This is a genomic window from Acerihabitans arboris (assembly GCF_010131535.1).
GTDB lineage: Bacteria > Pseudomonadota > Gammaproteobacteria > Enterobacterales > Enterobacteriaceae > Acerihabitans > Acerihabitans arboris.
Genome location: NZ_WUBS01000021.1, coordinates 1 through 87,115, shown reverse-complemented (window position 1 = coordinate 87,115; position 87,115 = coordinate 1). Strand labels below are relative to the sequence as shown.

Genomic DNA, 87,115 nt, shown 5'->3' with positions numbered 1-87,115 from the left:
GATGGTCCTCTCTGCTTAACATGGCGCTTCCTTTTTCGGTGTAGGAACCTTAAAGAAAGACCATGTTGGGTGGAGTGGACAACTTTTCCGATGAATTACGACCTTATATCAGCGATGCCGACATCGGCATGCTTGGCTCCCATTTTACTGCGGGGCAGATGTTGAATCTGGCTTTCTGCCGCTACTGGAGCATACCCCGATTGTGTTGTTGTAGGGGAAACTTAAAGAGAGCACATTTGGCTTTTATCATTATTTTTCATGGTATTAAGTTATTCACGCTCTACTGCGATAGTATTCGATTCGGGCATGGAATGGCATAGTTTGGCGTGCAAATTGTCCCAAATTTTCCCCAGAAAATAGTTCTGAAAACTACAGCACACCCTAGCGTATGCAGGCATATTTTGCTGGGGCTGTTTTCAGCGAGACCAGTGTCTTACACCACCAAATCTGTGTACCTATGCATGTCCCCACCGCCTTTGGTCATTTCTAGTCTGTATGTCCTCCGTATGCGTAATACGTGCACGTCATAATTTCATGATAATAATCAAAAATTTGACAGGCTGCATTCTGGGCATGTTGTAAGCGAGGAAATTTTGATCTAATTTGACCTTAAGCAGCATCCCTTCTCCTTAAGAAATGGATTCTACTGTTTTCGTCGCGGAAAACTCAGTTGACTGGACACAACAATGAATAAAAATGAGCTACTTAGTTCGAAATATCCCTTGGGTTCCGAATGGCGACGCTGGGATCTTCATGTTCACACGCCGGAGAGTAAACTCGGCGACTCATTCTCTGGTATCACTTGGGACGCCTATGTGACGGCGCTAGAGACAACGGCGCAAGGTATGGGAATTTCCGTTATCGGAATTACCGATTACATGACCATTGACGGCTATGAAAGACTTTACCGAGAACGGAATGATCCTGAAAAACCAAGGCTACAAAGTGTTGATTTCATCCTGCCCAACATCGAATTCCGTGCCCAACCGGCTACAAAAGATGGAAAAGCACTCAATATACATTTGCTAATTGACCCAAGCGATCCAGATCATATTCAAAAGATAAAACGGGCACTTGCCAATCTTAAGATCGAATATACCTCGCCAGTTGGAGACGGTCAGCAGAGTTACGGCTGTATCCGAAATGACTTGATCGCCTTCGCTCGCGCTCAGGGATTTGCGGGAGACGATGAAGCTGCCTACAAATATGGTGTCTTGCAGTTTAAACCTTCCTACGAAATTATCATTAAGTGGTTCAGGAACGACGGCTGGCTGATGAAAAACTGTCTCGTAGGGGTTGCCAACGGCAAAGATGGCATCAGTGGGCTTCCGGCTGACGGATTTGCTTCTACTCGGGATCAGTTATTACTGCATAGTGATTTTATCTTTTCGGGTTCGTCAACGGACCGGGAATATTATCTGGGCAAAAAGGCGGGCACGACTCCTGAAAAGATCCGGGTCATGTATCGTTCCCTAAAACCCTGCCTGCACGGTTCAGATGCACACACGCTGGAAAAGCTTTTCATGCCGGATCTCGAGCGCAACTGCTGGATAAAAGCTGATCCGACGTTCGAAGGACTCAGGCAGGTGATATGGGAACCGGATTGCAGGGTATATATTGGTAAATCACGGCCGGGGTTGACCGACCAGAGCCGCCTGATCTCGGAAATTCATATTCAGCCTGATAGTGGATGGTTTTCACAGTCATCAGTTAGACTGAATCCGGGATTGGTCGCCATTATTGGTGAAAAGGGTGCAGGGAAAACGGCCATTGCTGATTTGATCGCCTTTGCTGCCGGCGTGCCACCAGATCCCAAGTCACAGTCATCATTTATTATTAAAGGAAAACGCCTACTTACCGGCATGAAGGTTGGTCTAACATGGGGCAGTGGGACCAAAACGGACGCTACCCTCACAGACAGCCCTCATCAGGTGTCCAGACCACTGGTTCGCTACTTGTCACAGGACTTCGTGGAGCGACTGTGCTCCATAGATCATGATGGCAATGAACTTCAAGTTGCCATCGAAGAAGTCGTGTTCTCCCACCTCGACCATGTACACCGTGAAGGTTATTCCAGTTTTGAAGAACTGCGTTCTGCGCGTGAATCAGCTTCCCAACAGAGGCAAGATGAGTATCGCGGAGACATTGCTGCCCTCAACCGGGAAATTGATCGGCTGCACGCTGCCTTAGCGCAGAAACCGGAAAAGATTGCTAACCGGGAACAACTTCTGAAACAGATCGAGGAAATGCGCGTCCAGCTTCCATCCATCATTGCCACGGTTGATGAAAAGTTTCTGAAGCAATTGGACGAAGAGCAACGCATCCTTCGTGGGATTGAAGGCGAAATCACCGGACTGGGGCGGAAAAAAAGGAGGCTGGATGACTTTTTACAATCTTACCAAGATCTCATTGAGAGGACCCGTCGCACTGTCACAGAACTGATCTCTGCCTCTCAGCTCGCAGAGGAATGCACGCAGGAGGAACTGGAACGACTTCACCCCCGCTGGGACCCAACTATCGCCGCCACGTTGGCCGAAAAAGCCATGAGCACACAGAGCGAAATTGAGGCAAAAACGGGTAGTGAAGCAACTTGGCAGCGTGACGGAAAGACCGCTTGGGACATTGGCAAACGACTCGAGGAGATGAAGGCATCCCTGCAGCAGGATGAAAGCAACAAAAAACGACTGTTTGAGCTTCAGCAAAAAATCGCCTCCTCGGAAGCAGACGCCTCCCGAATCCAGAAAGAAATTGAGACACTAGACAGCAGGACCCGCCAGTTACTGAACAGCAAGGAAACTGAACGGGACAGCTCTTACATGAAGTATTACCAGGCACTGGCACAGGACGAAGCCGGCCTGCATGAACTGTACGCTCCCATGCAGCGCCAGTTGGAAAGGCTGAGTCCTGAAATGAAGTTTGAGCTTTCAGCAGGTTACAGCGTGGACACACGGGCATGGCTCGAAAAAGCCTCCCGTTTTTTTGACCTGAGAAAGGCAGGGGCTCAAGTGCTGAAAGATGAGATTGAGGCGTTCGCGATTGAACACCTCTCGCCAGCATGGTCCTCAGGTGATCTCATAAAGATCAAAAACGAGATGGAAGCATTGTCCAAACTTATTGACCCGGCCGTATTTATGTCGCATTTTGCTGCTCCGTCCCTTAAATTGATCGACCTTCTAGACTGGATGTACTCCACCGACCACGTTCGAACGACTTATAAAATCCGTTACGGCGGCACGGATCTTGAACATCTCTCCCCGGGTACACGGGGGATCGCCCTGTTGGTGTTGTATCTGCTTATGGACGGCGACGATAGCCGGCCGTTGCTGATAGACCAGCCGGAGGGAAATCTCGATAATTCTTCGGTCTATCTCCAGCTCGTTCCCTACATCCGCAAGGCTAAGGAGCAACGACAAATTATTATTGTTACGCATAACCCCAACCTGGTTGTTTCGACGGATGCTGAACAGATAATCATCGCGCTTCCGCAGCGAACTTCCAGTCAGCCTTACCCACAGATAACCTATGAATCGGGCTCGCTGGAGCACAATCTGACAGACGGCGACATGTTCGGCATTCGTCAGGCAGTCTGTACATTATTGGAAGGCGGACACTTGGCCTTTAAAGAACGCGAGGGGAGATATTCGATTTCATAGCTAGACCGTACGTAAGGCAGTATGACATTTAGCTGTAGCCGGCGCTGCTCCCCTAGCCTCTGGTCAGCACTGATAATTCATTAACGCGTTTGATAACAGAATCGCACCGCCGGGATTGTTACATGCGAAAATCGCTGTGCTGACGATAGGGGGGATTTTGCCCCGGCAACGGACCGGTTTTCTAGCAGAAGACCTAAGAAAAGCTGATGCACACGTACTTGTGATCCTCTTCGTAATTGGGGTGTATCCGTTCACGCCATAGCTCCCAATAGTCTTCATGTCAGAAGCTTGAACCCAGTTCGCCCATACATTCTTTAGGCAATTTACATGTTCCTCAATAACTCCGTTACTCCATTTTTGACCCACCGCCTCGTTAACGGCATCGGCTGCCATGCCAGCAGCAATCCGCTTCAGGCCAAGCAGGACACTTTTCTTTGCTCGATCCCATCAGTTATCATGCCTCGGGTTGTTAAATTCAGCGTAGAGAGAACAATAATAATGCGTCATTTTCTCACCGAGTATCGGGACTCTGTTCTCGCTTTTGTTGGCATTCTTATCGCCAGTATTTCACTCGGATTTGCTATCTGGCAAGGGAAGGAACAGATCAAACATAATCATGTTTCGGTTGAACCAAGGATAAATGCGTATTTCTCCATTGATGGTCGAAAAGACAAATGGGGAATTTACGCAATCAATAACGGTATGGGAGCAGCGTTTGTTACCACTATTACCGTAACAGTTGATGGCAAACCAGTTAATGCCGTTGAGAATAATATTTTCGTTGGAGCAATACAGGCTTTGGGGCTACGCGTTGGTTGTTTTATCATCGGTGGTCCGCGTCCCAACGATTCTTTCAAGGTTGGGGAAGAAATTTTTTTGATTGAAGCCCGGGGGGGAGATAGAAGCTGCGCGGGAGATCTGCTTCGTTTGAAATGGGCTTCATTGTCTCCATATCGACTGGACTTTGTGCTGGAGACGGAATCTATCTACGGAGATAAGTTTCGTTATATATACTCGCAGAATCGTCAAACACGGGTGGATTAATTCCTTTTTCTCGGTGTGTAGTGCATCAGTATAATGCCGGACATTTCCAAATCCTGTTTGGAATGGCCCTAGGAGCGTGGAAACTGTTGGCCTATAGATGACCCTTTGGCATTTTCAGTCGTCAAATTCAGGAGGAACAGGCGTGTCCAGAGATTGTGTTCTATATGTATTATAAGTCTGTTTGACGTCTGGATTGTCCAGACTCTCGTACACGATATCTTCTTTGTCTAAGCCATCTAAGCCCCTGATACCACTTATGATCTCAGGCCACGCGTCACGACTGGATATGTCCACCACGAACGGTTTTAGGTAATTATCGAGATGTCCCTTGAAAGGCTCCCGGATTTCGTCGCTGAGTGCCCGTAAGTAGCCGTCCTTGGTTGTCTTTGACCAATCGATAGCGAATTTGGCACGATAGGAGAGTTCCATAAAGACAAGTAAAATAGTGCGGCCATTGCCGTCCAAGAAGGGGTGTGCAAAAGCCAATTGGCCCATCACCTCGCCAGGCCGATCTCTGAAGCGCTTCTTGTCAGTTGCTAACTGAAGTGCATAGTCGATAGACCTTTTGATCAAATCCGGGTGCTCGAAAGCGATGCTATGAGGATCGTCATGCGGGCCTTTGAAAACGGCTAGATGCGGCACAAGCTCGTTACGAGCTTTTCCTGCCCAATGATAAAAATCGGAGAAAAGGATCTCGTGAACTTTGAGTACGCTCTGGTAGTCGATGGGCCTCTTTTTAGCCAAGTAGGCAAGAGCATCTTCGATACTCAATTCGAACGAAAGATGCTCTGACTCTTTTACTTCAACGGGATCTTTGAGCAGTAGCGAATTTTGGAGATATCCAGCAGTTTCGAAATCGCCAAAGGGATCGAAACTCATACGCTAATTTTTTTCTTGGAACGCCTTTTCTCCTGAAGGTACCCCCCCTGGAGCGTCAGGGTCTCAGACTTGCTCAGCACGCCTTTTCTTTTGAGATTGACGAGTAACTGCTCAACGTTATCCAACTCGACGACGTCACCAGCCAGACGGGTAATAGCCACGGCCATACGGCTCATGCCGTCACGTTCAGCTGTGACTTTATGGGATCTAGCAAGCCTGCGAACTCGACTTGCAACACTTACAGCGGCCATTTTAGTCATCGAAAAATCTCCTATTTACGTTCAAAGTATAGCAAGATACTGGCTTGTTGTCTCCACCGAGCTTAAAGGTCAAGGTCTACAGAAAGTACATGGCATACATGCTTTCTATGATGAATTTTGTTCGTGAGAGTAGCCATGACGATGCGAATGAAGCAACGCAATGAGGAGGGTAGTCAAAGGATAATGGTCGAAAACGGAAAAATCACAGATGAACAAGACAGACGTTATGCAGTGCTTGCCAACGCGGTAACCCTTATCGCAAATGAGTCGTTAGTGCTTGCACAATACGAAGCGACAGCCCAGCAAGGCCAGTTTGCTAAACTCTGTCTGGAAAGCGATAAGGGGGTATTCGATAAACGCGTCAATCAAGTTATTGAACACTTGGGCGGGCCGCCAGAATTCTATATAGTGACCGAAGATCAGGAACAAAAAATCCCGCCCGGCGATAATTACCCAGAAGCCGTCATGCGTGAAGTGTTTTCAGTCTTCTCACGAGCTCGCAAATCGGTCATACGTGCTCACCTGTTTCAGGCGGGCTCCTCACTTATTACGGCACACCCGAACCTGCTAAATTTTCCCGACAACCCGACTAAACAAGTTTGGTTTATCGAGCAAGCGCAAGCTGCTTTTTGGGAGCACGCGGAGGCAGCGTATATTTGGCTGTATTCATTCTGGGACCGGCTCGGGCAGGTGTTGGATTTCTCTTTCTTCAATATTCGTAAGTTCGACCAAAACGGCTTTACCTCGGTTATGGATCGCATTCACTTAAACGCGGTCCCGATGGATGATCTATTGAAAAATAGCACGAGCTGGAAGCGGCTAAGATCGTTCCAGACTTCGGAAAAAGAGGATGGTTTGAAGTGGCTTCTTCAGCGCCGAAACCTTATTGTCCATAGTCTCCACCTCCATCCAGTTCAGACCAACGAAGAAAGCGTCTTCAAGTCGCAGTACAATCACCTCGAAATCGCCTATCGAGATAAACTGCGTCCAAAATCTCCAGAGGAAGAAGCAGGTTTACTGCTTGGACAACTTAACAAAGCTGGCGATCTGTTCAATGACTTCCTTACTGTCGTTGAATTCTCTCCTTCAAGAAAACAGGATCGTTTCTTGTTTTAACGACCAACCGGCTAACGATGTCCTATTGCACGTTGTTGGAGTCAATACTGAAGTTTATTGCATAGTCATCCGCTCAGCAGAGTCTGCCTCTCTTTGAAGGCGTTTTCCCTGGCAGCATCTGCAATCGGCTTACGCTATTTTTCTCTTTTTGGGTCATATTGGCGGCCAAAAATAGTCAAGCTCAGTGGCTGTCATCGCTATCAACGACGGATTGATAGGCAAAATAGATACCTTCAAGCCGCGTATTAAGGCATTGAAACATTATCTGTCCCCTCTCTTAAACCCCCTATCCCCCGCCATAAATCCTGCCAGCATATGTGGGATTAGCGTCACCGCATCAACGGTTTCGCCGTAAGTTTGCGCATATTGGGCAGCGTAGCGATCGAGTTCGGTCTTGAGGCTGGCCGGACAGGTAAAGGTCAGCTTCACATTCTCGGTATTCGGCAACCGTCCCAGCCTCATTTTACGTGTGAAACTCATCGCGAAATCCCCCTATTGAAAAAAAGCGGCTGATACGGCCTCAGCACCAGATCCCGATTAACGATAATCCGCACCGGCAAGCCCGGCCGTTCCGTCAGCGTCGGCTGAATATTAAGATTGCGCCGCGTGACTTCCTGTCCCACCTCATTCACCGTATCCTGCAAACTGTCGCGCCCGGCGATGATGATGCGGTCGCCATCCTGGCGGTTCTCCGGCGCGGCCAGTTCAGCACCAACTCCCAACAGCGTGGTCATTGCCGCACCGGCGATAATGCGATCCCAGTGCCAGTCGGTGCCATCCTCCAGTCCGGTATAACCGGCAGGATCAGCTCCCGCCAGATTATCCAACACTAACGACGAGGTATCCGGCAGAATGATGCGGTTCCATACCACCTGAAAAACCTTGGATCACTCCCACTCGATCGTCGCCGGCGGTTTCCCCGAAATATCGTAAACCACCCTTGAAATCCCATCGACCTCATTGATAATCCGATTAGACACCCGGCCCAAAAACTCGTACGGCAAATGCGCCCAGTGGGCGGTCATAAAGTCGATGGTTTCCACCGCCCGCAGCGAGACGACCCAATCATATTTACGGCCGTCGCCCATCACCCCCACCGAACGTACCGGCAGGAACACGGTAAATGCCTGGCTGACCTTGTGGTAAAGCTCGGCCTTGTGCAGTTCGTCGATAAAAATCGCGTCGGCGCGGCGCAGCAGGTCGCAGTATTCTTTTTTCACTTCGCCCAGCACCCGCACGCCGAGGCCCGGTCCCGGGAACGGATGGCGGTACAGCATATCGTAGGGCAGCCCGAGCTCCAGGCCGATTTTACGTACCTCGTCCTTGAACAGCTCCTTCAGCGGCTCCACCAGGCCCAGCTTCATCTCTTTCGGCAACCCGCCGACGTTGTGATGGGACTTGATAACATGCGCCTTGCCGGTGGCGGAGGCGGCGGATTCAATCACGTCGGGGTAGATGGTGCCCTGCGCCAGCCATTTTACCAGCGACTGCTTGCTGGCTTCCCGATCGAACACCTCGACAAACACCCGGCCGATGATTTTACGTTTGGCTTCCGGCTCGTCCACGCCGGCCAGCGCGCTGAGAAAACGCTCTTCGGCGGCGACATGGACGATATTCAGGCCGTATTTCTGGCCGAACATTTCCAGCACCTGGTCGGCTTCGTTCAGGCGCAGCAGGCCGTTATCGACAAATACGCAGGTTAAACGCTTGCCGATGGCGCGGTGCAGCAGCATGGCGGTAACGGATGAGTCCACCCCGCCCGACAGGCCGAGGATCACGTGGTCGTCGCCAATCTGCTCGCGCAGCCGGCCGACCGCGTCCTCGATGATCTTGTCCGGCGTCCACAGGGCTTCACACCGGCAGATATCGTGGACGAAGCGCTGTAAAATACGCTGTCCCTGGCGGGTATGGGTAACTTCCGGGTGGAACTGCACGCCGTAGAAACGCCGCTCTTCGTCGGCCATGATGGCGAATTGACAGGTTTCGGTGCTGGCGACGGTGACAAAACCGGCCGGGATGCCGGTCACCTTGTCGCCGTGGCTCATCCACACGTCCAGCAGCGGCTTGGTATTGACGCTTAATGAATCCTGGATATCGCGCACCAGCAGGCTGTCGGACACCACCTCGACCTGCGCGTAGCCGAACTCGCGCTGGTTGGATCCTTCCACCCGGCCGCCCAGCTGCATGGCCATGGTCTGCATGCCGTAGCATACGCCCAAGACCGGCACGCCGGCCCGGTAAACATATTCCGGGGCGATGGGGCTGTCCTGTTCGGTGGTGCTTTCGGGGCCGCCGGAAAGGATGATGCCGCTGGGGGCGAAGGCACGGATCTGCGCTTCCGTCACGTCCCAGGCCCAGAGTTCGCAATAGACGCCAAGCTCACGGACGCGGCGGGCGATCAGTTGGGTATACTGCGAGCCGAAGTCCAGGATCAGGATGCGGTGTTGATGAATATTCTCTGTCATAGAAGGCGTATTCCAGGAGCGGATAGCAAATAAAACACGACCCGGCCGCGGCCGGGAAGAATAAATTCAGGGACGGCCGATCCTCGGCCATCCGGACTATAGCCATCGCGGGCGGCGATCTGCGCGGATAAGGTCATATTACGCCCGTCGCGCGCCGTCCCGGCGTTTTAACCCATACGGTAATTCGGCGATTCCTTGGTGATGGCGACGTCGTGGACGTGGCTCTCCTGAATGCCGGCGCCGCTGATACGCACAAATTCAGCCTTGGTGCGCAACTCGTCGATAGTAGCACAGCCGGTCAGGCCCATACAGGAGCGCAGCCCGCCCATTTGCTGGTGGACAATCTCCTTCAGGCGGCCTTTATAGGCGACCCGGCCTTCGATACCTTCCGGCACCAGTTTGTCGGCGGCGTTGTCGGTCTGGAAATAACGGTCGGAGGAGCCTTTGGACATGGCGCCGAGCGATCCCATGCCGCGGTAGGATTTAAACGAACGGCCCTGGTAGAGTTCGATTTCGCCGGGGGATTCCTCGGTGCCGGCCAGCAGCGAGCCGACCATCACGCAGGAGGCGCCGGCGGCGATGGCCTTGGCGATATCGCCGGAGAAGCGGATACCGCCGTCGGCGATAACCGGGATGCCGGTGCCTTCCAGCGCTTCAACCGCGTCGGAAATGGCGGTGATTTGCGGCACGCCCACGCCGGTGACGATACGGGTGGTGCAGATGGAACCGGGGCCGATACCCACTTTGACTGCGCTCACGCCGGCCTCGACCAGCGCAATGGCGCCGGAAGCGGTGGCGACGTTGCCGCCGATAATCTGCAGGTCGGGATATTTGGCGCGGGTATCGCGGATACGCTGCAATACGCCTTCGGAGTGGCCGTGGGAGGAGTCGATCAGCAGCACGTCGACGCCGGCGGCGACCAGCGCGTCGATACGCTCTTCGTTACCGGCGCCGGCGCCCACCGCCGCGCCCACCCGCAGGCGGCCGTGTTCGTCTTTGCAAGCGTTGGGCTTGCGTTCCGCCTTCTGGAAATCCTTGACGGTAATCATGCCGAGCAGATGGAACTGCGCGTCCACCACCAGGGCTTTTTCCACGCGTTTCTCATGCATTTTCTGCAGCACCACTTCGCGGGCCTCGCCTTCTTTTACCGTAACCAGGCGCTCTTTCGGCGTCATGACCGCGGTAACCGGCTGGTTCAAATCGGTGACAAAACGCACGTCGCGGCCGGTGATGATGCCCACCAGCTCATTATCGTCGGTGACCACCGGGTAACCGGCAAAGCCGTTACGGGCGGTCAGCTCCTTCACCTGGGATAAGGTGGTGGCGGGCGTTACCGTCTTGGGATCGGTGACCACGCCGCTTTCATGTTTTTTCACCCGGCTGACTTCGTCGGCCTGGCGCTCGATAGGCATATTTTTATGGATGAAACCGATACCGCCTTCCTGGGCCAGGGCGATGGCCAGCGGCGCTTCGGTCACGGTGTCCATGGCGGCGGAGAGCAGCGGAATATTCAGGCGTATTTTTTTGGTCAGTTGCGTGCCCAGGTCGGCCGTGTTGGGCAACACCGTGGAATGTGCAGGTAACAGGAGGAGATCGTCGAACGTCAGGGCTTCTTTTGCGATACGTAGCATAGCAATATCTCACCAGGATGGATGTATAAAATATTGCCGTGGCATTATACAGAACGTAACCGGTTGCCTCCAGCACTTTTTAAAAAAAATGCTTGATATGCGCTGGGCGATAAGTAATATCAACCGATTAACCCTTATTTATGGAAGTTGATCCGGCTCACATGTCTTCCCCTCCCACCGCATTGATTTTTACCGTCTCCCGTCTTAACCAGACGGTGCGCGAACTGCTGGAAGGCGAAATGGGCCAGGTCTGGCTTACCGGCGAAATTTCCAACTTCTCGCAGCCCTCCTCCGGTCATTGGTATTTCACGCTGAAAGACGATCGCGCCCAGGTACGCTGCGCTATGTTCCGCAACAGCAACCGGCGGGTGACCTTCGCGCCGCGCAACGGCCAGCAGGTCTTGGTACGGGCGGCGCTGACGCTGTACGAACCGCGCGGCGAATATCAGCTGGTTACCGAAAGCATGCAGCCGGCCGGCGACGGCCTGTTGCAGCAGCAGTTCGAACAGCTCAAGCAGCGCCTGTCCGCCGAAGGCTTATTTGATCACATCCATAAACAGCCGTTGCCCAGCCCGGCCCGCCGGGTCGGCGTAATCACCTCCGCCAGCGGCGCGGCGCTGCATGACATCCTCAATATCCTCAGGCGCCGGGATCCGTCGCTGCCGGTGGTGATTTATCCGACCCAGGTACAGGGCCAGGACGCGCCGGCGCAGATCGTGCGCGCCATCGAAACCGCCAACCGGCGCGGCGAGTGCGACGTGCTGATCGTCGGCCGGGGCGGCGGCTCGCTGGAAGATTTATGGAGTTTTAACGACGAGCGGGTGGCGCGGGCGATTTTTGCCAGCCGCCTGCCGGTGGTAAGCGCGGTCGGCCACGAAACCGATGTGACCATTGCCGATTTTATCGCCGACCTGCGCGCGCCCACCCCTTCGGCCGCGGCGGAGCTGGTCAGCCGTAATCAGCTGGAGCTGGTGCGTCAGCTGCGGTCCCAGCAGCAGCGCCTGGAAATGGCGATGGATTATTTTATGGCGCAGCGGCTGCAAATCCTGACCCGGATGCAGCATCGCCTACAGCAGCAACATCCCCACCTGCGCCTGGCGCGCCAGCAGACGGCGCTGATGAAACTGCGCCGCCGGCTGGATGACAGCCTGCAGGGGCAGCTGCGCCAGGCGCGCTTACGCCAGGAACGCCTGCTCCGGCGCCTGAACCAGCAGGCGCCGCTGCCGCGTATCAGCCATGCGCAGCAGCGTATGCAGGCCTTGGGCTACAGGCTGCGGCGGGCGATCGGCGGCCGGTTGAACCAACAGGGTCAGGTACAGGCGCTGCGCTACCGGCTGACCCAGGGCATGACCCGGCGGTTAAGCGGTCAACAGCGTACGTTCGGCATGCTGTGCTCGCAGCTGGAGGCGGTCAGCCCGCTGAAGACGCTGGCGCGCGGATTCAGCGTTACCACCGATAGCCAGGGCGCGCTGATCAAGCAAACCCGGCAGGTGAAGGCCGGCGATATCCTCTCCACGCGTCTGGAAGACGGGCAGGTGGAAAGCCGGGTGCTGAGCGTCAAGCCCGCCGCGCCCGCGCCAAAACCGCGCGCTAAAAAAGCGCGCTAAATCCCGGACGCCCTCTCCCGCCCCCTATTTCTCGTCTCCCCGATCCCGGCGCGCGCAAGCCAGACGGGCAAAGGCGTTATACCCCGCGCCGATAACCAGCAGCGCGCAGGTGCCGAAAAACACCGGCCGCATGCCAAAGTGGCCGCCGATAAATCCCCCGAGCAGCGGCCCCGCCACCTGGCCGACATATTGCGCCGACGTGGAATAACCTAGCATCCTGCCGGCAATCTTGTCCGGTACATTATGCCGGATGACGCTGGCGATACAGGGTAATAGCCCGCCCAGCGCCACGCCCATAAAAAAGCGCAGGGCCACCAGTTGCCAGCCCCGGGTGACCAGGGCCTGTGGGATCAGCAATAACCCCGCCACCAGCAGGCAGCCGATAATCACCGTCCACGGCCCGTTGCGATCGGCCAGTTTGCCGAGCCAGGAGGCGGAGACAATACTGCCCAACGCGGCGCTGGCCATCACCAGGCCGGCGACGAAGGTCACCCGGTGGGATTCCACCAGCTGCGCCACGTAAAGGGTAATAATGGGCTCGATGGACATAGTGGCCACCATCAGCAACGTGCCGGTAACCAGCATCGCCAGCACCGCCCGGCTGAACCCGGCGGCGGCGGGCACGATCTCCTGCTTGCGACGGGTGACGGCGCCCGGCTCCTCCCGCAATAAAAACGTCGTGGCCAGAAAAGAGACAAATATCGCCGCGCCGGCCACGATAAAGGTGGCGCGGATGCCAATCAGCGGCGGCAGGGTGCCGCCTATCAGCGGACCGGTAAAATTCCCGGCCATGATGCCGGATGAAAGCACGCCCAGCGCCCAGCCGGTGCGCGCTTTGGGCGTTTGGGTCGCCACCAGTATCATGGAACCCGACGCATAGCCCCCCAGCAGGCCCGCCAGCAGCCGCAACGCCACCAGTTGCCAGACGCTGTGCGCCATGCCCAGCAACGTCATGGCGACCGCCATGCCGAGGCTGGCGCGGATCAGCATCAGCTTGCGGCCATAACGATCGCCCAGCCGCCCCCACAGCGGCGCGGTCAGCGCCGCGCTGAAAAAGGTCGCGCCATAGGCCAGCCCGGACCACAGGCTAATGGCGGCATGATCCGTCACCCCCAACTGTTCGACAAACAGCGGCAGGAACGGCAGCAGCAGGGTCATGGCGATAATGGTGGTGAAGGATCCGAATACGCAGACAAACAGGTTCCGCTGCCAGTAGCGGCTGCCGTCGGCCGATTCCGTTGGAGTGGTTATCATAAAATTCCTAAGACCTGTAATGGCCGGCGACCGGCCGGAACGCAAAAGTGGAACATCGTTGTCGTAACGCCTGGCGCGCACGCTCGCGCAATGGGCGCCAGGAGGTTTATTGCGGGCTTAGGCTTAGGTTGAAAAACAGCGAGTCCACCGCCATCACGGGGAAGGCGGCCGGCAGGCCGGCGCGGGCCACTTCTGAAAAACCATGATTGCGGTAAAAGCGCTGGGCGGCGAGGAACTTATCGGTGGTGCCGAGGAAGATGCCGGTCACGCCCTGGCGTTCGGCATGGGCGATCAGTCGTTCAAGCAGGCGGGCGGCCACCCGGTGTTCGCGGCCGCGAAACTCGGCGCGGACAAACATTTTGCGCAGCGCCGCCTGGGAAGCGCCGATATCCTTGAGGCCGAGCGTGCCGACGATCTTGCCGTCGTGTACCGCCACCCAGAATCCGCCGTTGCCGGATTGGTAAAATCCCGGGATATCGAATAAATCAGGCTGGTCCCGCGCCGTGATGTCGATACCAAACTCGTGTTGCTGGATAGGCACGATAACGTCAATCACACCCTGCCGGTCGGTGGGCACATATCTTCTAATCTCAACCATGTATCGATCCTGGGGGAAAATGCGCCGCCGGCCAAACGCGTGCGACAACCAATATTATGGACAAAACGGGGATAATAATGAACTCAATGCGCCGTATTGCCGCCAAGAAGCAAAAATAATATCAATCAAGCCGCCATGAAAACAACTTCTGCGCCATGAAAAAAATATAGCGTAACGACGAGCTGCTAATTATTCCTATAATAGAGAGGATCCGGCTGTGTAACGGGTCAACCATCGCAGATAACACTTAAAATCCTTTTTTTTGCCCTGCTAAAAAGAGAGTAACCATTTGTTAATGAAAGGTAAAATTTAAGCATGATTCAGTGATAACATGCTTTATATCAGATAATTACAAAATATAAGCTTTATGTATCTTAACCAAGCCATAACATCACATTTTAGTTTACTTAGCGGTTGCAGGCTTTTAGAATCGAAAACGCTAAGCAGACAGTATTGGGCCCAAAGCAACCTCAATAATATTGCCCTGCGGTATACTTAATTTCTTAAATAGAGACATTGCGCATGAAAGAGCATTTCATCGCATCCCTTTGCATGAATATGTTGGCATCGTCCCAACGGCAAACGGCTGCGAATAACGCCCCGGTGGACCTTGTCCTGATCGGTGGTGGAGTCATGAGCGCTACGCTTGGAACCTACCTTAAGGAACTTGAGCCAGACTGGACCATCAATATGTACGAGCGTCTGGATAAAACCGCGGAGGAGAGTTCCAACGGCTGGAATAACGCCGGCACCGGCCATGCCGCCTACTGTGAGCTGAATTACACCCCGGAAATGGCCGACGGCTCGATCGATATCGCCAAGGCGGTGTCAGTCAATGAATCATACGAGGTTTCCCGGCAGTTCTGGGCCTATCTGGTGAAGAATAATATTCTCGGCGAGCCCGGCACCTTTATCAATAACGTTCCCCATATGAGTTTTGTCTGGGGGGATGAAAACGTCAATTACCTGCGCAAGCGTTATGCCGCCCTGCAACGCAGCACGTTATTCCAGGGCATGGAATATACTGAGGACAGCCACAAAATCAGGCAATGGGCGCCGATGATCATGGAAGGCCGCGAACCTTTCCAGAAAGTGGCCGCCACCCGCATGACCATGGGCACCGACGTCAATTTCGGCGAGCTGACGCGGCAAATGCTCGACGCGCTTGAGCGGCGGTCGAATGTTAACCTGCATCTGCGCCATGACGTGCTGGATATCAGCCGTAATGACGACAATACCTGGACGATAAAAGTCGCCGACCTGAACAATAACGGCAAACAGACCTCGGTGCGCGCGCGGCATATCTTTATCGGCGCCGGCGGCGCGTCGCTTCGGCTTCTGCAAAAATCAGGTATTCCCGAGGCCCGTGGCTACGCCGGTTTTCCCGTGGGCGGCAAGTTCCTGGTGACCACCCGGCCGGAGGTGGTCAACGGCCACCTGGCGAAAGTCTACGGCAAGGCGTCGGTCGGCGCGCCGCCCATGTCGGTGCCGCATATCGATACCCGCATGCTGGACGGCAAGCGCACCCTGCTGTTCGGGCCGTACGCCACGTTTAGCAGTAAATTCCTTAAAAGCGGTTCCTGGCTGGATTTATTCGGTTCCCTGACGCTGCAAAACCTGATGCCGATGATTCGCGTCGGCCTGGATAATTTCGGCCTGCTGGGGTACCTGGTGAGCCAATCGCTGATGTCGGATAAAAAGCGGCTGTCGGCGCTGAAGGAATATTACCCCGAAGCGCGCCTGGAGGACTGGGAACTTACCGACGCCGGCCAGCGGGTCCAGATCATCAAAAAAGACGCGGAGAAAGGCGGCATCCTGCAGTTCGGCACAGAAGTGGTCAGTTCGGCGGATGGCACCCTGTCGGCGCTGCTGGGCGCCTCGCCGGGCGCGTCGACCGCCGCGCCCATTATGCTGCAATTGCTCGAAAGCATGTTCAAGCAGCAGGCGTCCTCCGCCGCCTGGCGCGCTAAATTGCAGGAAATGATCCCGACCTACGGCCGCGCGCTCGACGGCAACGTCGAGATGACCAATAAGATACGCGCCTATACCAGCGATATCCTGCGCTTGACCTGCGTCGAGGCGACCCATGGCCATGACGCGTCGATATCCACGGGCGTTTGGGATTCGTTGCCAAAAGCCATCTAGGCCCGCAGCCACGACGACCGGCGAACCCGACGGCCGTCGTCTTCCAATCGGCGGGCGCCGCGCCCTGCCGCCCGGTCGCCGTTTTAACCGGGCTACCGCGCCTACTGGCGCAGGCGCGCCGCAATCCGCGCCAGCTGCTCGGCCAACTGCCGGTAATCTGTCCCGCCGTCGTCCGGACGGGCGGTCGAATTACGCGCCACCAGATGGGTAGGCAACATCATTGACGCGGGCGATTCACGCCCGCCGTTGCCGAGATGGGCGACGAGCCGGGTCACCGCCTCCCGCCCCAGGCGATTAAAATCCTGCGACACCGTGGTCAGCGGCGGTAAAAAAAACGCGCTATCACGGGTATCGTCGTAGCCGATCACCGATATTTGCGCCGGCACGCCGATCTGCTGCCGGCTTAAGGCGCTGAACACGCCGAGCGCCATCTGATCGTTACCCACCAGCAGGGCGCTGAAGGCATCGGCGTTGCGGGTCATCTCCAGGGCCCGGCAATAACCGCTTTCGGCGCTCCAGTCTCCCTCGCGGTATTCCACCGGATCCAGTCCATACTCCTTAAGCGAGCGTTGCCAGCTGTGCAAACGCAACCGCGCTGACACCGAGCTGAGCGGACCGGACAGCAAACCGAACCGGCGGTGTCCCAACCGGTAGAGGTGGTCGACGCTGGCCCGCGTCCCGTCGTCGGGGTTGAACATCACGTGGAACACCCCGGCATCCGGGGGCACGTCGAGAAACAGACATGACAGATCCGGGTTGCGGTTAACCACCTCCTCCGCCTGTGCCGCCTCCAGCGGCAGGTTGAGGATAACCCCGTCCACCCGTTGGGCTTTTAGCTCGTTGAGCGCCGCCTGCACGCCTTCGCCCCGTTGCGCGTCCACCATGGCTATCAACAGGGTAAATCCCAGCTGATTGGCATGGAGCTCAATAGCAGAGGCAATTTGCGAAGGCGCATGGAAACCCAGCGACGTGGTCACCAACCCCAGGGTCGGGCTGCGCCTGCCGGCCAGCTGCTGCGCCATGCGGTTGGGCACGTAGTTCAGGGCCCCGATGGCCTGCTCCACCCTAAGCCGGGTCGGTTCGGCAACGTGCGCGGAACGGTTAAGCACCCGGGATACGGTTTGATATGACACCCCGGCATGGCGGGCCACATCATCCAGCGTGGCGTTTTTTGGTTTCACCGTTAATTCTCCCGTTAGCCTGCGCATGCGCAATCCCTGCGCCGAACGTTGAATTCCTTTGGATTATCGTCAAATCCGCGACCTCGTCAGCCCGGATGATAAAGTAATACGCTCACATATCATGATAATGCCCGTTAATGCCTTATAAATACCAATAAAAGCGCTATTTTCTGTGAAAAAGATCACTAATTCCGCTTTATCATATTGTCAAAGCCAGGATTTTGGTATTTAACTGCAATGAAATGTGAGCGCATAACACAGGGTCATTGCCGCCGTCCCCGAGGTACTGGCAAGCCGGACCGCCAACGCCCCTTGGCCACCGGTAACGTAACGATCAATCCAGCACACAGCAGGTATGCCATGACGATATCCCATCCGCAGGAAAGGAAGCCGGCCGCTTTATCCTCCCTGGCCACCGTTTTATCCCGTGGGGACTGGCAAAACCCAGGCGTCACCCATTACCGCCGGCTGCCGGCCCATCCGCCGTTTAACAGTTGGCGGGACGAGGACGGCGCCCGGCGGGATGCGGCCAGCGATCGGCGCTATTGCCTGGACGGTGAATGGCGCTTTAGCTATTTCCCCCGCCCGCGGGCGGTACCGGAAAGCTGGCTGGAAGAGGATCTCCCCGACGCGCGGGCCATGATCGTGCCGTCAAACTGGCAAACCGCCGGTTATGACCGGCCTGTTTATACCAATGTCAAATACCCTATTCCGGTCAACCCGCCCTTCGTGCCGGAGGACAACCCTACCGGCTGCTATTCGCGGGACATCACCCTCCCCGACGGATGGCTCGGGCGGGGGCGCACCCGCATTATTTTCAACGGCGTCAATTCGGCGTTTTATCTGTGGTGCAACGGCCGTTGGGTCGGTTATTCGCAGGATAGCCGCCTGCCGGCGGAGTTCGACCTAAGCGACCATCTGCTGCCGGGCCGCAACCGGCTTTGCGTTTTGGTGCTGCGCTGGAGCGACGGCAGTTACCTGGAAGACCAGGATATGTGGCGCATGAGCGGCATTTTTCGCCCGGTTTCCCTATTGCATAAACCCGAGGTCGGTTTCGAGGATATCCGTATCGATACCCGGCTGGACGCGTTGTTTAATCATGCCGTGCTGGAGGTCACCGCCGCCATTACCCCACGGGCCGCCGATATTGCGCGCTACGGCATTGAGGTATCCCTCTGGCTTGGCGAAGAACGCGTGGCCGCGCAGGGTTCCCCGCTCGGCTCCGCTATTATCGACGAGCGCGGCCATTATCCGGAACGCCTTACCTTGCTTGTGCCGGTGCCGTCGCCCCGGCTATGGAGCGCCGAAACGCCGGCTTTATACCGGGCGGTGGTGGCGCTGCGCGACGGCCTGGGCGCGGTGGTGGAAGCCGAAGCCTATGACGTGGGCTTTCGTCAGGTGGACGTGCGGGACGGCCTGCTGCGGATCAACGGCAAGCCCTTGCTGGTGCGCGGCGTTAACCGCCATGAACATCATCCGGCCCATGGTCAGGTGATGGACGCCGAGAGCATGCGCCAGGATATCCTGTTGCTGAAACAGAATAACTTTAACGCGGTGCGCTGTTCGCATTACCCTAACCATCCGCTGTGGTACCGCTTGTGCGATCAATACGGCCTGTATGTGGTGGACGAGGCCAATATCGAAACGCACGGCATGGAACCCATGGGCCGCCTGGCCGACGATCCCGTCTGGTTCCCGGCGTTCAGCGAACGGGTCACGCGCATGGTGCAGTGCAACCGCAACCACGCCAGCATTATCATCTGGTCGCTGGGTAACGAGTCAGGCCACGGCGCCACCCACGACGCCTTGTATCAATGGGTGAAAACCCATGATCCCAGCCGGCCGGTACAGTACGAAGGCGGCGGCGCCGATACCCGCGCCACCGATATTATCTGCCCGATGTATGCGCGGGTGGACGAGGATCAGCCGTTCCCGGCGGTGCCGAAGTGGTCGATAAAAAAATGGATTGGCTTGCCCGGCGAACAACGCCCGTTGATTTTATGCGAATATGCCCATGCCATGGGTAACAGCCTGGGGGGATTCGCCGGGTATTGGCGGGCCTTTCGCCAGCATCCCCGGCTGCAGGGCGGTTTTATCTGGGACTGGGCGGATCAGGCGCTCAATCTTGACGGCCGGGACGGCCGGACATTCTGGGCCTATGGCGGCGACTTCGGCGATAAACCCAACGATCGCCAGTTTTGCCTCAACGGACTGGTCTTCCCCGACCGCGTCCCGCACCCGGCCCTGGAGGAAGTGAAGCACCAGCAGCAGTTTTTCCAGTTCCGTTTGCTGAACACCGAGCCGCTTACCATCGACATCACCAGCGAGTACCTGTTTCGCGCCAGCGACAACGAGCTGCTGCGCTGGCGGCTTGAGTGCGACGGTTATCCGTTGTTAAGCGGCGAGACGGCGCTGCGGCTGGAACCGGGGCAAAAAACCGCATTGACCCTGTGCAATGCCCTGCCGGAGGCGAAAAACGCGGGCGCGCTGTATCTGCATGTCAGCGTCGAGCAGCCCGCCGCCACGCCCTGGTCGGCCGCCGGGCATCGGGTTGCCTGGGAGCAATGGCCGCTGGCCGCCGGCGTTATTGCGCCGGTTGAACTACCGCATCGGGCGGGAGACGCCCCCCGGCTGAACGAAAATATCCATGAATTTATCGTCTGTCATCAGGACCAGCGCTGGCTGGTGGATAAACAAAGCGGCCGGCTGACCCAGTGGTATCGCGGCGACATACCGGGACTGCTCAGCCCGCTGGCCGACCAGTTTATCCGCGCGCCGCTGGATAACGATATCGGCGTCAGCGAGGCGGATCGCATCGATCCCAACGCCTGGGTGGAGCGCTGGCGCGAGGCCGGTCTGTTTGCGCTGGAGCATCGCTGCCTGTCGTTGCGGGCCGACCGGCTGGCGGATCGGGTGATGTTCCGCGCGGCGCACGGGTATTACCACCGGGATCGGCTGCTGCTGCAAAGCCTCTGGCAAACCACCATCGACGACGCGGGCGCGATGGAAAACACGATCCGCGTGCTGGTTTCACCGGCGCTGCCGCCCCTGCCGCGCGTCGGTGCAGCCTGCCAGATCGCGACGGATGCGCGGGAGGCCGGCTGGCTGGGCCTGGGACCGCATGAAAACTACCCCGATCGCCTGGCCTCGGCACGGTTTTCCCGCTGGCGCCTGCCGCTGGAGCAGATGTATACGCCCTATATTTTCCCGGTGGAAAACGGCCTGCGCTGCTTTACCCGCGAACTGACGTTTGGCGACTGGCGCGTCGACGGCAATTTCCACTTTTCGCTTAGCCCCTATGGCACCGGCCAGCTGACCCGCGCCACCCATTGGCATTTAATGCGGCCGGAAGCAGGCCTGTGGCTACATCTGGACGCCCGGCATATGGGCGTCGGCGGCGATGATTCCTGGAGCCCGAGCGTGCATGAAAAGTATCTGCTTTCCGAGCGGGAGTATTGCTACACCTTACGTTGGCAGCGCGGCTAAATATCCGCGGGCAAGGGTAATACCCCCTTCATCTGGGATCGCCATTCGCCTCCTGCGGCGTAGAGGTGGTTATCCTCAAGGCCCTGCATATGTTCGAGCCGCCGTTCCTGCTGGTGGGCACCTTTAAATACCTCTCCCCGGTATTCGACCCGCGCCTGCCGGCCATCCTGTTCCTGATTGGCTTTAACCTAATGCCCTTGCGTAGGTTATTGATTGACAGCGCGACGGTTTTATCGCTAACGTCGGTATCGACCTCGACCATTCCGGACCGGGGAGGTGCCCATGACCGATGAAGCCAAGATAGTTGTCCGTCCCATTACGCTTGCAGATAAAGATGAGTGGAAATTCCTCTGGCGCCGCTATTTGAGTTTTTACTCCACAATCCGCGACGACGCGCTATATGAACATACCTTCGCGCGCCTGCTCGATCCTGCCTACCCCGGCATGTTTGCCTATGTGGCGCAAACGCAGGGGCACCTGATCGGCCTGGTCAATTGCATCGTGCACGACCACGGCTGGTATCAGGAGAAAGTCGTTTACCTGCAGGATTTGTATGTCGACGAATCGGCGCGCGGTAAAGGCACGGGCCGGCTGTTGATTGAACAGGTGTATGCCCAGGCGGATCGCCTCGGCATGGCCAGCGTGTACTGGACCACGCAAACCAACAATCATACCGCCATGAAATTGTATGACAAGGTTGCCCGCAAGACCGATTTTATCAAATACCAACGTTAGCCCCATCATGGGTCCGCAGCCAAACCCGGCGGACCGTCATTTCCCCCATGTCGCCAGATGGCATTATACTTAGATGCAATGCTAATAATTTACATTTATAACATTCAACTGGTTTACCGGCAGCTGGCCGCTAACTTCACCCGCGGCGCCGTCCGGTAATTAAAGGTTCGGAATATTATCCAGGCCGGAGAAAAGGGGAATAAAGTGGAAAACCTAAACCAGCGTTACCAGAGCGTCATCCCGCCCTATATACTGCGGCGCATTATCGAAAAAGGCAGCGAACACCAGCGCCAGTATGCCCGTCACACCCTGACCCATGTCCACAGCCTGATGGCGCGTAACCCGGTGGCGCCGGCTTACCCGTCGCAGGTCCAGGCCGGGACGGTGAAACGCGCCATCTATGATGCCCAGAACACCATGACCCTGCCCGGCAAGCCGGTGCGCCAGGAAGGCCAGGCGGCGGGTACCGACGTCGCGGTTAATGAAGCCTACGATTACCTGGGCGTAACCTATGACTTTTACTGGCAGGTATTCAAACGCAACTCCCTGGATGCCAAAGGCCTGCCGCTGAACGGCACCGTCCATTACGGCGCCGATTATCAGAATGCCTTCTGGAACGGTGAACAAATGGTCTTTGGCGACGGCGACGGGGAAATATTTAATCGTTTTACCATTGCCATCGACGTGGTGGCCCATGAATTGACCCACGGCGTCACGGAAACCGAAGCCAATTTGATCTATTTTGAACAGGCGGGCGCGCTCAATGAATCGCTGTCGGATGTCTTCGGGTCGCTGGTCAAACAGTTTCACCTGGGCCAGACCGCCGGACAGGCCGACTGGATTATCGGCCAAGGGCTGCTGGCCGCCGCCATCAAAGGCAAGGGGCTGCGCTCGATGTCCATGCCCGGCAGCGCCTATGACGATCCGGTGCTCGGCAAGGATCCCCAGCCCGCCGCCATGGACGGGTTTGTGAAGACCCGCGAAGATAACGGCGGCGTGCATATCAATTCCGGCATTCCCAATCGCGCTTTTTACCTGGCGGCCGTTGCGCTGGGCGGACATGCGTGGGAAAAAGCCGGCGCTATCTGGTATGCCACGCTGTGCGATAGCCAGTTAAAGCAAAACGCCGATTTCGCCGCCTTTGCCCGCCTGACTATTAAACATGCCGGTGAGCGTTTTGCCGATGCCGAGGCGCAGGCGGTGGAAAACGCCTGGCGCGAGGTGGGAGTATTAGCCTAAGGCAACCGTCGATCGCCGGTGAAAGGCAGCGGCCGGCGGCGTGGGGCGGCTTAGGGTATGGTTGCGTATAGTTCGGTGAGAAAAGGCGTTGGCATAATGCCGGGAGAAGCCTGATGGACCTGTTATCTTTGTTAAACGAGCATGCGGTGATTGAATTGTCGCGGGAGGGGGGTTTGGCGTATATCCCAAAGCTTGCCGCCCAGCAGCGTTTTGCCCTGTGCGACCTCTCGGCGGCGCAGCGCGAGCATCTGTGTCATCTGGTCAGCCGTATGGCGCTGCTGGCGCAGCACGCCGGGCAAACCCGAACACCCGGCAGCGGCGATCAGCGGTTTTACCGCATCCTGATAGTCGGCCACCCGGAAGGCGGGCCGCAGGCCACGCAGGCCGAGATCGTGGTGCCGGAAAGCAGCGCGCCGCCGGAATTGGAAATTTTATGGAAAAAAGGCACCTTTCAAAGCGCTGAGTAGCGCCAGTCGATGCGTTTTCTGGACACCAGGCCGTCGCCATGGAAGCAGAAGTAGTCCACCGCGCCGCAGGCCTTCAGCACGGCCAGGGGCTGCCCGCAGTCCGGACAAAGCGCCTGCGGTTGATAGCGGCGTCGGCAATGTTCACAACGCAAGGCTTCCCCGTCGGCCGCCATCGGCCTTGCGCATACCGGACACGGCGATTCCATCATTTCCTCCCGGTAGCCCGAGGTAAACCTGCCTGGCATCGCGCCCGGCCGAGCGTCGCCGGCCGGGGCGGCAGGTTTATTTACCTTTTTTAATATGACTGATCAAACGCTTGCGTTTCCGCATCTGGTTCGGCGTCAGTTTGTTGTGCTTGCCGGCGAACGGGTTTTCCCCTTCATTGAACTGGATGCGGATCGGCGTGCCCATGATTTGCAGCGAGCGGCGGAAATAGTTCATCAGGTAGCGTTTGTAGGAATCGGGCAGGTTTTTCACCTGGGTGCCGTGGATCACCACGATAGGCGGGTTATAGCCGCCGGCATGGGCATATTTAGGTTTCACGCGGCGTCCGCGCACCAGCGGCGGCTGATGCTCTTCCACCGCCATTTGCATGATCTTGGTCAGCATCGCGGTGCTGATGCGCTTGGTGGAGCAACGATAGGCTTCGTTAACCGATTCGAACAGGTTACCCACGCCGCTGCCATGCAGGGCGGAGATAAAGTGCACGCGGGCAAAATCGATAAAGCCCAGGCGCATATCCAGGGTCTCCTTGACTTCGTCCTTGATTTCCTCCGTCAGCCCGTCCCATTTATTGACCGCGATCACCAGCGATCGCCCGCTGTTAAGGATAAAACCCAGCAGCGACAGATCCTGATCCGAAATCCCCTCGCGGGCATCGATAATCAGCAGCACGACGTTGGCGTCCTCGATGGCCTGCAGGGTCTTGATCACCGAAAACTTCTCGACCGTCTCGGTAATCTTGCCGCGCTTGCGCACGCCGGCGGTATCGATCAGGATATATTCACGCTCGTCGCGCACCATGGGGATATAAATACTGTCGCGGGTGGTGCCCGGCATATCGTAGACCACTACGCGGTCTTCACCCAGGATACGGTTGGTCAGGGTGGATTTACCGACGTTGGGACGTCCGACGATGGCCAGTTTGATCGGCAGGGACTGCGGGTCGAACTCTTCTTCCTCCTCTTGGGGGATTTGGTAGTCGTCCTCGTCTTCTTCCGTCCAGGGTTCCATACCGGGATATTCGATGGGTTCCGCCACTACCTCGTCTTCAACCAGCGGCGTCATGACCTGCTCCATCAGGGCATTGACGCCACGCCCATGGGAGGCGGCAATGGCGAAGACCTCGCCCAGGCCGAGGGAATAAAAATCGCCCACGGCGCTTTCGGCGTCGATGCCGTCGGTTTTATTGGCCACCACTACCGTGGTTTTCCGGCGGCTGCGCAGATGCTTGGCAATGCCCTGGTCGGCCGCCATCAAACCCGCGCGGCCGTCAACCAGGAACAGCACGATATCCGCTTCCTCAATCGCCACCAGCGACTGCCCGGCCATACGGGTTTCCACTCCGTCCTCGGTGCCGTCGATACCGCCGGTATCAACGACAATATATTCATGGCCTTCCCATTCTGCACGACCATACTTGCGGTCACGCGTCAGCCCCGGAAAATCCGCCACCAACGCATCGCGAGTATGCGTTAACCGATTAAACAGGGTGGATTTTCCTACATTCGGGCGCCCGACCAGCGCGACGACAGGTATCATTGTTACAACCTCATGAGGTAATTATACTAATTCAGCACTTAACAAGACTGATTATATAAGACAAAACGGCTCCTGAACATGTCAGGAGCCGTTAATGACCCGCGCGCCGACATCATCAGCGCCGGATATAGGCACAAGCATTAGCGGGTAAAGGCGTACACCTCGCCGTTATTGGCCTGCACCAGTAATTTGCCGCCGGCGACTACCGGGTTGCTTTGCAGACCTGAGCTATCCACCTTTTGCTGGGCGACAAAGCGTCCGTCGTCAGTATTGATCCAGTGCAGATACCCCTCGGAATCGCCCACCACCATATAGCCGGCGAACAGGACCGGCGACGTCAGGTTGCGGTGCAGCAGTTCGCTCTGACGCCACAGGGTAACGCCCCCCTGGGTATCAAGCGCAATCAGGCGATCGTCCTGATCGACCAGGTAAATGCGGCCGCCCTCGACGATAAGATCGTTGACCGAACCGATTTCGCGCTTCCAGATAATTTGCCCGGAACGCAGATCCAACGCCGCCAGGTTGCCGTTATAGGCCAGGGCATAGACCACGTTATTGGCCACCACCGGCGTCATGTTGACATCGCCGAGGCGCGCAATTTCCGTCGCGCCGCTGGGCTGCGAGATGCGCTGTTGCCAAATCAGCTGGCCCTGGGCCATCATGACCGCGCTCACCCGCCCGTTGTCGCCGCCGACGATGGCCGCGCCAAACGCCGGGGTGGGCGCCGATTCGCCGCGCAGGGTCAGCGGCGGCATATCCAGGTTGACGGTCCACTTCACCGCGCCGTCGGTTTCATTAAGCCCTTGCAGCATGCCGTTGCTGGTATGCACCAGCACCAGGCCGTCGCTGACCACCGGCGTCGACAGTGCTTCGCCCGCGACCTTGGACTGCCAGGCTACGGTGCCGTCCTCGGCGTTCAGCGCATAGATCTGGGCCTTTTCGCTGCCGACGAAAACATGGCCGTTGGCAACGGCCAGGCCACCGGATAACAGCGCCGGAAGGTTACGCGACAGGAAGCCGGTCTTTTCAGACAGGTCCACCGACCAGATTTCCTTGCCGGTATCAATATCCAAGGCTTTTACGATACCGTGGCGATCCGCGGCGAATGCGCGGTTATCCTGCCAGGCGGGACGCAGGTTGGAGTAAAACTCGCCGGTGCCGTTACCGACCGAGCGGTTCCATACCTGTGTAGGCTGAAACTGATTTTCCACTTTGGGCAGCGGGGACATGGTCACCACGTCTTCTTCACCGCTAAACCATGAACAGCCGCCGAGCAAGGCAACGGAAATCAGACCTACGAAAAATGTTTTACGCAATTGCATGGGGTCCCTCTTAGCTGGACAGGTTATTCAGTTTCATGCGCAACAAGGCTTGTAATGCCTGAGGCGGGTTCGCTTTAAGCGCTTTATCGTACGCTTCACGCGCCGCTTGATTATTGCCTTTGATGACCTGCGCGTCGCCACGGGCATCTTCCACTAATGCCGACCAGCCGGCATGCGTATCTTTTTCCAGCGTCTTGAGCGCGCCGTCGACGTTTTTCGCCTCTATCTGGACGCGCGCCAGGCGAATGTTGATCAGCGCCTGGAGGTTTTCTTCCCTGGTCTGGGTCAGCGCTTTCTCCAGTTGCTTCTGGGCCGCGGCAAAATTACCGTTATCCACATAAAAACGCGCCAGATCCATGGAGGTCAGGGCGCCATAATTATTATCGTTCACGTCGGCAAACTTCTGCGCGGCGTCAACGGCCGGCTGCGGGGCGTCGCGGGTCAGCGCCGTATTTACCTGTTGCCATGACGCCGACGAGGCCATCATGGCGTCGTTTTGATGGTTATGCCAATAACGCCAGCCCACCAACGCGGCGATACCGATAACCACGCCGATGATCAGCGCTTTACCGTTATCCGCAAAGAACCGACCGAGCGCTTCGCGCTGTTCGTTTTCCGAGCTGTAGACTTCCACGTGGTCCTTCTCCTTAACCTAATATCGATGCCAGGCGCGCCGCGACATCGCTTTGCGCCAGCGTTTCCTGGTCGCCCGTGGCCAGATGCTTCATCACCACCCGATGCGTGGCAATTTCGTCCTCGCCGAGAACCAGGGCCAGGCGCGCGCCCCATTTGTCGGCCCGGCCGAACTGCTTCTTGAAATTACCGCCGCCGTAGTTGGTCATTAACCGCAGGTCGGGCATCGCGTCGCGGATCTGCTCCGCCAGGGCCATTGCCGCGCCCTGGGTCCCTTTGCCCGAGGAGATGAGGTAAACATCCACCACCGCCCTGGCCCTGAACTGCGCATTCACCTCCTGCACCAGCAGCACCAGGCGCTCCAGCCCCATGGCGAATCCGACCGCCGGCGTGGCGCGACCGCCCAGCTGCTCCACCAATCCGTCGTAACGGCCGCCGGCACATACGGTGCCCTGCGAGCCGAGGCTGGTGGTGACCCATTCAAAGACGGTACGGTTGTAATAATCCAGGCCGCGCACTAAACGCGGATTAACCGTATATGGGATACCGGCTTGCGCTAAAAGTTCACACAGGCCGTCAAAGTGTTCACGTGATTCATCATCAAGGTAATCGGTCAACACCGGCGCATCGTTCAGCAACAGCTGGATACCGGCATTTTTGGTGTCCAGGACGCGCAGCGGATTGGTATGCATGCGGCGGCGGCAATCGTCGTCCAGCGCATCCTGATGCTGCCCGAGGAAGGCCACCAGCGCGTCACGATAACGCGCGCGCGCCTCGAGCGATCCGATGGAATTGAGTTCCAGCGCCACATGCCCGTCGATGCCCAGCGCCCGCCACCAGCGCGCGGTCAGTAGAATCAGCTCCGCGTCGATATCCGGTCCCGCCAGGCCGAACACCTCGGCGCCCAGTTGGTGGAACTGGCGATAGCGGCCTTTTTGCGGGCGCTCGTAGCGGAACATGGGGCCAATATACCACAACCGCTGTTCCTGGTTGTAAAGCAGGCCGTGCTCGATGCCGGCGCGCACGCAGCCCGCCGTGCCTTCAGGGCGCAGCGTCAGGCTTTCGCCGTTGCGATCGTCGAAGGTGTACATTTCTTTTTCCACGACATCGGTGACTTCGCCGATGGCGCGCTTGAATAGAGGCGTCTGCTCAACGATGGGCAGGCGAATTTCACTATACCCGTATCCGGCCAGTACGCTCTTGAGCGTGCCTTCAATGCGCTGCCAGACAGCCGTATCTTCCGGCAAATAGTCGTTCATGCCGCGAATGGCCTGGATGTTCTTTGCCATGTCTATTCTCTTCGGTTTTTTTAATTACTTATCAATCAAATTAACGGTAATGCGATTGCTTTCATCAAGCATTGCCGCTTTAGCGCGAATTTTGGCCTCGAGCTGATCGATCATCTGCTCGTTATCAAAACGATCGCGCTGACGCACGCCGTCTTCATAAAAACCGCTCTTGTTATGGCCGCCGGTAACCCCGATGGTGGACACCAATGCTTCCCCGGGTCCATTGACCACACAGCCGATGATCGAGATATCCATCGGCGTGACAATGTCCTCCAGGCGTTGCTCGAGGGCGTTGACGGTGCCGATCACGTCAAACTCCTGCCGCGAACAGGTCGGGCAGGCGATGAAGTTAATGCCGCGCGCGCGGATCCGCAGCGACTTAAGGATATCAAACCCAACCTTCACTTCCTCGACCGGGTCCGCCGCCAGCGAAATACGCAGGGTATCGCCGATGCCTTCGCTGAGCAGCATGCCGAGGCCGATGGCGGATTTCACCGATCCGCTGCGCATGCCGCCCGCTTCGGTAATGCCCAGATGCAGGGGCTGATCGATGCGCGCGGCCAGCAGGCGGTAGGACTGCACCGCCAGGAAAACGTCGGACGCCTTGACGCTTACCTTGAACTGGTCGAAATTGAGTTTTTCCAGGATATCCACGTGGCGCATGGCCGATTCCAGCAGGGCCTCGGGCGTGGGTTCGCCGTATTTTTCCTGGATATCGCGCTCAAGGGACCCGGCGTTGACGCCGATGCGTATCGGGATATTATTATCGCGGGCGCAGTCAACCACCGAGCGAATGCGCGCCTCGCTGCCTATATTGCCGGGATTGATTCGCAGGCAATCGACACCGTACTCGGCCACTTTCAGCGCGATGCGATAATCAAAATGGATATCGGCCACCAGGGGGACATTGACCCGCTGCTTGATAAGCCGGAAAGCCTCGGCCGCATCCATGGTGGGCACGGAAACGCGGACGATGTCGACACCCACGCGCTCAAGCGCCTGGATTTGTTTTACCGTGGCATCCACGTCGGTGGTGCGGGTGTTGGTCATCGACTGCACGGCAATAGGCGCACCGTCGCCGATGGGCACGTTACCAACGTTAATCCGTGTTGATTTACGGCGGTTAATGGGTGCTTTATTATGCATTATGTTTTCTCCATAATTGCCGAACAGAAGCTTAGTTAGCCGCTATTGTAAATCGGGCAACCTGGTTTGACCTGACATAACGGCTAAGATCAACCGGCTTGCCCTGGAACTCAATTTGTACCGCCGCCGGGGCGCCGATTTTCAATTTATAGGGTGCCTGGCCCACCAGGTTCAGCTTGCCGCCGCTGCGCTGCGTGCCGCTGAACAGCTTCTTGCCGCTGGCATCGGAGACTTCCAGCCAGCAATCCGCGGTAAAATTCATCACCAGTCCGCCACCGGCGGAGGTGTCGGACTGCGCGGCGGCAGCCTGCCGATCCACCGGCGCGGGATCGGGCGCCGGCGTCGCCGCGGTATTAGGAGCCGGTACGGCCGCACCCTGCGGTGCGGTTGGCGTGCCCGGCTGTGCCGCGTTCTGCGACGTATTGAGGGGAACGGAATGGGAATCGCCATCCGCCGGCTGATCGGCGGGAGGTTGCCCCACCTCGTCCGTCGACGGATTATCGCCGCCGTTCTGGGCGGTGGCGGAATTACTGTCGCTATCCGCCCCCGTCGCCAGCCGGTTGGAGGACTGATCGGCCATATCGGTGATATCCCGTTGCTGCGCCTGGTGATTTTGCCACCACCACGCGCCGGTCAGGCCGACGACCACGAATAAAATCAGCCAGGTGAACCCCATTAGCCAACCGTCCCGCTTCTTGCGGGTTTTCCCAAGGGAAAAACTCTGCATCGGAGCGACCTTCGAGGCGCGGATCGGCGCCTGTTTCGCCATCATCGGCAGGAGTTCTTCCTCAGAAACATGGACCAATCGGGCATAGGAGCGGATATAGCCGCGCAAAAAGGTCGAAGCCAGGTTGGGGTTGGCTTTATCCTCTTCTATTTCCCTGACGGTAGTCACCTTCAGGCACAGGCGTTCCGCCACGGCCTGCTGGCTCAAACCCATTTGTTCACGGGCCTGACGCAGGCGTCCGCCTGTCGTCGTTGATACTGCTTGATCTTGGAGGGCTTCAGTATTCATTAGCTAGGAACTGCTGGTACTGTTTAGATTGTGGAAAACTTCGCGCAAGCCGTGCGCCATAACGTTGTACGTCATTCTGGCGTCCCGCTAACGCAGCGAAACGAATCTGTAACCATAAACTTTCAGCGCTTGCCGGAAGAATATGCTGGTAAACATCCAATAATAGTTGTGCTTTGTCGCCTTTCCCTTCACTAAATTGCCGGTCGGCTTCCGCCAGCAAAGCCACGCCTTTTTCCGGATCGTATTTTAGCGCGCGACCGAGCAGCGTCCGCGCTTCATCTTTTTGACCGGCTTTATAAAAACAATAACCGGCGTTTTCCAGGCTGTCGGCAACCAGACCATAATCCGCCGCCTGCGCTGCGGCGGCAAACTGTTGTTGCGCCGGTACATACTGCCCTAAACCACATAAAAACGCACCGTAATTATTCAGAACCGTGGCGTTTTGCGGCGCCAGTTTCAGCGCCAGCCGGTAGCGATTCCCGGCGGCGGCATTTTCACCGACCCGTTGCTCGTACAGCGCCATGCCTAATTGCGTACGATAATCGCCCGGCGCCGCTTTTACCGCCTTATCTAGATTTTGCCGCGCCGCGTCAAGGTTATTGGCCGCCAGGTACTCCATACCCAGCTGCAGGCGCGTTTGCGCGGACTGGGCGGAGGCCCCGGTCGGCTGTTTTTCGCCGGCGCATCCATTCAATAATGTAATCACCAATACTGCCGCTATCCCACTTAACCGACTCAGCGTCATGCCTGTTCCCTTATCCTTGAATGTGAGCGTCCGCGCTGTTATCAATGCCCGCGCGCCAGGCCGGAAACTATCCGCGGCCGCGGCCCGCCGTCAGACGGCCTTTATCTCGATCGGCTCGCCGCCCAGGCGCTTGCGCAGCGTTCTTTTGGTGCGATCGATCACATCGCCGGCCAGCTGGCCGCAGGCGGCGTCGATATCATCGCCCCGGGTCTTACGCACGATAGTGGTAAAGCCATATTCCATTAACACTTTCGAAAAACGGTCGATGCGGCTGTTGGAACTGCGGCCGTAAGGCGCCCCGGGGAAGGGGTTCCACGGGATCAGGTTAATCTTGCACGGCGTGTCTTTCAGGCATTCCGCCAGCTGATGGGCATGTTCCGTGCCGTCGTTGATATGGTCCAGCATGACGTATTCCACCGTCACCCGGCCCTGGTTGGCATTGGATTTATCCAGGTAACGCCGCACCGAGCTGAGGAAGGTTTCGATATTGTACTTTTTATTGATCGGCACGATTTCATCACGAATGGCGTCCGTGGGGGCATGCAGGGAGATGGCCAGCGCCACGTCGATCATGCCTGCGAGCTTATCCAGCGCCGGCACCACGCCCGAGGTCGATAACGTCACGCGACGCTTGGACAGGCCGAAGCCAAAGTCATCCATCATGATTTCCATCGCCGGCACCACGTTGTTGAGGTTGAGCAGCGGTTCGCCCATGCCCATCATCACCACGTTGGTGATCGGTCGCTGCCCGGTAATGCCGACGGCGCCGATGATTTTGGCGGCGAGCCACACCTGGCCGATAATTTCCGACACCCGCAGGTTACGGTTGAACCCCTGCTGTCCGGTGGAACAAAAGGTACATTGCAGGGCGCAGCCCACCTGGGAAGAAACGCACAGGGTAGCGCGATCGTCTTCCGGGATGTACACCGTTTCCACCTGCTGGTCGCCGACCTTGATGGCCCATTTGATGGTGCCGTCGGTGGAACGCTGCTCGGTCGCCACTTCCGGCGGCCGGATTTCGGTCAGCTCTTTTAATTTGGCGCGCAGATGTTTGTTGATGTCGGTCATCTGGTCAAAATCATCGCAACAGTAATGATACATCCACTTCATGACCTGATCGGCGCGGAAGGGTTTTTCGCCCAGGCCGGCGAAGAACTCCCGCATCTGCTGGCGATTCATGTCCAGCAGGTTCAGTTTTTGAGGGACGGACGCTTGGACGACACCGGCCGCCGACGCTGACGGCACCGTTGCGGGCGCTTCAGACAATGCGTCCGACAGCGCCGCGGTGATGAGTTGCTCTGACATAATTCGAAAATGCCTCGTTATTACACGTTATGGCGCGGGAAAGATAAAGAAAGCCCCGGCGAGTGTGGATTAACTCCACATCAACTCCTCATCCGGGGCGCATTGGGAATAGATTTTAGCGCAGAGCCGCCCGGCTTAAAAGCGTAAGCCCGGCTTTTTTATCGATAATGCGGCACAGCTTAGCGCGTACGCGGGCAAATTTCATTATCGCTGAAGAAATAGGCGATTTCCCGGGCGGCGGATTCAGTGGAGTCGGAACCATGCACCGCGTTTTCGGTGAAGCTGTCCGCATAGTCGGCGCGCAGGGTGCCGGCCAGCGCGTTGGCCGGATTGGTGGCGCCCATGATGTCCCGGTGACGGTGTACGGCGTTTTCGCTTTCCAGTACCTGGACCATGACCGGTCCGGAGATCATAAAACCCACCAGTCCATCAAAGAAAGGCTTGCCCTGGTGCTCGGCATAAAAACCTTCAGCCTGTTCGCGGGTAAGATGCAACATCTTGGCTGCAACCAGGGTGAATCCGGCGCTTTCAAAACGGGCATAAATCGCGCCAATGGCATTCTTTGCCACCGCATTGGGTTTTAAGATGGATAAAGTACGTTCTATCGACATTATGACCTCTATGTTACACAGCAATGGAAGGCCGGGTTAAAGGGTTGTTATGCCGGCCTGTTTAAGTGGCGCAGATTATAGGGATCGGATAGACGCTTGCCTACCAGAAACGCAACATTTCATTAAAAAAAATTTAGCTTATCCCCTACTTTTCAAAGGGCTATTCTATTTTCCATAAATCAGCCACTAATTCCAGCGCAAAATTCGCCCAATGGGGGAAATTGTTTTGTCGGCATGTCTCCTCGCGCTAAATGATTGAGGCCGGCGATTTTTATGCGCAAGACGTTAACATTATCACCAGGGCGAAAACGCGTCCGATACGGCATTTCGCGCGTTGTGCCGACAAATACCGGCCGCCGCGCCGGTTTACCCCATGCGGCCATCGCGGCAGGCCCGGCAGCGCCGCGTCGACAGACGGAACCGGCGCGCAATTCCGGAGCGGCGTTATCATGGCCGCGGATGACGGGTAAAGAGATATCGGCGCCAACCTTCCCCGCCTTGCCCTTGTCCACCGGCGTGAAATAAATGACAATGCCTGATATCTTACCGACGCGCGGCGGGCGACACTGCGCCCCGCCGGGCCGTTACCGGAGACTCGTTATGCCTTCATCGCCGTTTGTTTCGCCAGGCTGGCTGGCCGACCGCCTGGACGATCCGCGGGTACGCGTTATCGACGCCCGTATGCTGCCGCCCGGCTATCAAGGCCCGCGCGATCTGCAACAAGATTATCTGGACGGGCATTTGCCGGGGGCGGTCCTTTTCGACGTCGAGGCGCTGTCGGACAGCGCCAGCCCCCTGCCCCATATGCTGCCCCGGCCGGACGACTTTGCCCGCGCCATGGCGCAATTGGGTATCGGCGACGGCCAGCACCTGGTGATTTACGACGACGGCACGCTGTTTTCCGCGCCCAGGGTCTGGTGGATGATGCATATCGCGGGGGTGGGCCGGGTTTCATTGCTGGCGGGCGGACTGGCTGGCTGGCGGCAGTCCGGCCTGCCGTTGGCGCAAGGCCCGGCGGTCACGACGCCCGTCGCATTTACGGGGCGGTTTGCCGCGGACCGGGTCAGGGATTTTGCCCAGGTGCGGCGCATCATCGACGATCGTTCCGCGCAAATTGTCGATGCCCGCCCCGCCGCACGCTTCAGCGGACAGGCGCCTGAACCCCGTCCCGGCCTGCGCATGGGCCATATCCCCGGCAGCGCCAATATGCCCTGGCATATGCTGGTGGCGGACGGTCGGCTAAAGCCTGAGGAGGAACTGCGGGCGCTGTTCGCCCAGGCGGGGGTCGATTTGCATCGGCCGGTGGTGGCCAGTTGTGGATCCGGCGTGACCGCCGCGGTAGTGGTGCTGGCGCTGACCGCGCTGGGCGTGGAAAATGTGGGTCTGTACGACGGATCCTGGAGCGAATGGGGCGGCCGGGACGACGCACCCGTCGCCAGCGATGGCGATACGGAATAACGTGGATTGGCGCCGCTGATGGCCCGTACCCTTTCCAGGCCGAACGTGGCCGCAGCGGGCGCCATGTGACGGACTGAACGTGGCCGCAGCGGGCGCCATGTGACGGACTGAACGTGGCCGGCGCACGCCGGCCCTCGGGACGGGCGCTAGCGGTTAATGTACGCCGTTATCACGCAGGGTACGCAGCCAGCTGCCCCATTTTCGCTCGTAAAACGGCGTAATATGCTGGGTAAAATAATGGCTGATGCCCGGCTCGTCCTGCCCGACCAGGCAGATATCCACCGGTTCCTCGTCCGGCGCGGTATCGGTGGCGACCCGGCCCACCGCCCGGACGATTTTTTCCTCGTCCCCTTCGCATTCAAGCCCAATCAGCCAATGCGGCTTCTCCTGCGGGTTGTCCTGCACCTGGACGATAAACGCCCGCCGCACCTGCTTGATATCCGCAAACAGCCGGGTGAGCGAATCGATCATCTGCATGGGTTGTTGTTCCGGGGAGCTTAAGGTGATGCGCATTTCGCCTTCAAGGATCTCGCGTTCGGTCAACGCGTCCCCTTCATTCATCATCAGGGCGGTAATTTCATCCGCGCTGAACGCGTTGCCGTAGGGTAGCTTCGGGTTGAGGAACAGCTCCGCGCCGGCGGTCATGGCAAACAGGGCGCGGGTGGGCAGCGCCAGGAACGGCTGGGTCTGGCTGACCGCCTGTTGCAAGGCCGCAAGCGAGGTAAAAAAGGGAATGGCGGTGGTGCCGTCCGGTTTCTCCCAATGTTGCAGATTGACCGGCTGCTCCCCGTCGTGGCGCGCGGCGCCTGCAATCCAGCCGTCGCCGGCGTCGCCCAGCACATACACCGTGGATTCCAGCAGCAGGTTAAAAAACGCCGGGCGATGGGCCGGTTCGTCGGCCGCCAGTTTTAGCGCCTGTTCCAGCGCATTATCAAGGGATGGGTTCATGACCTGTTTCCTGCTCATCACATCCGGCCCGCCGGCCGGGCAAACGTCCGGCGGACCGGGAAAGGCCAAGGCGGCAGCATAACAGCCTTGGGGTGGAGGCCTGTGCCGCCAAATGCCAATTACCCGGCCGCCTGGGCCAGCAGCAGGTTGGCCAGGGTACGCACGCCAAGCCCCGTGGCGCCGGCGGACCATTGATCCACCGCGCCCTTGCGGTAGGTCGCGGAGCAGTCGATATGCAGCCAGCCCTGTCGGTAATTTTCAACAAAGTGCGACAGGAACGCCGCGGCGGTGCTGGCGCCGGCGCTATAGGCCGCGCCCGCCACGTTGCTCAGGTCGGCAAAATTGGACGGCAGCTGGGAGCGGTGGAATTCCGCCAGCGGCAGGCGCCAGAACGGCTCGTTTTCCTGGGCGGCGCTGTCGAGCAGCGATTGCGCCAGGACGTCGTCGAAGCTGAATAGCGCGTGGAAATCATTGCCCAACGCGGTCTTGGCCGCGCCGGTCAGCGTGGCGCAGTCGATAATGATCCGCGGTTTTTTCGCCGACGCGTCGATCAGGCCGTCCGCCAGCACCAGTCGCCCCTCGGCATCGGTATTCATGACTTCGACGCTTTTACCGTTACGATAGCGGATAATGTCGCCCAGTTTGAAGGCGTTGCCGCTGACCATATTGTCGGCGCAGCACAGGTAAAGCCGCACGCGCTTTTTCAGGCCGCGCGCGATAGCCAGCGCCAGCGCGCCGGTTACCGTGGCCGCCCCGCCCATATCGGATTTCATCGAATCCATCATGCTGCTGCCTTTAAGGCTGTAGCCGCCGGTGTCGAAAGTCACGCCTTTGCCCACCAGGCAGGCCAGTACCGGCTCGTCCGGATTGCCGCTTGGGTTATAGTCCAGCGACAGCAGCACCGGCTGCCGGTCGGAGCCGCGGCCGACGGTATGGATGCCCATATAGTTGTTGGCGCGTAAATCCTCGGCCTTGGTGATGCGGTAGCTGATGTCATCGCAGGCGACGGAGCACATGATATCCACCGCGCGCTGCGCCAGCTGTTCCGGACCCAGCTCTTCCGCCGGGGTATTGATGGTGTGGCGCACCCAGTCGATGATTTTCAGCCGGTTGTCCAGCTCAAGCCGCGCCGCCGCGTCCAGTTCAGGCCACGCCACCTCACGCTGCCCCTTCGGCCCGCGATAGCCTTGCCAGAAGGACCAGCAGCCCTCCAGGTCCCAAAGTTCCCCCTGGAGACGGACATGCCTGACGCCCTGCACGTCGATCTTGCGCGCGGCGCGCTGGATATCAGCCAGCGGGTTTTCGCCGGTCAGGTGAATGATCATGCCGCGATCGTTCACGCTCAACAGCGCTTTTTCGCCCCAGCGGGGATCGGCGGGTGTGGTTGCCAGCATCACCGGCATCGCTTCGGTCGTCATAACCTGGCTCCTGTAATTTTTATGTTAAATCCCATGCCGCGCGTATCCCGCGCGGTGACGGTTAATCGTGGTTTGCAAGGATATTACCTGAAAGGCCGGCGTTAATCACCGGCCAGGATCATCGGCCGGGATGACGCAAGGATGACCGGATCCGCTTAGCGGCGGACCCAGTCGGCGCCCATGCCCTGTTTGAACATGTTCCACTGCGGCGAGAGCTCGCGCAGGCGGCCGATGGATTGATGCACCAGCCGGATGGCGTAGTCGATCTCTTCCACGGTGGTATAGCGTCCCAGCGAAAAGCGAATGGAGCTGTGGGCCAGTTCGTCTTCCACCCCGAGGGCGCGCAGCACGTAGGACGGCTCAAGGCTCGCGGACGTACAGGCGGAACCGGACGATACCGCCAGATCCTTCAGCGCCATGATAAGCGATTCGCCTTCCACATAGTTGAAACTGAGATTAAGGATATTCGGCGCGCCCTGCTCCAGGTCGCCGTTGAGATAGATTTCCTCGATATCCTTCAGGCCGTTCCACAGCCGGTCGCGCAGTGCCCGCAGGCGCGGCGTTTCGGCCGCCATCTCTTCCCTGGCAATACGGTAGGCCTCGCCCATGCCGACAATCTGATGCACCGGCAACGTGCCGGAACGCATGCCGCGCTCATGGCCGCCACCGTGCATCTGGGCGTCGATGCGCACCCGTGGCTTGCGGCACACATAGAGCGCGCCGATACCCTTCGGCCCATAGATTTTATGGCCGGAAAAAGACATCAGATCAATAGTCAATCGGCTAAGGTCGATTGGCAGCTTGCCGACGCTCTGGGTGGCGTCCACGTGGAACAGTATGCCGCGGCTGCGGCACAATTCGCCCATGGCGGCGATATCCTGTATCACGCCGATTTCATTATTGACGTGCATGATGGATACCAGGATGGTGTCGTCGCGCATGGCGTCGCGCAGCTGCCGCAGTGGGATAATGCCGTTGCGCCGGGGCGCCAGGTAAGTGACTTCGAAACCTTCCCGCTCAAGTTCGGCGCAGGTGTCGAGCACGGCCTTGTGTTCTGTTTGACTGGTGATGATATGGCGGCCTTTCCCTTGATTGAAAGCGGCCGCGCCTTTAATCGCCAGGTTATCGGATTCTGTCGCGCCCGAGGTAAATACAATTTCGCGCGGATCGGCGCCCACCAGTTCAGCGATGTGATTACGCGCCACATCCACTGCTTCTTCGGCCTGCCAGCCAAAACGGTGGGAGCGGGAAGCGGGGTTGCCGAAAGTACCGTCCATGGTGAGATAATGCATCATTTTTTCAGCCACCCGCGGGTCGGCGGGCGTGGTGGCCGAATAATCCAGGTAGATCGGTAATTTCATTGCTCATTTGCCCCTGAAAAACCGCGCATGGCGCAGCCGTCGTATTTCTGCTTATGCGCGCAGATTAACGTTAATGGTTTCCTGTATGCGTCCGTTGGCGGTAGCGGTGCGGCGGATGTCGTTGTTTTGCCGATCGGCGACGTCCAGGACTTCTTGGTTATTGACCAATTCGGCCAGGGAGATATTATTAAGGAAATCGCTAATGCGCACGCTGAGATCGCGCCACAGGGTATGGGTCAGGCAGCGTTCGCCGTTTTGGCAGGCTTCCTTACCCTGGCAGCGGGTGGCGTCGACCGATTCATCGACCGCGGTAATAATGGCGCCAACGGCAATTTGGTCCGCCGCTTTGCCCAACAGATAGCCGCCGCCCGGTCCGCGTACGCTGGCAACCAGCTCATGTTTGCGTAAACGGGAAAACAGCTGTTCGAGATAAGAAAGGGAGATGCCCTGGCGTTCGGAAATCTCAGCCAGTGGAACGGGCCCGTCGCTGGAGTGCAGCGCAACGTCGAGCATGGCGGTAACCGCGTAACGGCCTTTGGAGGTAAGTCTCATGGTAATGGTCCTGGTGGGTGAAATATCGTAAAAGTCTGCCATTCCTGACTAATTTAGTCAACTATTTAACCAACCGTTTCACTCAACTATTCCCGCTCGACATCACAATGTCCCATAAGATGACGTGTAGCGGATCATGGCATCAATCGGCCATTCAGCTCTTTTTTTCCACCTGCCGCTGCTCGATGGAGGTCAGGATGCCGCGCAGTATATGCAGCTCCTGGGTTTCAGGCCGGGCGCGGGCAAACAGGCGGCGCAGCTTATTCATCACCTGCCCCGGATGCGCCTTGCGGATAAAACCGGTTTGGTCCAGCACCTGCTCCAGATGAAGGTAAAACCTTTCCAGCTCGTCCGCCAGCGGATAAGGCGACGGCTCGTGGTTTACCGGCAGGCCGCCCTGCTGGCGATCGAGAAAGGCAATCCGCGCCTCATAGGCCAGGATCTGTACCGCCATCGCCAGGTTTAAGGAACTGTACTCCGGATTGGCCGGGATTTGCACATGAAAATGGCATTTTTGCAGCTCTTCATTGGTCAGGCCGACGCGCTCGCGGCCGAACAGCAGCGCCACCGGCGCGCGCTCGCCTTCCTGTACGCATTTCACGCCGCATTCGCGCGGTTCGAGCATTGGCCAGGGCAAGGTACGCGAACGGGCGCTGGTGCCGACCACCAGGCCGCAGCCGGCCAGGGCCTCGTCCAGGGTATCGACGATGGCGGCGTTGCCGATGATGTCGCTGGCGCCGGCGGACAGGGCAATGGCCTGCGCATCGGGTTTGGTTAGCGGATTGACCAGGTACAGGTTGCTCAGCCCCATGGTTTTCATGGCCCGGGCGGCGGAGCCGATATTGCCGGTGTGGGAAGTTTCGACCAGGACGACGCGGATATTGTGCAGCATAGACTTTTGAGGCAAGGGAATAATGGTCAATAGTTTATCACAGCCGTAGGCATATTGCTGACGCTCTGCTATAATCTGCGCCGTTTTAGTTCTTTAACATCTTAGTGGACGATATCCATGCATCCGATGCTCAACATCGCCATTCGCGCTGCGCGAAAGGCGGGTAATTTAATTGCCAAACATTACGAAACCCCCGACGCGGTCGAAGCCAGCCAGAAAGGCGACAATGACTTCGTGACCAATGTCGATCGCGAGGCGGAACGTTTAATCATCGAAGTTATCCGTAAATCCTATCCCCAGCACACTATCATCAGCGAAGAGTGCGGCGAACTGGCAGGCGAAGACCAGGATGTACAATGGATTATCGACCCACTGGATGGCACCACCAACTTTATCAAGCACCTCCCGCATTTTGCCGTGTCGATCGCCGTGCGCATCAAAGGCCGCACCGAAGTGGCCGTGGTCTACGATCCCATGCGCAACGAACTGTTTTCGTCCACCCGCGGCCAGGGCACCCAGTTGAACGGCTACCGCCTGCGCGGCAGCGCCTCGCGCGATCTGGAAGGGGCGATTATCGCCACCGGTTTCCCATTCAAGCTCAAGCAGCATTCCGCCACCTATATGAACCTGGTCGGCAAACTGTTTAAACAGTGCGCCGATTTTCGTCGCAGCGGCTCCGCCGCGCTGGATCTGGCCTATGTGGCGGCCGGCCGGGTGGACGGCTTCTTCGAAATCGGCCTGAAGCCCTGGGATTACGCCGGCGGCGAACTGCTGGTGCGTGAAGCCGGCGGCCTGGTCACCGATTTTGTCGGCGGCCACAATCATCTGGTCTCCGGCAACCTGGTGGCGGGCAATCCGCGCGTGGTCAAGGCCATGCTGGGCGCGATGCGCGAAGAACTGAGCGATGCCTTAAGGCGTTAATCGGCCTTGCCACTGAAGGCCGCCGGCGATTAACGATAATACGGTTAATCGCCGGCGGCCAGTAGTCCCGTCTATTGCCTGGTCATGTTTACCCATGGGTTGCGCGTACTGATTTGTCCATTGCCCGCAGACAAAGATGTTGCCTTTTGTCGATGGTTGTTTTCCTGCTATTAACGCTCGCTAATTGTAGGCGTTATGTCTTGCCTTATTTGGCTGTCCCTGTGCTGAATTATAATCTTGCCGGTAATCGCTACTTTTTATAACTTGATGCTCAGCAACTCCCTAAATCACATCCACCGGGCATTTGACCGTGCAGGTTGCGCCGATTTCATGACGCATGGCGCTGCCGGAATGAGGGTTCATTGGTGCGTTCACCGACGACGATTTTAATATTTTGCGGCCCATCAGTTGTTTGAATTCAACAAGCATACAAAGAAGGCGTATTATATGCATAATCACTATCTACCAGAGCCCTATTCCCCTATTCCTTTTGCCTTACCGGCAATGAATCTAGTCGCCACTTCAGGCGCGCCGGCCAATGACATCGCCACTAATGAAGTTACTGCGACCCTTATTGATTTATTAACAGGCAATTATATAACAAACGCTACAATCGACTTTAACGTAACCGGCGACGCGCTATTTGAAGGGAATCGACAATCAACGACCAGCGCGATGACAAATAATAATGGCGTGGCGTCCGTATGGTTAACCAGCACACAAGTTGAAACCGTTACCGTGGTCGCCACCTATGATTCAGTCAGGCAACAGGCCTATATTTCCTTTACTGAAGTACCGGTGACGTATCCAATATTACTTGAGCGTTCAAGCGCACCGGCCCTGGCTGATTTCGATGATACCATCTATTTGACCGGCAGATTGGCGTATAATGGCCAGCCTGCGCCCAATGATGATTACGCATGGATTTATTTCACCGATCCGATAGGAGCGACAGCAAGCACTGTTGTCCGGGTTATAGGTAATAGCGGAGAATTTTCTTATGCCATGCACAGGTATATTCCAGGCACATATTTGGCTGAAGTTGAGTGGAGGGTTAACGAAGCTGTAACTTTAAGATCAAACATATTACCTGTTGAATTTTTAGCCCGCCACTCCAATCAGCCCTACAGAATTGATTTTTTCAGGAATGACGAAGTCGAACTTCCTAATATCAGGACAGTCTATTTAACCATGGCATTGAGATATGCAGGAAACAATGCCATTATTCCCAATCAAACATTGGAAATAACCAGGATCTATCCGGAGCCTGGCTTTTTTGCCACCGTCCCAACCGGGCCAGACGGTAGTGGAATTTATGTCTTCCCACCTGATTTTTTGCTATATGCTTCTTTTAGAGTAACCTGGGTAGAAAACCCCACTATATCCGCCATCTATTTTTTATGGACCTACGATGTGCAGCCCTGACAGTACATTGCCGTCATATAATATAGGATTCCCCGCAGTCATTAATATCAATTCGGTTAACTGCCGGCGGGGAATTTTGTGCGGCATAAATATTTATCCCTTTCGCTCCAAGGCGTCAACATCTTTTCATGTCCTACCGGCTTATGCCGGCTAAAACGTGGCGTTGTCCAAAAGCCGAGTTGTTAACCTTTTTCTATATTGCCTGGGATCATCGACATCAATGGCTGAAAGGCCTGAGGCCGGACGTTACGGCATGTTGCGCGCCGCCGTAGAGCAACGCGCCGGCCACGATCAATAATACGCCGCCCGCCAGGGATAAAACGACCCATGCCAGGGCGCGCGCGGCGCCGTTGGTATGCCGGCGGGTCAGGTTCTCGGCATAGCGGCGGCCGAAAAAAACCAGCATGGATATCAGCGCCAGCGTTAACGACGTTCCCGCCGCCATGGCCAGCGCCGACAGCACGCCCCACAGATAGACGCCCAATAGCTTGGCAAACAGCAGCACCAGCACCGCGCCGGAACAGGGACGCACGCCCATGGCCAGCACCACCGCCAGCCGGGTGCGCCGGCCGTCGGCCGCCCGTAGCGCATCGTCGGCGGGCAGATGGTGGTGACCGCAGCCGCAGCCGGGGGGATGGCGATGGCGGACCGTCCGCCACAGCCGCAGGCCCGCGCGCCGGCACAATAGCATGCCCAGCAGTACCATCAGCAGGTAACCGCCCCGCTCCAGCCACATTTCACCCAGGCGCAGCCACCCGGAAGAAAGCCGCAGCACCCAAAGCGCTAAAGTGACCAGCACGATCGCCATGGCGCCCTGCAACAGCGAGGCCGCCAGCGTCATGCCCAGGCTGAGTTTTAACCGCGAGGGATGGGTGGCCAGATAGGTGGTGATCACCACCTTGCCATGCCCCGGGCCGACCGCGTGCAGGATGCCGTAGGTCAGGCTGAACAATAGCAAGGCGCCGCCATACCGCCCGGGGTCAAGCTGCACCTGCTGCATTAGCTGCGCCATCTGTTGATGCAGCCGCCGCTGCCACTCTATGCTTTGCGTCATGATCTGCGGCCAATGCAGCGATATCCAGCCCAGCGCGCCCAGCAGCATCAGCAAAAACAACCAAAACGGCCACAGGCCGAGCCAGGGATTGGCCGGGGTCTGCGATGCTTTGCCGGATCGCATCAACGACATTGTAGCGTCACCCGCTGCGCGAACTGTTTACCCAGCGCCATATCGGCCTGCGGCGCATCCGCTTTATCCAGCGAAAGCGCATATTGTTGCAGCGACGCGTTGGGCGCGGGGGTCGCCAGGTCGATGCCGCACCGTGGCGCCAGGGCCGCCGGCAGGCTGATAGCCTGCTTACCGTCATAGGTCATATCGACAAAATAGGTCGGATCGAAGGTGGAAAATACGATGGGCGCGCCTTCCAGCCGCGGCGGGTGCGCCAGCGGCAGCACAAACATCAGCCGGGCCTTGAGGCCAACGCGCTCAAGATGATATTCCGTCGGCAGGTTGTCAAATTTCACCGCTTTGCCGTCCCGATACACTTCCGTGAAATAATGCTGGCCCAGCACATTGGCCATGATCTCCGCCGCCAGCTTTTTCCACGTCACGGAGTCCGGTTTGGCGTCGCCGGCGTCATAAAACACATCGGCCGAGGTAATCTCATCCATGGTCCAGGTCATCTTTAAGCCGGTGAGCCGGTCGTCCTGCGTCTGAATGTCGGTTTTCATATCGATAAAGCTGTGGGGATGGGCGTAAGCCGGGCGGCTGAAAATACCGGCGGCAGCCAATAAAACCCCGACCGACAGCAGCCGAAGGGACTCATTATAAGAGATATCGCGACCGTTATGATATAACATTTAATACCTGGAGTGTTCGTGCCGGCGAAAAAGATGCTAGCGGAAATCCGCACCGGGCCGCAAGGGATTTTCTGTAACCGGGCCATGCGGCGCCCTCGCCGGATAAACGAGATGAACGATTAGGCCCGCTAAAGTGTGACCGGGCTTAAAGCGTGCAAACAAAATAGCGCGTAACCTCTCATGGGCGGATTCTTTCGCTATCATTAGCAATATTCGTTAACGTAAGGGCATCACATCTATGAGCCTGAACACCCCAGCGGTGCCAGCGCTTTCCGGTCCACAACGCCGTAGCCATTTACTTTTGATGCTGTTTGCGCCATTGCCATCGTTGTCACTGGTCGCCCTTGCCCGTTATAACGGCGAGGATTTATCCACGACCCGACGCGATCTTGCTCATATCGAGAGCGAAATCCGGCGCATTTACCACCTCCAGCTGGTCGCGCATCATGACGGCAGTTACCGGATCGAAGGCACTATTCTCAACCGGCGATTGTGCCTGATAGAAGGCATGCGCCGGGCGTTGCGCCTGTGTGCGGATAAGGTAAACCGCTATTTCCTGCCGCTGCAGGAACAGCACTGGCTTAAGGTGCCCGCGGCGTTCCAGGCAAGCGTTGAGCAGATAGATGAACTGGTGGAACGGTTTACCGCGCTCATCGACCGGCCCGCGGCCCCTTGTGACCGAGCCTTTCTCTCGCTTTACCTGCGTTACAGCCTCAGCCAATGCCCTTTGGGCGATCATCCGGAATTTAACCAGCACCAGCAGCAGTGGCTGCGGCAAAAAGCCGAATATGCCGCCGTGGCGGACATGTTTCGCCACTGGCCGGTTCCTCCCGCCGAACTGTTTTGCCTGACGCTTTTGTCGCGCTGGCTTAAGACCCCGCACCGCGCCCGTTCGCCCTCCGGCGAGGATCGGCAATTGCTGCGCGCGGTGGAGGAATTGGTGCGACGCTTCGAGCAACTGGCCGGCATGAGTTTTAACGAGCCGGAAATGCTGGCCGGCCAGCTTTTTTCACATCTCAGCGCCGCGCTGGAGCGGTGCCATTTCCACGTTGGCATCGACAATAGCCTGCAAATGGAGGTGGAAGAAAAATATCCCCGACTGCTGCGCACGGCCAGGGCGGCGGTGATGCCGTTCGAGGCCGCCTACCGGATTCGTTTCTCCCGCGAGGAGATGGGCCTTATCGCGGTCATCTTCGGCGCCTGGCTGATGCAGGATAATGATTTGCAGGAAAAACAGGTGGTGATCCTGACCAAAAGCGCGGGCGAGCAGGAGAAGATGCTGGAGCTGCAGATCCGCGAATTAACGCTGTTGCCCCTGAATATTAAGTTTCAGGCGATGGACGAGTTCCAGGCGCAGGGCGCGCCCAAAAATACCGTGCTGGTGGTGACCTCGTTCGCCATGCCGCTGCCGTTGTTTTCGCCACCGCTGATGCTGGTGCGCCTGCCGCTGGCGCAGGCGCAGCAGGAGCGCATCCGCCAGTTGCTTGAGACCCCGGGCACAACCGGAAGCTGCTAGCCGTCGCCCGCGACGAGACCCTCATAAAAAAGCTCCCGGTTTGGGAGCTTGGGTTTGCTGAAATCAAATGCCTGGTCCGTCAGGCATAAACCGGGTAGCGCGCGCAGACATCCAGTACTTTCTGTTTCGTGCGCTCGATAACCGCTTCGTCGTTAATACTGTCCAGCACATCGCAAATCCAGCCGGCCAGCGCACGCACGTCTTGTTCATTAAAACCGCGACGGGTGACCGCCGGGGTGCCGATACGGATACCGGAAGTCACAAACGGGCTTTTCGGATCGTTAGGCACGGCATTTTTGTTAACGGTGATATTGGCGCGGCCGAGCGCGGCGTCGGCTTCCTTGCCGGTCAGGTTTTTATCCACCAGGTCCAGCAGGAACAGATGGTTGTCGGTGCCGCCGGAAACGATGTTGTAACCGCGTTCCAGGAACACCGCCACCATGGCCTTGGCATTCCTGGCCACCTGCTGCTGGTAAATACGGAACGCCGGTTCCATCGCTTCTTTCAGCGCCACCGCCTTGCCGGCGATCACATGCATCAGCGGCCCGCCCTGCCCGCCGGGGAATACGGCCGAATTAAGCTTTTTGTACAGTTCTTCGCTGCCGCCCTTGGCCAGGATCAGGCCGCCGCGCGGACCGGCCAGGGTTTTATGGGTGGTAGTGGTGACCACATGGGCGTGCGGCACCGGATTCGGATAGACGCCGGCGGCAACCAGGCCGGCCACGTGGGCCATGTCGACAAACAGATAAGCGCCGACCAAATCGGCGATTTCACGCATCTTCGCCCAATCGACTATGCCGGAGTAGGCGGAAAAACCGCCGATAATCATCTTCGGTTTATGGGTTGCGGCCAGTTGCGCCAGTTCCACGTAATCGATATGGCCGGTTTCATCGATGCCGTAGGGAATGATGTTATAAAGTTTGCCGGAGAAGTTGACCGGCGAGCCGTGGGTCAGGTGGCCGCCGTGGGCCAGGTTCATGCCCAGCACCGTGTCGCCGGGCTGCAGCAGCGCGGTATAGACGGCAAAGTTGGCCTGCGAGCCGGAGTGGGGCTGTACGTTGGCATAGTCGGCGCCGAACAGCTCCTTGGCGCGATCGATGGCCAGCTGCTCGACGATATCGACAAATTCACAGCCGCCGTAATAGCGTTTGCCCGGATAGCCTTCGGCATATTTGTTGGTCAACTGGGAGCCTTGTGCCTGCATGACGCGCGGACTGGTGTAGTTTTCCGAGGCAATCAGTTCAATGTGCTCTTCCTGGCGCACCACTTCCCGCTCCATTGCCTGCCATAACTCGGCATCATAATCTGCAATGTTCATATCGCGCTTTAACATCCGCTTCTCCTGGCTCAGCTGGCGTAGCTGTATGGTGAAAAATAGACTGTAATAATCCGCTGGGGCTATGCCTATAGTGTAAACTTTTTTGCCCCTGCTCCGATAGAGCCGGCGCCGGTTTTTAAGCAAACGATTCCGTCCCGCCAGGCCCGCAACGGCGCACGTACGGGGATTGGGCGGGATCGGGATATTTTTTCACACCGGCGGCGGATTTTTTCATGACCACGGGCCTTCCCCGCCCGGCAGGAAAATTACGCCGGCAGCGGAGAAACCAGAGGAGGATCAAATCGCCTCTTCGTCCTGTTCGCCGGTACGGATACGGACCACGCGCGCGACATCGAAAACGAAAATTTTACCGTCGCCGATTTTGCCGGTCTGGGCGGTATGCATAATGGTATCGACACAGCTGTCGACGATATCATCGGACACCACCAGCTCGATCTTCACCTTGGGCAGGAAGTCCACCATATATTCCGCGCCGCGATAGAGTTCGGTGTGGCCCTTCTGGCGACCGAAACCCTTGACCTCGGTGACGGTCATGCCGGTGATGCCGACTTCCGCCAACGCCTCGCGTACATCGTCTAATTTGAACGGTTTGATAATTGCATCGATTTTTTTCATGGTAAAACCTTTTTCAGGCAGCCTGCGACGCCAGCCGCATAGCATTGGTAAAAGAGAGCCAACTTAGGCTTTAAAGTCGTTAGCGTCCAGCTCATGACGTGACAAAAGTTTATAAAATTCAGTGCGGTTACGGCCGGCCATGCGCGCCGCCTGGGTAACGTTACCTTTGGTGATCTGCAATAATTTACGCAGATAATGTAATTCAAATTGCAACCTGGCCTCAACAAACGTCGGCAGGACGGTATTTTCCCCTGCCAGCGCCTGTTCCACCAGCGCTTCGCTGATAACCGGGGCCGACGTCAGGGCTACACACTGTTCTATCACGTTAACCAGCTGGCGTACATTGCCCGGCCAACTGGCCGCCATCAGGCGCTTCATGGCGTCGGTGGAAAAGCTGCGCACAAACGGCTTGTGACGCAGCGCCGCCGCGCGCAGCAAATGATTGGCCAGCACCGGAATATCCTCGGCCCGCTCGTGCAGCGCCGGCAATTTCAGGCTGACCACATTCAGGCGATAATACAGATCTTCGCGAAACTCGCCCCCGGCCATGACCTTGGGCAGATCGCGATGGGTGGCGGAGATGATCCTGACGTCGATGTCCACATCCCAATTGCTGCCCAGAGGGCGCACCTTGCGCTCCTGCAATACCCGCAATAACTTGACCTGCAGGGATAACGGCATATCGCCGATTTCGTCGAGGAACAACGTCCCCCCCGCCGCCGCCTGGAACAGCCCTTCCCGGCTGCTGACCGCGCCGGTAAACGCGCCCTTGGCGTGGCCGAACAGTTCCGACTCCAGCAGTTGTTCGGGCAGCGCGCCGCAGTTAATGGCGATAAAGGGATGCTTGGCGCGCGGGCTGGCGGCATGGATGGCCTGCGCCAGGATCTCCTTGCCGGTGCCGCTCTGGCCGTTAATCAACACGCTGACATCCGACTGCGCCACCATTTTGGCCTGCTCCAGCAGCCGCAGCATCATGGGGCTGCGGGTCACGATGGACTCGCGCCAGCTGTCGTCGCCGGCCGGCATCGATAGCTGCAGCGCATGGTCGATAGCCTGGTATAAGGCATCCCGGTCCACCGGTTTGGTCAGGAAACCGAAGACGCCTTTTTGCGTGGCGGCCACCGCGTCGGGTATGGAGCCATGGGCGGTCAGGATAATCACCGGCATGCCGGGCTGATGGCGCTGGATTTCGCCGAACAGCGCCAGTCCGTCCATTTCATCCATGCGCAAATCGCTTATCACCAGATCGATTTTTTCCCGCGCCAGCAGGCGCAGGGCTTCCTGGCCGCTTTCGGCGGTAGTCACGGTAAAACCTTCGCTGGTCAGGCGCATGCCCAGCAGTTTCAGCAGGCTGGTATCGTCGTCGACTAATAATAAATGGGCGGATTGATGTTGGCTCATTATTTACCGGTTCCCTGTTGTTGCCCGGTGGATACGTGACCCGCCGCGCCGCCGCCCGGCGACGATGCCGTATCGTTATCGTCGTTGTCGGGCATATCCGGCGACTGCTGCTTGCGGGCGGATAAACGTTGTTCAATCTCCGTCAGGTTTTGCAGCTTGCGGGTGGTCACGTCCAGTTTGCGCTGCAGCTCAATTTGCTGGATGCGCATCAGGTCTATCTGGCTGGCGCTACTTTCCTGCTGCCGCTGGCTGCGGCTGCGCTCGTCCGCCAGCAGCAGGCGCAACGCCTGCTGCTGGCGCCACATTTTAAACAGCGGATATACGGCCGCGGGAAACTGGGAACGGAATCCCAGCAGATGCTGGTAGGACTGGCGGCGCTCAATCACGCTGATGCCGGCGGAATTCAGCAAAATACTTTGCCTGAAGGCGTCATGCCAGGTCTCGCCCGACTGCTGCTCGGCTTGGGCGCGCGCCTGGGTCGGCGTGATACGCTCCGCGCACTGCATGGCGCGCAGCCAATAGTCCGGGGCGGCCAGGCTGGTTTCATCATCGGTTTGCCAGAGCTCATTGCACTCGGCGGCAAAGCGGTTTGGCGGCGAGGCCGGCTGTACCTGGGCGGCGGGCGAATGGGCAAGATCGCGATGGGCGGGATGACCCTGGCAACCCGCCAGCAGCACGGGCAGCAGCCAAACCGGACGCAGCGCCGCGCGTAACGATGCCACGGGCCAGGTGAAATGAATCAGGCGATCCAGGCAATATGCCAACCTGTCAATCGCCGGCGTGATGCATAAAGTCATGGTTATTCATTCTCGGCGGTTAAGGGTAATTCTATCCGAAAGCAGACCCCGGCGTAGTCCACCGTCACCAGGTTAAGCTCGCCGTTCATCCGGCGAATGCAATCCCGGGCGATGCTCAACCCCAGGCCGCTGCCTTTTACCGCGCCTTTGCGCTGGATACGGCCCTGGTAAAACGGTTCAAAAATCATGGTTTGCTCCGCCGGCGGTATCGGCTCGCCGCTGTTGGCGACCTCCAGGACTAGGCATCCCGATTCCTGGCGGCTGCGGATCCAAATTTTACCGGATTCCGGGCCGTAGTGCACCGCATTGGAGTAGAGATTGTCCAGCACGCGCATTAACAGCACCGGCTGCGCCCTGACGCGCCCGCACGCCAGTTCCACCAGGGTATGGATGTCTTTTGAACGGGCCGGCAGGCTATGGGCGGTAATCACCCGGTCGATCATCTCGCGCAGGGCGATATCCTCATATTCCGCCGGACTGTCGGCCAGCTTGCGATTGTAGTCGAGCAGCTGCTCGATCAACAGCTGCAAATGGCGGCTGCTGCTGTCCAGGATGGCGACCACGTCCTGTTGATCAGGCGTTAGCGGCCCGGCCACCTCGTCCGCCAGCAGCGCGGTGCCCTCGCGCAGGCTGGCCAGGGGCGTTTTCAACTCATGGGAGATATGGCGCAAAAACTCATGGCGCTGGGATTCCAGCCAGGATAAGCGTTCATTCAGCCATAGGATCCGCTGCGCCAGCGACTGGATTTCACGCGGGCCGGTAAACGAGACGCGATCGTCCAGGGGCCGTCCCCGCCCGAGCCGGTTGATCATTTTCTCGACCATTTTCACCGGGCCGATAATCATGCGGGTAAACAGAATCACCAGCAGCAGGCTAAACATAAATAACAACAGCGCCTGCCAGCCAAAAAAACGCCCGCGCTCGGCGATGGCCTGCTGGAGCTGCTGGCCGCGGGCAAAGATATTATTGCGCGTGGCCTGCACCATATCGCTATTGGCGTGGGAAAAATCCCTGAGCAGCGCGGACGCCCGGGCGCTCGGCCCGCTGTTCTCGCACTGGATGCCGGCAAGCTGATCGAGCAGCTGCGTCAGCCGCTGATAGTAGCGTTGATCGGGCAGCGCGCCGGCGCGCACGTTCAGGATTTGCGCATACTGCCGCCGTTGGTTTTGGTAGAGCGTGACCAGGGTTTCATCGTCCAGCACGCAATACTGGCGATAGCTGCGCTCCATCTCCAGCGCCACGCTGCCCATGGATTCGATGCGCCGGGCGTCCGACAGCGTGGTGCGGTTGATATCCGCCGCCTGCTCGCTAAGGTTATCCAGGCTTTGCCAGGCCTGGTAAGCCAGCAGCAGCAGGGGCAACAGCACCAGGGTAAAGGCCAGGATCACCAACTGCCTCAGGGATCGGGGAAACGGACGCCACGTCTTCAAAAAATCATCCTGTGATTGCCGCCAAAGTCTTTGCCGATGCTATCCGGTTCGGTGGCCTGAAGAAAGCACAAAAAAAGCACTTAACCCGGGGGCAAGTGCTTTTTTAGCGAAATAGGGGGTGCCTCACTCAACGTGTCGCCCTGTGGATGATAAAGCCGTGAGGCAATTATCGGTATGGTTGGACGATAGGCACCGTTCTTTGGCGTCATTCGGTAGTTATGAAGCATTGCCGTTGGTTAAGTGAAAACGGCCTGTCATATCGGGGTGAATGAGCAACTGGTTTATATTATGCAGCAATCGTGCCAAGAATAAAATAGATTATTAATGTATTGAAATAAAACGCTAAATTAAATCCAGACACGCTATTACAGTGGATATCGCGCCGCCAGGATTGCCGTAATGTCTCCCAAAAGAGACACTAATTGCGTTAAAACATAATAACCATATAAATCAATTATTTATCTGTCTCCAAAAAGAGACAGATAAATCTTAATAACCGGGATAAAACGACACTATGCCCTTCCCCTCCCGGCCAGGCCCTCTTAACCCAGCTGTTTACGGGCATTACGGAAAATACGCATCCACGGGCCGTCCTCGCCCCACTCCCCGGGATGCCAGGAGTTGCTCACCGTCCTGAATACCCGCTCCGGATGCGGCATGGTAAGGGTGACCCGGCCGCTGGCGTTGGTCACGGCGGTGATCCCGTTCGGCGAGCCGTTCGGATTGGCCGGATAGGTTTCGGTGACCTTGCCGGTGTTATCCACGAAGCGCAGCGCCACCAGGCCCGCATGTTCCAATGCCGCCAGATGAGCCGGATCGCGCACCTCCACCAGCCCTTCGCCATGGGATACCGCGATGGGCAGGCGGGAGCCTACCATGCCCTGCAGCAATAACGACGGGCTTTGCGTCACCTCCACCAGGCTGAAGCGGGCTTCAAAGCGTTCCGACTTATTGCGCACGAAGCGCGGCCACAGTTCGGCGCCCGGGATCAGCTCGCGCAGGTTGGACATCATCTGGCAACCGTTGCACACCCCCAGCGCCAGGGTTTGCGGCCGGTTGAAAAACGCCTCGAACTCGTCGCGCACGCGCGGATTGAACAGGATGGATTTGGCCCATCCCTCCCCCGCGCCCAACACGTCGCCGTAGGAAAAGCCGCCGCAGGCCACCAGCGCCTGGAATTCCTGCAAATCGCGCTGCCCGGACAGCAGGTCGCTCATATGCACGTCGATGGCGTCAAACCCGGCGCGGTGGAACGCCGCGCCCATTTCCACATGGGAATTCACCCCCTGCTCGCGCAGGATGGCCACCTTCGGCCGTGCCTGTTTGGCAATATAGGGAGCGGCGATATCCTCGGCCGGGTCAAAACTCAGCGAAACATTCAGGCCCGGGTCGCTATCATCCCGCTTGGCGGCGTGCTCCTCGTCGGCGCAGTCGGGATTGTCGCGCAGGCGCTGCATCTGCCAGGTGGTTTCCGCCCACCAGGTGCGCAGTACGGTGCGGCTTTCGCTATAGACCGCGCTGCCGGCGGAGCGGATAGCCACCCGATCGCCCTGTTCGGCGCGGCCGAGATAGCGCAGGCAGTCCGCCAGGCCATGGTCGGCGAATACCCGTTCGACGCGGGCGCGATCCCCGGCGGCAACCTGGATCACCGCCCCCAGTTCTTCATTAAACAGCGCCGCCAGTGGATCGTCGCCAAGGCCGGCGATGTCAATATCCAGGCCACAATGGCCGGCAAAGGCCATTTCCAGCACCGTGACCAACAGACCGCCGTCGGAACGGTCGTGGTACGCCAGCAGGGCGCGTTCGGCCACCAGTTGCTGCAGCGCGCGATAAAACCCGGCCAGCTGCGCCACGTTGCGCACGTCCGCCGTCTCGTCGCCCAACTGGCGATACACCTGCGCCAGGGCGGTGGCGCCCAGCGCCTGATGACCGGCGCCCAGATCGATAAGCAACAGGGCGTTATCCTGCCCGGCCGTCAGCTGCGGGGTTACCGTGCCGCGCACGTCCTCCACCCTGGCGAAGGCGGTAATCACCAACGACATGGGCGAAGTCATTTCACGCTGTTCCACGCCCTGCGGCCAGCGGGTTTTCATCGACATCGAGTCCTTGCCCACCGGAATGGTCAGGCCCAGCGCCGGGCAAAGCTCCTCGCCCACCGCCTTGACCGCGTCATACAGGCCGGCGTCCTCGCCTGGATGGCCGGCGGCGGCCATCCAGTTGGCGGACAGCTTGATACGTTTAATATCGCCGATCTGCGTCGCCGCCAGGTTGGTCAGCGCCTCGCCCACCGCCAGCCTGGCCGAGGCGGCAAAATTCAGCAACGCCACCGGCGCGCGTTCGCCAATCGACATCGCTTCGCCGTAATAGCTGTCGAGGCTGGCGGTGGTGACCGCGCAGTCCGCCACCGGTACCTGCCAGGGTCCGACCATTTGATCGCGCGCCACCATACCGGTCACGGTGCGATCGCCAATGGTGATCAGGAAGGTTTTTTCCGCCACTACCGGCAGGCGCAGTACCCGTTTCACCGCCTCGGCCACCTCGATGCCGCCACGGTTAAGCGGCGTGCCCGCCGCCGGCAGCCTGACAACGTCGCGCGTCATCTTGGGCGTTTTACCCAGCAGCACGTCCAGCGGCAGATCGATGGGCCGGTTGTTGAAATGGCCGTCGTCCAGGCTGAGATGCAGCTCTTCGGTCGCCTCGCCGATCACGGCGAAAGGCGCGCGCTCGCGCCGGCAGATGGCCTCGAAGGCGGCCAACTGCGCCGGCGCCACCGCCATCACATAACGTTCCTGCGACTCATTGCACCAGACTTCCAGCGGGCTCATGCCCGGCTCGTCGTTGGGGATATCGCGCAGTTGAAAAAATCCGCCGCGATTGCCGTCGCTGACCAGCTCCGGCATGGCGTTGGATAAACCGCCGGCGCCGACGTCATGGATAAACAGGATCGGATTGTCGTCGCCCATCTGCCAGCAGCGGTCGATCACTTCCTGGCAGCGGCGCTCCATTTCCGGGTTGTCGCGCTGTACCGAGGCAAAGTCCAGATCGGCGTCCGACTGGCCGGAGGCCATGGAAGAGGCCGCGCCGCCGCCCAGGCCGATATTCATTGCCGGCCCGCCCAGCACGATAAGCTTGGCGCCGACGGTAATTTCACCTTTCTGCACATGGCCGTCGCGGATGTTGCCGATACCGCCCGCCAGCATAATCGGCTTATGGTAGCCGCGCAGCTCAACGCCGTTATGGCTGTTGACCCGTTCTTCATAGGTACGGAAATACCCGGTCAGCGCCGGGCGGCCGAATTCATTATTAAACGCCGCGCCGCCCAATGGGCCGTCGGTCATGATATCCAGCGCGCTGACAATGCGGTCCGGCTTGCCGAAGTCCTCTTCCCAGGGTTGCCCGAAGCCGGGTATGCGCAGGTTGGAGACCGAAAAGCCCACCAGGCCGGCCTTGGGTTTGGATCCCCGGCCGGTGGCGCCCTCGTCGCGGATTTCGCCGCCGGAGCCGGTGGCGGCGCCGGGCCAGGGCGAGATCGCCGTGGGATGGTTATGGGTCTCCACCTTCATCAGGATATGCGCCGCTTCCTGGTGATAATCGTAACGGGCGCTGCCTGGCTCGGCGAAGAAACGCCCCACCGCCGGCCCTTCCATCACCGCGGCGTTGTCCTTATAGGCCGACAACACGAAATCCGGCGTCTGCTCGAAGGTATTCTTGATCATCTTGAACAGCGACTTCGGCTGCGCCTGGCCGTCGATAATCCAATCGGCGTTGAAGATTTTATGGCGGCAATGCTCCGAGTTGGCCTGGGCGAACATGTAAAGCTCGACGTCGGTGGGATTACGGCCCAGGCGGGTAAACGCCTCGAACAGGTAATCGATCTCATCCGGCGCCAGCGCCAGGCCCAGCTTCAGGTTGGCCTGTTCCAGGGCGCCGCGGCCGGCCGCGAGCATATCCACGGTCTGCACCGGCGCGGGTTCGTGGTGGGCAAACAGCGCCCGCGCCTGCTCCAGTTCGCCGAAGACGGTTTCCATCATCCGGTCATGGAGCAGCACGCCCAGTTGCCGCCACTGTTCGCCGGTCATCGCGGCACCCTGCACATAAAACGCCAGCCCGCGCTCCAGGCGTTTAACCTGCGCCAGACCGCAGTTATGGGCGATGTCGGTGGCTTTCGACGACCAGGGGGATAAGGTGCCGGGACGCGGCGTGACCAGCAGCAGGCGGCCCTGGGGCGCATGTTCGGCGAGAGAGGGACCATATTTCAGCAGCCGCTGCAGCCGGGCGCGCTCATCGGGGGTGAGCGGCGCGTCCAGATCGGCAAAGTGGACATATTCAGCATAGACATCGGTTACCGGAAGCCGGGCTTCCCGGCAGCGGGACAGCAGCTTGTTGATACGAAATGCTGACAGAGCGGGCGAACCACGCAGTATTTCCATAATAAAAGATCTCTCGTCTTTGAACCGGCGACCAAAGGTGCTCGGGTACGGCTTGCCATGGGGCGCGTCTTCAGCGCAACTTCAGGGGGGAAACGCGCGTCATTATAGAGAATCCCGGCCTCGGACGAAACCGTTTGCGCGGTTATTGTTGCGATTCTTCTTCTTTAAACGGCCGCGCGGTCCCGATGCAATAAAGTTGCACCTTGGCGGTTTGTTAAGCAAAATGCTCCAAATCCAGGGAAAAAAGATAATAACACTGCCGCAAGAGACAGCGATAAATTCGCCCCGGCGAGAGATAACTATTTGAAGCGTTTTAAATTAAATTATGTCGTGATTGGGGTTATCGCCGTTATGCTGACCTGGGCGCTGTGGTTCAACGTCCCCTGGCACGGCATGCAGGACGATAAACTCAGCCGGATAAAAACCAGGGGGGAACTGCGCGTCAGCACCATCGACGCTCCGCTGGGTTTTTATACCGCCAACAACCAGCAAACCGGTTTCGATTACGAACTGGCGAAGCGTTTCGCCGATTACCTGGGGGTCAGGCTGGTCATCCGCCAGCGCCATACCCTGAATGAACTGTTCGACGATCTGGACAATGGCGATGCCGATCTGCTCGCCGCCGGACTGATATACAACAATGACCGCCTGCATCGCTTTACCACCGGTCCCGCCTATTATTATGTTTCCCAGCAACTAGTCTACCGCCTGGGCCAGCCGCGGCCGAAAAACCTGGGCGCCCTACAGGGCCGACTGGCCGTATCCTCCGGCTCGGCGCATATTTCAATGCTGCGCGGCCTGAAAGAGACAGCCTTTCCCCGGCTTCAGTGGGAAGTGTCCTCCGATCTGAGCAGCAAGGCCCTGCTGGAGCAGGTGGCCGACGGCAGGCTCGATTATACGCTGGCGGATTCCGCCACCGTCGGCCTATTGCAACGGGTCCATCCGCAGTTGGCGGTAGCCTTTGACGTCAGCGACGAGGAGCCGGTCACCTGGTACCTGCCCCGGGGCGACAGCGATAACCTCTCCGCCGCCTTACTGGATTTTTTCAGCGGCCAGGAAGCGGACGGCACCCTGGCGCGGCTGGAAGAGAAATACCTCGGCCACGTGGGCAGCTTTGACTATGTGGATACCAAAACCTTCCTGACCTCCATCGACGCCACGCTGCCGGCGCTGCAATCGCTGTTCCAGCAATATGCCGCGGACATCGACTGGAAGCTGCTGGCCGCCATTTCGTATCAGGAATCCCATTGGAACCCGCAGGCCGTATCGCCCACCGGCGTGCGCGGCCTGATGATGCTGACCCGCGCCACCGCCGACAGCCTGGGCATCGCCGACCGGCTGGACGCCGAACAAAGCATCCGGGGCGGGGCGATGTACCTGGCGCGCATGATGCAAAAAGTGCCCGATACCATTCCCGCGGATGAAAAAATCTGGTTTGCGCTGACCGCGTATAATATGGGCTATGCGCATATGCTGGACGCCCGCGCCCTGACGGCCAGGCAACAGGGCAATCCCGACAGTTGGGTGGACGTCAAGCTGCGTTTGCCGATGCTCAGCCAGCCGCGCTATTACCAGCAAACCGCCTACGGTTACGCGCGCGGCCAGCAGGCCTACAATTATGTGGAAAATATCCGGCGGTATGAAATGAGCCTGAGCGGCTACCTGGAAGAAAAAGAGAAAAAAGCGGCCCAGCTGGCGGCGCTGGCGACCGAACCGGTGGTCCCGCCGGCCCCCGCGCCTGCCGCCGCCGCGCCGGTAAACATCACGCCGCGGATCACCGGACGGTACCCGGCCAACACGGCCGGCGCCGTTGCCGCGCCATCCAGGATCCGGCCGGGCGGCGCTATTCCGTAATCGTCGGGTCCTGGGCCTTCAACGCCAGGCGGCGCGCCCTGTGCGCATTCCGCCGGGCGCGGAAAAAGGCGCTGAGCTGGGCCGAACATGCCTCGCCCAGCACGCCTTCGGCGATATCCACGCGGTGATTGATGCCCGGCTGGCGCAGCACGTCGCATAACGAGCCCGCCGCGCCGGTTTTCTCGTCCCTGGCGCCAAACACCAACCGGCCGACCCGCGCGTGGATAATCGCCCCGGCGCACATGACGCAGGGTTCGAGCGTGACGAAGAGCGTGGTGTTGATCAGACGGTAGTTGCCCAGCGCCGCGCCGCCCTGGCGCAGCGCCATAATTTCCGCATGGGCGGTGGGATCGTGATGCCCGATGGATCGATTCCAGCCCTCGCCTATTACCCGGCCGTCCAGCACCAGCACCGCGCCCACCGGCACTTCGCCCTCGCCCTCGGCCAGTCCGGCCAGGGAGAGGGCATGGCGCATCCAGAATTCGTCGCCCTGTTCGCCGTGCATGTCTGTCCTCCCGGAGTATTCGCAGCCGGTGATTATACAGGGATAGCGGGATTTTTTAATCCAGTTGTTTTAACTCGCCCTCACGGGTAACCCGCCAGCGGTGCTCGCAAAAATACAGCAGCGGACTGTCGTGCAGGCTGTCGCTGTAGCCGCTGAACAGCTTAAGCGGGGTGCCCAGTTCGCGTTCCAGCTGGGCCACTTTTTCATGGCCGAGGCAGCGCAGGGTCAATACCCAGCCGCCGTACAGGCGGGTCATCCGGCTGCCGATGAGTTTAACCCGGGGCAAAAACAGCGCATCGGCGTAAACCCCCCGCACCAACGGCTCCGGCGAGCCGGTGATCAGCCAAACCTCGGCATCCTGGCTGGCGAGATAGTCATTCAGGCGCGCCAAGACGACGGGAAAACCGGTCACGCGCTGGCGAAACCACAGGATAAATCCTGCCTGCAGCCGGTTAAGCCGGGCTTCGCTGTGGCCGAAGGTAATCAACCATAACAACAGGCTCATCGGCCAGCGCGCCGAGCGTCCCTTGACCAGCAACCCGATGCCGACGACGGGCAGTACCGGCAGGAGCAGGATGGCGTTCAAAGGCAGATGGCGCAGCAGGTAACGCAGAAAACAACCGAACATATCCTGTTGATGCAACGTGCCGTCCAAATCGAAAAAAACTATGCGCTTGGCTGCGGTGCGACTCAAAGCGGCTCCTCCGGATCTGAAATCCACTTATCCCTGGCATCCGTCCCCGTCGCCAGGGTAACGGCCCCTCCGGCTCGAGGGCAAAACGCCCGCCGCCGGGAGGGAAAATATGCGGAAATGTGCGGGTTATGATTATCAGTGTAGTCAGTACTGACGGATGTGGCCCGTTAACCGCCCTCCGGAATGGCGGTGTTTTATTTGCCGGCGTCGAGGGCGCGGCGCAAATAGCCTTTATGTCGCGACAGCGCGCGCGCCGCGCCGGCGGCATCCACGCCGGTGAGAATCATCAAAATCGCCGGTTTAACCTCAAAAGCGGTTTGTTGCAGGATTGCACCGGCCCGCGCCATATCGCATCCGGTCGCCTCGGCCACGATACGGCAGGCGCGATCCGCCAGCTTGATATTAGTGGCCTTCACATCCACCATCAGGTTCTGGTAAACCTTGCCAAGTTTCACCATGGCGCCGGTGGAGATCATATTCAACACCAGCTTTTGCGCGGTGCCGGATTTCATCCGGGTCGAACCGGTAAGCACCTCCGGCCCCACCACCGGCGTGATGGCCACCCGCGCCTCCCGGCCGATAGGCGAACCCGGATTGCAGGAAATGGCCGCAGTGGGGCAACCGAGCCCAGCGGCATAACGCAGGCCGCCGATGACATAAGGGGTACGGCCCGACGCCGCCAGCCCGACCACCATATCCACGGCGCGCAGCCCGATAGCCCGCAGGTCTTCACCGGCCAGGGTCAGGCTATCCTCGGCGCCCTCCACCGCCTTAAGCAAGGCGCCCGGACCGCCGGCAATCAACCCCACCACCACCCCATGGGGCACGCCGAAGGTTGGCGAACATTCGGCCGCGTCAAGCACGCCCAGCCGGCCGCTGGTGCCGGCGCCGATATAGATCAGCCTGCCGCCGGCGGCAAGCGCCGCCGCGGCCAGATCCACCGCCTCGGCGATCGCGGGCAGTTCCCGGCCGATGGCGTCGGGCACCAGGCGATCCTGCTGGTTGAACAACCCGACCATTTGCAGGGTGGACAGCCTGTCCAGATCCATCGAGGCCGGATTGCGGGTTTCCGATACCAGCGCGCCTAGGGTTGCCACATCATTGTCCATCACGTCACCATTGAATTTTTAATTCATATAATTAAGGCTATTATTGAATATTAAATTCCGACAGGCGAGAAAATTCTGTACCCTGTCAGTCATTGTTGCATAAGCCCGCCGCGCGGGGATCACTGTAGAGCCATTATTAATGAACCATTTGTATGAGTAGCGTACTGCGCATTCGCCAGCTTTACCGGTCACTATCGCTAAACGATCGCAAGCTGGCCGATTATCTGTTAACGCGTACCGATGAGGCCCGCCATCTTAGCTCGCAAAAGGTGGCCGAACAGGCCGGCGTCAGCCAGTCGAGCGTGGTAAAGTTCGCGCAAAAGCTGGGCTATAAGGGGTTTACCGCGTTAAAGCTGGCGCTCAGCGAAGCCATGGCCGGCGCTCATGAACTGCCGTCGATACCGGTGCACAACCATATCTTAAGCGACGACCCGCTGAAAGCGGTCGGCGAGAAACTGCTGACGGAAAAAGTGGCCGCCCTGCGGGCGACGCTTGATATCAACAGCGAGGAAAAACTCCGGCAGGCGGTGGCGTTGCTGCAGGAGGCCCGCCGGGTAATTATCGTCGGCATCGGCGCGTCCGGCCTGGTGGCCAAGGATTTTTCCTACAAGCTGATGAAGATCGGCATGTCGGCGGTGGCGGAAACCGATATGCACGTGCTGCTGGCCACCATCCAGGCGGTCAGCCCACAGGATCTGCTGCTGGCCATTTCGTTTAGCGGCTCGCGCCGCGAGATCAACCTGGCGGCGCAGGAGGCGCACCGGGTGGGCGCTCGGGTGATGGCAATCACTCACTTCTCGCCAAACGCGCTGCAACAGCATGCCGATATTGCGTTGTATACGGTAGCGGAAGAACAGGCCCAGCGCAGCGGCGCCATTTCCTCCAACCTTGCCCAGCAGTCGCTGACCGATCTGCTGTTTATGGCGCTGGTACAGCGTGACTTGGATCATGCGCCGCAGCGTATCCGCCATAGCGAAGAGCTGGTCAAAAGGCTGGCGTGAGCCGAACCCCGCGATACCAAGCCGGCCGCTCCTGCCCATGATGTCCGCTTTTATCGGGGGTTTGCGCGAACTCGCGCCGATCGACCGGCCGGTACGTCAATTCCAGCGTAAAATCGCCCTGGACACGTTCCCCGTCTTTTTTGGCCAGCCGTTTTTTTATACTGGGTGGTAACAGTATCTACCCTGACTAACGTAAAAAAATAATGACATAAACAATCCTTTATCAATTTGTAATTAAGTTCTGGTTTCCTAGTGACATTATGGTGAAGGACGCTTTTTATCATCAACTCATACGTATAGCCATGATCTTTTTTTATCCTGCCTGTTAGACTCTTTTTCAATATGACGCTGACAGAATAAGTTTTGACATACTCAAAGAATATCAGGCTAAGTTATTGATCAGGCGCCATCTTTGGGCAAGGGTCGGTAATCAAGGCCCGACCCTTCGCGCCCATCCCGCGCTTGCGTTATGACTAACGGTGGTCCGGCTTGCTTTTGGCAGGCGCGGGGAGGTTGGTTTCCTGGTTAAACACAAAAAGCCTGGCGGTGGAATAATTAAAAATCATCCCCGTCAGGCTGCCGGCGGCCACGCCCAGGATGGGATAATGCTGCGCCAAGGCATAATAAGTCACCAGCGCCCAATAGGTCAGATAGTTGACCGCCCCGCCGCTGAGCATGCAGACGCCATATCTTAACGCTTCCGCCAGCGCAGAGTGCCCGCTGCGGCTTTTGCGGAACGTAATCAATTTATTCAGTATCCACGTGGCCAGTACCGCGCAGACAAAAGACACGCCGCGGCCAACGTACAGGCCCAACGCATCCTTCAATAAATACAGCACCCCCGAATCGACTAAAAAACCGACAACACCTATCAAGCCAAAGAGGAACAGTTCTTTAAATTTTTGCATATTTTTTCCGTTTGCAGCCCGCCCCTGCCTTCAACGTTTCAGGCCAGGCCATGAAGCTTGCCGGCCCTAACTCCGGCTGCATCGGCTCATTGGCTCATTGGCTCATTGGCTCATTGGCTCCACTTTACCTCAAAAGGCCATGGATTGCCCCAATAGTATCGCGTAGTATCGCGGTCGTTTTTGCGCCGCGAAGGTTGGCACCGGCCGGCCGGGAGGGTATAATTAGCGCCCTGCCCTGTAATATCATCGAGAACAACCATGGCCCTGCTTATCACGAAAAAATGCATTAACTGTGATATGTGCGAGCCGGAATGCCCGAACCAGGCCATTACCATGGGCGCGGAGATCTACGAGATCGACCCCAATCGCTGCACCGAGTGCGTCGGCCATTACGGTACGCCCACCTGCCAGAAGGTCTGCCCGATCGACAATACCATCCTGCAGGATCCCACGCTTATCGAAAGCAACGAGCAGCTATGGGAAAAATTTGTCGTCATGTACCATGGCGATCGTCTCTAAGTAACCGGCGGATCGTCCCGGTCATCGATAATTGATACTCCGGCGCTGGCGGCGTTTCCACCGCCGGGCCGCACGACTTGCCGCATAGCTGCCCGATGCGGATTATCAGCTTTAAACGGACGTAGCGGCAACCCCCGCCATGCTCATCATTTCGCCTTCGATAATCACCGTCGCACAAGCGTAGCGCCGCTCGTCGGCCAGCGTCACATGGACGCTGGTGACCCCGAGGCTTATCGCCAGCTCGGCGGCCTGCAAATAGAGCTTCAGGCCGGGCTTGCCCAGCACATCGTTTATCACTTCAAACTGCGCAAACGCCAACCCGTTGCGGATGCCGGTGCCGAAAGCCTTGGCCGCGGCCTCTTTTACCGCAAAGCGTTTGGCCAGGAAGCGGATCGGCTGCCGGTGGTGCTGGTACTGCTCCCATTCCGCCTCGCTGAGGATGCGGCGGGCAAAACGATCGCCGCCGCGCCCTACCACCGCCTCGATACGCTCGATCTCAACGATATCGGTGCCGATGCCCAGAATGGCCATTAACCGCGCGCCGCCAGCATCAGGCGTTTCATTTCAGATACCGCCCCGGCCAGGCCGCACATCACCGCGCGACCGATAATGGCGTGGCCGATATTCAGCTCGTGGATCTGCGGCAGCGCCGCGATCGGCTGGACGTTATGGTAGGTCAGGCCGTGGCCGGCATTGACCTTCAGGCCCAACCCGGCGGCATAGATGGCGGCATGGCGGATACGCTCGTATTCGGCCAGGCGCGACGTCTCATCCACGGCGTCGGCATAAGCGCCGGTATGGATTTCGATATAGGGCGCGCCAACAGCGGCGGCGGCGGCGATTTGCGCCTCATCGGCATCGATAAACAGCGAAACCTGGATACCGGCCGCCGACAGCCGGATGACGGCGTCGGTCATCTTGGACCGCTGGCCCGCCACGTCCAGGCCGCCTTCGGTGGTCACTTCCTGGCGTTTTTCCGGCACCAGGCAGCAGAAATGGGGGCGCGTTTCACAGGCGATAGCGACCATGCCGTCCGTCACCGCCATCTCCAGGTTCATGCGGGTTTGCAGCGTTTCACGCAGCAGGCGGACATCGCGATCGGTAATATGGCGCCGGTCTTCGCGCAAATGGACGGTGATCCCGTCGGCACCGGCCTGCTCGGCGATGAACGCCGCCTGTACCGGATCGGGATAGGCCGTGCCGCGCGCATTGCGCAGGGTGGCGATATGATCGATATTGACGCCTAACAACAGTGCTGACATACCATCCTCGGTTATTGTGACGCGCGGGAGCCGCAGGCTGTCAGTTTAACTGGACGAGCCGTCGGTGGGCAATGTTTTCGACGGGGGTTTTCGGGTCATGAACTGACGGAACAGCTCGGCGCTTTTCAGCGGCTTGCCGCCCAGGTAGGGTTTAAGCGCCATGCGGGTAAAGCGCTTGGCGGCGCGCAGGGTGGCGATATCGGCGAATTCGCGTGAGGCCAGCGCCTGCAGCTCGCGCCCGGTAAAGCTGTAATGATCGATGACGACGCTGGCGATAAATCCTTTTTCCTCGCGGTAGCGATAGGTCATGTCATCGCTTACCGGTTCGCCGCTGCCGGCGCAGTGCAGGAAATCCACGCCGTAGCCGAGGTGCCCGAGCAGCGCCAGTTCAAAACGCCTGAGCGCCGGTTCCGGCGAGCCGATGGCGCCGGCCAGGGTTTGCAGGCAGTGCAGGTAATCAAAAAACAGCGAAGAGTAATCGGTCTCGTGCGCCAGCACGCGGGAAAGCAGTTCGTTGGTGTACAGGCCGCTGTAGAGCATCAGGCCGTTCAGCGGCAGTCCCATGGACACCGGTTCGGCGCTGCGCAGGGTTTTCACCTCGCCGCGCCCGCTCCAGCGGATCAGCAACGGCGTAAACGGCTGCAATACCCCTTTCAGCGCGGAACGCCGCGAGCGCGCGCCTTTGGCCAGGATACGCACCCGCCCGTCGTTCTCGGTAAAAAAGTCCAACAGCAGGCTGGTTTCGCTATAATGACGTCCATGCAGGACGAATGCGCGCTGCCAGCCTTCCATTGGCGGGGTCCTCAGACATCGTCGCCGTAACCCAGGCTCTTCAAGGCGCGTTCATCGTCGGCCCAACCGGATTTGACCTTGACCCACAGTTCAAGATGCACTTTGTTCTCGAACATGGTTTCCATATCCTGGCGTGCTTCGATACCAATGGTTTTAATCTTGGAACCGCCGTTGCCGATGACCATTTTTTTCTGGCCTTCGCGCTCCACCAGGATCAGGCCGTGGATATCATAACCACCGCGCTCGTTGGTGATAAAGCGCTCGATCTCAACCGTAACGGAATAAGGCAGCTCTTCGCCCAGAAAGCGCATCAGCTTTTCGCGGATGATTTCCGAGGCCATGAAACGCTGCGAGCGGTCGGTCACATATTCTTCCGGGAACTGGTGGACGCCTTCAGGCATAAGTTTGCGCACGATACCCGCTAGGGTGTCGACGTTCATCCCGGTTTCGGCGCAAATCGGCACCACGTCCAGGAAATTCATCTGCTGGCTGAGGAAAGTGATATGCGGCAACAGCTTGCCCTTGTCGGTAACGTTGTCCACCTTATTGATCGCCAGTACCACCGGGCAGCTTAAGCCGCGCAGCTTGTTGACCACCATTTCGTCGTCCGGCGTCCAGTGGGTGCCTTCCACGACAAATATCACCAGTTCCACATCGCCCATGGAGCTGCTGGCGGCGCGGTTCATCAAGCGGTTGATGGCGCGTTTTTCCTCGATATGCAGCCCGGGGGTATCGACATAGACGGCCTGGTAAGGACCCTCGGTATGGATGCCCATGATCCGGTGGCGCGTGGTCTGCGGCTTACGGGAGGTAATGGAGACCTTCTGCCCCATGAACTGGTTCAGCAGTGTGGACTTGCCGACGTTCGGCCGTCCGACAATCGCCACGAATCCGCAATAGGTTTTATCTTCGTTCATTCAAGCTCCAGCTCTTTCAGCGCCTGCTCGGCGGCTGACTGTTCGGCTTTACGGCGGCTTGACCCATTGCCCACGACGGGTTCAGGCAAGCCACTGACATGGCAGTGAATGGTAAATTCCTGGTCATGCGCCTCGCCACGAACCTGAACCACCAGATAGGTAGGTAATGGCAAATGACGCCCCTGCAAATACTCCTGCAGACGGGTCTTCGGATCCTTTTGTTTGTCGCCGGGACTGATTTCGTCCAGGCGGCTTTGATACCAATTAAGGATCAGACGCTCGATATTTTCTATATCGCTATCAAGGAAAATGCCGCCGATCAGCGCCTCAACCGTATCGGCAAGAATGGACTCGCGGCGAAACCCGCCGCTTTTCAACTCACCCGGCCCCAGGCGCAGGCACTCTCCCAGTTCGAACTCCCGGGCCATTTCCGCCAGGGTATTGCCCCGCACCAGCGTCGCGCGCATCCGGCTCATATCGCCTTCGTCGACCCGCGGGAAACGCAGGTAAAGCGCATTGGCGATAACGAAACTCAATATGGAATCACCCAGGAATTCCAGCCGTTCGTTATGTTTGCTGCTGGCGCTTCGGTGTGTCAGGGCCTGTAACAAGAGCTCGTGCTGTTGAAAAGTGTAGCCCAGTTTTTTCTGGAGCCTATTAATTAAGATGGGATTCATGCGTTACCAATAACTCAACCATGCGTCAAATAACTACAGCAGACGGAACAGCCCTGTCGGGACAAAACTGTTTCGTTTGCAGTGGCCCCCGAATCGGGGGCCAGTCTTTATTGCCAGAGGCGGGTATTCTACAACGGGAAGCATAATAATGCTTCGCTTAAAAACGTATTTGATTAATGTATTCCGCCGATACGTCTTAAACGTACGCCGGTGGGCCATTGACCTTCTTGTTTTTCAAAACTCATCCAAATCGCGGTGGCTTTGCCGACCAGGTTCTTTTCCGGGACAAACCCCCAGAAACGGCTGTCGGCGCTATCGTCGCGATTATCGCCCATCATAAAATAATGCCCGTCGGGTACCGACCATTCCGCCAGCTGCTGGCTGCGCTGATGGTAATACATCCCGACCTGATCCTGCTGGCCCGGCACCGTCAGGATATGGTGCGTCACGTTGCCCAGGGTTTCCGTGCGCTCCGCCAGGCGGATACCGCCGTCCACCTGCCGATCGGGCGGAACCTGCAGGAAACCGGTGGAGGATTCGCCGCTGCCGGTTGAATCAAAGGTCTGGACAAAATCACTCGGCGCCATATCGCTATAGGTTACCGCCAGCGCGCTCGAGCAGGACGGGCTATTGGCGCAGCCCGGCTGCACGGTCACGCTTTTATTCAGCGGATCGTAAATAATCCGATCGCCCGGCAAGCCAATCACGCGTTTAATATAATCCAGCTTAGGATCGGGCGGATACTTAAATACCACGATGTCCCCGCGCTGCGGGTGGCCGGCAGGGATAAGTGTAGTCTGGGTTATGGGATTTTTGATCCCATAGGCGAATTTTTCCACCAGGATAAAGTCTCCCACCAGCAGCGTCGGCATCATGGAGCCGGAGGGAATCTGAAACGGCTCGTAAAGAAACGACCGTACTATAAATACCACCAGTAATACCGGGAAAATAGATCCGCAGGTTTCAATCCAGCCCGGTTGTTTTGCTTTTTTCAGCGCCGCCTTGTCATGCGCCGCGTCATCGCCCGCGGCCGTAGTTAACTGCGCCTGCCTGACGCGGCGCGCCGGTGCCAGTTTAAATCGATCCACGCACCAGATAATACCGGTTATCAAGGTGGCTATTGCCAGGATCAGGGCAAACATATTTGCCATGCCAACTCCTTTGGGTTATTTACTGTCTTTGCCAACGTGCAGAATCGCCAGGAACGCTTCCTGCGGTAATTCGACGTTACCCACCTGCTTCATACGCTTCTTGCCGTCTTTCTGCTTTTGCAGCAATTTCTTCTTACGGCTGACATCGCCGCCGTAACATTTAGCCAGTACGTTCTTACGTAATTGCTTAATCGTGGAACGGGCAATAATGTGGTTGCCGATGGCGGCCTGAATGGCAATATCGAACTGCTGGCGGGGAATAAGCTCCTGCATTTTTTCCACGATATCACGGCCGCGACGCTGGGAATTATCGCGGTGGGTAATCAGGGCCAGGGCGTCCACCCGCTCGCTATTGATCAGGATATCCACCCGCACCATGTCAGAGGTCTGGAAACGTTTAAACCCATAGTCCAGCGAGGCGTAGCCGCGCGAGGTGGATTTCAGCCGGTCGAAAAAATCCAGCACCACTTCCGACATGGGGATCTCGTAGGTCAACGCCACCTGGTTGCCGTGATAGACCATGTTGGTCTGCATACCGCGTTTTTCGATGCACAGGGTAATCACATTGCCCAGGAACTCCTGCGGCAGCAGCATGTGGCATTCGGCGATAGGCTCGCGCAGCTCGAGGATATTATTCAGCGGCGGCAGCTTGGACGGGCTGTCGACGTAGATGGTTTGATTATCGGTGGTGACAACCTCATAGATTACCGTGGGCGCGGTGGTAATCAGCTCCAGGTCGTACTCGCGCTCCAGCCGCTCCTGGATGATTTCCATATGCAACAGGCCGAGGAAACCACAGCGGAAGCCGAACCCGAGCGCGGTGGAACTCTCCGGCTCGTAGAATAACGAGGCGTCGTTGAGGCTGAGTTTGCCCAGCGCGTCGCGGAAAGCCTCATAGTCGTCGGAGCTGATGGTGAACATGCCCGCGTAAACCTGCGGCTTGACCTTCTTGAAGCCCGGCAACGCCTTATCGGCGGGCTGGCGGGCCAATGTCAGGGTATCGCCCACCGGCGCGCCCAGGATATCCTTGATGGCGCAGACCAGCCATCCGACCTCTCCGCACCTGAGGATGTCGCGGTCGATGCGTTTGGGGGTAAAAATGCCCAGCCGGTCGGCGTTATAGGTCTGGCCGGTGCTCATGACCTTGATCTTTTCGCCCTTGCGCAGGGTGCCGTTTTTCACGCGGATAAGCGACACCACGCCGAGGTAGTTATCAAACCACGAGTCGATAATCAGCGCCTGCAGCGGGGCCTCCGGGTCGCCCTCGGGCGGCGGAATATCGCGCACCAGCCGCTCCAGCAGCTCCGGGATGCCCACGCCGGTCTTGGCCGAGCAGCGCACGGCGTCGGTGGCGTCGATGCCGACGATATCCTCGATTTCCTGCGCCACCCGATCGGGATCGGCGGCGGGTAAATCGATCTTGTTCAGCACCGGCACCACCTCCAGGTCCATTTCCATGGCGGTGTAGCAGTTGGCCAGGGTTTGCGCTTCCACGCCCTGCCCCGCATCCACCACCAGCAGCGCGCCTTCGCAGGCGGCCAGGGAACGGGAAACCTCATAGGAGAAATCCACATGGCCCGGGGTATCGATAAAATTAAGATGATAGATCTGACCGTCGTCGGCTTTGTAGTCAAGCGTAACGCTCTGCGCCTTGATGGTAATGCCGCGCTCGCGTTCCAGATCCATGGAATCCAGCACCTGGGCTTCCATTTCGCGTTCAGCCAGGCCACCGCAGGTTTGGATCAGCCGGTCGGAGAGGGTCGACTTACCATGGTCGATATGGGCAATGATGGAGAAATTACGGATGTTCTTCATTTATATGAATTTTTCTCTAATTATGTTGCTTAGATTTATTTCGGTGGACACAGCGATGGACGTAACAGCAAAACTACCCACTCAATCATTGGCGCATATTACACTGTATGGGAGTTGCAAGAAAGGTTAGCGGGCATTGCCGGGGGCTAAGTTTGTAAGAACATCTACGTCCGGCGGCCACCGGGGGATTATCCGCATACGGGAGGGGGATCGGGAAGAGAGGCCGGGTATCCGGCCGGGTGGGGCGGGCCGCCCTAGCGCTCGGCGGGGCTGTCCTGGCGCAGGTAAAACGAGGACGGCGGCAGGGCGATTTGCAAAATCACCGGCTGGTATTCGCGTTCATTGCCGATGCGCTGGGCGAAAAAGCGCGCCAACATAAACCCGCCGATACCGCCGGCCAGTCCGCCGCAGGCCGCGGCAAGATCGGTATTGAACCAGCCCTGCATCAGCGCCGCGCAGGCAATCAGGCCTACCAGCGGCAGCATATAGACCAGCAGCGCCGAACGAATCAGGCTGGCCTCGGCGATGCCGACTTCCACCCGCTGGCCTGGCACCAGGGGATGTTTGCTCTCAACCTTCAGCTGTTGCGAGGAGTCAGGCCCCATTTTGTTGAGGATGCTGGTGCCGCAACTGCCGCTGGCGTGACAGCTGCCGCAGCCGGAACGCTGCTCGCAGCGCAGCTGTGCCACGCCCTGTTGCCATGAGATAACCGTCGCCCATTCTTTAATCATGGTTGCGCCTTAAATATCACACCGTCGGCGATGCGTTTGGCGGTAGCCGGAGGCAATTCGCCGACAACGGTAATGTCTTTATTGCTGCGGACCTCGGTGTGTATGGTGCGCCGTCCGGTGCGGATAAACCGCTCCGCCTCGCCCTGCTCCGCCTGCGCGATATTCACCGAGAAACTAAACAGCCCGTCGGTATACAGCCTGGTTTCGATCGGCACGTTAATGCCCGGCAACGTGCGGCGGCTGCGCGAAACTTCACTCACGCCCGCTGGCAGCCAGCCGGCGCTCCAATCGAAATCAGCTTTCTCCGAGGCCGGCATCGCCAGCAGCGGAGGCAGATTCACTTTTTCCAATCCCTGCATCAGGGACTGCACCTGCGGATCCACGATAAAGGAGATCACGCGGAACTGTTCCAGCGCCTCGCCATCGCGATCGAGGAGATCGGCGCGCAGCGGCAGTTTGGTGGCGGTATCGATCCACAGCACATAACCAAACCGCGTACCGTCCCGCGCCACGACCCGCACGACTTCGCACAGGCGATCGGAAACACGGGTACGGCCGACGGGAATAAAATCGTAAAATTGCGCCAGACGTTCAAAGTCAGCGTAAACGATAGAGGGGAGAGAATCAACGATATGATCGCCGGCTAGCGTAAAAGGCTCGAGACCCGGCTCGAAGAAGCTGATTTCATTGTCACGCTGTACTATTTCACGGCGGGGGCCGTCCATTTGCAGCAACTGGGCTAACCGGTGCTTTTCAAACACGGCATGGCGAAATCGTAACGAATCGACACCCTGCTTGTTGACGCTGACAAAAGCAAATTCGTAGTTTAACGACTGGCTGGCCTGGCTCATCTGCTGCAACAGCGCGCCGGGTGCCATGGTCGGGATATCGGCGGCGCGAGCGCTGGTGGAAAAGAACAGGCTGCCTGCCATAAGACAAATAGCACACCAAAATGGCTTCATTACTGCGGTTGCATTCCTAAAGACTGGGTTCCAGGCACCTGGACAGCGGCCTGCTGGGTTTCATGCTGGTCAAATTGCAGCTGAGTCGAGTGAACCCGGCGCTGCAGCTCGTAATCCTGCAAGATGGCGTTGATACGCTTGCGCTGTTCCTGCACCTGCTGCTGGGAACCGTTATCGGCGGTATTGGTGGCCGAAGGCACGCCCAGGCTGACCGGGGAAGCCTGGCCCATCATCGGCAGGGTGTTGAACACCGGCGCTTCCGGCTGCGCGTCGTTGTTGACCGGCTGGTTGTAGTGCTGCACGCCCACGATTACCGCCAGCGACACGCACGCGGCCAGGCCGATCTGGGTTAATTGCGCGGCCCATGGGCGCGCTTTGTGCCAGAACGGCAATTTTTGCCAGGTTTCAGGCTGCGGCTGTGATTCCTTGACCGCATCGGGCACCAGGCGGACCGGTTCGCGGGCGATGGCCTGCGCGACACGATCGGCAATATCGAGGTGCAGCGTCGCGCCGATATCCCCGCGCATCGTATCGCGGATCAGGTGATACCGTTGCCAGCTTTGTTGTAACTTGTCATCCCTGGATAAATCGTTGAGCAGTTCGTTATCGAACGACTCTCCATCCATGAGAGCGGAAAGCTTTTCATTATGCATGCGTGGGTACCTTCTCCTGCCGCCATCGTTATCGCTGAATCAGCGGTTGAATTTTATTATCAATAGCTTCGCGTGCACGGAAGATACGCGATCTTACCGTACCCACCGGGCAATCCATGATGGAGGCTATCTCTTCATAGCTCAGGCCATCCAGTTCCCGAAGCGTGATTGCCATACGCAAATCTTCGGGAAGCCCTTCGATAGTGCGAAACACTATCTGTCGCAACTCTTCAGACAACATTAAATTCTCAGGGTTCGATATTTCTTTCAACGCGCCCGCACTTTCGTAGTTTTCGGCGTCGTTGGCGTCCACATCGCTCGACGGCGGGCGCCGGCCCTGGGCAACCAGATAATTTTTAGCCGTGTTGACGGCGATACGATACAACCATGTATAAAAAGCGCTATCCCCACGAAACGACTCCAGGGCGCGATAGGCTTTGATAAACGATTCCTGGGCCACGTCGGGCACGTCCCCTTGGGGAACATACCGGGATACCAGGCTCGCCACTTTGTGCTGGTAACGAACGACCAGTAAATTGAACGCTTTCTGGTCGCCTTTCTGGACCCGTTCAACCAGCACCTGATCCGTTAACTGCTCGCTCATCCGAGGTAAATTCTCCTCAAATTTATCTCCACGCGAAAAATAGTACCGCCAGCCTCTAAACCAATAACACGAGCAAGCTCCCGTTTGGAGTCTACGCTATACATAAAGTTCCGCCCCGCCTGTATTTTTTGTTGACTATAATTGGAGACGGCTCTCGGTGCGCCGGCGCTGGGCCGGGTGGCAGTCAGACTATCATGAAATAAAGTTTTGTAGTGTCAGAATACTGAAAATACGCAGCCAAAGCGACATGTTGACGCCCGGCCCTCTATTGAGAGCGCAGGGTACCGTGAAATTACCCGCATGTCAGTAAACATGCGTAAATACCCGCCGGGTAAAATATCAGCAATTAGCGGTTTAGCCCTAAATCATAGAGTGCTAACATCAGAAAACTATTATTTCTGCCATGGTAACCACCATACATTATGCAACCTTTAACTGAACATGTAGCCGACGTGCTGGTCATCGGCAGCGGCGCCGCGGGTCTCTCGCTGGCGCTGCGCCTCGCGGGGCATTGTAAGGTCATGGTTTTAAGCAAAGGCCCCCTTAACGAAGGATCGACGTATTACGCCCAGGGCGGGATAGCGGCGGTGTTTGACGAAACCGACAGCATCGCCTCCCACGTCGAGGATACGCTGGTAGCCGGCGCCGGACTGTGCGATCGCGAAGCGGTGGAGTTTATCGCCGGCAACGCCCGCCACTGCGTGCAGTGGTTAATCGATCAGGGCGTGCTGTTCGATACGGAAGCGGGCACCGGCACCGGCGGGGAAAACGACGAACGCGCCGGCCGGCACGCCGATGAGCGTTATCACCTGACCCGCGAGGGCGGGCATAGCCATCGGCGCATCCTGCACGCCGCGGACGCCACCGGCAAAGAGGTGGAAACCACCCTGGTCTCCAAGGCGGCCAGCCATCCCAATATCCATATCATGGAACGCTGCAACGCGGTGGATTTGATTGGTTCCAGTAAAATCGGCCTGCCCGGCACCCGGCGGGTGGTCGGCGCCTATATATGGAACCGAGAAAAGGAACGGGTGGAAACCTGCCGGGCAAAATCCGTGGTGCTGGCCACCGGCGGCACCTCGAAGGTCTACCAGTACACCACCAATCCCGACATCTCTTCCGGCGACGGCATCGCCATGGCCTGGCGCGCCGGTTGCCGGGTCGCCAACCTTGAATTCAACCAGTTCCACCCTACCTGCCTGTTCCATCCGCAGGCGCGTAATTTCCTGCTCACCGAGGCGTTGCGCGGCGAAGGCGCTTACCTGAAACGCCCCGACGGCACGCGCTTTATGCCCGATTTCGACGAGCGCGCCGAACTGGCGCCGCGCGATATCGTGGCCCGCGCCATCGATCATGAAATGAAACGGCTCGGCGCCGACTGTATGTACCTGGATATCAGCCATAAGCCGGCGGACTTTATCCGCCAGCACTTTCCAATGATTTACCAGAAATTGCTGACGCTGGATATCGACCTGACCAGAGAGCCGATTCCCATCGTGCCGGCGGCGCACTATACCTGCGGCGGCGTGATGGTGGATCAGCATGGGCGCACCGATCTCGACGGACTCTACGCCATCGGCGAGGTGAGTTATACCGGCCTGCACGGCGCCAATCGCCTGGCGTCCAATTCCCTGCTGGAATGCCTGGTCTACGGCTGGTCGGCATCGGAGGATATCCTTACCCGCCTGCCGTCAATCAAGCTGGCCAGGCAACTGCCGCCCTGGGACGAGAGCCGGGTGGACAATTCCGACGAGCAGGTGGTGCTGCAGCATAACTGGCACGAACTGCGGCTGTTTATGTGGGACTACGTGGGCATCGTGCGCACCACCAAACGCCTGGAGCGCGCGCTGCACCGTATCAACCTGCTGCAGCGGGAAATCGACGAGTATTATTCCAACTTCCGTATCTCGAATAACCTGCTGGAAGTGCGCAACCTGACCCAGGTGGCCGAGCTGATAGTCAAGAGCGCCATGCTGCGCAAAGAGAGCCGCGGCCTGCACTACACGCTGGACTATCCGGATATGGACGCCAATCCGCAGCCAACCATCCTGCACCCCTGATAGTCCGGGAAAAACGCCGGCGCCGGCGGGCGGGAACTGGCAACCAAGCAGGCAAGCGGGCCGGCCATGTACCGCCGCCGCGCTTGCTGTTCCGCACCGCCTTATCTGCCGTTGATATCGTCGCTCGCCCCGCCGCGCGTACCGTCCCGGGATAAATAAAACTCACCGGTGAGCGCGCGGTAAGCGGCCGAATAGCGGCCGTCGCCCGCGCGCAGCATCAGCGTGGAGTACGTCAGTTCCCCCGCCCGCGGGGAAAACGCCAGCAGCACCCGGTGAAAGGGTTTATCCGCGTTGTCGGCCACGTCGGTGCGATAACGCAGGTGCCAGCCTTGCCGCCGGGCCATGGCAATCACGTCCTCGCCGATAGCCAGCGGCAATACCAGCGAGAACAGCCCCTCGGGGGTCACCAGTTGACGCGCGGCATCCAGCAGGCGCTCGTGGGTCAGGGTCGAGGTATAGCGCGCCCTGTCGCGCTCCGCGCTCCTGGTAGCTAAACCGACCGGGAAATAAGGCGGGTTGCTGACGATCAGTCCGTAGCCCTGGACCCCCTCTGCGTTTACCCCGCTTTCGCCGCTTCCCGGCGCATCGTGCGCCAGGGCATCCGGAATATAGTCCAGAATATTGCCATTGATCATGCGCAGGCGCGACGACCAGGGGCTAGCGGTGAAATTTTCACCGGCCTGCCCGGCGGCCGCGGGGTCGAGCTCAACGGCGTCGATCGGCACGTCAGCGCCGGTGCGCTGCGCCACCATCAGGGCCACCAGGCCGCAGCCGGCGCCGATATCCAGCACGCGCCGCGCCTGGCCCAGCGGCGTCCAGGCACCCAGCAGAACGCCGTCGGTGCCCACTTTCATGGCGCAGCGATCGTGGGCGGCGAAAAATTGTTTGAAGGTAAAACCATCCCGGCGCAGCGGCGTTTTCCGTTTCAGCGATTCGATCATCATTAGGCTCTTCAGGACATATCGGGGTACTTTATGGCAAACCGGCCGCGGATGAAATCATCCGTTTGCGCGGAAACAGATGAAGATTATCCGCGATCCGTCTATAATCTGCGCCCCAACCAGAGGTAGACCATGACTGTAACCCAATTTTCCGAACTCGACCTGCATGAAAGCCTGATCGCCGCACTGCGCGATAAAGGTTACGAGCGCCCTACCGCCATTCAGTCCGAAGCGATCCCGCCGGCTATGGACGGGCGCGACGTATTGGGTTCGGCGCCTACCGGTACCGGCAAGACCGCCGCCTATTTGTTACCGGTATTGCAGCACCTGCTCGATTTCCCCCGCCGGAAATCAGGCCCGCCGCGCGTGTTGATTATCACCCCGACCCGCGAGCTGGCCATGCAGGTGGCGGAACAGGCCAAGGAACTTGCCGCGCATACGCACCTGGATATCGCCACCATCACCGGCGGCGTGGCGTTCATGAATCACGCCATCGTGTTTAGCGACAACCAGGATATCGTGGTCGCCACCACCGGGCGGCTGCTGCAATATATCAAGGAAGAAAATTTTGACTGCCGCGCGGTCGAAACGCTGATCCTGGATGAAGCGGACCGCATGCTGGAGATGGGCTTTGCGCAGGATGTCGAACTGATCGCCGCTGAAACCCGCTGGCGTAAACAGACCCTGTTGTTTTCCGCCACCCTTGAAGGCAACGCGGTCAAGGATTTTGCCGAACGGCTGTTAAACGATCCGGTTGAAATCGACGCGACGCCTTCACGGCGCGAACGTAAAAAAATTACCCAATGGTATTATCGCGCCGACGACCTGAAGCATAAAACCGCCCTCTTGTCCTATCTGCTAAAGCTGCCGGACGTGACCAAGTCCATCGTTTTCGTGCGTAAGCGCGAGCGGGTGCATGAAGTGGTCAGCTGGCTGCACCAGGCGGGCATCCCCACCTGTTACCTGGAGGGCGAAATGGTGCAGGCCAAACGCAACGAAGCCATCAAGCGCATGAACGACGGCCGCATGAACGTGCTGGTGGCCACCGACGTGGCGGCGCGCGGGCTGGATATCGACGATATCAGCCACGTAATCAACTTCGATCTGCCGACCACCGCCGACGTCTACCTGCACCGTATCGGCCGGACCGCCCGCGCCGGACGCAAAGGCTCGGCCATTTCGCTGGTGGAGGCGCACGATCATCTGCTGTTGGGTAAAATCAGCCGTTACCTTAATGAACCGCTGAAAGCGCGCATAGTGGATGAGCTTCGTCCCGTCACCCGCGCGCCGGCGGAGAAAGTGACCGGGAAACCCTCGAAAAAAGTACTGGCTAAGCGTAAAGAGAAAAAAGAGCAGGGCCAGGTCAAGGAAAAGGTCAAGGTCCGTCAACGCGATAAGCGCAATATCGGCAAACGCCGGGTATCGAAGACCGCCCCGGCGGAACCGGCCGCGGCAGCCGTGGCCGCGCCGAAACCAACTGATGAATAATGCATCACGCCTACTAAAAAGCCGCCCGCCCGGGCGGCTTTTTTATGGCCTAAGCTGTGGTTTTCGGCCTGTTAACCAATTTTTAACCTGACAATCCTGATTTCCGGCTTAAGCGACCCGCCGCGCGCGGCCGCGCCTGCGATTGATTTTTAAAAAAACATTATTTATCAATAAATTAAATTGATTTTTATCATAAGGCGGCATTGGTCAAAATAGTCGCGGTGGGAAATTTTACATTTATTGATCAAAACGCACTTTCATCAATACGTTATGCAACTCATTGATTCGACAAAGTGGATTTAGCGGCGGGTGGATAGCGGAAATAAAAAAGGGAGCTTATGCTCCCTTTCGGCGCGCCGGCGTCATTAAATGGCGGCGGTGAACGTACGGGTAATAACATCGCGCTGTTGTTCCGGCGTCAGCGAGTTGAAACGCACCGCGTAACCCGAGACACGGATAGTCAGCTGCGGGTATTTTTCCGGATTGGCAACGGCGTCTTCCAGGGTTTCGCGGGTCAGCACATTAACGTTCAGGTGCTGGCCGCCTTCGACACGCACGGTTTCCTTGGCTTCAAGGGGAATCTGGCGGTATTCGATATTGCCCAGTTCGCTTAACGCAACCACCTGATCGTCGGCATAGCCGGCTACGGCGCACAGGCAACGGGCCTGTTCGACGCTGTTATCCAGCAGCCAGAAAGAGTTAACCAGCGCTTTGTTGTCAGCCTTGGTGATTTGAGTTCCGATAATCATAGAGTGCCTCCATGGTGTGGCTTCAAAATCTGCCAATTGTCATGCCGGTACGCTACCGGTTCAATTGGGCATTTGGTAAAACCAATTTGTCTAACTGACTATATACCAGCCAACTGACGCGCTTTCATTGATTTAAATCAATTTATTACCGATAAGTCCGGCGGCGAAAAGAGCATGTTTTTGTTTTATATCAATTTTCACAGGATTTGCCGGCAGCGCTATTTTAAACTATTTTTTAACGTTTCTATATTTTGTTGCTGCGGCCATGCGCAACAGAAATGATTTCGTCCGACGCCATAAGCCGGTAAGCTATCCGCAGTCGCAAATCAACATGGAGCGTACCATGACGCAAAGCCCAACCTGGCGGGACGCCCTCGCCGAGGAGAAAAACCAACCCTATTTCCGGCAAACCCTGGCGTTCGTGGCCACGGAGCGGGCGGCGGGTAAAATCATCTATCCCCCGCAAAAAGACGTCTTTAATGCGTTCCGCTACACCGAGCTTGGCGCGGCGAAAGTGGTAATCCTGGGCCAGGATCCCTACCATGGCCCCAGCCAGGCCCACGGGCTGTCCTTTTCCGTACGGCCCGGCGTGCCGGCCCCGCCCTCTTTGGTGAATATCTATAAAGAACTGGCCAATGACATTCCGGGCTTCGCCAAACCCGAACACGGCTGTCTGCAAAGCTGGGCCGGACAGGGCGTGATGCTGCTCAATACCGTGCTTACCGTCGAGGCGGGCAAGGCCCATTCCCACGCCAGCCTGGGCTGGGAAACCTTTACCGATAAAGTGATTGCCGTGCTCAATGAGCAGCGTGACGGCATCGTGTTTATGCTGTGGGGATCGCATGCGCAGAAAAAGGGCGCCATCATCGACCCCAAGCGCCATCATATCCTGAAAGCGCCGCACCCGTCGCCGCTGTCGGCGCACCGGGGGTTTTTAGGCTGCGGGCATTTTTCCCGGGCCAATATGCTGCTGGAACAGCAGGGGCGGCCGGTCATTGATTGGCAACCAAGGCTGCCGTCGGAGTAACCCCACCCCGCGCTGGCGGATGGGCCGGTTATCGGACTCGACGACCGGCTCGCGGGCGGGCAATGCTAGCCCTGGGCTTTGGATACCGCCACCATGGCGGGACGCAGCAGGCGGCCGTTCAGGGTATAGCCTTTTTGCATGATCATCATGACATGGTTCGGTTCGTGCTCGCCGGATTCCAGCATGGTCATGGCCTGGTGGACCGCCGGATCGAAAGGTACATGGGTCTGGGCGACCACTTCGATGCCGTATTTGCGCACGACGTCCAGCAGCGATTTCAGGGTCAGCTCGATCCCTTCGATAAGCGGGGTCAGCTCGCTATTGGACTTATCGGCCATATCCAGGCCGCGCTCCAGGTTGTCGATCACCGGCAATAGTTCACCGGCAAATTTTTCCAGGGCGAATTTATGGGCTTTTTCCACATCAAGCTCGGTGCGGCGACGGAGATTTTCCATTTCCGCCTTGGCGCGCAGCAGGCTGTCGCGCTCACGCTGCTGCAATTCTTCCAGCTTGGCTTCCAGGCTGGCGATACGCTCATCGCGCGGATCCACGACGTCTGCCGTCTCGGGCGCTGCTTCCGTCTGCTGCGCTGTTTCAATCTCATCCGTTGTAATGTCTTGTGAGACTTGCTCGTCAGGTATCTTCTGTTCTTTACTACTCATCATGAGTTTCTCCGCGTATTAGCCTTTTAGTCTTGCTACTCCGCTTATTATGGGGATGAATAGCGGGGATTCAAGGGATGTCGCATAATGTAGTCAGCAAAACATGGCGAGGAAAAGCAAACACATGAACACCCCCTTCAAAAGCATCGGCATTGTCGGCCATCCACGCCATCCCAATGCCCTGGCCACCCACGAGATGTTATACCATTGGCTTATCGCGCAGGGACATGAGGTGATCATGGAGCAGCAAATCGCCCGCGATCTCGATCTAACCGACGCCGTGACCGGCAGCCTGGCTGATATCGGCCAGCGCGCCGATCTGGCGGTGGTGGTCGGCGGCGACGGCAATATGCTGGGCGCGGCGCGCATCCTCGCGCGTTACGATGTCAAGGTTATCGGCATTAACCGCGGCAACCTGGGGTTCCTGACCGATCTCGACCCCGATTCCGCCCTGCAGCAGCTTACCGACGTGCTGGCGGGCAACTACCGCTGCGAACAGCGTTTCCTGCTGGAGGCGCAGGTGTGCCGGGGCAATGAGTGCGGGCGGCTCAGCACCGCCATCAACGAAGTGGTGCTCCACCCCGGCAAGGTGGCGCATATGATTGAGTTTGAAGTCTATATCGACGACAGCTTTGCATTTTCACAGCGCTCCGACGGCCTGATTATCGCCACGCCCACCGGGTCCACCGCCTATTCGCTCTCCGCCGGCGGCCCGATCCTCACGCCGAACCTGGACGCCATCGCCCTGGTGCCGATGTTCCCGCACACCCTGTCCTCCCGGCCGCTGGTTATCAACGGCAGCAGCACCATCAGGCTGAAATTTTCCCAAGCCAGCAGCGAGCTGGAAATCAGCTGCGACAGCCAGATAGCGCTGCCGATACAGGAAGGCGAGGAGATTTTTATCCGGCGCAGCGAGTATCACCTGGATCTGGTCCATCCCCACGATTACAACTATTTCAACACGCTCAGCACCAAACTCGGCTGGTCGAAAAAATTATTCTGAAAATCAACAGTTGTTGCTTTACTGTATAAAAAACCAGTTTATACTGGATTTAACCACAGCTGTGTTTTTATATACAGGAAACTTACCATGCTGGCTCAACTGACTATTGCAAACTTTGCGATCGTGCGCGAGTTGACGATTGATTTTCAATCGGGGATGAGCGTTATCACCGGTGAAACCGGGGCGGGCAAGTCCATTGCCATCGATGCCCTCGGATTATGCCTCGGTAGCCGTTCCGATGCCGGCATGGTGCGCCCCGGCGCGCCCAGGGCGGATATCTGCGCGCGTTTCGCCCTGGGCGACGCGCCGCTGGCGGCCCTTTGGCTGGCGGACAACGAACTGGACAACGGCAACGAATGCCTGCTGCGCCGCGTGGTCGGCCATGACGGGCGCTCGCGCGGGTTTATCAACGGCACGTCGGTGCCCTTGTCGCAGCTGCGGGAGCTTGGCCACCACCTGATCCAGATCCACGGCCAGCATGCCCACCAGCTGTTGCTCCGTCCTGAATACCAAAAACATCTGCTTGACGCCTATGCCGATGAAGAAGACCTGCGGCGCGCCATGTCCGGCGCCTACCGGCAATGGCACCAGAGCTGCCTGGATCTGGCCGCCTTTCGCCAGCATGCCTCCGAACGCGAGGCCAGGCGCGAACTGCTGCAGTACCAGTTAAAAGAGCTGAACGATTTTATCCCGGCCGACGGCGAATTCGAGCAAATCGACCAGGAATACAAACGGCTCGCCAACTGCGGCCAGTTGATCGCCACCACGCGCCAGGCCCTGGAAATGTTAAGGGAGGGCGAGGACCAGACCCTGCTCAGCCAGCTGTACGCCGTGCAACAGCAGGTAGGCGAACTGGTGGGCATGGACGGCACCCTCTCCCCGGTAATGGATTTACTGGAAGAGGCCTCCATCCAGCTGACCGAAGCCGCGGAAGAGCTGCGTCATTATGGCGATCGGCTCGATTTGGACCCGGCGCGGCTGTTTGAACTTGAACAACGGTTGTCCCGCCAGATGTCCCTGGCGCGTAAGCACCATGTCAAACCAGAAGACCTGCCGCAGTTTTACCAGCAACTGCTGCAAGAACAGCAGTTGCTGGCACAGCACGACTCCGATGCCCAGACACTGGTCGAGACGGTGGCGCAACATCATCGCCAGGCCATGCGGGCCGCGCGCGAGCTTCACCAAAAACGCGCGGATCACGCGCTTGAACTGTCCGCCCTTATTACCCGCAGCATCCGCGAGCTGTCCCTGCCCCACGGCAGGCTGGAGATCAATGTCCATTTCGATGCGGACCAGCTTGGCGCCGAAGGGGCGGACCGAATCGAATTCCTGGTAACCACCAACCCCGGACAGCCGTTGCAGCCTCTGGCAAAAGTGGCCTCGGGCGGCGAACTGTCCCGCATCGGCCTGGCCATACAGGTGATTACCGCCCGCAAGATGGATACCCCGGCGCTGATTTTTGATGAAGTGGATGTGGGCATCAGTGGCCCTACCGCCGCGATTGTGGGTAAAATGCTCCGCCAGTTGGGCGAATCCACCCAGGTGATGTGCGTTACCCATTTGCCGCAGGTCGCGGGGTCGGGCCACCATCACTTTTTTGTCAGTAAAAATACCGACGGCAACGAGACCGAGACCCAGATGATCGCATTGGACAAAAAAGCCCGCCTGCAAGAGCTGGCGCGCCTGTTGGGCGGTAGCGAGGTCACCAAAAACACGTTGGCTAACGCTAAAGAACTGCTCGCGGCATAGAAAAGCATAACTTTTTTACGTTCCTGTGGTCATAGATGGGCCTTGTAGAGGTTCCCAATGTCGGCAAGGTCTATTATCATCGGCATCCTATGCCCAAAAGGAATGTGATTATTATGAGCTGTAAGACGTTGACTGCTGCTGCCGTCGTCCTCCTGATGTTAACCGCCGGTTGCTCTACGCTTGAAAGATTGGTCTATCGCCCGGACATCAACCAGGGAAATTATCTGACAGCAACTGACGTAGCTAAAATTCATACCGGCATGACTAGGCAACAGGTGGCTTATATCCTGGGCACGCCGATGATGCGCGACCCGTTCGGCAGCAACACCTGGTTTTATGTGTTCCGCCGCCAGCCCGGTCATGAGCCTGTAACGCAACAAACGCTTACCCTGACCTTTAGCGATGCCGGCACCCTGACGAATATCGACAACCGGGCGTCGTTGGATACGCCAAAAAGTTAACGCCCCGTTAAAAACCTGACCTGAAACGAAGCGGGAAAAAGCAGCGAAGGGAGGGTCGTGGGTAAAGCGGAAATAAAATAAAACGAGCGGGGTGGATAACGGGCCAGGCACCCAGCAATTATTGCGCAATGCCGGACCTTGTCGGTAAAGCCCGCAATATCCAGCTATTTTTTAGTACGTTCCGCCCGTTGGCGACGCAGATCCTTAGGATCAATCAACAGCGGGCGATAGATTTCCACCCGATCGCCATCATTAACCTGGTCGCTCAATCTGGCCGGGCGGCTAAAGACACCCACCTTATTCTTGCCCAGATCGATATCATGCCGTATTGCCAGAATGCCCGACGCCTGTATCGCCTGTTCGAGGGTGCTGCCGGGCGCCAGCACCACTTGCCGCAGGTACTGCCGCTCCGGCAGGGCATACACCACTGCCACATGAATATCGGCCGCCCCATCGGCTGAAGTCCCGGGCGCAGCTGTGGGTGCGGTTACGGATACGACGCCGCCCTTGGTACCGGATGCTCCACCCGGCATGGCGCCAGCCGTAGCGGGTGTCGTGCTGCCCGGTGAAGCGCCCGGGTTAGCGCCGGACGTAGGTTCAGGCCGCACGATAAACCTCTTTCGCGCGCTGGGTAAACGCCTGCACCATGCTGTTGGCCATTTCTTTGAATACCGGCCCGAACGCCAGTTCGATAATCCGGCTCTTGAACTCAAAGCTCATTTCAAACTCCACCTTGCAGGCTTCCGGACTTAAGGTGGTAAAACGCCAGTCGCCGGCAAAGGAGCGAAACGGCCCTTCCACCAAACGCATCACGATGCTTTCATTATCGGTGATCACATTGCGCGTCCTGAAGGTTTTACTGATGCCCGCCTTGGAAACATCCATCTCGGCGGTTAATTCATTACCTTCTTTACCCAGCACCCGGCTGCCGGTACACCCGGGGATAAACTCCGGATAGGCCTGGATGTCATTAACCAAAGCAAACATTTGCTCCGCGCTGTAGGGCACCAGCGCGGAACGACTGATATGAGGCATAGGGGTTCCTGTCTTGACGATTACTTCTTAATATTATCATTTATCTGTCATGAGACAAAAAAGTGTTGGCGACCGTTTGTCTTAATTTGTCTTAAAAAGCACCAAAACCGCAGGGTAACGTCAGGAAAGCATTTTATTCCAGTCCATAAAACTATATAATATTTAGTATCATGACAAAGAAAAAAGCTTACAAACCCGGTTCAGCCACCATTGCGCAAAACAAGCGCGCCCGACATGAATATTTCATCGAGGAAGAGTTCGAAGCCGGACTCGCGTTGCAGGGATGGGAAGTCAAATCGCTACGTGCCGGCAAGGCCAACATCAGCGATAGCTATGTGCTGCTTAAAGATGGCGAAGCCTTTCTGTTCGGCGCTACCTTCCAGCCGCTGATGGCCGCCTCGTCGCATGTGGTCTGCGATCCCATGCGCACCCGTAAACTCCTGCTGAACAAACGTGAAATCAGTTCGTTGTTCGGCCGGGTCAACCGCGAAGGTTACACCGTGGTCGCCCTGTCGCTCTACTGGAAAAACGCCTGGACGAAAGTGAAGATTGGCGTCGCCAAGGGTAAAAAAGATTTCGACAAGCGTGACGACATCAAAACACGCGAATGGCAGGTCGATAAAGCCCGGATTATGAAGCACGCCAACCGTTAAGGTTTGCCGCGCCATCCTAATTTTGCTATAATGAAATTAACAACTTGGGGCTGATTCTGGATTCGACGGGATTTGTGAAACCCAAGGTGCATGCCGAGGTGAGGTAGGCCTCGTTAAACAGCCTCAAAAAAAATAATTGCAAACGACTCGCAATACGATCGCGCTGCTTTAGCAGCTTAATCAGCCTAAGAAACTGAGCGTTCCCTTTCTCCCTAGCCTCCGCTCTTAGGACGGGGATCAAGAGAGGTCAAATCCAATAGAGCTCGCGTAGAGATCCTGCCTGGGGTCAAAGCGTTAAATCCAATCAGGCTAGTTTGTCAGTGGCGTGTCCATCCGCAGCTGCCGGGCGAATGTAATGATTGGACTAAGCATGTAGTACCGAGGATGTAATAATTCCGGACGGGGGTTCAAATCCCCCCAGCTCCACCAAATTCTGTTCTATAGAACGTCAAGTAAGTCCAAGAAGCCCGCATGGCGCAAGCCTTGCGGGCTTTTTTACGTCTGCTGGGTGCTGTGGCGATCTTGTGGCTTCCACAACTTTTAGGTACCTTCTTAGGTACCCGAAAGGCAGGTTACCCATCTAGTGGGTGGCTACAGTTAAAAAAGAGCAGCGTCACCGCCGACTATGCCTCAGATATCCGGCGCTCCCTCGAAAAGGATATATTTCCCCCCATCGGCGATATCAGCATCACGAACATTAAAGCGCGCATGCTGGTACAGGCTATCCAGCCGGTACACTGGAAACGGTAAGACGGTTATGCCAGCGGATTAACGAAGTGATGATCTATGCCATGAACGTTGCTTTGATCGATGCGGCTCCCAGCGTCAACATCAGCAAGGCGTTCGAGAAACCACAGAAAAAACACATGCCCAGCATTCGCCCGAATCAACTACCGCAACTAATGCAGACCATGCGGCTGGCTAACATCGAACTCCCCACCCGTTGTTTATTTATGTGGCAGCTACTGACGATTAGCCGCCCTGCCGAAGCCTCGGATACCCGTTGGACAGAACATGATTCATCAGCGAAAGAATGGCATATACCGGCAGAACGCATGAAAATGAACCGGGAGCATAGAGTGCCGCTTTCTGCGCAAGCATTATCTATTCTGGAGATTATGAAGCCACTGAGCGGCCAGCGTGAATACGTTTTCCCCAGCCGCATAAAACCGAGGCAACCGATGAACAGCCAAACGGTGAATGCAGCGTTGAAACGCGCTGGTTTTGGTGGTGCCCTGGTCTCCCATGGGCTGCGTTCAATCGCCAGCACCACGCTTAACGAACAAGGCTTTCCACCAGACGTTATCGAAGCCGCGCTGGCACATGTGGATAAAAACGAAGTACGCCGCGCCTACAATCGCAGTGATTACCTTGAACAACGACGCCCGATGATGCAATGGTGGACCGACTTTGTGTCGACCAAGGATAGCGGAAGCTTGATGAGCGAAAGAATAAAAGGGTTAAGATTTTTATAACCGATCAGTCTAACGTTGATCACTTCCATTCATTTTTATGTTGCTCATTATTATGCCTTTAATCGGGAGTAAGATAAGGATTCCCGCGGTGTTATACCCCCTGGGCTACAGTCGTTGCGGCTGGCATAAACATAACGTTTTTGTTATGTTTTAAGCCATGGAATACACTATTGATTACTATAGTGAAGACGTTCGATACGATATCGATCATTGGCCGTTGTCTTTGCGAGCCAGGTATACCAGGCTTACCGAACGTATGACAGTGTACGGTGGTAACCTCGGTGAGCCACATACCAGCGCCTTCGGAAATGGACTTTTCGAACTTCGAGTAAAAGGTAACGAAGGGATTGGACGTGTGTTCTTTTGCGCGGTAGTGGGAAAGTGAATTGTGATGCTGCATAGCTTTATCAAGAAAACCCAAAAAACGCCGCGCAAAGAACTCAGCATCGCTGAAGCCAGATTGAGAGAGTTAAAAAATGAACGCTAAACGCATACCGCCAACCAAAACCCATGCCGAAATGGTCTCTGATTGGATGGAGCAACCGGAATTCAAGGCTGAATACGAAAAGCTGGACGGGGAATTCGCCCTGCTTGATGAGCTGTTGGCCGCACGCAAAAAAGCCGGCCTCACCCAAGCGCAAGTCGCTGAGCGAATGGGAACCAAAGCAACGGCGATTACACGGCTGGAAAGCGGTTTAGCCTCCGGTACACAAGGGCCGTCTTATAACACGCTGAAAAAATATGCCGCTGCGGTAGGGAAAAAACTGCAAATCCGTTTTGTATAATTATTTTTAGGGATCAGCCGTTGCTCAATCTGACAGTCGGCTAAGAGCGATAAGCGGACACAGCTAACCAACCAGCAAGTTAGCCTTGCGCGTCACTAAGTTGCATTATGCGACAATTTGTCGCATAATCTTGTCTGTAGTGCGTCAAACACTGACGTATCGATTGAAACCACCCCAATACCTTACTGGCACGGGTGACTACATCATGAGGTTTAAAATGGCAACAAGTATCCGCTTAGATGATGATTTTGTTGAAGAAGTGAAAACATACGCAGACGCGATGAGCCGTAGCGTGCCCAAGCAGATTGAGCACTGGGCTAAGATTGGCCGCATTGCTGAGGACAACCCCGATCTGCCGTTTTCCTTCATCAACGAAATCCTGCTGGCGAAATCAGAAATGGACAACGGGAGAATGAAGAAATATGTGCGCAGAAAAGACAGAGCAGGAAATTGAGGTTTACCAGTCAAGTCGCTTTGAGAAAGCTTTTAAGCGCCTGAACAAAGAGGAGCAGGACAACGTTGATGAAGAGATTGATCGCATCATCGCAAACCCGGAGATAGGCGAACGCAAGAAAGGCGATCTCAGCTATCTGTGGGTGCATAAGTTTTACATGGGGAAGCAACAATACTTGCTCGGCTACACATGGCTGGACCAGAAACTGGAAATCTACCTCCTGAGTTTGGGCACGCATGAGAATTATTACGATGAGCAAAAGCGGCACCGCAAAGCCGACCTGAAACTAATCGGGTAAAGTCGAGTAAGCAAATTCAGCTTTTTAAAACAGCGAGTTATCCCGTGATTTGAGCCTGTTTACGATTCTGTGTAAATGCCTTTTCTCAGAAGTGACCGTCCAGGCGGTCACCGAACTCGATAATAAAACGGCTCATCGCCATGCGCCAGTCCCTCAGCGGCATCGTCCATTTCT

General features: G+C 57.7%; 77 protein-coding genes, 1 other RNA gene and 4 pseudogenes. 30 read left to right on the top strand and 52 right to left on the bottom strand.

The genetic code is table 11. The features are described 5' to 3' along the window. The first annotated feature begins 686 nt into the window (after positions 1–686). Together GRH90_RS23830 and GRH90_RS23825 are read left to right on the top strand one after the other, a co-directional pair. Entirely contained in the window at positions 687–3,653 is a 2,967-nt protein-coding gene (locus GRH90_RS23830) for a TrlF family AAA-like ATPase (protein ID WP_162368473.1), read from the top strand. A 327-nt stretch (positions 3,654–3,980) separates the two neighbouring features. Next, a complete protein-coding gene (locus GRH90_RS23825; RefSeq protein WP_246236221.1) occupies positions 3,981–4,697 on the top strand; it encodes a hypothetical protein in 717 nt (238 codons plus the stop codon). Between the two features lie 114 nt (positions 4,698–4,811). Here the strand turns inward: GRH90_RS23825 and GRH90_RS23820 are convergent, their stop codons facing one another. After that, positions 4,812–5,576 (bottom strand): Fic/DOC family protein, encoded by a 765-nt coding sequence (locus tag GRH90_RS23820; protein ID WP_162368472.1) that lies wholly within the window; start codon positions 5,574–5,576, stop codon positions 4,812–4,814. Beyond that, the gene (locus GRH90_RS23815; protein ID WP_162368471.1) at positions 5,573–5,836 is read right to left on the bottom strand and encodes a hypothetical protein; all 264 of its coding nucleotides are present in this window, start codon (positions 5,834–5,836) and stop codon (positions 5,573–5,575) included. The genes GRH90_RS23820 and GRH90_RS23815 overlap by 4 nt, the downstream gene beginning before the upstream one ends. Positions 5,837–5,983: 147 nt before the next feature. Here GRH90_RS23815 and GRH90_RS23810 point away from each other — a divergent pair, with 147 nt between their 5' ends. Beyond that, entirely contained in the window at positions 5,984–6,952 is a 969-nt protein-coding gene (locus GRH90_RS23810; protein ID WP_162368470.1) for a hypothetical protein, read from the top strand. Positions 6,953–7,213: 261 nt separating this feature from the next. Here the strand turns inward: GRH90_RS23810 and GRH90_RS23805 are convergent, their stop codons facing one another. From GRH90_RS23805 to guaB, 4 genes and pseudogenes are all read right to left on the bottom strand, one after another. Continuing rightward, on the bottom strand, positions 7,214–7,432 hold the full coding sequence (locus GRH90_RS23805) for a DUF2274 domain-containing protein (RefSeq protein WP_162368469.1): 219 nt from the start codon (positions 7,430–7,432) through the stop codon (positions 7,214–7,216). After that, a pseudogene (locus GRH90_RS23800) lies at positions 7,429–7,827 on the bottom strand (TraB/TrbI/VirB10 family type IV secretion system protein); the annotation flags it as partial. The pseudogene GRH90_RS23800 and the gene GRH90_RS23805, both read right to left, overlap by 4 nt. A 12-nt stretch (positions 7,828–7,839) precedes the next feature. After that, positions 7,840–9,417, bottom strand: a complete 1,578-nt coding sequence (gene guaA / locus GRH90_RS23795; protein ID WP_162368468.1) for a glutamine-hydrolyzing GMP synthase — start codon at positions 9,415–9,417, stop codon at positions 7,840–7,842. 167 nt (positions 9,418–9,584) lie between these two features. Continuing rightward, positions 9,585–11,048 carry an IMP dehydrogenase gene (gene guaB, locus GRH90_RS23790; RefSeq protein WP_162368467.1) on the bottom strand — a complete coding sequence of 488 codons (1,464 nt, stop codon included), beginning with the start codon at positions 11,046–11,048 and terminating at the stop codon, positions 9,585–9,587. 161 nt (positions 11,049–11,209) lie between these two features. On the opposite strand from guaB, the gene xseA reads away from it, so the two are divergent. Continuing rightward, a complete protein-coding gene (gene xseA / locus GRH90_RS23785) occupies positions 11,210–12,655 on the top strand; it encodes an exodeoxyribonuclease VII large subunit (protein ID WP_162368466.1) in 1,446 nt (481 codons plus the stop codon). Positions 12,656–12,679: 24 nt separating this feature from the next. On the opposite strand, the gene GRH90_RS23780 is transcribed toward xseA, so the two are convergent. Both GRH90_RS23780 and GRH90_RS23775 read right to left on the bottom strand, forming a co-directional pair. Further along, on the bottom strand, positions 12,680–13,909 hold the full coding sequence (locus GRH90_RS23780; RefSeq protein WP_162368465.1) for an MFS transporter: 1,230 nt from the start codon (positions 13,907–13,909) through the stop codon (positions 12,680–12,682). A gap of 106 nt (positions 13,910–14,015) precedes the next feature. Continuing rightward, the gene (locus GRH90_RS23775; protein WP_162368464.1) at positions 14,016–14,507 is read right to left on the bottom strand and encodes a GNAT family N-acetyltransferase; all 492 of its coding nucleotides are present in this window, start codon (positions 14,505–14,507) and stop codon (positions 14,016–14,018) included. 522 nt (positions 14,508–15,029) lie between these two features. Here GRH90_RS23775 and mqo point away from each other — a divergent pair. After that, complete coding sequence (mqo, locus tag GRH90_RS23770; RefSeq protein WP_162368463.1) at positions 15,030–16,652, top strand: malate dehydrogenase (quinone); 1,623 nt, start codon at positions 15,030–15,032, stop codon at positions 16,650–16,652. A gap of 101 nt (positions 16,653–16,753) precedes the next feature. Here the strand turns inward: mqo and GRH90_RS23765 are convergent, their stop codons facing one another. Continuing rightward, positions 16,754–17,833 carry a LacI family DNA-binding transcriptional regulator gene (locus GRH90_RS23765; protein WP_162368462.1) on the bottom strand — a complete coding sequence of 360 codons (1,080 nt, stop codon included), beginning with the start codon at positions 17,831–17,833 and terminating at the stop codon, positions 16,754–16,756. 360 nt (positions 17,834–18,193) lie between these two features. Here GRH90_RS23765 and GRH90_RS23760 point away from each other — a divergent pair, with 360 nt between their 5' ends. From GRH90_RS23760 to GRH90_RS23740, 5 genes and pseudogenes are all read left to right on the top strand, one after another. Continuing rightward, positions 18,194–21,319 (top strand): beta-galactosidase, encoded by a 3,126-nt coding sequence (locus GRH90_RS23760; protein ID WP_162368461.1) that lies wholly within the window; start codon positions 18,194–18,196, stop codon positions 21,317–21,319. 32 nt (positions 21,320–21,351) lie between these two features. After that, positions 21,352–21,510, top strand: a pseudogene (locus GRH90_RS26385) (MFS transporter); the annotation flags it as partial. 91 nt (positions 21,511–21,601) lie between these two features. After that, positions 21,602–22,054, top strand: coding sequence for a GNAT family N-acetyltransferase (locus GRH90_RS23750; protein ID WP_162368460.1), 453 nt, complete (start codon positions 21,602–21,604; stop codon positions 22,052–22,054). Between the two features lie 204 nt (positions 22,055–22,258). Then, on the top strand, positions 22,259–23,293 hold the full coding sequence (locus GRH90_RS23745) for a M4 family metallopeptidase (protein WP_162368459.1): 1,035 nt from the start codon (positions 22,259–22,261) through the stop codon (positions 23,291–23,293). Between the two features lie 113 nt (positions 23,294–23,406). Beyond that, positions 23,407–23,760: a protealysin inhibitor emfourin gene (locus GRH90_RS23740; protein ID WP_162368458.1), complete on the top strand. Its 354-nt coding sequence runs from the start codon at positions 23,407–23,409 to the stop codon at positions 23,758–23,760. Here GRH90_RS23740 and GRH90_RS23735 read toward each other — a convergent pair. The 10 genes from GRH90_RS23735 to ndk form a co-directional block, all read right to left on the bottom strand. After that, entirely contained in the window at positions 23,745–23,966 is a 222-nt protein-coding gene (locus GRH90_RS23735) for a zinc ribbon domain-containing protein (RefSeq protein WP_162368457.1), read from the bottom strand. The genes GRH90_RS23740 and GRH90_RS23735 overlap by 16 nt on opposite strands. A 76-nt stretch (positions 23,967–24,042) precedes the next feature. After that, complete coding sequence (gene der / locus GRH90_RS23730) at positions 24,043–25,521, bottom strand: ribosome biogenesis GTPase Der (protein ID WP_162368456.1); 1,479 nt, start codon at positions 25,519–25,521, stop codon at positions 24,043–24,045. 140 nt (positions 25,522–25,661) lie between these two features. Further along, positions 25,662–26,843 (bottom strand): outer membrane protein assembly factor BamB, encoded by a 1,182-nt coding sequence (gene bamB, locus GRH90_RS23725; RefSeq protein WP_162368455.1) that lies wholly within the window; start codon positions 26,841–26,843, stop codon positions 25,662–25,664. A gap of 10 nt (positions 26,844–26,853) precedes the next feature. Further along, entirely contained in the window at positions 26,854–27,477 is a 624-nt protein-coding gene (locus GRH90_RS23720; RefSeq protein ID WP_162368454.1) for a YfgM family protein, read from the bottom strand. Between the two features lie 13 nt (positions 27,478–27,490). Further along, the gene (gene hisS, locus GRH90_RS23715) at positions 27,491–28,765 is read right to left on the bottom strand and encodes a histidine--tRNA ligase (RefSeq protein WP_162368453.1); all 1,275 of its coding nucleotides are present in this window, start codon (positions 28,763–28,765) and stop codon (positions 27,491–27,493) included. Positions 28,766–28,789: 24 nt separating this feature from the next. Then, positions 28,790–29,911 (bottom strand): flavodoxin-dependent (E)-4-hydroxy-3-methylbut-2-enyl-diphosphate synthase, encoded by a 1,122-nt coding sequence (ispG, locus tag GRH90_RS23710; protein ID WP_162368452.1) that lies wholly within the window; start codon positions 29,909–29,911, stop codon positions 28,790–28,792. Positions 29,912–29,942: 31 nt separating this feature from the next. Continuing rightward, positions 29,943–30,926 (bottom strand): cytoskeleton protein RodZ, encoded by a 984-nt coding sequence (gene rodZ, locus GRH90_RS23705; protein WP_162368451.1) that lies wholly within the window; start codon positions 30,924–30,926, stop codon positions 29,943–29,945. Next, on the bottom strand, positions 30,916–31,671 hold the full coding sequence (pilW, locus tag GRH90_RS23700) for a type IV pilus biogenesis/stability protein PilW (RefSeq protein ID WP_162368450.1): 756 nt from the start codon (positions 31,669–31,671) through the stop codon (positions 30,916–30,918). The genes rodZ and pilW overlap by 11 nt, the downstream gene beginning before the upstream one ends. 90 nt (positions 31,672–31,761) lie before the next feature. Continuing rightward, positions 31,762–32,976 carry a dual-specificity RNA methyltransferase RlmN gene (rlmN, locus tag GRH90_RS23695; RefSeq protein ID WP_162368449.1) on the bottom strand — a complete coding sequence of 405 codons (1,215 nt, stop codon included), beginning with the start codon at positions 32,974–32,976 and terminating at the stop codon, positions 31,762–31,764. A 179-nt stretch (positions 32,977–33,155) separates the two neighbouring features. Further along, a complete protein-coding gene (gene ndk / locus GRH90_RS23690; RefSeq protein ID WP_162368448.1) occupies positions 33,156–33,587 on the bottom strand; it encodes a nucleoside-diphosphate kinase in 432 nt (143 codons plus the stop codon). A gap of 600 nt (positions 33,588–34,187) precedes the next feature. On the opposite strand from ndk, the gene sseA reads away from it, so the two are divergent. Beyond that, positions 34,188–35,045 (top strand): 3-mercaptopyruvate sulfurtransferase, encoded by an 858-nt coding sequence (gene sseA, locus GRH90_RS23685; protein WP_162368447.1) that lies wholly within the window; start codon positions 34,188–34,190, stop codon positions 35,043–35,045. Between the two features lie 153 nt (positions 35,046–35,198). Here the strand turns inward: sseA and sseB are convergent, their stop codons facing one another. From sseB to trmJ, 5 genes are all read right to left on the bottom strand, one after another. Next, complete coding sequence (gene sseB, locus GRH90_RS23680) at positions 35,199–35,993, bottom strand: enhanced serine sensitivity protein SseB (RefSeq protein ID WP_162368446.1); 795 nt, start codon at positions 35,991–35,993, stop codon at positions 35,199–35,201. 119 nt (positions 35,994–36,112) lie between these two features. Then, the gene (gene pepB / locus GRH90_RS23675; protein WP_162368445.1) at positions 36,113–37,411 is read right to left on the bottom strand and encodes an aminopeptidase PepB; all 1,299 of its coding nucleotides are present in this window, start codon (positions 37,409–37,411) and stop codon (positions 36,113–36,115) included. A 155-nt stretch (positions 37,412–37,566) separates the two neighbouring features. Further along, positions 37,567–38,772 (bottom strand): IscS subfamily cysteine desulfurase, encoded by a 1,206-nt coding sequence (locus tag GRH90_RS23670; RefSeq protein ID WP_162368444.1) that lies wholly within the window; start codon positions 38,770–38,772, stop codon positions 37,567–37,569. Between the two features lie 51 nt (positions 38,773–38,823). Then, a complete protein-coding gene (gene iscR / locus GRH90_RS23665) occupies positions 38,824–39,324 on the bottom strand; it encodes a Fe-S cluster assembly transcriptional regulator IscR (RefSeq protein ID WP_162368443.1) in 501 nt (166 codons plus the stop codon). A 154-nt stretch (positions 39,325–39,478) separates the two neighbouring features. Further along, the gene (gene trmJ, locus GRH90_RS23660; protein WP_162368442.1) at positions 39,479–40,216 is read right to left on the bottom strand and encodes a tRNA (cytosine(32)/uridine(32)-2'-O)-methyltransferase TrmJ; all 738 of its coding nucleotides are present in this window, start codon (positions 40,214–40,216) and stop codon (positions 39,479–39,481) included. A 117-nt stretch (positions 40,217–40,333) separates the two neighbouring features. Between trmJ and suhB the strand changes: the two genes are divergently transcribed. Beyond that, positions 40,334–41,137 (top strand): inositol-1-monophosphatase, encoded by an 804-nt coding sequence (gene suhB / locus GRH90_RS23655; protein WP_162368441.1) that lies wholly within the window; start codon positions 40,334–40,336, stop codon positions 41,135–41,137. 447 nt (positions 41,138–41,584) lie between these two features. Next, complete coding sequence (locus tag GRH90_RS23650) at positions 41,585–42,562, top strand: Ig-like domain-containing protein (RefSeq protein WP_162368440.1); 978 nt, start codon at positions 41,585–41,587, stop codon at positions 42,560–42,562. Positions 42,563–42,779: 217 nt separating this feature from the next. On the opposite strand, the gene GRH90_RS23645 is transcribed toward GRH90_RS23650, so the two are convergent. Beyond that, entirely contained in the window at positions 42,780–43,739 is a 960-nt protein-coding gene (locus tag GRH90_RS23645) for a nickel/cobalt transporter (protein WP_162368477.1), read from the bottom strand. Beyond that, a complete protein-coding gene (locus tag GRH90_RS23640; RefSeq protein ID WP_162368439.1) occupies positions 43,739–44,419 on the bottom strand; it encodes a DUF1007 family protein in 681 nt (226 codons plus the stop codon). Before GRH90_RS23640 ends, GRH90_RS23645 begins: the two co-directional genes overlap by 1 nt. Before the next feature lie 238 nt (positions 44,420–44,657). On the opposite strand from GRH90_RS23640, the gene csiE reads away from it, so the two are divergent. After that, positions 44,658–45,935 (top strand): stationary phase inducible protein CsiE, encoded by a 1,278-nt coding sequence (csiE, locus tag GRH90_RS23635; protein ID WP_162368438.1) that lies wholly within the window; start codon positions 44,658–44,660, stop codon positions 45,933–45,935. A 79-nt stretch (positions 45,936–46,014) separates the two neighbouring features. Here the strand turns inward: csiE and glyA are convergent, their stop codons facing one another. The 6 genes from glyA to purL all read right to left on the bottom strand — a co-directional run bounded on the left by glyA (position 46,015) and on the right by purL (position 55,950). Continuing rightward, positions 46,015–47,268, bottom strand: a complete 1,254-nt coding sequence (gene glyA, locus GRH90_RS23630; protein WP_162368437.1) for a serine hydroxymethyltransferase — start codon at positions 47,266–47,268, stop codon at positions 46,015–46,017. 282 nt (positions 47,269–47,550) lie between these two features. Continuing rightward, positions 47,551–47,889 carry a nitrogen regulatory protein P-II gene (glnB, locus tag GRH90_RS23625; protein WP_162368436.1) on the bottom strand — a complete coding sequence of 113 codons (339 nt, stop codon included), beginning with the start codon at positions 47,887–47,889 and terminating at the stop codon, positions 47,551–47,553. Between the two features lie 63 nt (positions 47,890–47,952). After that, positions 47,953–49,290 (bottom strand): two-component system response regulator GlrR, encoded by a 1,338-nt coding sequence (gene glrR, locus GRH90_RS23620; RefSeq protein ID WP_162368435.1) that lies wholly within the window; start codon positions 49,288–49,290, stop codon positions 47,953–47,955. After that, complete coding sequence (locus GRH90_RS23615; protein WP_162368434.1) at positions 49,290–50,087, bottom strand: two-component system QseEF-associated lipoprotein QseG; 798 nt, start codon at positions 50,085–50,087, stop codon at positions 49,290–49,292. Before GRH90_RS23615 ends, glrR begins: the two co-directional genes overlap by 1 nt. A gap of 2 nt (positions 50,088–50,089) precedes the next feature. Beyond that, complete coding sequence (locus tag GRH90_RS23610) at positions 50,090–51,517, bottom strand: sensor histidine kinase (protein WP_162368433.1); 1,428 nt, start codon at positions 51,515–51,517, stop codon at positions 50,090–50,092. A 542-nt stretch (positions 51,518–52,059) separates the two neighbouring features. Beyond that, a complete protein-coding gene (purL, locus tag GRH90_RS23605; RefSeq protein WP_512698842.1) occupies positions 52,060–55,950 on the bottom strand; it encodes a phosphoribosylformylglycinamidine synthase in 3,891 nt (1,296 codons plus the stop codon). 300 nt (positions 55,951–56,250) lie between these two features. On the opposite strand from purL, the gene mltF reads away from it, so the two are divergent. Then, positions 56,251–57,801: a membrane-bound lytic murein transglycosylase MltF gene (mltF, locus tag GRH90_RS23600; RefSeq protein WP_162368431.1), complete on the top strand. Its 1,551-nt coding sequence runs from the start codon at positions 56,251–56,253 to the stop codon at positions 57,799–57,801. Here mltF and tadA read toward each other — a convergent pair. The 3 genes from tadA to murQ all read right to left on the bottom strand — a co-directional run bounded on the left by tadA (position 57,791) and on the right by murQ (position 60,109). Then, positions 57,791–58,306: a tRNA adenosine(34) deaminase TadA gene (gene tadA / locus GRH90_RS23595; protein ID WP_162368430.1), complete on the bottom strand. Its 516-nt coding sequence runs from the start codon at positions 58,304–58,306 to the stop codon at positions 57,791–57,793. The genes mltF and tadA overlap by 11 nt on opposite strands. A gap of 55 nt (positions 58,307–58,361) precedes the next feature. Then, positions 58,362–59,000 (bottom strand): phosphatidylglycerophosphatase C, encoded by a 639-nt coding sequence (gene yfhb / locus GRH90_RS23590; protein WP_178113354.1) that lies wholly within the window; start codon positions 58,998–59,000, stop codon positions 58,362–58,364. A 194-nt stretch (positions 59,001–59,194) separates the two neighbouring features. Then, positions 59,195–60,109 (bottom strand): N-acetylmuramic acid 6-phosphate etherase, encoded by a 915-nt coding sequence (gene murQ, locus GRH90_RS23585; RefSeq protein WP_162368429.1) that lies wholly within the window; start codon positions 60,107–60,109, stop codon positions 59,195–59,197. Positions 60,110–60,261: 152 nt separating this feature from the next. Here murQ and GRH90_RS23580 point away from each other — a divergent pair, with 152 nt between their 5' ends. Continuing rightward, positions 60,262–61,110, top strand: coding sequence for a MurR/RpiR family transcriptional regulator (locus GRH90_RS23580; protein WP_162368428.1), 849 nt, complete (start codon positions 60,262–60,264; stop codon positions 61,108–61,110). A gap of 473 nt (positions 61,111–61,583) precedes the next feature. Here the strand turns inward: GRH90_RS23580 and GRH90_RS23575 are convergent, their stop codons facing one another. Next, the gene (locus tag GRH90_RS23575; protein WP_162368427.1) at positions 61,584–62,018 is read right to left on the bottom strand and encodes a GtrA family protein; all 435 of its coding nucleotides are present in this window, start codon (positions 62,016–62,018) and stop codon (positions 61,584–61,586) included. A gap of 258 nt (positions 62,019–62,276) precedes the next feature. Between GRH90_RS23575 and GRH90_RS23570 the strand changes: the two genes are divergently transcribed. Beyond that, a complete protein-coding gene (locus tag GRH90_RS23570; protein ID WP_162368426.1) occupies positions 62,277–62,537 on the top strand; it encodes a YfhL family 4Fe-4S dicluster ferredoxin in 261 nt (86 codons plus the stop codon). 111 nt (positions 62,538–62,648) lie between these two features. On the opposite strand, the gene acpS is transcribed toward GRH90_RS23570, so the two are convergent. The 11 genes from acpS to rpoE form a co-directional block, all read right to left on the bottom strand. Beyond that, a complete protein-coding gene (gene acpS / locus GRH90_RS23565) occupies positions 62,649–63,068 on the bottom strand; it encodes a holo-ACP synthase (RefSeq protein ID WP_162368425.1) in 420 nt (139 codons plus the stop codon). Next, positions 63,068–63,799, bottom strand: a complete 732-nt coding sequence (gene pdxJ / locus GRH90_RS23560) for a pyridoxine 5'-phosphate synthase (RefSeq protein WP_162368424.1) — start codon at positions 63,797–63,799, stop codon at positions 63,068–63,070. Before pdxJ ends, acpS begins: the two co-directional genes overlap by 1 nt. Positions 63,800–63,844: 45 nt before the next feature. Then, a complete protein-coding gene (gene recO / locus GRH90_RS23555) occupies positions 63,845–64,591 on the bottom strand; it encodes a DNA repair protein RecO (RefSeq protein WP_162368423.1) in 747 nt (248 codons plus the stop codon). An 11-nt stretch (positions 64,592–64,602) separates the two neighbouring features. Beyond that, entirely contained in the window at positions 64,603–65,508 is a 906-nt protein-coding gene (gene era / locus GRH90_RS23550) for a GTPase Era (protein WP_162368422.1), read from the bottom strand. Continuing rightward, positions 65,505–66,185 (bottom strand): ribonuclease III, encoded by a 681-nt coding sequence (gene rnc / locus GRH90_RS23545; protein WP_162368421.1) that lies wholly within the window; start codon positions 66,183–66,185, stop codon positions 65,505–65,507. The genes era and rnc overlap by 4 nt, the downstream gene beginning before the upstream one ends. A gap of 173 nt (positions 66,186–66,358) precedes the next feature. Continuing rightward, positions 66,359–67,336 carry a signal peptidase I gene (gene lepB, locus GRH90_RS23540; RefSeq protein WP_162368420.1) on the bottom strand — a complete coding sequence of 326 codons (978 nt, stop codon included), beginning with the start codon at positions 67,334–67,336 and terminating at the stop codon, positions 66,359–66,361. Positions 67,337–67,351: 15 nt separating this feature from the next. Continuing rightward, positions 67,352–69,151: a translation elongation factor 4 gene (gene lepA / locus GRH90_RS23535; protein WP_162368419.1), complete on the bottom strand. Its 1,800-nt coding sequence runs from the start codon at positions 69,149–69,151 to the stop codon at positions 67,352–67,354. A 254-nt stretch (positions 69,152–69,405) separates the two neighbouring features. Beyond that, entirely contained in the window at positions 69,406–69,882 is a 477-nt protein-coding gene (rseC, locus tag GRH90_RS23530) for a SoxR-reducing system protein RseC (protein WP_162368418.1), read from the bottom strand. Next, entirely contained in the window at positions 69,879–70,844 is a 966-nt protein-coding gene (gene rseB / locus GRH90_RS23525) for a sigma-E factor regulatory protein RseB (RefSeq protein ID WP_162368417.1), read from the bottom strand. The genes rseC and rseB overlap by 4 nt, the downstream gene beginning before the upstream one ends. Then, entirely contained in the window at positions 70,844–71,497 is a 654-nt protein-coding gene (gene rseA / locus GRH90_RS23520; RefSeq protein ID WP_162368416.1) for an anti-sigma-E factor RseA, read from the bottom strand. The genes rseB and rseA overlap by 1 nt, the downstream gene beginning before the upstream one ends. Positions 71,498–71,525: 28 nt before the next feature. Further along, on the bottom strand, positions 71,526–72,101 hold the full coding sequence (gene rpoE / locus GRH90_RS23515; RefSeq protein WP_162368415.1) for an RNA polymerase sigma factor RpoE: 576 nt from the start codon (positions 72,099–72,101) through the stop codon (positions 71,526–71,528). Positions 72,102–72,523: 422 nt separating this feature from the next. Here rpoE and nadB point away from each other — a divergent pair, with 422 nt between their 5' ends. Continuing rightward, positions 72,524–74,161 carry an L-aspartate oxidase gene (gene nadB, locus GRH90_RS23510; protein WP_162368414.1) on the top strand — a complete coding sequence of 546 codons (1,638 nt, stop codon included), beginning with the start codon at positions 72,524–72,526 and terminating at the stop codon, positions 74,159–74,161. A 101-nt stretch (positions 74,162–74,262) separates the two neighbouring features. Here nadB and GRH90_RS23505 read toward each other — a convergent pair whose 3' ends face one another. Continuing rightward, positions 74,263–75,102, bottom strand: a complete 840-nt coding sequence (locus GRH90_RS23505; RefSeq protein WP_162368475.1) for a tRNA1(Val) (adenine(37)-N6)-methyltransferase — start codon at positions 75,100–75,102, stop codon at positions 74,263–74,265. A gap of 132 nt (positions 75,103–75,234) precedes the next feature. On the opposite strand from GRH90_RS23505, the gene srmB reads away from it, so the two are divergent. Beyond that, complete coding sequence (srmB, locus tag GRH90_RS23500; RefSeq protein WP_162368413.1) at positions 75,235–76,590, top strand: ATP-dependent RNA helicase SrmB; 1,356 nt, start codon at positions 75,235–75,237, stop codon at positions 76,588–76,590. Between the two features lie 365 nt (positions 76,591–76,955). Here the strand turns inward: srmB and grcA are convergent, their stop codons facing one another. After that, complete coding sequence (grcA, locus tag GRH90_RS23495; protein WP_162368412.1) at positions 76,956–77,339, bottom strand: autonomous glycyl radical cofactor GrcA; 384 nt, start codon at positions 77,337–77,339, stop codon at positions 76,956–76,958. 343 nt (positions 77,340–77,682) lie between these two features. On the opposite strand from grcA, the gene ung reads away from it, so the two are divergent. Then, a complete protein-coding gene (gene ung / locus GRH90_RS23490) occupies positions 77,683–78,366 on the top strand; it encodes a uracil-DNA glycosylase (protein ID WP_162368411.1) in 684 nt (227 codons plus the stop codon). A 65-nt stretch (positions 78,367–78,431) separates the two neighbouring features. Here the strand turns inward: ung and grpE are convergent, their stop codons facing one another. Continuing rightward, a complete protein-coding gene (grpE, locus tag GRH90_RS23485; protein ID WP_162368474.1) occupies positions 78,432–79,028 on the bottom strand; it encodes a nucleotide exchange factor GrpE in 597 nt (198 codons plus the stop codon). Between the two features lie 124 nt (positions 79,029–79,152). Here grpE and nadK point away from each other — a divergent pair, with 124 nt between their 5' ends. The 3 genes from nadK (at position 79,153) to bamE (ending at position 82,241) form a co-directional block, all read left to right on the top strand. Further along, positions 79,153–80,031, top strand: a complete 879-nt coding sequence (gene nadK, locus GRH90_RS23480) for an NAD(+) kinase (RefSeq protein WP_162368410.1) — start codon at positions 79,153–79,155, stop codon at positions 80,029–80,031. Between the two features lie 87 nt (positions 80,032–80,118). After that, the gene (gene recN / locus GRH90_RS23475; protein WP_162368409.1) at positions 80,119–81,780 is read left to right on the top strand and encodes a DNA repair protein RecN; all 1,662 of its coding nucleotides are present in this window, start codon (positions 80,119–80,121) and stop codon (positions 81,778–81,780) included. 113 nt (positions 81,781–81,893) lie between these two features. After that, the gene (bamE, locus tag GRH90_RS23470) at positions 81,894–82,241 is read left to right on the top strand and encodes an outer membrane protein assembly factor BamE (protein WP_162368408.1); all 348 of its coding nucleotides are present in this window, start codon (positions 81,894–81,896) and stop codon (positions 82,239–82,241) included. 164 nt (positions 82,242–82,405) lie between these two features. Here bamE and GRH90_RS23465 read toward each other — a convergent pair whose 3' ends face one another. Further along, complete coding sequence (locus tag GRH90_RS23465) at positions 82,406–82,681, bottom strand: RnfH family protein (protein ID WP_312857217.1); 276 nt, start codon at positions 82,679–82,681, stop codon at positions 82,406–82,408. 157 nt (positions 82,682–82,838) lie between these two features. Beyond that, the gene (locus GRH90_RS23460) at positions 82,839–83,276 is read right to left on the bottom strand and encodes an SRPBCC family protein (RefSeq protein WP_162368406.1); all 438 of its coding nucleotides are present in this window, start codon (positions 83,274–83,276) and stop codon (positions 82,839–82,841) included. A 170-nt stretch (positions 83,277–83,446) separates the two neighbouring features. Here GRH90_RS23460 and smpB point away from each other — a divergent pair, with 170 nt between their 5' ends. From smpB to GRH90_RS23425, 7 genes and pseudogenes are all read left to right on the top strand, one after another. Further along, positions 83,447–83,929, top strand: a complete 483-nt coding sequence (gene smpB, locus GRH90_RS23455; RefSeq protein WP_162368405.1) for an SsrA-binding protein SmpB — start codon at positions 83,447–83,449, stop codon at positions 83,927–83,929. A gap of 46 nt (positions 83,930–83,975) precedes the next feature. After that, positions 83,976–84,358: a transfer-messenger RNA gene (gene ssrA / locus GRH90_RS23450) on the top strand. Between the two features lie 159 nt (positions 84,359–84,517). Further along, positions 84,518–85,404, top strand: a pseudogene (locus GRH90_RS23445) (integrase domain-containing protein); the annotation flags it as partial. A 157-nt stretch (positions 85,405–85,561) separates the two neighbouring features. Beyond that, positions 85,562–85,891, top strand: a pseudogene (locus GRH90_RS23440) (type II toxin-antitoxin system RelE/ParE family toxin). After that, positions 85,881–86,189, top strand: a complete 309-nt coding sequence (locus tag GRH90_RS23435; protein ID WP_162368404.1) for a helix-turn-helix domain-containing protein — start codon at positions 85,881–85,883, stop codon at positions 86,187–86,189. The pseudogene GRH90_RS23440 and the gene GRH90_RS23435 overlap by 11 nt, the downstream one beginning before the upstream one ends. A 217-nt stretch (positions 86,190–86,406) precedes the next feature. Further along, positions 86,407–86,643, top strand: coding sequence for a ParD-like family protein (locus GRH90_RS23430; RefSeq protein ID WP_136168230.1), 237 nt, complete (start codon positions 86,407–86,409; stop codon positions 86,641–86,643). Beyond that, a complete protein-coding gene (locus GRH90_RS23425; protein WP_162368403.1) occupies positions 86,612–86,941 on the top strand; it encodes a type II toxin-antitoxin system RelE/ParE family toxin in 330 nt (109 codons plus the stop codon). Before GRH90_RS23430 ends, GRH90_RS23425 begins: the two co-directional genes overlap by 32 nt. The last annotated feature ends 174 nt before the right edge of the window (positions 86,942–87,115 follow it).

Bases quoted from the DNA above. Each gene is read 5' to 3' on its own strand.
- GRH90_RS23830 (WP_162368473.1), top strand. From the start codon at position 687: ATGAATAAAAATGAGCTACTTAGTTCGAAATATCCCTTGGGTTCCGAA.
- GRH90_RS23810 (WP_162368470.1), top strand. From the start codon at position 5,984: ATGAAGCAACGCAATGAGGAGGGTAGTCAAAGGATAATGGTCGAAAAC.
- guaA (WP_162368468.1), bottom strand. From the start codon at position 9,417: ATGACAGAGAATATTCATCAACACCGCATCCTGATCCTGGACTTCGGC.
- GRH90_RS23825 (WP_246236221.1), top strand. From the start codon at position 3,981: ATGTTCCTCAATAACTCCGTTACTCCATTTTTGACCCACCGCCTCGTT.
- era (WP_162368422.1), bottom strand. From the start codon at position 65,508: ATGAACGAAGATAAAACCTATTGCGGATTCGTGGCGATTGTCGGACGG.
- rnc (WP_162368421.1), bottom strand. From the start codon at position 66,185: ATGAATCCCATCTTAATTAATAGGCTCCAGAAAAAACTGGGCTACACT.
- der (WP_162368456.1), bottom strand. From the start codon at position 25,521: ATGATACCTGTCGTCGCGCTGGTCGGGCGCCCGAATGTAGGAAAATCC.
- GRH90_RS23650 (WP_162368440.1), top strand. From the start codon at position 41,585: ATGCATAATCACTATCTACCAGAGCCCTATTCCCCTATTCCTTTTGCC.
- GRH90_RS23645 (WP_162368477.1), bottom strand. From the start codon at position 43,739: ATGCGATCCGGCAAAGCATCGCAGACCCCGGCCAATCCCTGGCTCGGC.
- GRH90_RS23460 (WP_162368406.1), bottom strand. From the start codon at position 83,276: ATGCCTCATATCAGTCGTTCCGCGCTGGTGCCCTACAGCGCGGAGCAA.
- nadK (WP_162368410.1), top strand. From the start codon at position 79,153: ATGAACACCCCCTTCAAAAGCATCGGCATTGTCGGCCATCCACGCCAT.
- glrR (WP_162368435.1), bottom strand. From the start codon at position 49,290: ATGAGCCAACATCAATCCGCCCATTTATTATTAGTCGACGACGATACC.
- mqo (WP_162368463.1), top strand. From the start codon at position 15,030: ATGAAAGAGCATTTCATCGCATCCCTTTGCATGAATATGTTGGCATCG.
- GRH90_RS23430 (WP_136168230.1), top strand. From the start codon at position 86,407: ATGGCAACAAGTATCCGCTTAGATGATGATTTTGTTGAAGAAGTGAAA.
- murQ (WP_162368429.1), bottom strand. From the start codon at position 60,109: ATGGACAATGATGTGGCAACCCTAGGCGCGCTGGTATCGGAAACCCGC.
- GRH90_RS23615 (WP_162368434.1), bottom strand. From the start codon at position 50,087: ATGACTTTATGCATCACGCCGGCGATTGACAGGTTGGCATATTGCCTG.
- grcA (WP_162368412.1), bottom strand. From the start codon at position 77,339: ATGATTATCGGAACTCAAATCACCAAGGCTGACAACAAAGCGCTGGTT.
- ispG (WP_162368452.1), bottom strand. From the start codon at position 29,911: ATGCATAATAAAGCACCCATTAACCGCCGTAAATCAACACGGATTAAC.
- hisS (WP_162368453.1), bottom strand. From the start codon at position 28,765: ATGGCAAAGAACATCCAGGCCATTCGCGGCATGAACGACTATTTGCCG.
- GRH90_RS23750 (WP_162368460.1), top strand. From the start codon at position 21,602: ATGACCGATGAAGCCAAGATAGTTGTCCGTCCCATTACGCTTGCAGAT.
- GRH90_RS23735 (WP_162368457.1), bottom strand. From the start codon at position 23,966: ATGGAATCGCCGTGTCCGGTATGCGCAAGGCCGATGGCGGCCGACGGG.
- rseA (WP_162368416.1), bottom strand. From the start codon at position 71,497: ATGCATAATGAAAAGCTTTCCGCTCTCATGGATGGAGAGTCGTTCGAT.
- GRH90_RS23640 (WP_162368439.1), bottom strand. From the start codon at position 44,419: ATGTTATATCATAACGGTCGCGATATCTCTTATAATGAGTCCCTTCGG.
- lepB (WP_162368420.1), bottom strand. From the start codon at position 67,336: ATGGCAAATATGTTTGCCCTGATCCTGGCAATAGCCACCTTGATAACC.
- rpoE (WP_162368415.1), bottom strand. From the start codon at position 72,101: ATGAGCGAGCAGTTAACGGATCAGGTGCTGGTTGAACGGGTCCAGAAA.
- sseA (WP_162368447.1), top strand. From the start codon at position 34,188: ATGCCTTCATCGCCGTTTGTTTCGCCAGGCTGGCTGGCCGACCGCCTG.
- GRH90_RS23740 (WP_162368458.1), top strand. From the start codon at position 23,407: ATGGACCTGTTATCTTTGTTAAACGAGCATGCGGTGATTGAATTGTCG.
- GRH90_RS23580 (WP_162368428.1), top strand. From the start codon at position 60,262: ATGAGTAGCGTACTGCGCATTCGCCAGCTTTACCGGTCACTATCGCTA.
- rseB (WP_162368417.1), bottom strand. From the start codon at position 70,844: ATGAAGCCATTTTGGTGTGCTATTTGTCTTATGGCAGGCAGCCTGTTC.
- pepB (WP_162368445.1), bottom strand. From the start codon at position 37,411: ATGACGACCGAAGCGATGCCGGTGATGCTGGCAACCACACCCGCCGAT.
- iscR (WP_162368443.1), bottom strand. From the start codon at position 39,324: ATGAGACTTACCTCCAAAGGCCGTTACGCGGTTACCGCCATGCTCGAC.
- pilW (WP_162368450.1), bottom strand. From the start codon at position 31,671: ATGACGCTGAGTCGGTTAAGTGGGATAGCGGCAGTATTGGTGATTACA.
- sseB (WP_162368446.1), bottom strand. From the start codon at position 35,993: ATGAACCCATCCCTTGATAATGCGCTGGAACAGGCGCTAAAACTGGCG.
- trmJ (WP_162368442.1), bottom strand. From the start codon at position 40,216: ATGCTGCACAATATCCGCGTCGTCCTGGTCGAAACTTCCCACACCGGC.
- ung (WP_162368411.1), top strand. From the start codon at position 77,683: ATGACGCAAAGCCCAACCTGGCGGGACGCCCTCGCCGAGGAGAAAAAC.
- tadA (WP_162368430.1), bottom strand. From the start codon at position 58,306: ATGCACGGCGAACAGGGCGACGAATTCTGGATGCGCCATGCCCTCTCC.
- pdxJ (WP_162368424.1), bottom strand. From the start codon at position 63,799: ATGTCAGCACTGTTGTTAGGCGTCAATATCGATCATATCGCCACCCTG.
- rodZ (WP_162368451.1), bottom strand. From the start codon at position 30,926: ATGAATACTGAAGCCCTCCAAGATCAAGCAGTATCAACGACGACAGGC.
- GRH90_RS23805 (WP_162368469.1), bottom strand. From the start codon at position 7,432: ATGAGTTTCACACGTAAAATGAGGCTGGGACGGTTGCCGAATACCGAG.
- GRH90_RS23780 (WP_162368465.1), bottom strand. From the start codon at position 13,909: ATGATAACCACTCCAACGGAATCGGCCGACGGCAGCCGCTACTGGCAG.
- xseA (WP_162368466.1), top strand. From the start codon at position 11,210: ATGTCTTCCCCTCCCACCGCATTGATTTTTACCGTCTCCCGTCTTAAC.
- lepA (WP_162368419.1), bottom strand. From the start codon at position 69,151: ATGAAGAACATCCGTAATTTCTCCATCATTGCCCATATCGACCATGGT.
- bamB (WP_162368455.1), bottom strand. From the start codon at position 26,843: ATGCAATTGCGTAAAACATTTTTCGTAGGTCTGATTTCCGTTGCCTTG.
- GRH90_RS23820 (WP_162368472.1), bottom strand. From the start codon at position 5,576: ATGAGTTTCGATCCCTTTGGCGATTTCGAAACTGCTGGATATCTCCAA.
- ndk (WP_162368448.1), bottom strand. From the start codon at position 33,587: ATGTCGATAGAACGTACTTTATCCATCTTAAAACCCAATGCGGTGGCA.
- guaB (WP_162368467.1), bottom strand. From the start codon at position 11,048: ATGCTACGTATCGCAAAAGAAGCCCTGACGTTCGACGATCTCCTCCTG.
- grpE (WP_162368474.1), bottom strand. From the start codon at position 79,028: ATGAGTAGTAAAGAACAGAAGATACCTGACGAGCAAGTCTCACAAGAC.
- GRH90_RS23570 (WP_162368426.1), top strand. From the start codon at position 62,277: ATGGCCCTGCTTATCACGAAAAAATGCATTAACTGTGATATGTGCGAG.
- GRH90_RS23775 (WP_162368464.1), bottom strand. From the start codon at position 14,507: ATGGTTGAGATTAGAAGATATGTGCCCACCGACCGGCAGGGTGTGATT.
- suhB (WP_162368441.1), top strand. From the start codon at position 40,334: ATGCATCCGATGCTCAACATCGCCATTCGCGCTGCGCGAAAGGCGGGT.
- GRH90_RS23815 (WP_162368471.1), bottom strand. From the start codon at position 5,836: ATGACTAAAATGGCCGCTGTAAGTGTTGCAAGTCGAGTTCGCAGGCTT.
- GRH90_RS23760 (WP_162368461.1), top strand. From the start codon at position 18,194: ATGACGATATCCCATCCGCAGGAAAGGAAGCCGGCCGCTTTATCCTCC.
- glnB (WP_162368436.1), bottom strand. From the start codon at position 47,889: ATGAAAAAAATCGATGCAATTATCAAACCGTTCAAATTAGACGATGTA.
- GRH90_RS23435 (WP_162368404.1), top strand. From the start codon at position 85,881: ATGAACGCTAAACGCATACCGCCAACCAAAACCCATGCCGAAATGGTC.
- recN (WP_162368409.1), top strand. From the start codon at position 80,119: ATGCTGGCTCAACTGACTATTGCAAACTTTGCGATCGTGCGCGAGTTG.
- glyA (WP_162368437.1), bottom strand. From the start codon at position 47,268: ATGTTAAAGCGCGATATGAACATTGCAGATTATGATGCCGAGTTATGG.
- smpB (WP_162368405.1), top strand. From the start codon at position 83,447: ATGACAAAGAAAAAAGCTTACAAACCCGGTTCAGCCACCATTGCGCAA.
- acpS (WP_162368425.1), bottom strand. From the start codon at position 63,068: ATGGCCATTCTGGGCATCGGCACCGATATCGTTGAGATCGAGCGTATC.
- srmB (WP_162368413.1), top strand. From the start codon at position 75,235: ATGACTGTAACCCAATTTTCCGAACTCGACCTGCATGAAAGCCTGATC.
- nadB (WP_162368414.1), top strand. From the start codon at position 72,524: ATGCAACCTTTAACTGAACATGTAGCCGACGTGCTGGTCATCGGCAGC.
- bamE (WP_162368408.1), top strand. From the start codon at position 81,894: ATGAGCTGTAAGACGTTGACTGCTGCTGCCGTCGTCCTCCTGATGTTA.
- GRH90_RS23670 (WP_162368444.1), bottom strand. From the start codon at position 38,772: ATGAAATTACCGATCTACCTGGATTATTCGGCCACCACGCCCGCCGAC.
- rlmN (WP_162368449.1), bottom strand. From the start codon at position 32,976: ATGTCAGAGCAACTCATCACCGCGGCGCTGTCGGACGCATTGTCTGAA.
- GRH90_RS23575 (WP_162368427.1), bottom strand. From the start codon at position 62,018: ATGCAAAAATTTAAAGAACTGTTCCTCTTTGGCTTGATAGGTGTTGTC.
- csiE (WP_162368438.1), top strand. From the start codon at position 44,658: ATGAGCCTGAACACCCCAGCGGTGCCAGCGCTTTCCGGTCCACAACGC.
- GRH90_RS23505 (WP_162368475.1), bottom strand. From the start codon at position 75,102: ATGATCGAATCGCTGAAACGGAAAACGCCGCTGCGCCGGGATGGTTTT.
- rseC (WP_162368418.1), bottom strand. From the start codon at position 69,882: ATGATTAAAGAATGGGCGACGGTTATCTCATGGCAACAGGGCGTGGCA.
- GRH90_RS23425 (WP_162368403.1), top strand. From the start codon at position 86,612: ATGTGCGCAGAAAAGACAGAGCAGGAAATTGAGGTTTACCAGTCAAGT.
- recO (WP_162368423.1), bottom strand. From the start codon at position 64,591: ATGGAAGGCTGGCAGCGCGCATTCGTCCTGCATGGACGTCATTATAGC.